The organism is Mesorhizobium sp. WSM4810, from assembly GCF_055811235.1.
Genome location: NZ_JBVVQV010000003.1, coordinates 56,652 through 153,341, shown reverse-complemented (window position 1 = coordinate 153,341; position 96,690 = coordinate 56,652). Strand labels below are relative to the sequence as shown.

Sequence of the window (96,690 nt, the reverse complement as noted above, 5' to 3'; positions counted from 1 at the left end):
ATAATATAGCGGCCCTACCGCGCTGTTACAGGTTCTTTCCGCCACCATAAAAACCTTACTCGGCCGGATCGCCCCATAATAACAAAACATCTGCGCGGGCGCGGGGGGGGGGGGGGCCCCCCGCGGCAATGATTGCCGCGCTCGATACTGCCGCCAACCCGTCGTCGGTCCATGCCGAAGGTCGTGCCGCACGGCGGCTGATCGAGAATGCAAGGCGCGATGTGGCGCTGCTGGTCAACGCCGGCGCCGAGCATGTCGTGTTCACCTCCGGTGCGACGGAAGCCGCCTCGACGCTGCTGACGCCGGATTGGCAGATGGGGCGCGGCACTGTCCGCATGAGCCGGCTCTATGTCTGCGAAGCCGATCATCCTTGTGTGCTGAACGGCGGGCGCTTTCCGGCAGCCCGGGTAACACGCGTCGGCGTCGACGCCGACGGCATTGTCAGGCTGGACGCGCTGGCGGCGGCACTTGGCCGTCATGACAAGGCGGACGGCCTGCCGCTGGTGGCGATCCATGCCGCCAACAACGAGACCGGCGTCATCCAGCCGGTCGGGCGCATCGCCGAAATCGTCAAGGCGGCAGGCGGCATCCTGGTCGTCGACGCCGTGCAGGCAGCCGGTCGCATTCCGCTCGATATGTCAGCGGGTTATGCCGATTACTTGATTCTGTCTTCGCACAAGATCGGCGGCCCCATGGGCGTTGGCGCCATCGTCGCCGCCGCGGATCTGATGATGCCAAGGCCGTTGATCGCCGGCGGCGGCCAGGAAAAGGGTCATCGCGGCGGCACCGAAAACCTGGCCGCGATTGTCGGCTTTGGCGCAGCGGCGCGCGAGGCCCTGATCGGATTGAAGCGCATCGACGCCGTCGGCAGCCGCCGCGATGAGATCGAGGCGATCGTGAAAACGCTGGTGCCGGATGCGGAGATCTTCGGAACCGGCGCGCCGAGGCTTGCCAACACGACATTCTTCGCTATTGCGGGCATGAAGGCCGAGACGGCGCAGATCGCCTTCGACCTCGCCGGCGTGGCGCTGTCGGCCGGTTCCGCCTGTTCGTCGGGCAAGATCGGCCCGAGCCATGTGCTGAAAGCCATGGGATACAATGACAGCCTTGGCGCTTTGCGCGTGTCCATCGGCCACGCAACGAGCGCGCAGGACATCGAACTGTTCCGCACTGCGCTGGCCGGCATTGCCTCACGCCGCGCAGGCAGGGAAGAAGCCGCCTGAGCGCGGCAAACAAACGCAGGCTTTTTGGCCTGGTAGAGCCGTGCGTTTCATGGTGGCCGGGTGAATTCCCGGCAGTGACGCACTATATGGAACTTACGCCGCCTCGGGTGCCTCGCGGGTACTGGTTTCGCGGTGCCATAGTTTGAAAACTGCCGGGCCTTGACCCCGGCGTGGATGGAGAACGCTGATGCCTGCTGTGCAGGACACGATCGATCGGGTCCGAAAGATCGACGTCGACCAATACAAATACGGATTCCAGACCGAAATCGCGATGGACAAGGCCCCAAAGGGCCTGAGTGAAGACATTATCCGCTTCATTTCGGCGAAGAAGGACGAGCCGTCCTGGATGCTGGAATGGCGTCTGGAAGCGTATCGGCGCTGGGTGACGCTGGACGAGCCGAAATGGGCGCGCGTCCACTATCCAAAGATCGATTTCCAGGACCTCTACTATTATGCGGCGCCCAAGAGCACGCCAGGACCGACATCGCTGAGCGACGTCGACCCCGAACTGTTGAGGGTCTATGAAAAGCTCGGCATCCCGCTGAGGGAGCAGGAGATCCTCGCCGGTGTGCAGAAGACCGACGCGTCGGAACTCGAGGAAGCCAGCGACAATGTCTACAAGTCGGGCCGCGTCGCCGTCGACGCCGTGTTCGATTCCGTGTCCGTCGTCACCACCTTCAAGAAGGAGCTGGCGCAGGCCGGCGTCATCTTCTGCTCGATCTCGGAAGCCATCCGCGAGCACCCGGATCTGGTGAAGAAGTATCTCGGCTCGGTCGTGCCGACTTCGGACAATTTCTACGCCACGCTGAATTCGGCGGTGTTCACCGACGGTTCTTTCGTCTTCGTGCCCAAGGGCGTGCGCTGCCCGATGGAACTGTCGACCTATTTCCGCATGAACGAGAAGAACACCGGCCAGTTCGAGCGCACGCTGATCATCGCAGAGGAAGGGGCCTACGTCTCCTATCTCGAAGGCTGCACGGCGCCGCAGCGCGACGAGAACCAGCTTCACGCTGCGGTTGTCGAACTGATCGCGCTCGACGATGCCGAGATCAAATACTCGACGGTGCAGAACTGGTACCCCGGCGACGCCGAAGGCAAGGGCGGCATCTACAATTTCGTCACCAAGCGCGGCGACTGCCGCGGCCACCGTTCGAAGATTTCATGGACCCAGGTCGAGACCGGCTCGGCGATCACCTGGAAATATCCGAGCTGCATCCTGCGCGGTGACGATTCCAGCGGCGAGTTCTATTCGATCGCCGTGTCGAACGGCTACCAGCAGGTCGACAGCGGCACCAAGATGATCCATCTCGGCAAGAACACGTCGAGCCGCATCATCTCCAAGGGCATCGCCGCCGGCTTCTCGCAGAACACCTATCGCGGCCAGGTCTCGGCGCACCGCAAGGCGACCAACGCCCGCAACTTCACCAACTGCGACTCGCTGCTGATCGGCGACCAGTGCGGCGCCCACACCGTGCCCTACATGGAAGCCAAGAACGCAACGGCGCAGTTCGAGCATGAGGCGACGACGTCGAAGATTTCCGAGGACCAGAAGTTCTACGTCATGCAGCGCGGCATTCCCGAAGAAGAGGCGATCGCGCTGATCGTCAACGGCTTCGTCAAGGACGTCATCCAGCAACTGCCGATGGAATTCGCGGTCGAGGCGCAGAAGCTGATTGGGATCAGCCTCGAGGGCTCGGTCGGCTGACCGGACCGAAAATTTTCAGGAAAAGAAAAAATGCTTGAAATCAGAAATTTGCATGCTCGCATCGTCGATGACGGCACCGAGATCATCCGCGGCCTGAACCTGACGGTGAAAGCCGGCGAGGTCGCCGCCATCATGGGGCCGAACGGCTCGGGAAAATCGACGCTGTCCTACATCCTCGCCGGGCGCGAGGATTATGAGGTGACCGAAGGCGACATCCTCTACAACGGCCGGTCGATCCTCGAAATGGATCCTGCCGAGCGCGCCACATCAGGCATTTTTCTCGCCTTCCAGTATCCGATGGAGATACCCGGTGTGGCGACGATGGAATTCCTGAAAGTGGCGATGAACGAGCAGCGCAAGGCGCGCGGCGAGGAGCCGCTGAAGATCCCGGAATTCCTGAAGCGCGTGAAGGATGCCGCCGCCTTGCTCGACATGGACATGGCGATGCTGAAGCGGCCGCTCAATGTCGGCTTTTCCGGCGGCGAGAAGAAGCGCGCCGAGATCCTGCAGATGAAGCTTCTGGAGCCAAAGCTGTGCGTGCTCGACGAGACAGACTCAGGTCTCGACATCGATGCGCTGAAGATCGTTTCGGAAGGCGTCAACGCGTTGCGCGCGCCGGACCGCGCCATCGTCATCATCACCCACTACCAGCGCCTGCTTCAGTACATCGTGCCGGATAGCGTGCACGTGCTGTACAGAGGCCAGGTGGTCAAGTCGGGCGACAAGTCGCTGGCGCTCGACCTCGAGGCCAATGGCTATGCCGGCGTGATCGGCCAAGCTGCGTGAGATGCCAGAAGGCCAAGAAGGCAAGCCAAACAAGGCGAGACCGATGAATATACATACGACACCCCAGCGAACGCCGACTGAGACGGCGCTGATCGACGCCTTCAGCGACCGACTGTCGTTGCTGCCCGGCGACGGCACGGTGATGCTGAAGCGCGACGACGCCATCGAGGCGATTAAGAGCGGCCTGCCGACGCGGCGCGTCGAATCCTGGCACTACACCGACCTGCGACGCCTATTGACTTCGGTTCCGGATTTCGATCCCGCAGCCGCCCCAAAAGCCATTGCGCCTGTCGTCGAAGGATCCGCTGTCCTGCCGGTGCTCAACGGCGTGTCCAGTGCGAAAATGCCTGAAATCGAGGGCATCGCCGTGCAGCGCCTGTCGGAGAAGCTGACCGACGGCAGCATCGCACCGGGCCTCGACCTCTATGGCGCCGACGATGCCATCGGCGCGCTGAACACCGCTTTCGTTGCCGACGGCTATTTTGTCGACATTGCCGACGGCACCGAGTTGGACAAGCCGATCGAACTGCAGAACCTGCAGGCCGGCGGCCAGACGCATGTCCGCGTCCGCGTCCGCGTCGGCGCCGGCGCCAAGGCCGTGATCGTCGAGCGCCAGGCGGGCGAGGGCGCCGCACTCGTCAGTTCGGTCAGCCAGCTTCTGCTTGACGAGGGCGCCGAGGTGACCTGGCTGATCGTGCAGGAGCAGCCGGATACGGCGACGCATCTTGCCCAGTTCAAGGCGCATCTTGGCAAAAATGCGAAGCTGACGCTGTTCGTGATGAATGCCGGCGGCAAGCTGGTGCGCCAGGAGATCGTGGTCAGAACGACAGGCGAAGGCGCCGATTTCACGCTGCGCGGCATCAACCTGCTTGCTGGTGATACCCATACCGACGTGACCATGGTGCTCGACCATGCGGTGCCGCACACGGCTTCGACGGAAGTGATCCGCAACGTGGTGACGGGAAGAGCGCGCGGCGTCTTCCAGGGGCGCATCAACGTCCACCAATACGCGCAGAAGACCAACGCCAAGATGGCCTGCAACACGCTGCTTCTGTCGGATGACGGCGAGTTCTCGACCAAGCCTGAGCTCGAAATCTTCGCCGACGATGTCGTTTGCGGCCACGGCGCCACCGTCACCGAGATCGATCATAGCCACTTGTTCTACCTGATGGCGCGCGGCATCGACGAGAAGGCCGCTCGTGGCCTGCTGGTCAAGGCGTTCGTCGCCGAGGTGATCGAGGAACTCGACGACGAAGCGATCGTCGAGGCGCTGGAAACGAGGCTCGACGGCTGGTTCGCGGCGCACGGGTGACAGTGGGTGAGGGTTTGGCGCTTCGGCCAACACCCCTCATCCGTCGCCTTCGGCGACACCTTCTCCCACAAGGGGAGAAGGAAGAGCGCCTCTCCTTCTCCCCTTGTGGAAGAAGGTGGATTGGCGCGTAGCGCCAAGACGGATGAGGGGTGCTGGAAGGAACGCGGCGTAGCAAGGACTTCGAGATGGACCAGAAAGTCGAAAACATCCCCTACGACGTCGAGGCGATCCGCCGCGACTTTCCGATCCTGTCGCGGGAAGTCTACGGCAAACCGCTGGTCTATCTCGACAACGGCGCCTCGGCGCAGAAGCCGCAGGCCGTGCTCGACGCCATCCAGCACGCTTATTCCCAGGAATATGCCAACGTCCATCGTGGCTTGCATTTCCTGTCGAATGCCGCGACCGACGCCTTTGAGAACGCGCGCAAGATTGTGCAAAGATTTCTGAACGCGCCTGATACCGACAACATCGTCTTCACCTCGAACACGACCGCGGCGATCAACACCGTTGCTTATGGTTATGGCATGCCCAATATCGGCGAGGGCGATGAAATAGTCCTGTCGATCATGGAACACCATTCCAACATCGTGCCGTGGCATTTCATCCGCGAGCGGCAGGGCGCGAAGCTGGTCTGGGTGCCGGTCGACGATCTCGGCATCTTCCACATCGAGGAGTTCGAGAAACGGCTGACCGACCGCACAAAACTGGTCGCCATCACGCACATGTCGAATGCGCTGGGCACGGTGACGCCGATCAAGGAGATCGTCCGCATCGCGCATGCGCGCGGCATTCCGGTGCTGGTCGACGGCAGCCAGAGCGCCGTGCACATGCCGATCGACGTGCAGGACCTCGACTGCGATTTCTTCGTCTTCACCGGCCACAAGGTTTATGGGCCCTCGGGCATCGGCGTGCTCTATGGCAAGAAGGACATGCTGGAGCGCATGCGCCCGTTCATGGGCGGCGGCGAGATGATTGAGGAGGTGACGCAAGACATCGTCACCTACAACGATCCGCCGCACCGTTTCGAGGCAGGCACGCCGCCGATCGTCCAGGCGATCGGGCTGGGTGCGGCGCTCGAATATATGGAAAAGATCGGCCGCGAGCGCATCGCCGCCCACGAGGCCGATCTTAGGGATTATGCCCATCAGCGGCTGCGCGCCATCAATTCGCTGCGCATCTTCGGCGAAGCGCCTGACAAGGGCGCCATCATCTCCTTCGAACTGCAAGGCATTCATGCCCACGACGTGTCGATGGTGATCGACAGGCAAGGCGTCGCCGTCCGTGCCGGCACCCATTGCGCCCAGCCGCTGTTGAAACGTTTTGGCGTAACCTCCACATGCAGGGCATCGTTCGGCATGTATAACACCAGAGCCGAAGTCGACGCTTTGGCCGATGCGCTCGAAAAAGCGCGAAAGTTCTTCGGATGACGATCATGGATGATGTAGGCCACACCGCTGAGACCACGTCGGAAACGGTAACCAATGAGGTGGTTTCCGCCTCGGCCATTCCCGCCGACGAACTGGCACGGCTGACCGACGACATCGTTTCGGCGCTGAAGACGGTCTACGACCCGGAAATCCCGGCCGACATCTATGAGCTCGGCCTGATCTACAAGATCGACATCGAGGACGACCGCTCGGTCAAGATCGACATGACGCTGACCGCGCCGGGCTGCCCGGTGGCCGGCGAAATGCCGGGCTGGGTGGAAAATGCCGTCGGCGCCGTCGAAGGCGTTTCCGGCGTCGAGGTCAACATGACCTTCGATCCGCCCTGGTCGCCCGACCGCATGTCGGAAGAGGCGCAGGTCGCGGTGGGCTGGTATTGAGGCGCACTTGCGCCAGGCAGAAAACTTCACCATTTTAGGTGAAGACTCATTCCGCAGGCCTTGAACCTGCGCGAACGCGGAGAAAAAGAATGGGACGCTTCGCCGTCATCACGATGACCGAAAAGGCTGCCGATCGGGTTCGCGAGATCGTCGCGACCCGTGAGAATGCGCATGGCATTCGCCTTGGCATCAAGAAGGGCGGCTGCGCCGGCATGGAATATACGGTCGACCTGGTGACCGAGCCCAACACCAGGGACGATCATATCGAGCGCGACGGCGCCCATGTCTATGTCGCGCCTGAGGCAGCGCTTTTCCTGTTCGGCACCGAGATGGATTTCGAGCAGACGACGCTGCGCACCGGCTTCACCTTCCGCAACCCGAACCAGAGCTCGGCCTGCGGCTGCGGCGAATCGGTGGAGCTCAAGCCGGCCGATCTGAAGGCCCTGGCCGAGGCGCGCGCATCGGCCTGATCTTCCTTCGCCCCCGTGTCCCCCTCATCCGGCCCTTCGGGCCACCTTCTCCCCGCTGGGGAGAAGAGGCTTGCATCAACGCTGGCCACCTCCTCTCCCCTCGGGGAGAGGTCGGATTGCCCCGAATTGCCCTTCGCAATTCGGTTGGCAATCCGGGTGAGGGGGCTTAGCCTATGCGAACGGGGAGAAGGGACCTAATCCACCCACATTCCCGTTCGCTTGTGCCAGTCTGCGATCGATTCCTCGGGATAGACGTCGAAGACCTTGTCGTCCTTGCCGATTTCGGGCTCGACCCAGTTCGCCCTGTATTTCAGCATGAGGTGCACCTTTTCAGGCGGTTTCGGCAGGTCGGTGTCGATCGCCGAGGCGAAGGGGTGGACCAGTTCCGGCCAGGTCCGGTCGTAGAGCCACAGTGCCGATCCGCATTTCCTGCAGAAGTTCCGCTCGCCTGACGAGATCTCGCACTGCGGATGCTCATCATCCTCGATCTCGGCCTGGTAGGCGCCAAGATTGCGCTTGCCCTTGATTTTCAGCGTCTCGTAATCGGCGCCGAGATTGATGGCAAAGCCACCACCGCCCTGCTGCTTGCGGCAGATCGAGCAGTAGCACAGCATGAAAGGCACCGGCGTGTGGCTTTCCACCTCGAAGCGGACAGCATTGCACCGGCAGGACCCTTTGAGCAGAAGCGGCATGAAAAACTCGGACGAAATTGGTTTTCAACTTGTCAGGATGGTGCCGGTTGCGGCGATGACAAGGGGAAATCCGGATGACATGATTGCGGCATGGACAATGAACGCATTGCCGAACTTTTCGAAGCCCTCGGCCCGGTCAGCATTCGCAAGATGTTCGGTGGCAAGGGCATCTATTTTGATGGCGTTATCGTCGCCATCGTGGTGCGTGGCGAATTGATGCTGAAGGCCGACGCGGAAAGCGCGCCCGAATTCGAGGCGGCCGGCTGCCGGCAATGGACCTATACCGGGTCGCGGCACGGCAAGCTGGTGTCGATGCCGTATTGGAGCGTTCCCGACAGCGCCTTCGACGATCCGGATGAGATGGCGGTCTGGGCGCGGCGGGCCTATGAGGCGGGGCTGCGGGCCGGCAAGTAGCTGCTGGTCGTCACCTCATGCCAATTCCTGCGGCTCGGGCACAAGGGCCAGCGCGTCGGCAAAGTCTGCCGCCGTTAAGCCCGGCACAAGCCCGGCACTTTCGATCGCGAGCATTGCCGCGGCAACGCCGTCGCGCAGCGCTGCGCGCAGCGTCAGGCCGCGCAGCAGGGCGGCGACCGTTGCGCCCGCCAGCGCATCGGCGGCGCCGTCCGTGACTTTTTTCGGCGGCAGGATCGAGAAGGCGTCGGTTTCGTCGAAACCGAGCACTGGACCGTCGCCAGCGGTGACCACGCCGCTTTTCAGGCCGGCGCGTCTTAAGCCGTCGACAATGCCACGCTCGTCAGCATCGACGTCGGCGCCGGTAAGCGCGCCGGCCTCGTGCCGGGTCATGAAGGTCATCGCCAGAAACTCCAGCACCAGCGTCAGCCGCGCCGCCTTGCTGGGCGAAACGGCAAGTGCAAACACCGGCTTGCCGGCTGCAAGCGTCACCAGCCGCTCGAGCGCCGTCGACGGCAGGTTGGCGTCGCACAGAACCGCATCGGCGGTGCTGATTGCCTCGCGCACCTTGGCACGGCGGATCTGCTTGGCAAGCGCCAGGTCGTAGAGCGCTATGTCGGCAAGACCGACGATCAGCGCGCCGTCGCCGTCGAATATCGTCGTGTTGCTCGGCGTCGTGCGATCGAGGAACACCACGGACAGATCGGCAATGCCGGCCGCAGCGACGGCGCGCGCGACCGTATCGGCCAGAACATCGCCGCCGCGAACCGAAAGCAGCGAGCCGGAGACGCCGCGGCGCACGGCGCAGCGCAGCGCATTGAAGACGGCGCCGCCAACCTCCTCGCGCATCATGCCGGGATTTGACGCCGCCGGCACAAAGGCGCCGGCAAGCCGGCCGCGCCGCTCGATATAGACGCCGCCCACTGCCAGGATCGTCGGCGACTTCATCATGCCCAGTGAGATGACCTTGTTGCCCGGATGGAGACTAGGTTGTCCGGCGGAACCCGGCAACCCGAAGCGCGATTCGGAAGATGCCCAGCAGAATCCTGCGGGTGAAGCGGGATACATCCTGGGGTGAAAACGCGAAACAAAAAAAGAACAAATCCGGATACTGTTGGTTTTTCAATCGTTTGTCTCCCCTTGCCAGACGAGAACAAAAAAGGTACAAATTAGTAAGGATTACGGATTGTCCGGCCTTCATTGACGACCAAGGGGTGATGTATCATGGCTCAGAATTCTTTGCGGCTTGTAGAGGACAAAACGGTGGACAAATCAAAGGCTCTGGATGCGGCGCTGTCGCAAATCGAGCGTGCCTTCGGCAAGGGCTCGATCATGCGGCTCGGCGCAAACGAGCAGGTCGTCGAGATCGAAACGGTGCCGACCGGTTCGCTTGGCCTCGACATCGCGCTCGGCGTCGGCGGCCTGCCGCGCGGCCGTATCATCGAGATCTACGGGCCGGAAAGCTCGGGCAAGACGACGCTGGCGCTGCACACTGTGGCGGAGGCCCAGAAGAAGGGCGGCATCTGCGCCTTCGTCGATGCCGAGCACGCGCTCGACCCGGTCTATGCCCGCAAGCTCGGCGTCGATCTCGAAAACCTCTTAATCTCGCAGCCCGATACCGGCGAGCAGGCGCTGGAGATCTGCGACACGCTGGTGCGTTCCGGCGCCATCGACGTTCTGGTGGTCGATTCGGTCGCGGCGCTGACGCCGCGCGCCGAAATCGAAGGCGAGATGGGCGATTCGCTGCCCGGCCTGCAGGCCCGCCTGATGAGCCAGGCGCTGCGCAAGCTGACCGCCTCGATCTCGCGCTCCAACACCATGGTCATCTTCATCAACCAGATCCGCATGAAGATCGGCGTCATGTTCGGTTCGCCCGAGACCACGACCGGCGGCAACGCGCTGAAATTCTATGCTTCGGTACGCCTCGACATTCGCCGCATCGGCTCGGTCAAGGACCGCGACGAGGTCGTCGGCAACCAGACCCGCGTCAAGGTGGTCAAGAACAAGCTGGCGCCGCCCTTCAAGGTGGTCGAGTTCGATATCATGTATGGCGAGGGCGTGTCCAAGACCGGCGAGCTGGTCGACCTCGGCGTCAAGGCCGGCGTGGTCGAAAAGTCGGGCGCCTGGTTCTCCTACAATTCGCAGCGTCTCGGCCAGGGCCGCGAGAATGCAAAACTGTTCCTGCGCGACAATCCCGACACGGCGCGCGAGATCGAATTGGCACTACGGCAGAATGCCGGGCTGATTGCGGAGAAGTTCCTCGAGAATGGTGGTTCCGAAGGCGGAGACGACGGTTTCGAGGACGAAGCTGGCGCCATGTAGGCTTCGGCAATGGCCGGAGTTTGGCCATGATTCCCGCACATCACCTCCAGCCTGTGTAATCGAGTTCTGTATTGTTGCGTTCGAACCGCCGGCCTAGCGCCGGCGGTTTGCGTTTCAGCGGTGGCGCCGAGATGACCGGCAAGCCGGCAACGAGATGACCGGCAAGCCCCGCAAATTGGCCCAATACCGTGTTTCTGGACAGGGTGCAACGCGGCGGCTAAAAGGCCATGTCCATTTGCCGTCGGCCGGGCCGACGGCTCTCTCTAAAGCTAAAAGGCAGTGTTATTCATGAGTGGCGTGAATGAGATCCGGTCGACATTCCTCGACTATTTCCGCAAGGAGGGTCACGAGGTCGTCGCGTCGAGCCCGCTGGTGCCGCGCAACGACCCGACACTGATGTTCACCAATGCCGGCATGGTGCAGTTCAAGAACGTTTTCACCGGCCTGGAAAAGCGACCCTATTCGCGTGCCACGACAGCTCAGAAGAGTGTTCGCGCCGGCGGCAAGCACAACGACCTCGACAATGTCGGCTACACCGCGCGCCACCTGACCTTCTTCGAGATGCTCGGCAATTTCTCGTTCGGCGACTATTTCAAGGAGCGCGCCATCGAGCTTGCCTGGAACCTGATCACCAGGGAGTTCGGGCTGAAGAAGGACAAGCTGCTGGTCACGGTTTATCACACCGACGACGAGGCTGCCGGCTACTGGAAGAAGATCGCCGGCTTTTCCGACGATCGCATCATCCGCATTCCGACCTCGGACAATTTCTGGGCGATGGGCGACACCGGACCTTGCGGTCCGTGCTCGGAGATCTTCATCGACCGTGGCGAGCACATCTGGGGCGGCCCTCCCGGCAGCCCCGAGGAGGATGGCGACCGTTTCCTCGAATTTTGGAACCTGGTGTTCATGCAGTACGAACAGGTGACGAAGGACGAGCGCATCGACCTGCCGCGCCCGTCGATCGACACTGGCATGGGCCTGGAGCGCATGGCCTCCATTCTGCAAGGGGTCGAGAGCGTCTTCGAGACCGACCTGTTCCGTCACCTGATCGAGGCTGCGTCATCCGCGCTCGGCCGCGGTCCGGATGCCGACACCGTCGGATCGTTCCGCGTCATCGCCGACCATTTGCGTTCGTCCTGCTTTTTGGTGGCCGACGGGGTGCTGCCGTCCAATGAGGGCCGCGGCTACGTGCTGCGTCGCATCATGCGCCGCGCCATGCGCCATGCGCAGCTTCTGGGCGCCCATGATCCGCTGATGTGGCGGCTGGTACCGGCGCTGGTGCGCGAGATGGGCCAGGCCTATCCGGAACTGGTGCGTGGCGAACAGATGATCACCGAGACGCTGAAGCTTGAAGAAACCCGTTTCCGCAAGACGCTTGTGCGCGGCTTGGGCCTGCTTTCGGAAGCGACGGAAAAGCTGGGTGCCGGCGACATGCTGGATGGCGAGACCGCCTTCAAGCTCTACGACACCTATGGCTTTCCGCTCGATCTGACGCAGGACGCGCTGCGTCAGCGCAACATCTCGGTCGATCTTGCCGGCTTCACCAATGCGATGGAGCAGCAGAAGGCGGAGGCGCGCAAGAGCTGGGCTGGTTCCGGCGAGGCCGCGACCGAAACAGTGTGGTTCCCGGTGCGCGAGATGCATGGCGCCACCGAGTTCCTCGGCTACGAGACCGAGCAGGCGGAAGGCCTTATCCAGGCGCTGGTCAGGGACGGCAAGATCGTCGACAGCGCCGCCAACGGCGAGGCGGTTGCCGTGGTCGTCAACCAGACGCCGTTCTATGGCGAATCCGGCGGCCAGGTGGGCGATACCGGCGTCATTTCAGGCGAAGGGTTCTCAATCGAGATCTCCGATACGCAGAAGAAGGCCGACGGGCTTTTCGTGCATCTCGGCAAGGTGGCCGACGGCACCGTCGACACGGGCGCGACCGTAGAGCTGCAGGTCGACCATGCGCGCCGCTCCAGGCTGCGCGCGAACCATTCCGCGACGCATCTGATCCACGAAGCGCTGCGCGAGGTGCTCGGTACCCATGTCGCGCAGAAGGGCTCACTGGTCGCGCCCGAGCGTCTGCGCTTCGACATCTCGCACAACAAGCCGATCTCGCCTGACGAACTCGAAGAGGTCGAGCGGATGGCGAACGAGATCGTCGTCCAGAACAGCCCGGTCACCACGCGGCTGATGTCGGTTGACGATGCCATTGCCGAAGGCGCCATGGCGCTGTTCGGCGAAAAGTATGGCGATGAAGTGCGCGTCGTTTCGATGGGCACGGGCTTGCATGGCGCCAGGGCCAACCGGCCCTATTCGGTCGAGCTATGCGGCGGCACGCATGTCAGGGCGACCGGCGATATCGGTCTGGTGCGCATCGTGTCGGACAGCGCCGTCGCCGCCGGCATGCGCCGCATCGAGGCGCTGACCGGCGAGGCGGCCAGAAAGTATCTCGACGAGCAGGACAAGCGGCTGAAGGCGGCAGCGGCGGCGCTGAAGATTTCGCCGGCCGACGTGCCGGCGCGCGTCGAGGCGCTGCTCGACGAGCGCAAGAAGCTCGAGAAGGAATTGACCGAGGCACGCAAGAAGCTGGCGCTGGGCGACCGCTCGCCAGCCGGCGTGCCTGCCGAGAACGAGACCATTGCCGGTGTTGGGTTTCTCGGCAAGGCGGTTTCCGGCGTTTCGCCAAAGGATTTGAAGCCGTTGGCCGATGCCGGCAAGAAGTCGCTTGGCTCCGGCGTCGTCGTCTTCGTCGGCGCCGGCGAGGACAACAAGGCCAGCGTCGTGGTCGGCGTCACCGACGACCTGACCGGCCGCTTCAGCGCTGTCGATCTGGTGCGTGTGGCGTCCGCGGCATTGGGCGGGCAGGGCGGCGGCGGTCGGCCTGACATGGCCCAGGCCGGCGGCCCGGACGCCTCGAGGGCCGAAGACGCGATCGCTGCGGTGAAGGCGGCCCTGGAGGCGGCTTGATCGGTCGCCGGAGGTCTGGAGGCACCCCCCTCTGTCCTGCCGGACATCTCCCCATCAAGGGGGGAGATTGGCAGCTTCATTGCCCTGCCTTTTTCACAAACGTCGAAAATTGGCGAAAACAATCGTGACATCCGATCTCCCCCCTTGAGGGGGAGATGTCCGGCAGGACAGAGGGGGGTGCTGTCCCTCGGCCTTTCGGACTTTGTCACCCGGCCTTTTCGGTCTTCGCAAAACTCTCCCGTCCGGTGATGTGACCCCACCAGGCCTGGATATCGGCGAACTCGGCCAGCAGGTTTTGCCCCTCAGTGACCTTGACGAAATAGCCGATAATGGGTGCTGCATGCAGGTCGGCCAGCGTCAGTTGCGCTCCCAACAGCCACGGCCCCTCGGCTTTCAGCGATGAGAGCGCCTTAAGTGTCGTTCTCGCCTGCAGAAGCCCATTGGCGATCAAAGCCTCGTCGGGCGTTGTTTTCTCCAGTCGCTCGACGGCGACATCCCAGACCATGGCCCGATAGGCATAGGCGTCGAGCATGCCGATGATCTGGTTCATACGTGCGCGAGATCGGGCTTCGGCCGGTTGCAACGTGAGGCCTTCGAAGGCTTCGTCGACATAGCGGGCGATCGCGCTGGTCTCGAAGAGGCGGAACCCGTCATGCTCGAAGGCCGGGATGCGGCCGAACGGCTGATGGTCGAGATACCAGCCCGGAATGCCGTCCGCCGCAAAGATGTCGACCGGCACGAGTTCGTAGCCGATGCCTTTTTCCTCGAGTGCGAGGCGGACGATGCGCACATAGACGCTGTAGTCCGCCCCGTAGACGACGGGCCTGCTCACAGCGCTGGTCAGGCCATCGCCTTCTGCAGATTCTCGTCGATCTTGTCGAGGAAGCCGGTGGTCGAAAGCCATGGCTGGTCGGGACCGATCAGCAGCGACAGATCCTTGGTCATGAAGCCGGCTTCGACGGTCTGGATGCAGACTTTTTCCAGCGTCTCGGCAAAACGCATCAGCTCGGCATTGTCGTCGAGTTTGGCGCGGTGCGCCAGGCCGCGCGTCCAGGCGAAAATCGAGGCGATCGAATTGGTCGAGGTTTCCTCGCCCTTCTGGTGCTGCCGATAATGACGGGTAACGGTGCCGTGCGCCGCCTCTGCCTCCACCGTCTTGCCGTCCGGCGTCATCAGCACCGAGGTCATCAGGCCGAGCGACCCAAAACCTTGCGCCACGGTGTCCGACTGAACGTCGCCATCATAGTTCTTGCAGGCCCAGATATAGCCGCCCGACCATTTCAGGCTGGAGGCAACCATGTCATCGATCAGCCGGTGCTCGTACCAGAGCTTCTTGGCTTTGAACTCGGCTTCGAACTCTGCCTCGTAGACTTCCTGGAAAATGTCCTTGAAGCGGCCGTCATAGGCCTTGAGGATGGTGTTCTTGGTCGAGAGGTAGACCGGGTAGTTGCGCAGCAGGCCGTAATTGAGCGAGGCGCGGGCGAATTCGCGGATCGAGTCGTCGAGATTGTACATGGCCATGGCGACGCCGGCGGCCGGCGCCTCGAACACGTCATGCTCGATCACCTTGCCGTCCTCGCCGACGAACTTGATCGTCAGCTTGCCCTTACCGGGGAAGCGGAAGTCGGTGGCGCGGTACTGGTCGCCGAAGGCATGACGGCCGACGATGATCGGCTTGGTCCAGCCGGGCACCAGCCGCGGCACGTTCTTCATGATGATCGGCTCGCGAAAGATGGTGCCGCCGAGGATGTTGCGGATGGTGCCGTTCGGCGACTTCCACATCTTCTTCAGCCCGAATTCCTCGACACGCTGCTCGTCGGGGGTGATCGTCGCGCATTTCACGCCGACGCCATGCTTCTTGATGGCATTGGCCGAATCGATGGTCACCTGGTCGTTGGTGGCGTCGCGGTGCTCAACGCTGAGGTCGTAATATTCAAGCTTGAGGTCGAGATAGGGGTGGATCAGCTTGTCCTTGATGAACTGCCAGATGATGCGGGTCATCTCGTCGCCGTCGAGTTCGACGACCGGGTTCGCCACCTTGATCTTCGCCATGGAAAGAATGCCTCATTGTTGGGGATCGGAACGGCCTTGCCCGCATGGCTTTGGCCGGGGATGCGGCCCGTATATCAAAGCATTTTTGGCCGCGCAAACGGCGATCCGCGCCAGCGGGCTCGCCCCTGGCATCGGCCGCTCCTTGCCAAAGCTTCATTTTCGCGGCCGGATATGGCAGGGGACGCTGAAATGCCGCAAACAGCAGTTCATTGAGACAATGCAAGCCAGCAACGACATCCTTCCTGCCACCGGCCCGGCGATCATCCTGGTCGAGCCGCAGCTCGGCGAGAATATCGGCATGGTCGCGCGCGCCATGGCGAATTTCGGTTTGTCCGAGCTGCGCCTCGTCAATCCGCGCGACGGCTGGCCGAGCGAAAAGGCGCGCGCTGCCGCGAGCCGCGCCGATCACGTCATCGATGCCGCAGTAGTATATGACGATCTGGCCTCGGCGGTCGCCGACCTCAATTTCGTCTTCGCCACCACGGCGCGCGCGCGCGATAATTTCAAACCGGTGCGCGGACCGGTCAAGGCGGGCAGGGCGCTGAGAGCGCGGCAGCGATCCGGACAGCGCACCGGCATCCTGTTCGGCCGCGAGCGGTTCGGGCTCTACAATGACGAGGTCGGCCTCGCCGACGAGATCGTCACCTTCCCGGTCGATCCCGCCTTCTCCTCGCTCAACATCGCCCAGGCCGCCTTGCTGATGTCCTATGAGTGGATGAAGTCGGGCCTGGAAGACGAGACCAAAACCAACTTTTCCAGTCCCGACATGATGCCGGCGACCAAGGAACAGTTGCACGGCCTGTTCGCATATCTGGAAGGCGCGCTCGAAGCGCGCGGCTATTTCCGCCCGGCGGCGAAGAAGCCGAAAATGGTCGACAACCTGCGCGCGGTGCTGACGCGCGCCGGCTTCGCCGAGCCGGAGCTCAAGGTGCTGCGCGGCATAATATCATCGCTGGACAGGTTTTCGCCGGCCATGCCGCGCGGCGACGGATCGCCGGGCGATGATCCCAGGCGGCTTCCGGCAGCGGCCCGCGCCGCCAAGGCGACAGACAAGGACCAGGCCTGAGAGACAGGCTCTAGCCGTAACCGAATGTTATTTGCTGTGGTCCATCATCCCAAAAATGATGGATCAGGCCTAAAATGATGAATAGGGATTTGTGACCATCTTCCCGCCGCGGACCCGCAGCCTTCTCCGCCTTCTCCTGTAGACGATGACAATGACCGATCCTTCAAGCGCCCGCCCGATCCTGATGTTCGATTCCGGCATCGGCGGCCTGACGGTGCTGCGCGAAGCGCGGGTGCTGATGCCCGACCGCCGCTTCGTCTATGTCGCCGACGACGCGGCTTTCCCTTACGGGGCTTGGGAGGAAGCGGCACTGAGGGCACATGTGCTGGAGCTGTTCGGCAAGCTGCTTGATCGTTTTTCGCCGGCCATTTCGGTCATCGCCTGCAACACCGCCTCGACTCTGGTCATCGATGCGTTGCGCGAAAGATTTCCCGGTCATCCTTTCGTCGGCACGGTGCCGGCGATCAAGCCGGCAGCGGAACGCACGCGCTCCGGGTTGGTTTCGGTGCTGGCGACGCCCGGCACAGTCAAGCGCCAGTATACCCGCGACCTGATCGGCAAATGGGCGCAGAAATGCCATGTCCGCCTGGTTGGCAGCGACAATCTGGCAGGACTGGCCGAAGTCTATATGCGCGATGGCTTTGTCGATGAAGAGGCGGTGCGTGCCGAGATCGCGCCGTGCTTCGTCGAACATGACGAACTGCGGACCGACATCGTCGTGCTTGCCTGCACCCACTATCCCTTTCTGGCCAATCGCATGCGCAAGACGGCACCCTGGCCGGTCGATTGGCTCGATCCCGCCGAGGCGATCGCGCGACGGGCGCTCTCGCTGCTCGCGGGCGCCGAGGCCAGCCACCGCGGCGAGGCGTTGCCGGAAGGCGCCGACCTTGCTGTCTTCACCTCGAAGCGGGCCGATTTCCCGACTCGCTGCCTGATTCAGGGGTTTGGGCTGGCGATTTCCTGATATCTGGGAACATCACCACGACCGCTGCGTTTTTCTCTCATCGCAAGACGGGAGAAACGATCATGCCAGCCACTTCAAAATCCCAGCAGAAAGCCGCCGGCGCGGCATTGTCCGCCAAGCGTGGCGAGACCAAGAAGAGCGAGCTCAAGGGCGCTTCGAAGGGAATGTACAAATCGATGAGCGAAAAGCAGCTCGAGGAGTTCGCCGAGACCAAGCGCAAGGGCCTGCCCGAGAAGAAATCGAAACACTAGCCGCTTGTCCCACCTGCAGGACAGGTCCCATGATTGATAGCCGCGGTCCCGCACACAGCGCGCGGGGATACCGCGGCGTATCGGCTGCCATCATCGACGCCTACCGCGACCTTGACACCAGTCAAATCTCCGTCTAATCAGCCCCCAACGTCGGGCCGCAACGTCCGGTGGTTTCTTTATGTGCAATGACGTGTCCCGTGGGTTTTCCGCCGCGTTGCGTGGGAGAACCCTGTCAGGTCTCGAAAACGGGGGCCAGAGGAGGGCGCGTTTCCTTCACCCGGACCATGAGGTGCCGGGTGTGTCTTTTTGAAAGGGAATGCGATGAGCAAGCGCGAATCCGCGAAATACAAGATCGACCGCCGTCTCGGCGAAAACATCTGGGGCCGCCCGAAGTCCCCGGTCAACAAGCGCGAATACGGTCCTGGCCAGCACGGCCAGCGCCGCAAGGGCAAGCTTTCCGATTTCGGCCTGCAGCTGCGTGCCAAGCAGAAGCTGAAGGGTCACTACGGCGACGTGTCGGAAAAGCAGTTCCGCAAGGTCTATGAAGAGGCGAACCGCCGCAAGGGCGACACCTCGGAGAATCTGATCGGCCTGCTCGAGTCTCGTCTCGACGCGGTCGTCTACCGCGCCAAGTTCGTGCCGACCATTTTTGCCGCTCGCCAGTTCGTCAATCACGGCCACATCAATGTCAACGGCAAGCGCGTCAACATCGGCTCGTACCGCTGCAAGCCGGGCGATGTCATCGAAGTGCGCGAAAAGTCGAAGCAGCTGGTGATCGTCCTGGAATCGGTAGGCCTGGCTGAGCGCGACGTGCCTGATTACATCGAGGTCGACCATAACAAGATGACGGCGTCCTTCGGGCGCATCCCCGGGCTGTCGGATGTTCCCTTCGCCGTGCAGATGGAACCGAACCTGGTCGTCGAATTCTATTCGCGCTGATTGATTTTTTTCATCTGCGACATCATCGAAGGCCGCCCTCGAGGCGGCCTTTTCTTTGGGGCTCCGAAAATCGATTTCGATTTTCGGGCCGATGCGCTACTCCGGGCAGCAACAAGGATTTTTGGGCCGCCGCGCCATGAACATGCTGCCAGAAACAATCGAACCGATCACTGACGCCGCAGGCGGCTTTCATCCGCTGTTTGCCGATGTGCCGTCCTCCGTCGAATTCAACAAGCTGCGCAAGCGGCTGCTGCGTCTCGCCCGTCAGGCGATCGACGATTTTTCGATGGTCAGGCCCGGCGATCGCTGGCTGGTCGCCTTGTCCGGCGGCAAGGATTCCTACGGCCTGCTTGCGTTGCTGCTCGACCTCAAATGGCGCGGGCTGCTGCCGGTCGACCTGCTGGCCTGCAATCTCGACCAGGGCCAGCCGAACTTTCCAAAGCACATTCTGCCCGATTATCTCAACACATACGCCATTGCGCACCGCATCGAATATCAGGACACCTATTCGGTGGTGACCGACAAGCTTCCCCAGGGCAGCACCTATTGTTCGCTGTGCTCGCGGCTCAGGCGCGGCCATCTCTACCGCATCGCGCGCGAGGAGGGCTGCTCGGCTTTGGTGCTCGGCCACCACCGCGAAGACATTCTCGAAACCTTTTTCATGAACCTGTTGCATGGCGGACGCCTCGCCGCCATGCCGCCAAAACTGCTCAACGACGACGGCGACGTCATGGTGCTGCGGCCGCTCGCCTATTGCGCCGAGGCCGATCTCGAAAAATTCGCCGGCGCCATGAAGTTCCCGATCATTCCGTGCGATCTGTGCGGCAGCCAGGACGGCTTGCAGCGCAATGCGATGAAGGCGATGCTCGACGACCTGGAAAAGCGCATGCCCGGCCGCAAGGACACGATGATCCACGCCATGACCAATGTGCGGCCCTCGCATCTGCTCGACAGAAAGCTGTTCGATTTCGCCGGACTCAACGAAACCCTGACCGCAAGGCAAGACGTTCCCGATGACATTTGACGATACCGCGATCGACTGGCTCGCCACGCTTCTGTCCGACGCTGCCATTGCCGAGATCATGCCGCGCTTTCGCCGGCTGGATGAGGGCGACATCCGCCAGAAGACCTCGGCAGCCGATCTGGTGACGGAGGCCGATGTGAGTGCCGAGCGGCTCATCACCGTCAGGCTGCGTGAGCGCTACCCGCAGGCGATGATCGTCGGCGAGGAAGCCTGCTCCGACGACCCGGCGCTGCTCCAGGGCCTCGGCGAAGCCGATCTCGCCTTCGTCATCGATCCGGTCGACGGCACTTTCAATTTCGCCTCCGGCGTGCCGCTGTTCGGCGTCATGCTCGGCGTCGTGGTGAAGGGCGAGACCGTCGCCGGCATCATTCACGATCCCATCGGCAAGGACTGGCTGATCGGCGCCAGCGGTGCTGGCAGCCACATACGGCATGCGCATGGCACTTTGGAGAAGGTGCATGTCGCCGAGCCTGCGCCGCTCTCGCAAATGACCGGCGCGGTTTCCTGGCAATATATGCCCGAGCCGGAACGGTCACGGCTGGCGCGCAACCAGACGAAATCCTTGTCGCAATTCGGCTATCGCTGCGCGGCTCACGAATACCGCCTGCTGGCGAGCGGCCACGCCCACTTCATCGTCTACAACAAGCTGATGCCGTGGGATCATCTGGCCGGTGTGCTGATCCATGCCGAGGCCGGTGGTTACGCCGCGCGTTTCGACGGCAGCACCTATCGGCCGTCGCATGTCGGCGGTGGCCTTCTTGTCGCACCGGACGAAGCAAGCTGGCGCGAACTGCGCCGGGAACTGTGGGCGGAATAGGCCGTTTGGCATCGGCCGGATGAAGCCAGCCGAGGATTGTGGCGCCGAGCTGATGCATTCGCACGACATGGAGAACTTCAAGACTTACATGCATTTCTACGGCCGATCGCCGCCGATGCGGAGACAAGACCATGCGCTATCTCGAACACGCCGAACCGGTCATCACGCTTACTGCCGGGCCGGTGAACGCCTATCCCGACGTGCTGCGCGGCCTCGGCCGCACCGTGCTCTACGATCACGACCCGGCGTTCCAGCTCTTTTACGAGCGTGTGGTCGACAAGGCGCAGAAGGCGATGCGGCTGTCGAACAAGCCGGTCATCCTGCATGGCGAGCCGGTGCTTGGCCTGGAGGCGGCGGCAGCCTCCCTGATCACGCCCGACGACGTCGTGCTCAACCTTGCCTCGGGAGTCTACGGCAAGGCGTTTGGCTATTGGGCGAAGCGCTATTCGCCGCATCTGCTCGAAATCGAGGTGCCCTATAACGAGGCGATCGACCCGCAGGCGGTTGCGGCAATGCTGGCAGCGCATCCGGAAATCAGCATCGTTTCCGTCTGCCATCACGACACCCCGTCGGGCACCATCAACCCGATCGACGCCATCGGCGCGCTGGTTTCGGCGCATGGCGCCTATCTGATCGTCGATGCCGTTTCGTCCTTCGGCGGCATGAAAACGCATCCGGAGGACTGCAAGGCCGATGTTTATGTCACCGGCCCGAACAAATGCCTTGGCGCGCCTCCTGGTCTGACGATGATGGGCGTCAGCGAGCGGGCCTGGGCGAAGATGAAGGCCAACGAGGCAACGCCACGCGGATCGATGCTCAGCATCGTCGACTGGGAGCATACGTGGTCGAAGGACAAGCCGTTTCCGTTCACGCCGTCCGTCGCGCAGATGAACGGGCTCGACGTTGCGCTCGACCTCTACCTCAACGAGGGACCGGCGGCGGTGTGGGCGCGCCACGCGCTCACCGCCAAGGCCATGCGCGCCGGGGTCGCCGCCATGGGTCTGTCGATCTGGGCGGCCAGCGACATCATCGCATCGCCGACCACGACCGCTGTCAGGACACCCGAAGGCATCGACGAGGAGGCGCTTCGCCAGGCCGCACGCGCCCGCTACGGCGTGGTGTTCTCGTCTGGCCGCGGCGAAACATTGGGCAAGCTGACGCGTATCGGCCATATGGGCCCGACCGCCCAGCCGATCTATGCGATCGCGGCGCTGACGGCACTTGGCGGCGCGATGAATGCATTGGGCGAAAAGCTTGCGGTCGGCAAAGGCATCGATGCGGCGCTCGCCGTTATCGACGCCGACGTCTGAAAGGATCCATCCGCAGCGCTGATACTCGATGGAAGCTTTCGTCGATAAATTCGATTACATTTATCGCGCGAAACCGGAGACCCGAGATGAAACCTCGGTCCGCAATTGTCGCCCTTACCCTTGCCCTGGTTGCCGGTCCTAACGCGGCAACATCGCAGGAGCGCGGCTGTCGCAGTCCCGAACCCGTCGACACCATAAACGAGATGTTCTCCGCGATCGTCGCCTGTTGGGAGCCGCCGCCCGGAACCGCGGGCATGACCCTGACGCTGCAGTTCTCAATTCGCCGAAACGGCACACTTATCGGCAAGCCTCGCGCCACCTACTCCCGTCTGGGGGGTGATGGCAGCCTCAACCGGGCTTTCGTCGCTTCCGTCCTCGAGGCCCTCGACAAGGCTCTGCCACTGCCGGTTTCGGACAGGATGGGTGGGGCGATCGCAGGGCGTTTGCTGTTCCCTCGCTTCACCGCAGCGAGCGGGGATGAATCCTGAAACGCGTTCGGCCTTAAACCGGCGGGTTCTGCGGCTGGAAGAATTTGCCGCGCTCGGCGATCAGCACCATCACCAATGCGCCAAGCGAAACGCTGCAGAATCCGGCGGCCAAGGGCGTCACCGTGCCGTTGAAGGCTTGGCCGATCAGCGTGCCGAGCACGCCGCCGAGGAAGGTCTGCATGAAGCCCAGAATGGACGACGCTGTCCCGGCCAACTGGCCGAGCGGCTCCATGGCGAGCGCGTTGAAATTCGCGCCGAGTGCGCCGAACGGGACCATCGTGCAGGCAAAGAAGGTGATGAAAAGCCAGAGCGGCATCTTCATCTGGATGGAAACGACCAGCCAGGCGAGGCTGATGGCCAGAAACAAGAGCAGCGCGCTTTGCGACAGGCGGCGCATGCCGATGCGGCCGACAAGGCGCGAATTCAGATAGCTCGAAAAGGAGAGCACGCCGGCGATCCCTGCGAAAATCACCGGGAACATCTCGCCGACGCCGAAGACGTCGACATAGATCTGCTGCGCCGAGTTGATGAAGCCGAACATCGCACCGAAGGCAAAAGTGCTGGCGAAGGCATAGCATAGCGCGATGCGATTGGTCAGCACGATGCGGAAACCGCCAAGGACGGATGATGCCGTCAGCGGCCGGCGATATTCGGGATGCAGCGTTTCGGGCAGCCGCAGCAGCGCCCACGCCGACACGATCAGCGCCCCGGCCGCCATGGTGATGAAGATCCAGTGCCAGGAGGCAAACAGCATGATGACCTGGCCGATGCCTGGCGCCACCACCGGAATGGCCATGAAGACCATGAAGATCAGCGACATGACTTCGGCCATGCGCCGACCGTCGAAGGTGTCGCGCACGATCGAGACGGCGATGACGCGTGTGGCCGCCGCGCCGATGCCTTGCACCACCCGGCATAGAATAAGCGTGGCAAATGTCGGGGCGATTGCCGCCGCACTCGCCGCGGCGACGTAGATAACCAGTCCGACGACGAGCGGAGCGCGGCGTCCGAAGCGGTCCGAGATCGGCCCGAAGAAGAGCTGTCCGCCGCCAAAGCCGAGAATATAGGCGGCAATCACATATTGGCGATGGTTTTCATTTTCCACGCCCAGCGAGGCGCCGATCTGCTGCAGCGCCGGCAGCATGATGTCGATGGCCAGCGAGTTGAGCGCCATCAACGCCGCGCACAGCGCGATGAATTCCCAGCGCGGAATAGGCAAGGTGCTTGCCTGTTGCTGCGCTTCTGCATGCTGATCCACGGCAAAGTCCGATCTTCAAACGAAAAAGCGCCGGCGCACCGGCGCATTCATTCGTCTTGTGCCCCGATACCGGGGAGATAATCAGCTTGGCGAAGTGCCCTAAATGTTCGTCAGGCGGCGCCTTTGACGCTGACGCCCTTTTCGACGAGGAACGTCTGCAGTTCGCCAGCCTGGAACATCTCGCGGACGATGTCGCAACCGCCGACGAACTCACCTTTGACGTAGAGCTGAGGGATTGTCGGCCAGTTGGAGTATTCCTTGATACCTTGCCGCAGCTCGGCCGAGGTCAGCACGTCGACGCCCTTGTAGTCGGCCCCGATGTAGTCGAGGATCTGCACGACCTGACCGGAAAATCCGCATTGCGGAAAACCGGGCGTGCCCTTCATGAAGAGAACGACGTCGTTGGCCTTCACTTCGCTGTCGATGTAGTCGTTGATACCGCTCATAGAAAATCCTTTCATGCCCGCGGGAGCCGGGCTCGAAACATACCCTTTCAAATAAACCCATAGGTTGCCTGAAACAAGACGTTTGCCGCCTCGTCACGCAAATGGCGCAAAGGATGGCCTGGGCCAAGAGCATCGGACGGCTATCTTCCCAAGCCAGCAAGCCCTAAAAAAGCCTATTCCGGCACGCTGGTCTGCAGTGCGAGCGCGTGCAGCACGCCGCCCATATTGCCCTTCAGCGCGTCGTAAACCATCTGGTGCTGCTGGACGCGGCTTTTGCCGCGAAAGCTCTCGGCCACGACTTCGGCCGCATAATGGTCGCCGTCGCCGGCCAGGTCGCGAATCGTCACCTTGGCGTCCGGAATGCCTTCCTTGATCAACCGTTCGATGTCGTGCGCGTCCATTGCCATGTGAGGATTCCTTGTTCAGATCTCATAGATATGATCGAAACGGCGGATGAACCACACCGCAACGACCCCGCTCGATCAAATCAGGGGTCCACGACCTCATTTGCCATGAAGCGAGGAAACCAGGATTCGTGGGCAGCGGTCAATTCGCCGACAGGAATCGCCCGCGCCTCGCCGAGTTTCAGGTCGCTGCCGCCGGTCGAGCCGATCCACGGCGCGAAGATGCCGAGCTTGCTCTGCTGTTCGCGAATGGCGTCCCATTCCTTGCTTTGCGGATCGATCGACAGTGTCAAGAGGTAGCGGCCCTGATCCTCGCCGAACCAGACCGGGATCGGATCGGTCCCGACCAGGCCGGGGACGGTCGCGCCGATGCCGGACGCCATCGCCATCTCGGCCAGCGCGACGGCAATGCCGCCATCGGAAACGTCATGCGCTGATGTGACGACGCCGGAGGCGATCAGGGCGCGCACATGGTCGCCGACGCGCTTTTCATGGTCGAGATCGACCGGCGGCGGCGGGCCGTCGGTGCGGCCATGGATGTCGCGCATATAGGCCGACTGGGCGAGATGCGTTCCCCACATCGCCGGCGCGCCGACCAGCAGGATCATCTGGCCCTCGGCGGCAAAGCCGATCCGCGCCATCTGGGACCAGTCGGCGATCAGTCCGACGCCGCCGATGGTCGGCGTCGGCAAGATGCCTTGCCCGTTGGTTTCGTTGTAGAGCGAGACATTGCCGGAGACGATCGGAAAGCCGAGCGCGCGACAGGCGTCGCCGATGCCTTTCACGGCGCCGACCAACTGGCCCATGATCTCGGGTCGTTCCGGGTTGCCGAAATTGAGGTTGTCGGTGGCCGCGAGCGGCAGGGCGCCGGTGGCGGTAAGATTGCGCCAGCATTCGGCCACCGCCTGCTTGCCGCCCTCGTAAGGGTCGGCCTCGCAATAGCGCGGCGTCACGTCGGAGGAGAAGGCGAGCGCCTTGGTCGGATGGCCCTCGACGCGCACCACGCCGGCATCGCCACCCGGAAGCTGCAGCGAATTGCCCTGGATCAGCGTGTCGTATTGTTCCCATACCCAGCGACGCGAGGACAGGTCGGGCCCGCCAAGCAGTTTCAGCAGCGCCTCAGCGACATCCGCTTGCGGTGCATCGCCGGCCGCCAGCGGCGCCGGCTTCTTCGGCTCGGTCCAGGGACGGTCATATTCCGGCGCCTGGTCGCCAAGGTCCTTGATCGGCAGATTGGCGACTTCGTCGCCCTGGTGCAGCACGCGAAAGCGCAGATCGTCGGTTGTCTTGCCGACGATGGCGAAGTCGAGGCCCCATTTGTGGAAGATCGCCTCGGCTTGCTTTTCCTTTTCGGGGCGCAGCACCATCAGCATGCGCTCCTGGCTCTCCGACAGCATCATCTCATAGGCGCTCATGCGCTCCTCGCGCACCGGCACATTGTCGAGGTCGAGCTCGATGCCGAGGTCGCCCTTGGCGCCCATCTCGACCGCCGAGCAGGTGAGGCCGGCAGCACCCATGTCCTGGATGGCGATGACGGCGCCGGACGCCATCAGTTCGAGGCAGGCTTCGAGCAGGCATTTTTCGGTGAACGGGTCGCCGACCTGGACGGTGGGCCGCTTCTCGTCGATCTTGTCGTCGAATTCGGCCGAGGCCATGGTGGCGCCGCCGACACCGTCGCGGCCGGTCTTGGCGCCGAGATAGACGACCGGCAGGCCGACTCCCTTGGCTTCCGACAGGAAGATCGCATCGGTCTTGGCCAGCCCCGCCGCAAACGCGTTGACCAGGATGTTGCCATTGTAGCGCGCGTCGAAATTGACCTCGCCGCCGACCGTCGGCACGCCGAAGGAATTGCCGTAGCCGCCGACGCCGGCAACGACGCCGGCGATGAGGTGCCTGGTCTTGGGGTGGTCCGGCGCGCCGAAGCGCAGTGCGTTCATTGCCGCGATCGGCCGCGCGCCCATGGTGAAGACATCGCGCAGGATGCCGCCGACGCCGGTCGCCGCGCCCTGATAGGGCTCGATGAAGGAGGGGTGGTTATGGCTCTCCATCTTGAAGACCACGCAGTCGCCGTCGCCGATATCGACCACGCCGGCATTCTCGCCCGGGCCCTGGATGACCTGCGGCCCGGTGGTGGGCAGCGTGCGCAGCCACTTTTTCGAGGATTTATACGAGCAGTGCTCGTTCCACATCGCCGAAAAGATGCCGAGCTCGGTAAAGCTCGGCTCGCGCCCGACCAGGTCGAGGATGCGCTGATATTCGTCGGGCTTCAGCCCGTGCGCGGCAATGAGTTCCGGAGTGATCGGCACGGAATTAGAAATGGTCATGGGCGGCAATTTATGTCCTTGGGATCGAGTCCCGTCTTATCGCAAGCTTTGCAGCCGATACACCCATCAAGCGACGAAAAACGATGGAAAGGGTGCAGCAAGGAGCGAAAGATCGCCACTCCGCCCGCCGGTTTCAAGCCGGTTCAGGAGAAACTGTCGTAGCCGGCGCGGCCCTCGTCCAGCAGCCGCCGGATCACGCCGACGCCGCCGGCGATGTCCTCTCGTCGCTCCGGCTGTGAAACGCCAAACCGCACGCCGTGAAAAACCTGCTCGGAACGCCCGGCCTTGAACTCGTCCTCGTCGTCGATGAGCACGCCATGTTCGAGACAGGCGTTCTTGAAGGTGCCGGAAAGCCATGGATCGGGCAGGGTGAGCCAGACGAAGGGCACATTGTCTAGTGCGTTGAAGTCGAACCCGGCTAGTGTCTCGCGCACGATCGCCACGCGCGCGTTGATCTCGACGATGCTGCGCTTGCGCATCTCGCTGGCCTGGCCGGACAGAACCAGTCGGCTACACACTTCCGCCAGCAGGAAGGGGAGGCCACCCGTCAGCATCTTGTGAGCGACCCGGATCCGGTGGCGATAGGCCGGCGGACAGGCGAGCCAGCCGCCGCGAACGCCGGCCGCAACCGATTTCGACAGGCCGCCGGCAACGATGGTCCGTTCGGGGGCATATTCGGCCAGGAGCGGCGTCGGGTCGTCGGTCAGATCGCCATAGAGATCGTCCTCGATCAGGATGACATTGTATTCGCGCGCGACGCGCGCGATGGCCTCGCGGCGCGTTGCCGACAGTGTCACCAGTGTGGGGTTCTGTGCCGTCGGCATCAGGAACATCATTTTCGGGTGTTTTTGCGCGCAGACGCGCTCGAAATCCTCTGGATCGAGCCCTTCCGCGTCCGACGTCACCAGCGCGGTGCGGCGGCCGATCAGGCCGGCGCTGCGAGAAATCTGCGAATAGGTGAGGTGCTCGAAGACGATATAGTCGCCGGGCGTGGTCAGCGCGGCAATCGCCGCCATAACCGCGGCATGGGTGCCGAGCGTCGGAACGATGCCATCGGGGCTTGGGCGAAACGAATTTCGCGACAGCCAGCTGCAGCCGGCCTCGACCCAGCGGTTGGGAAAATCCCGCGTATAGCTTGAAATCTCGTACGGATGCTCCTGCGCCGTGCGCGAAAGCACATCGGCGACAATGGCGCCCTGGCCGGTATCAGGCGCAGTCGTGCTGTCGAAGCGCAGTTTGCCGCGAGGCGCATCGATATAGCGCGTGCCTTCCACCTGCGGGTCGGGCGCCAGCAGATCGGTCTTGGTGTCATGCCGGCCAAGCACATAGGTTCCGCGTCCGACTTCGCCGCTCACTAGGCCCCGCTCGCGCAACAATTGGTAGGCCCTGCCGACCGTGCCGACGGTCGTGCCGATGTCGTATGCCAGATCGCGCTGCGGCGGCAATTTTGCCCCGGCGGCGATCACGCCACGGTCGATGTCCGTTTCGATGGAATCTGCAAGCCGCTGATAGAGCGGCCCGGAGCCGGCGGAAAGGTCGGGAAGCCAATTTGTCATGGTGACAATTTTCTATATTGCACCGTTTTGAGAGTCAATACATATGGTGACCGAGCAACAAATAGGTACAATCTCGAATTTCGGTAGCAAGAAAATGACTGCAATCGATACAATCCGTTACATGAGAGCTGGATTGCCCGGAGCCCGCCCGTCAGGCCGTCAAGGCTATGTCCGTCGCTTGGTGCGAAGGGTCAGCTCACTTGCAAACCGGATCGGCCGCTTGCTGGATCGCCGGCGCAGTCGGCTGGTCTTGCTGGAAATGACCGACGATCAGCTTAGGGATATCGGCATCTCGCGTGCCGACGCCCATCGTGAGGGTCTGAGGCCGTTCTGGGCCTGAGAATACGCGCTGAAATAGAAGACCAGCGAGCCGACAAAACTGCGGCCGGCTGCCATCGACGCCTGAACGGTGGTGCAGATTTGCAGGACAAGGGCGGCCAGGCCGATGCCTAGACCGGCGACCTGCGCGAAGCGGCGCGCAGCCCTATGCAGCCGCACCGCAGGCCTGATTGCCAGCCTGCCAGCGGGCAATGTCCGAGCCGATGCGTGCGCCGAGCGGTTCGGCCATCAGCGGACCGTACACGTCAACCCGGCGTGAATTGCCCTGTGCCTGCACGACCAGCAACGGCTTTCCGCCATAATGCTTGACCGGAACCAGCAGGAAGCGCGGCGTGCCGGTGAACGAATTCAGCTCGTTGGCCATCTGATAGGGCTTGAAAGCGGGATCCTTGCTGGCGATCCAGCATTTGTGGGCGGCGATCGCCACCTGTTCCATGGCAAGCAGCGCCGCACTCTTGCCCGAAGGCGCCGGCGCGTTCTTCGGCTTCGACTGGCAGGAGGCGAGCACAAGGCAGGCGGCGGCGACAAGAGCGAGGCGGGCGATCGTCTGTCTCGGGCTCATGCGGCGCCTATTTCGATTCGGAAAAAAGATGAACGCTGAAGATATCAAGCGGCGATGCCAAGCGCACTTTCGAACAGCGCCCGGCCGTCGCTGCCGCCATGCGCCGCTTCGATCAGGTTCTCGGGATGCGGCATCAGGCCGAGCACATTGCCCTGGCCGTTTATGATGCCGGCAATGTCGTTGATCGAGCCGTTGGGATTGGTGCCTTCGGCATAGCGGAACACGACCTGGCCTTCGCCTTCGAGCCTGCGCAGCGTCTCGGCGTCGGCAAAGTAATTGCCGTCATGATGCGCCACCGGCGAGCGGATGATCTGGCCCGGCTGGTAGCGGCGGGTGAACATTGTGTTGGCGTTGGCGATCTGCAGCTTGACCTGTCGGCAGACGAATTTCAGCGACGTGTTGCGCATCAAGGCGCCTGGCAAAAGGCCGGCCTCGACCAGGATCTGGAAGCCGTTGCAGACGCCAATGACCATCACGCCCTTGGCCGCCTTTTCGGCGACCGCCCGCATCACCGGCATGCGCGCCGCAATGGCGCCGCAGCGCAGATAATCGCCGAAGGAGAAGCCACCGGGAATGGCGATCAGGTCGACGTCGGGGATTTCGGTATCGGTTTGCCAGACCGTGACCGGCGGCGTTCCCGAAATCTTGGTCAGCGCCGCGATCATGTCGCGGTCACGGTTGAGGCCCGGCAGAAGAACGACGGCTGATTTCATTTCGGTTCGTAAGGCCCCTGGGCTTCGGCAAGTCCACGCAATTCGAGACGGCGCTCTATACGTTCGAGACGATCGTCTTGACGGCCAAGAATGCCGTAGATGTTATGGATGTCGCTTTGCGTTGCGACCATGTGACCCCGAATTGCGTTCAACTCCCGCTTCACTTCGGATACATCTGGTCGAAGTTCAGCAACTTCGTGGTGCACACGCTTCAGGAGCTCGTACATCAACTCGTTCGTGGCTTCAGTCATATACCCTCCGGCACAACCTCAGGTAATGGCCACACTATAGTTCTCAATCACCGTATTCGCCAGAAGCTTGTCGCACATGGCTTTGAGATCGGCCTCGGCCTTGGCCTTGTCGCTCTCGGCAAGCTCGACGTCGAAAACCTTGCCCTGCCGCACCTGGCCGACGCCGTCAAAGCCCATCCCGGACAATGCGTGTTCGATCGCCTTGCCTTGCGGGTCGAGCACGCCGTTCTTGAGAGTGACGGTAATGCGGGCCTTGATCACGCTGGACATGCTCCTGTTCGACGTTGAGCGGCAAGAAATCTCAGTGCGGCTTGCCTTTGAGGCCATCGGTCGAGGCGACGAGCACCGGCCCGGCGGGACGCGGCGGCTCGTTCTCGTTCATGATGCCGAGGCGGCGGGCGACTTCCTGATAGGCTTCGACCAGACCGCCCATGTCGCGGCGGAAACGATCCTTGTCGAGCTTGTCCTGGGTCGCCACGTCCCACAGACGGCACGAGTCCGGCGAGATCTCATCGGCAACGACGATGCGCATCATGTCGCCTTCGAACAGCCGGCCGCATTCGATCTTGAAGTCGACAAGCTGGATGCCGACTCCCATGAACAAGCCGGAGAGGAAGTCGTTGACGCGGATGGCCAGCGCCATGACGTCGTCGATCTCCTGCGGGCTTGCCCAGCCGAAAGCAGTGATGTGCTCTTCAGACACCATTGGGTCGTCGAGCGCATCGGCCTTATAATAGAATTCGATGATCGAGCGCGGCAGCACGGTGCCTTCCTCGATGCCGAGACGCTTGGCCAGCGAGCCGGCGGCGACATTGCGCACGACCACCTCGAGCGGGATGATCTCGACTTCCTTGATCAGCTGCTCGCGCATGTTGAGCCGGCGGATGAAATGGGTCGGAATGCCCATCCGGTTGAGATGGTTGAAGATGTGCTCGGAAATGCGGTTGTTGAGCACGCCCTTGCCATCGACGATTTCGTGCTTCTTCTTGTTGAAAGCGGTCGCGTCGTCCTTGAAGAACTGGATCAGTGTTCCCGGCTCAGGGCCCTCATAGAGGATCTTGGCCTTGCCTTCATAAATGCGGCGGCGATTTTTCATCTGATCTTTTCTCTGGATTTCCGGGCAGGCGGCAAGCGACCAGTTCCTGTCCGTATGCCTAAATTAGTGCGGCAACGGTAGGGGTTCAATGCCGGTGTCTATCCCAATCGCAGTGTTTGCTCAATCGGCAAATCCTTTCAATCACCGCTTTCCGGAATGAAATGCCGCAGCGCAGCAAGTGATGTAGCATATTGACCGGCCCGCGGCCTTTTGGTTTGTGCTGGGCAAGACACATATTTCGACTGCCAACCAAATCGGATTTGACCGGAGGGATGCCATGAGCAGCATGAAAGATCGCGAGGAGGGCTTCGAGCGCAAGTTCGTAATCGACGAGGAACTCCGGTTCAAGGCTGCGGCCCGCCGCAACAAAGCGCTCGGCCTGTGGGCCGCCGAAAAGCTCGGCAAGGCCGGTGCCGACGCCGAAGCCTATGCCAGCCAGGTCGTCCTCGCCGATATCGAGGAAGCCGGCGACCACGACGTTTTCCGCAAGATCCGCAAGGATTTCGACGAAGCTGGAGTCGCCCAGTCGGATCATCAGATTCGCCGCACCATGGACGATCTGATGGCGCAGGCAATCGAGCAGATCAAGAACACCTGACCCTTGCTCTGAGCCAATCGACACGCTGGACCAATCGACCGCCTCGCCCCTCCGGGCGGTTTTTCTTTGCCTTTGCAGCTGTTTCCGGCTGAACTGCATTAGAGCGACGTGCATCCATTCGGAAAGTACGAGGTACGCTCAACTTTGACTCCTCGCATCGGGCTTGCCGATTTTGGGCCGATGCGAGGTCGAATAAGGAAGGCGCCCATGTCCCTCAAGTCACGCCTTGCGGCCGATGAAACCTTGTGCACCGCATGGTCTGGCGTGCCTGATGCCCTGACGGTCGAGATTCTTGCCAGACAGGGGTTCGATGCCGTCACGCTCGACATGCAGCATGGCGGACATCATGAGGACAGCGTGCTGCGCGGCCTTGGGCCGGTGCTGGCCGCCAACAAACCGGCGCTGGTGCGCATTCCGGTTGGCCGCTTCGACATGGCCAGCCGCGCGCTCGATTTCGGCGCCGAGGCGGTGATTGCGCCGATGGTGAATTCGGTGGCGGATGCCAGGCTGTTCGCTGCCGCCATGAAGTATCCGCCGCTCGGCGAGCGCTCCTGGGGCCCGACTTATGCCTTTCCGCGTCATGGCAAGGGCGACTATGCCGACTGGCTGCGCGACAGCAACGCGCGCACCATGGCCTTCGCCATGGTCGAAACGCGCGCCGCGCTCGATGCACTCGACGGCATCCTCGACACGCCGGGTATCGACGGCATCTTCCTCGGGCCATCGGATTTTTCGATTGCCTGGTCGAACGGCGCCGCCGTCAACTCGACGCTCGAAAGCATGATGGAAACAGTCGCCTCGATCGCCGAGCGGACGCGCAAGGCCGGCAAGCATGCCGCGATCTACGTCATCGAGCCGGCCATCGCCGGCCGTGTGGTGTCGATGGGCTATCGGCTGCTGGCGATGGGCTCCGAGCACGCGTTGATCGGGCTGGGGGCAAAAACCCTGCTGAAGAGCGTGAGGGACTCGATCAGCGCCTAAAGCGCGTCGCATTGAAGGGAATGTAACGCGCTTAAAGTCTTTGTTTTATGCATGTCGTCCCAAAACCGCTTCGCACCCTCGGGTCAGGCCCGAGGGCATGCTTTTGGGCGACATGCACTAAAGGTCGGTCAGGAATTTCGCAAAAGTCATCGAGCCTTCCGGCCACGGGCCGAAGCCGGCATCGGCGTTGAGATGTCCGGACTCGCCGGCGTCGATGAACAGCGAGCCCCAGGCGCCGGCAATGTCCTCGGCCACCTCGAAGGTGCAGAACGGGTCGTTGCGGCTGGCGATCACCACCGAGGGAAATGCCAGCGGCTCGCGCGGATAAGGTCCGAAGGTCATCAGGTGCCTGGGTTTTATCTCTGGGTTGGCGACGTCGGGCGGCGCCACGAAGAAGGCTCCGGCGACCGGACGCTGGAACTGCGGCATTGCCTGGATCACGGCAGCGACGCCGAGTGAGTGCGCGACGATGACGACCGGTCGCTCGGCCTCGTTGACCGCCTTCGCCACGCTCGCCGTCCAGTCTTCGCGCACTGGCTTCGACCATTCCGCCTGCTCGACGCGCCGCGCCGTCGACAATTTCGATTGCCAGCGGCTCTGCCAATGGTCGGGACCGGAATTGGTGTAGCCCGGCACGATGAGAATGTCTGCATCCCTGACTTTCATGGCGCGCATGTAGCGAGGGACACGGTTTCGTGCAACCGCGCATGATCCCAAAAAGTGTGAAGCGGTTTTTGAACAAGATCATGCGCAACTGGGTCTGATCATTTTGCGATTGCTCATAATTGTGAACACCATGTTCGCTTCTTGACGTCTTGTGTGAACGATCAAGAACGACGATCTGTCATCGGGAAAAGAAACAGCCGTGTACATGAGACCCAGGACTTGGAACTGACACGACGTACGATGGTAGGTGGCGCGGGCTCCTGGTTTTGGGGATCTCGTCGAAGGCCGGCCAAACGGAGACTTTGATGAGCGAATTGCCTTTTGCCGCCACGACCCCGGTCAGCGTTGCCCGCGTCGGGCTGCGGGCGCGAGATGCCGAAAGCTTGGCCGCTTACTATCGCGATGTCATCGGGCTGCAGGAACTGAGCCGCACCGGTGGCACGATCACGCTGGGCGCCGCCAATCGTCCCTTGCTCGACATCGAAGCGGTTGCAGCGGCGAAGCCTGACGATCCGCGCAGCGCCGGCCTGTTTCACACTGCCTTCCTGCTGCCCAGCCGGGCCGACCTCGGGCGCTGGATCAACCACGCCATCGCCAACAATATCGGCATCGACGGCGCTTCCGACCATCTGGTCAGCGAGGCGCTCTACCTGACCGATCCCGAAGGCAACGGCATCGAGATCTATTCCGACCGCCGCCATGAGGACTGGAAGTGGAATGGTGACAAGATAGCGATGGCGACCGAACGGCTGAATATTTCGTCGGTCGTCGCCGACGTGCCCGCCGGCAATGCCGCCTGGCAGGGCATGCCGGACAACAGCATCATCGGCCATGTCCATCTGCGCGTCGGACGGCCGGAAGACGCCGAGGCCTGGTGGCACCAGGAATTCGGCTTCGATACCATGGCGAAATATGGTGGCGCGGCGGTGTTCCTGTCGTCAGGCGGCTACCACCACCACATAGGCGCCAATTCGTGGCAGAGCGCCGGCGCCGGCCGTCGCGATCCTTCCCGGTCCGGCCTCGCCTGGGTCGAAATGCGGTCCGACAATGTGACTGATGCAGCGACGCGCGAGGACCCGTGGGGAACGGTGATCAGGACCGTTCCCGGCAAGGCTTGATTATTTGAACCTGACGGTGCGCGCTGAGCAGGTGAAGGCTGCGCTAGGCTGGAACACCCCTCATCCGTCTCGGCGTTGCGCGCCGGTCCACCTTCTCCCCCCCAAGGGGAGAAGGGCGAGCCTGCCGTTTGCGCTTCGGCAAATCTCGCAGTTTGATGGTTGGCGACGAGGTCGTGTTCCAGCTTGGAACCGCCGGCCAGGACCGGTCAAAACCGCGTGGCCTCACGCTTCTCCGAACACCCGCTTGAAGATCGTGTCGACATGCTTGGTATGATAACCCAGGTCGAATTTTTCACGAATTTCGGCCTCGGGCAAGGCTGCGGTGACCTCCTTGTCGGCCAAAAGTTCCTCAAGGAAATCAGCGCCTTGCTCCCATACTTTCATGGCGTTTCGCTGCACCAGCCGGTAGGCGTCCTCACGGCTGACGCCGGCCTGCGTCAGCGCCAGCAGCACACGCTGCGAATGCACGAGGCCGCGGAACTTGTTCATGTTCTTCAGCATGTTGTCGGGATAGACGAGCAATCTGTCGATGACACTGGTCAGCCGCGATAGCGCGAAATCGAGTGTCACAGTCGCATCCGGGCCGATCATGCGCTCGACCGACGAATGCGAAATGTCGCGCTCGTGCCAGAGCGCCACGTTCTCCATCGCCGGCATCGCGAACGAACGCACCATGCGGGCAAGCCCGGTGAGGTTTTCGGTCAGCACCGGGTTACGCTTGTGCGGCATCGCTGACGAGCCCTTTTGCCCGGGCGAAAAATACTCTTCGGCCTCCAGCACCTCGGTGCGCTGCAGATGGCGGATTTCCGTCGCCAGCCGTTCGATCGACGAGGCGATGACAGCGAGCGTCGCAAAGAACATCGCATGGCGGTCGCGCGGGATCACCTGCGTCGACACCGGCTCCGGCTTCAATCCGAGTTTCTTCGCCACATGCTCTTCGACATAGGGGTCGATATTGGCGAAGGTGCCGACTGCACCTGATATGGCGCATGTCGCAATATCCTCGCGCGCGTGCACCAGCCGCTCGCGGCAGCGCGAGAATTCGGCATAGGCCTGCGCCAGCTTGACGCCGAAGGTGGTCGGCTCGGCATGGATGCCGTGGCTGCGACCGATGGTGACGGTGTCCTTGTGTTCGAAGGCGCGGCGCTTGAGCGCCGCAAGCAGGCCGTCGATGTCGGCCAGAAGGATGTCGCCGGCGCGGGTGAGCTGCACGGCAAAGCAGGTGTCGAGAACGTCCGAGGACGTCATGCCCTGATGAATGAAGCGGGCGTCCGGACCGACGAATTCGCTGAGGTGGGTGAGGAAGGCGATGACGTCGTGCTTGGTGACGCGCTCGATCTCGTCGATCGCCTCGACGTCGAACTTGGCGGCCCCGCCTTTTTCCCAGATGGTTTTGGCGGCTTCCTTCGGGATCACGCCGAGCTCGGCCAGTGCGTCGCAAGCGTAGGCCTCGATCTCGAACCAGATGCGGAACCGGGTTTCGGGCGACCAGATGGCCACCATTTCCGGCCGGGAGTAGCGAGGGATCATCGGTCAGTCCTGACTTGCGAGGGCGTTCGCCCGCGTCGTAACAGAGGCAGACAAAATGCTCAACGCTGCTGCCGCGCAAACCAGATGCTGGCGAGAGCAAGCGCGATGAAACCGAGCGGAAAATAAAGCCGGATGCCCAGCACGATGAATTGATAGAACGCCGTCGCCATGGTGTGCACGAACTGGATGGACCAGCCAATGGTCAGTGCAGGTTCATGCCACTGGGCATAGTAGGAACGGTATTGCAGCGCAAAGAGCCCACCGGTGAAGCCGATCGTGGTGGCAAGAAGGCAGACAAAGGCGGCCGCCAAGGCTACTTGCCAATGCCGCCCGAGCGAGACGAGCCGCGCCAGGAACAGGCCAACCGGAAAGGCGAGCGCACCGCCCGCCGCATAGAGCAACGAGACGAAGCGGATATTTGCCGGGGTCACCCAGTCGTCCAGCAGCAGATTGACAAGTGCGCTGGCGCCCATCGCTGCGGCCCACAGCAGCGCGCCGCAAACTGCGGCGGACGGCGACGGCAAGGCCTTGCGGATGCGATCCAGGACGCTGTTGCGTATGGCGGGGAGCGACGTCACAGCCGGCCGGTCACCGCGATCCAGCGATAGTCAGGCCCTTCGAAGCCGTACTGGCGCACCGCGATCAGCACGGCATAGGCGCTGAGGCCCTGCATGGAAAATGTCTGCACCGCGCCGATCCGATAGCCGTTCGGGCAGCCCCTGCTTTTGGGGATCGACTTGTCTTCGTGCAGGAGTTCAGTCTTGCCGCCGCCTTTAGCCTCGATGCGCATCAGGCGAAAGCCGTTGATCTCGCCAAGGTTTTGGCAGGTTTCGGTATCGTTCATGCCGATCTCGTCGAGCCGGAACTCGAGCGGATCATCGACCGGCGAAAAGATCGGCCGCGGGTTGACCACCATGCGGAACGGATCGGCCGAAAGCTCGGTCACCGGGTTGGAGCCGGCGGTGATGCCGCGATTCGCGGTCAATTCCGCCTGTTTGATGATAGCTTCACCTTTCTGCCGGGCTGCAAGGCGCGCCGCATCGAGCGTTGCGTTCTCGTCGTCAAGCCGCACCCTGATCGGCGTGCCCTTGAGAAAACTGTCGTCGGCGGTATTGATGTAATAGCGATTGGCATAGGGAAACCCCGACCCGTCCTGGACGCCATACTCCTCGAAGACGAAGGCGCCGCCATCCCCGGTGAAGCCGAGGATTTCAAGCTCGGCAACATCGCCGGCATGCGCAGCGAGCGAAGTTGCAAACTGGGCAAGGAGGGACACAGCAAACAGGACGAGAATTCGCATCGGATTTCCGTTTGAGCAGCCAGCGTTGTTTCGATCACTATCACGACATCGTCAAAACGTCGTGCGCTCTGAGACGCAACCCGATGCATCCAATCGTGCCGTCATTTGTTTATGTTGGCAGCTTCACCGCATCGACCCGAAAATCGGAATCGATTTTCGGAAAGTACGATGCGTTGATTTAAAGTGTTAGAGCGTCCTTTGCGCGTCCAAGGACGCGCGGCGCTCTAATGGAGAACCCACAATGACCGATGCAGCCAGCATTCGCGAACATATGGAAGTGATCGGCGCCGACGGCGTCCATGTCGGCACTGTCGACAAAGTTGAGGGACAACGAATCAAGCTGACCAAGCGCGACAGCGGCGAGGGCGCCCACAGGGGGCATCACCACTTCATTCCGCTCAGCCTCGTAGCCGAAGTCGAGGGCCAGAAAGTCCGGCTGTCGGCAAATTCGGATGTCGCGGTCACGTTCGAGGAAGAAAAATCCGACCCCACCTGATGACGGGCCGCGGCAGCCCGCATTCAGCGCGACGACCAGACCGGAAACAGGTCGCCATCGGCGGGCGTCGCGGCAAAGACGCCGCGGCTGATGGCGCGCGCCATGGTGGCGCCGGCCGCGGCGTAAAGCTCGATGGCGTCGTTGGGCGCGAGCTCGATGCCGCTCTTGCCGGTCGCCAGCGCGAAAACCAGATCTCCGTCGGCCGGCGTATGTGTCGGCCAAATGGCGCGCACGAAGCCGTCATGCGCTGATATCGCCAGGCGTTTTGCGGCGGCCTTGGTGAGAAGGGCGTCCGTGGCGATGACGGCGATGGTCGTGTTGCCTCCGACGTGCTTGTCGCGAAATTTCAGCAGGATCCTTTTCGCGTCCTTCGGCATCGGCGTGGGATAACCGAGCCCGCCGAACTCGTCGCCGATCTCGAAGGGCGCTGCCCAGAAGTGCCTGCTACGGGCGATCGTCACCGAGCCGGTCGGATTGACAGCGGCGAGTGCGCCGATGGTGACGCCGCTGTCGAGCACCGTCGAGGCCGATCCGAGGCCGCCCTTGAGGCCGGAACTCAGGGCACCGGTGCCCGCGCCGACCGTGCCGAGCGCAAAATCGATGCCGACTGCCTGTGCCGCCTCATAGCCGAGATCGCGGTAGGGCGGATAGCGGCCCCAGTCCTTGTCGCCGCCGTTGCGCAGGTCGAACAGGATCGCCGCCGGCACGATCGGCACGCGAAAGCCGCCGACCTCTACGCCGATGCCGTTTTCGCGCAGTGCCGCCTGTACGCCGGATGCGGCATCGAGGCCGTAAGCCGAGCCACCCGAAAGCACCACGGCATGGATCGCCTCGATCGAATTGTGCGGATCGAGCAGGTCGGTCTCGCGGGTGCCTGGCGCACCGCCCAGGATCTGGACACCGGCCACCGCCGGTTCGTCGCAGACGATGGTGGTCACCCCGGACTTCAGCCTAACATCGGAAGCGTTGCCGACGCGCAGGCCGGCGACATCGGTGATGAGATTGCGCGGCCCTGTCCGAAACATCATTTGGCCTCCGCCGGCACGAAATGTGCGCCGTTGAAACGGAAGACCCGATAGAGGTTCTCGGTCAAGTCGCCCTTGCCGTCAAAGCGGATGGGCCCGATCGCGGAGCTGAAGTCATGCGCGGTAAGCGCATCGGCCAATGGCTTGCCGGAGGTTTCCGCCAGCGCCGTCGCCGCTTCGGCGATCTCGACCGCCGCAAAGGCCGGCAGCGTGTAGCCGTCCGGCACGATGTTTTGTGCGGCAAAGCTTTCGAGCACCCTGGAGTCGGCGACATCGGCCCATTCGGGCGGCGCAATCATCAGCGTGCCCGTGGCATAAGGCACGTCGCCGGGCGGTGTGCGCAGCGCTTCGCCGCCGGCAAAAATGATGCCGGCATCGAGTTGGCCGGCGTCGCGGCCCATGATGGCGATGTCTTCGCCGTCGCCGCCGGCGAAGACATGCGTTGCACCGGCCTTCCTCAGCCGCCCGATCAGTCCGATCTGGTTGTCGAGCTGCGGCCTGAATGTGTCGACGAACACCGGTTTCAGCGCCGCCTGCTCGGCTGCCGCCCGAAGCGTCTCGGCGATTTCGCGGCCGTAAATCGTGCCGTCGTCGATGATGGCGAACAGCTCGTTCTGCCATTGGCGGGTGAGATTGAAGGCGACGGCGTTGCGCTCGTCATCGCCGCGCGGCCCGAGCCGAAAGATCGGCCAGCCGGTCTTGGCGCGCCGGTCGGTCAGGCTTTCGGTGCGCACGCCGACGGTGATGACCGGTATGTCGGCGTCCTTCAGGATCGGCAGTGCCGCCTCGATCGCCTCGGTGCAGAGGAAGCCGACGACCACGCCGACTTTCGACGCAACGAATTTCCTCGCCGCGGCAGCCCCGCCATCGGCCGTGCAGGCGTCGTCGACAACCTTGAGTTGAGCACCGTTCGCCGCTGCCGCCAGGCCGGCGCCCGCCTCGATCTGCTTGCCGAGGGTCGCCGACGGCCCGGACAGTGGTGCTGCGACGCCGACCAGCAGCATCTCAGCGTTCGCATCACCGGCGAGAGACAGCCAAGCCAGCACCGCTATTGTCGTTGTCGTGCCTATTGTCCGGGGTCGCATGCGAGCGAAGATTTCCTCCGCGCCGGTCGCGTGTTTGCCGGCGCCACTTCCTGCCAAGACCTAAAGGCTGGTCAGCTTTCACGCAACACGCGAAATTCAGGATGCATGTCAACCACTTCGCTTGTGGCATGCAATATCCCGCCATATATAACGGTTGGGTTCATCTCGCTTCAAACCAATGGAAATCGCCGGTGCTGAAGAAGAACGACATAGGGCCGCAGGCCTATCGCGACGCGATGGCCCATTTTGCCGGCCACGTCCATGTGGTCACCACCGATGGTTCCGCCGGCAGGCGGGGTGCGACTGTCATTGCAGCCTGTTCGGTGTCGGACACGCCGCCGACCATCCTGGTCTGCCTCAATCGCGAAAATCCCAAGAACGAGCCGTTCGTGAAGAATGGCAGGTTCGCCTTGAACGCGCTGGCTTCGGACCAGGAGGCGCTGTCGGTCGGCTTTTCCGGCCTCACCGGCCTGCCCGTCGAGGAACGCTTCGCGCTCGGCGAGTGGGATATGATCTCGACCGGCGCGCCCACGCTGAAGGGCGCGCTCGCCGTGTTCGACTGCGAACTGATCGACACCAAGGATCTGGCCACCCACCGTGTGCTTTTTGGCAAGGTGACAGGCCTGCGCACCGGCGATAATTTGCGGCCGCTGATCTATCACGACCGCGGCTATCACGCTCTGTAGAGGCCCTGGATGGCTGCACCCACGGAGAAAGAATGACCGAGTTGAAACCGCGTCCCGCACCGCGGACGATCGATGAGACGCTCGATCTGCTGACCGGTGCGGACTATGTGGCAGACCGGTCGCTGGCGACCGTGCTGTTTCTATCGCTGCGCATGAAGCGGCCGCTGTTCCTTGAGGGCGAGGCCGGCGTCGGCAAGACCGAGATCGCCAAGGTGCTGGCGCAAGCGCTCGGCCGCCGGCTGATCCGCCTGCAATGCTATGAAGGCCTCGACGTCTCGTCCGCCGTCTACGAGTGGAACTACGCCGCGCAGATGATCGAGATCCGCATGGAAGAGGCGGCCGGCAAGGTCGACCGCTCCGACATGGAGCGCAACGTCTTTTCCGAAAAATACCTGATCCGCCGCCCGGTGCTCGACGCACTGACCGGCAAGGCGGGCGCCGCCCCGGTCTTTCTGATCGACGAGCTCGACCGCACCGACGAGGCCTTCGAGGCATTCCTGCTCGAAATTCTCTCCGACTTCCAGGTCACGGTGCCCGAGCTCGGCACGATCAAGGCGGAGGAGCCGCCGATCGTCATCATCACCACCAACCGCACCCGCGAGATCCATGACGCGCTGAAGCGCCGCTGCCTCTATCACTGGGTAGACTACCCGAATGCCGAGCGCGAGCTGGAGATCGTGCGCAGAAAAGTACCGCAGGCCAACAGCCGGCTGTCGGCAGAGGTGGTTTCGTTCATACAGAAGCTGCGCCAGATCGAGCTGTTCAAGGTGCCGGGGGTTGCCGAGACCATCGACTGGGCCAGCGCGCTGACCGAACTCGACAAGGTGGCGCTCGATCCGGAAACCGTTTCCGACACGATCGGCGTGCTGCTGAAATACCAAGACGACATTGCCCGTATAGAACAGGGCGAAGGCCGGCGCATCCTCAACGAGGTGAAGGCCGAGCTTTCGGCGGCGGAGTAGGCGATGGCAACGCCGCATCCCGAACCGAAAGAGGCCACGCCCGATGGGATGATCGCCGATAACATCGTCTATTTCGCCCGCACCCTACGCAAGGCCGGCATGCGGGTCGGCCCGGCCTCGGTAAAGGATGCGATCGAGGCGGTGCTTGCCGCCGGTATCGGCTCTCGCGACGATTTCTACTGGACGCTGCACGCCGTACTGGTGTCGCGGCACGAAGATCACCCTACCTTCGACGAGACTTTCCGGCTGTTCTGGAAATCGCACGAGCTGATCGAAAAGATGCTGGCGATGTTTTCGCCGGTGGCGCCTGATATCAGAGAGAAGCAAAAGCCGCGGGCTGCGGAAAACCGCGTCAGCCAGGCAATGTTCGAGGGCCACCAGAAGAACCAGCCGGTGCAGGAAATCCCCGAGATCGAGGTCGACGCTCGCTTCACGTTTTCCGGCAACGAGGTGCTGAGGGGCAAGGATTTTGCCGAGATGAACGCCGCCGAGATGACTGACGCCAAGAAGGCGATCGCCGAGTTGCGGCTGCCCTTCGACATGGTCAGGACACGGCGTTTCAAATCCAACGCGCATGGCCGACGTATCGATCCGCGCGCCATGATGCGTTCGGCCGCGCGGACAGGCGGCGAACTGATCCTGCCGAAATTCCGGTCGCCGCGCGAGGTTCACCCGCCGCTGGTCGTGCTTGCCGATATTTCCGGTTCGATGAGCCAGTACACGCGCATTTTCCTGCATTTCCTGCATGCGCTGACGGAAAAGCGCCGGCGCGTGCACGCCTTCGTCTTCGGCACCAGGCTGACAAATCTGACGCGGCAGATGCGCCATCGCGATCCTGACGCGGCACTCGCCGATTGTTCGGCGGCGGTGATGGACTGGTCGGGCGGCACCCGCATCGGCGATACGCTGGCCGAATTCAACCGGTTGTGGTCGCGGCGTGTGCTGGGGCAGGGTGCGGTGGTTCTCCTGATCACCGACGGGCTGGAGCGCGACGACGTTGCCGGCCTGTCGGAGGAAATGGAGCGCCTGCGCAAATCCTGCCGGCGGCTGATCTGGCTGAACCCGCTGCTGCGCTTCGACGGCTTCGAGGCGCGCGCCCGCGGCGTCAAGGCGATGCTGCCGCATGTCGACGAATTCCGCTCGGTGCACAATCTCGATGCGCTCGCCGACCTGTGCGCGTCGCTGGACAAGACTTCGGCGCGCTCCGTCGACCCACGCAGATGGATTGAGGGTGGCGCGAGAGACGCCGCATAGTCATATGTTTTCTCCGGGAGAAACGGTGATGGAAAACAGCATTTATCTCGATGAGGCCCGCGATCCGCTGATCATCGCGGAAGGCTGGATGAAAGACGGCAAGGATGTCGCCATTGCCACCGTGGTCGAGACCTGGGGCTCGGCGCCGCGCCCGGTCGGCAGCCACCTTGTCATCGACGCGGACGGCAATTTCCACGGCTCCGTCTCTGGTGGCTGCGTCGAAGGCGCGGTGGTCACCGAGGCGGTCGACGTCATCGACAGCGGCAAGGCCAAGATGCTGGAGTTCGGCGTCGCCGACGAGACCGCCTGGCAGGTCGGCCTGTCCTGCGGTGGCCGCATCAAGGTCTATGTCGAGCGGTTGGGTTAGAAGCATGATCCCGCAAAGTGGGAACCGGTTTGCCGACAAGAATCATGCTTAAACAAGAGATATTTCGATGGATCCCTACGCGCTGAAAACGCTGAACGCCGAACGCCGCGCCCGCCGCGCGGTGATCCTGGTCACCGATCTCGGCGATGGCCGCGATCGCATCGTGAGGGAGGGCGATCAGGTCGCCGGCGAATTGGGCGCTGCGATCGCCAAGGCGTTTCGATCAGGCAATTCCGGGTCGGTCGAGGCGGAAGGGCAAACCTTCTTCCTCAACGCCTACCTGCCGCAGCCGCGCCTGGTGGTGATCGGCGCAGTCCATATCAGTCAGGCACTGGCGCCGATGGCCAGGATCGCCGGCTACCCCGTGGAGATCGTCGATCCGCGCACGGCCTTTGCCACCGCAGACCGCTTTCCCGACGTCGCGCTGCATGCCGAATGGCCGGAGGATATCCTGAAGCGCCAGCCGCTCGACAGCTATACGGCGCTGGCCGCCGTCACCCATGATCCGAAGATCGACGATTTCGCGCTGAAGGCGGCGCTCGACGCCAACTGCTTCTATGTCGGTGCGCTCGGCAGCCGCAAGACCCATGCGAAGCGGGTTGAGCGCCTGCTGGCATTGGGCGCGACCGCCGACCAGATCGCCCGCATCCACGCGCCGATCGGTCTCGACATCGGTGCGGCGAGCCCGGCCGAAATAGCTGTGGCGGTGTTGGCGCAAGCGATCCAGGCGTTTCGTTCGCGCGGCCACGAATCCAAGGAAGCGGTGGCGTGAAGTTTGGGCCAATCCCCGTAGATACGGCCGAAGGCGCAGTGCTGGCGCATGCCACCACGGCCGGAGAACGGCGCTTGCGCAAGGCACGCAGGCTGAGCGCCGAGGATGTGTCTTTGCTCAAGTCAGCAGGGATTTCGGAGGTTGTCGCGGCTGTTCTTGCTCCCGATGATTTGAGCGAGGACGCTGCCGCCGAAAAGATCGCCGAAAGCATGATCCATCGCAATGTCGAGGCGAAGCCCGCCGCGACCGGCCGGGTTAATCTGCACGCCCGGGCGGCCGGTATCTTCACGGTCGATGCCGCGATGATCAACGCCATCAACGCCGTCGATCCGACCATCACCATCGCCACGCTGGCGCAGCACGCGCCGGTCGAAAATGGCCAGATGGTCGCAACCGTGAAGATCATTCCCTTCGCCGTTGCTTCCGCCCTGGTCGATGCGGTGGCAAGGATCTGCGCCAGCGGCGAGATCTTTGCCGTCAATGCCTATCAGCCGGTGCGTGTCGGCGTCATCCAGACGGTTCTGCCCGGCATCAAGCCGAGTGTGCTCGACAAGACGTTGCGGGTCACCGAAGCCCGTCTGGCGCGCTCGGGTGGCCGGCTGACGACCGAGCGCCGCACGCCGCACGAAATTGGCGCCGTTGCGGATGCTGCGGGCTCGCTGGCGCGTGACAACGATATTGTGGTGATCTTCGGCGCATCGGCGATGAGCGATTTTGGCGACGTCATCCCTGCAGCGATCGAGCAGGCCGGCGGCACCGTCATCCGCGCCGGCATGCCGGTCGATCCCGGCAATCTCCTGGTGCTCGGCGCGCTTGCCGGCAAGCGCGTCATCGGCGCGCCGGGCTGCGCCCGCAGCCCCAAGGAGAACGGCTTCGACTGGGTTTTGGACCGGTTGATCGCCGGTCTCGACGTGACGGCCAAGGATATTGCCGGCATGGGTGTCGGCGGTCTGTTGATGGAAATCCCGACCCGGCCACAGCCGCGCGAGCCGCTGCCGGCGCCAAAGTCTGAGAGTGCCGAGTTGAAGGTCGATATCGTGCTGCTGGCCGCCGGCCGCTCCAGCCGCATGGGCGGCCCGAACAAGCTGCTGGCGCTGTTCGACGGCCAGCCGCTGGTCCGCCGCAGCGCCGAGCGCGCGCTCGGCTCCAAAGCTTCGGGCACCGTCATCGTCACCGGCCATCAGCGTGAGCGTGTGCGCGCCGCGTTGTCGGGACTGGACGTGACTTTCGCCGACAATCCGGATTTCGCCGAGGGCCTGTCTTCATCGCTGAAGGCCGGCATCGCGAGCGTTTCTGGCGATGCTGCCGGCGCCATGATCGTGCTTGGCGACATGCCTGGCATCGCGTCAGCCGACCTCGACAGGCTGATCGATGCATTCCGCAAATCCGAGGGCCGATCGGTCGTGCGGGCCTCGCATGAGGGAAAGCGAGGCAACCCTGTGTTGCTGCCGCGTTCGCTGTTTGCGGCGATCGCTCATCTCGAAGGCGATACCGGCGCGCGCCATCTGGTCGAGGCCGAGGGCCTCGATGTCGTCGATGTCGAGATCGGCAAGGCAGCGTCCATCGATGTCGACACCCCCGAGGCGCTGGAAGGCGCCGGCGGCGTGCTGCAGGATTGACAAACCGGGGCCGAAAAACGCATGCCTGAGGGATGGCTATTCGAACCGTCCTATGCGCTCTACTGACTTCAATATTTTTCCTGTTTTCTTGCGCTGCTTACGCTGACGTTCTCAAGCCCTTCAAAGACGATCTGTTCGCCTATCCGGCCATCCTCTCGTCCGAGGGCGCCTATACAGTCGTCGACTATCGCGAGCTGCGCGATATCAACGCCCGCGACAAGGTGCCGGAGCGCCGCGCGCAGGCGCAGTATGTCGACACCGGTGTGCGCAAGGTGCAGCAGGATCTGCTGCTGAAGACCGACGCCGGCAATATCCGCCACGTCGCCGTCGGTCGCACACAAGGCGCCGGCGTCATCGTGCTCTATTTGCACGGGCAGGGCGGCAGCCGCAAGCAGGGCGTTGACGATTTCACCTTCGGCGGCAATTTCAACCGCATCAAGAACCTGATGGCCGGCAATGGTGGCCTCTATCTGTCACCGGACTTTTCCGATTTCGGCGACACCGGTGCGGCCCAGATCGCTGCGCTGATCGGCCACTATGCGGAACGGTCGCCGGGCGCGAAGATCTTCGTCGCCTGCGGCTCGATGGGCGGCGCATTGTGCTGGAAGCTGGCCGCCCGCAAGGATACTGGCGGCCGCATCGGCGGGCTGCTGCTGCTCGGTTCGCTATGGGATGAAAGTTTCTTCTCGAGCCCGGCCTTCAAGCGCCGTGTTCCGGTCTTCTTTGGCCAGGGCAGCAAGGACCCTGTGTTTCCAGTCGAGAAACAGGAAGCCTTCTTCCGTTCGATCCTGGCCAAATCGAAGACCTATCCGGCCCGCTTTGTCCGCTTCGAGACCGGCACGCACGGCACGCCGATCCGCATGACCGACTGGCGCGGCGCGCTCAACTGGATGCTGTCGGAGGCCCCTTAAGGCGGTGTGTTGTAGTCCACGACCGTCTGCGGGTTGATCTCACCGTCGTAGGAGGCGTCGACATCGTACTGCACCAGCGAGAAATTGCCGTTGCGAAACAGATAGGTCCCGGCCGATGCGGCATCGCCGAGGCCGCGCCACTTGTTGAGCGACGAGATCGTCTTGGTGGCGTCGTCATACTCGGAATTGACCAGCTGGTCGTCGGTCTGGAAGCCGGTGACGTTGATCGCCTCGACCTTGCCTTCGCTATCGTTGTTCTCATAGTGGATATCGAGTTCCGGCGAGGCGAACTGCAGCTGCCGGACGCCTGACACATCGTCGTAGACATAGTAGACGGCACTCTCATTGTAGGCAGCCATCGAGCAGAAGAAGCGAAACAGCCGCGTCTCGCGTTCGGGCTGATCGGCCTCGGCGCCGGCATCCTTGTAGCGCAGGGAGTAGGCGTCCGGCTCTGCCAAGGGCTCGCCGCCAGGCATTTCCTTGTCGCACTGGTCGCCATAAGTGGCCGCAAACGCCTTCTTGGCCTGCTCCAGCGCCGCATCCTTCTTCGGCGGCGGCGGTGCGTCGCCGCAGCTTGCCGGCACGGCCTCCTCGAATTCGGCATTGGACGGTTTCAGCGCGCCCTTGTCGATGAAGATCGGGCGGAATGGCGGTTCCTGGATCGAGGCGTTGACCTGGCGCAGGGTGTAGCAGCCGGCAAAGACATTTTCGCTGCCGTCCTTGGCTGTCGCCCGGATGGCGACCGGAACATTGTAATAGATGCTGCCGGCCGCACCGTCTTCGGACACGCCACCGGTTTTGACCTCGACCCTTTCGGTGCCGTCATAGCCCTTGACGAAGGCGTCGAAATCCTGGACCGGCTTGGTTTCGCCGAAATAGTCCCAGGCGCGCGCGAATTCTTGCCGGTTGATGGCGCTGTAGAACGAGCGGATGACCGCTTCGGCGTCCGACCTGTCGTCGACATAAGGCGCTTCGGCGGCGAGCACCGGTTGGCCTGTCACGGCAAGGGAGAAAAAAGCAGTCGCTGCAAAAAGGGCGCTTCTCATCGGGAATCTCCACCGGACGGGAAATCCTATCATAGCGATTGCGGCGACGTGGTGACGCTTGAATCGCCTGCGCAGGCGCTAGGTGCCGCCGTCGGCGTTCCCGCCGGGATAGGAGATTCACGTGACCATATCGATGTACGAAGCGTCCGTGCCGGTGTTTTCGGCCAGGTTGAAGGCGCTATCCAACGTGCTGAACATCGCCGAGCAGAATGCGCTCGACCGCAAGATCGATCCGCAGGTGTTTTTGACGTCGAGGCTGGCGCCGGACATGTATGCGTTGACCAGACAGGTGCAGATCGCGACCGACCATGCCAAGGGCGCGCCGTCGCGGCTTGCCGGTCGCGAGGTGCCGAAATATGAAGACAATGAGGCGACCTTTGCCGATCTCCAGGCGCGCATCGCCAAGACCGTCGACCTTCTGGCGACATTCTCGGCTGCCGATATGGACGGCTCCGATGACAGAATGATCGAGCTGAAGCTTGGCCAGCGCGAATTCTCGATGGCCGGCATGCAGTATCTGCTGCATCTCGCCATGCCCAATTTCTATTTCCACGTGACCACCGCCTACGACATCCTGCGCCACAATGGCGTGCCGCTGAGCAAGGCGATTTTCATGGGATCGCGTTGAAGAATTGGCGAGGAGATATCCCGGTCGAGCCGGGATATCCGTGACTAACGTGAGGACATTTCGCGGGCGACGCGCGGAAAATCGGCTGGTTTGATGCCGATGTCGGCCCGGTCGGCATTGCTCATCGAATGAAGCAGCGCCAGAGCGGCGCGGTAGCGCAGATGTTCCTGCGGACGCGGACGGGCGAACATTTCAGTGAGGAAACCCATGATTCAAGCCCCTGGTTGGTCCTCCCAAGCCCCAATATAGGCAAACCGTGACAATTGTGCAGTGCAGCATTAGCATGGCAGCCATGCCGCACTGATTTTTTGACGTCGCCGAGCGCCCCTGCTTCGGCCTCTCGAAAAAGTCGCTGGCCACTGGCGCCAGGGTTGGAGACAGCCGGTGCATTCCTGTATGCTGCGGCTTCCTTCCTGCGCAGCCGCGCAAAAGAGTTCCCGCCGGAGAAATTACCATGCAAAAACGCCGCCTTGGTCGGACCGATCTTCTTGTTTCCCAGATTTGCCTGGGATCGATGACCTGGGGCCAGCAGAATACCCAAGCGGATGGCCACTCCCAGATGGATTTGGCATTTTCGCGCGGCGTCAACTTCATCGATACTGCCGAGCTCTACCCGATCCCGCCCAAGGCGGAGACGCAAGGCTGGACCGAAAAGATCATCGGCAGCTGGATGAGGGCAAAGGGCAACCGCGACCAAGTGATCCTCGCCTCGAAGGTGGTTGGCCGCACCGCCAACACATGGTTTCGCGGCGATCGCCCGTCGAAGCTGGTGCGCGCCGACATCTTCGATGCCGTCGAAAAGTCGCTGACCAGGCTCAACACCGATTATCTCGACCTTTACCAGATCCATTGGCCGGAACGGGACGTGCCATGGGGCGCCAATCCGAACCGCGTCGGTGCCGTGCCGCTGCGGACAGATTCCGCCGGTGCACCGGGCGGCGAGACGCCGATCACCGAAACGCTCGCCGTCTTCGACGAATTGGTGAAGGCCGGAAAAATCCGCCATTTCGGCCTGTCGAACGAGAGTTCCTGGGGCGTCATGCGGTTTATCGGCGAAGCCGACAAAGGCGTCGGCCCGCGCCTGGCGTCGCTGCAGAACGCCTATAATTTCGTCAACCGCGGCTTCGAGGTGAACCTTGCCGAGGTCTGCGAGCGCGAACAGGTTTCCCTGCTCGCCTATTCGCCGCTGGCGCAAGGCTACCTGACCGGCAAATACGATCATGGCGCGCGGCCGCAAGGCTCGCGTTCTCAGCTTTTCAACCGTGGCCAGCGCTACGAGACGCCCAATGCCGCGGAGGCGCAGCTCCAGTATAACGAACTGGCGCGCTCTTTCGGCATGGAGCCGGCATTGTTTGCCAACGCTTATGTCACGAGCCGGCCCTTCGTCACTTCGAGCATCATCGGCGCGACGACCCTTCCGCAGCTCGAAATGGCGCTGTCTTCCGCTGATGTCGTCTGGACCGAGGATATGCAGAAGGCGGTCGATGCAATCCACCAGCGTGTCGGCAACCCGTGTCCGTGAGCTGCTTTCCGGCTCTGCAGGTGTGATTGCCAAACGATTTCAGTAGGGAGGGGGAAAAAGTGAATTTTCCGATTGAGGTCGTGCGCGAGAAATTTCCGGCACTGTCGCTGACCGACAAGGGCCGTCGCCGCATCTATCTCGACAACCCTGCCGGCACGCAGGTGCCGCAGGCGGTCGCAGACGCGGTGTCACGTTGCCTGCTGACAACAAACGCCAATCTCGGCGGCTTCTTCGAAACCACGATCGCGGCGCAACAGATCGTCGATGACGCCCATGCGGCGATGGCCGATTTCCTCGGTGCTGCAAGCCCGCAGGAAATCATCATCGGCGCCAATATGACGACGCTGACTTACCACATGTCGCGCACTCTCGGCCGCACGATGAAACCCGGTGACGAGATCATCCTCACCCGTATGGACCACGAGGGCAACGTTTCGCCGTGGCTGCAGCTCGCCGAAGATCTTGGCCTGGTCGTGCGCTGGCTGGCTTTCGATGAGCAGAGCTGGCAGATCGAGGAGGCGGCGCTTGCTGCGCTGCTCACCGACAGGACGCGGCTTGTCGCCTTGAACTACGCCAGCAATCTGACCGGCTCGATCAACCGGGTGAAGGCGCTGACCCGCATCGCCAGGCAGGCCGGCGCGCTGGTCTATGTCGACGCCGTGCAGTTCGCGCCGCACGGCCTGATCGACGTGCAGGACATTGGCTGCGATTTCCTGGCCTGCTCGGCCTATAAATTCTTCGGGCCGCACATGGGCATAGTGTGGGGCCGGCTGAATGTCATCAACGCGCTGACACCGTACAAATGCCGCTGTTCGTCCAACGCTCTGCCGGAGCGGTTCGAACTCGGCACGCCGCAGATCGAGTTGATGGCCGGCCTGAGCGCCGCGGTCGATTATTTTGCGGAGCTGGGCGCCGCCGCCGGTGAGGATGGTTTGCGACGTGCCAGGATAGGCAAGGCGTTTGAAATTTCAATTGCTTACGAGAACAGGCTGACGCAAAAGTTGATCGACGGGCTGTCGGCTATTTCAGGCCTGACCATCCACGGCATCACCGATCCGGCGCGCTTCGGAGAGCGCGTGCCGACGGTCTCGTTCACTGTCGACGGCATCGTGCCGGAGACGATCGTGCGGCAGATGAATGCGGAAAACATCTTCCTGTGGTCCGGCCACAACTATGCCTGGGAGATCGTGCACCAGCTTGGCATTCCGGCCGAGCAGGGTGTCGTGCGCATCGGCATCGCCCACTACAATACGGCGGCCGAGATCGATGAGACGCTGGAGAGCGTGCACCGGGTTATCGCCATGCTGCGACAGGAGCGACTCTGAAGCGGCATCCGGCTGATATCAGCGCTTCTTGCCGCCGTCGAACCCGGTGAGGAAGGCAGTAAGATTGTCGCCGAGTTCGTCGCAGAGATAGCCGCCTTCCTGGACGATGACCGTCGGCAGGCCGCAGCCCACAATGGCCTCGCCGATGCGCGAGAAGCCCTGCGTCGTCACCGACAGACCGCCGAACGGATCGCCTTCGAAGGCATCGAGGCCGAGCGCCACCACAAGCGCTTCCGGTGCAAAGGCGCGGATGCGCTGGAACGCCACGTCGAGTGCTTCGAGGAACGCGGCATCGCCGGATTTGCGCGCCAGCGGCAGGTTAAGATTGTAGCCGAGACCAGGCCCTTCGCCGCGCTCGTCGGCATGACCCCAGAAGAACGGATAGAAGCGCACCGGATCGGCATGCAGCGAGACGGTGAGCACGTCCGGTCGTGCGTAGAAAATGCCTTGCGTGCCGTTGCCGTGATGCAGGTCGACGTCGAGGATCGCCACCCGCGCAGCTTGCCTGCGTAGCACCTGTGCCGCGACCGCCGAATTGTTGATGAAGCAGAAGCCGCCGGCGACGTCGGCAAAAGCGTGATGGCCGGGCGGCCGGCAGAGAGCATAGGCAGCCGGCGCGCCCGCCATCACGCCCTCGGCGGCTTCAACCGCGCTCCAGGCGCTCCATAGCGCGCTCCGCCACGTCTCGCCGGAGATCGGGCAAGCGGTGTCGGCCATGTGGTAGCCGGCCTGGCCGACCGCCGAGGCCGGATAGGAGCCGCCCCGCGCGATCGGATGGATGTTGGGGATCACTTCGGCCGAAGCGCCTTCGATGCGCTGCCAGCGCACGAAGATGTGCTCGAGAAAATCGAGATATTCGGGCGTATGCACAGCGGCAACCGGACCAAGCCCGTGATCTCTCGGCCGTTCGATCGTGCAGCCGGCAGCCTTGGCGCCGGCGAGCAGCCGTTCGACGCGCTCCGGCTTTTCCGGATTGGGCTTTTGGGCGCCGCTGGAGAGGAACGCCTTGGGATCGTGGCGCTTTTGCTCGTCGGCATAAAAGGCTTTCATCTTGGCTCCTCATTCCTCTGGTGCATCGGCGAAGGCAAAGAACGCGTCGCCGACGATTTTCTGCACCTGCTCGTAGCTCGACCAGGCAATGCCCAGCCTTTCATAAAAGGCCTTGGCGGTTTCATTGTCGCTGTCGACGGACAGTCTGAGATAGGCGCCGCCGTCCTTCCGGCATTCTCGGGCGACACGCCGCAGCAGGCGTTCGCCGATCCTGCGGCCGCGAAACCGATCTTCGACATAGAGATCCTGCACATAGACGCCGGGCCGCCCCATCCAGGTCGAGAAGATCGGGAAATGCAGGCACAGGCCGGCAAACTCGCCGTCGACTTCGGCGATCAGAGTCGAGAAGGCAGGTTTTTCGCCAAAGCCACAGGTGCGCAGGTCTTCGGGCGTAGAAGTGATTTCCTGGTGTGCGCCGGTATGCGCGCCAAGCCGCAGGATCGCGGCATGGATGGTTTCGACGTCCTCGATGCGGCCGGGGCGGATGATGACGTTTGTTGATGGCGTAGTCACGACAGGCAGGGCGCCCAGGCACCCCCCTCTGGCCTGCCGGCCATCTCCCCCTCAAGGGGGGAGATCGGACGACACGAATGCTTTCGCCAACTACCAACGTTGCAAAGACGGGCACAGCGGCGAAGCTGCCAATCTCCCCCCTTGAGGGGGAGATGCCAAGTGGTGGCAAAGAGGGCAGGCCAGAGGGGGGTAGGACGGAACGCAAGCATCTCAGGCCAAAACCATCTCAGAACGCCACCCGATCGCCGCCCTTGAGCGCCAGCATCTCGCGCGCCTCAGTGGGCGTGGCGACGTCCAGCGACAGCCCATCGAGCACGCTGCGGATGCGGTGCACCTGGTCGGTATTGGACTTTGCCAGCTGGCGGCCGTCGTAAAGGCTGTCCTCCAGCCCGACGCGGACATTGCCGCCCATCGCCGCCGCAATCGCAATCATCGGCATCTGGTGGCGCCCGGCGGCCAGCACCGAAAACTGGTAGCTGTCGCCGAACAGTTTGTCGGCGATGCGCTTCATATGGACCAGATTGTCGGGATCGGCGCCGATACCGCCGAGAATGCCGAACACGAACTGGATGAACAGAGGTCCCGACACCAAACCTCGATCGCGGAAATGCGCCAGTGAATAGAGGTGGCCGACATCGTAGCATTCAAATTCGAAGCGTGTGCCGCAGCCCTTTCCAAGTCTTTCGAGCACGGTCTCCATATCGGCAAAGGTGTTTTTGAAGATCGTGTCGCGGGTCGCTTCCAGCAGTTTCGGCTCCCACTCGTGCTGCCACTCCCTTGACCGGTCGAGCATCGGGAACAGCGCGAAATTCATCGAGCCCATGTTGAGCGAGCACATTTCGGGCTCGGCCCTGAGTGGTGCGGCCAGCCGCTGGTCGAGCGTCATCAGCGAGGAGCCGCCGGTGGTGATGTTGATCACCGCTGATGTCGCCTGCTTGATGCGCGGCAGGAACTGCATGAACACATCAGGATCGGCGGTGGGCCGCCCGTCCTTCGGATCACGGGCGTGAAGATGCAGGATCGAGGCGCCGGCTTCGGCAGCCGCGATCGCCTCTGCGGCGATCTGGTCCGGCGTCACCGGCAGATGCGGCGACATCGACGGCGTGTGCACCGACCCGGTGACGGCGCAGGTGATGATGACTTTTCGCGGCGCCATGGCTCAGCTTTCGACCGGCAGGTCGAGTTCGCCGGCCAGCACCTGCAGCGAGTCACCGATGATGGCGACGATCTCGCCGATCTGCTCGGCCGTGACGATCATCGGCGGCGCCACCATGAAATTGTCGCCGTCGACCCCGCCCTTGACCTTTCGCCCATAGATGATCAGGCCGCGCTCATAGGCGAGGTCGAGCAGGCGCTGGGTGGCCTTCTTCGCCGGTGCGATCGGCCGCAGCGTATCGGGGTCGGCGACCATCTCGGCGCCTAGCAGCAGTCCCTTGCCGCGCACGTCGGCGACGAACGGAAACCGCTTGGCCAGGCCCTTCAACTCAGCCATCAAAAGATCGCCCATGCCAGCCGCATTGGCGATCAGGTCGAGACGGTCCATTTCGCCAAGCACGGCGAGCCCGGCGGCGCAGGCGAGCGGATTGCCGGCATAGGTATGGCCATGCTGGAAGCCGCCGGAGGCGAGCAGCGGCTGCACCAGCCGTATGGATGCCGCCAGCGCGCCGAGCGGCGCATAGCCCGAGCCCAGCCCCTTCGACAGCGCGACGATGTCGGGCTTGCAGTCAAAATGGTCGCCGCCGAGGAATTTGCCAGTGCGGCCGGCACCGCTCATCACTTCGTCATGGATGAGCAGGATGCCGTAGCGGTCGCAGATTTCGCGGATGCGCGGATAATAGCTGTCCGGCGCCACCAGCGCCGCGGTGGCAGCGCCGCCGACCGGCTCCATGATGAAGGCGAGCACGCTTTGCGGCCCCTCGGCGAGGATCTTCTCCTCCAGCATGTCGGCGTAGCGGACGCCGCGCTGTTCCATCGAGAGATTGTCGCGGTCGCGCCAGGCGGCTGGCGCCGGCACGGTCGGCATGACCTGCATCATCGGCGCAAAGGTTTCGGCCAGCGCATCGTCGCCGGTGACGGCGAGCGCCCCGAGCGTGCCGCCATGATAGGATGGAAAGCGCGTGATCACCTTCCAGCGGCTGGCCTGTCCGGTGGCGACAGCCCATTGCCGCGCCAGCTTGACGCAGGATTCCGTCGCTTCCGAACCGCCCGAGACAAAGAAGATCCGGTCCAGGCCTTCGGACAGCTTTCCGGCCAACTCCCGTGCCAGGTCCTCGGCCGGCTCGTTCTCGAAATGCAGCCGGTAGGCGAAGGTGGCGCGATCCATCTGCCGCTTCATCGCCTCGAGCACGTTGCGGTTGGAATGACCGATATTGGCGACCATCGGTCCGCTCGACCCGTCGATGAAGCGGCGGCCGTCCTGCGTCCAGATGTAGATGCCTTCGGCGCGGTCGACCAGCGGCCGGCGCAGGCTGGACAGATAGAACAGATGCGACGGCAGGCGCGTCTCGGTATCCGGGCCAGGGGTCTGGGACTTCAGCATGTCAGGACTTTCCGAGATAGCGGTCGAGTACATTCCTGGTGACGCGCTCGACCATCGCGTCCTGCCTTAGCAGGCCGGCGACCCATTCGCAGCTTCCGGCGTGGAACACCTCGCCCTTGCCGCGCCGGAAATTGACGATCATGCCGTTGCCGCGCTTGACCTTGTCGAGATTGGCGTCGCTCGCCTCGCCGAACAGCGTTTCGGCGGTGAAGCGTCCATCCTCGTTGCCGAGAAACTGGTGTTCGAACGCGATGTCGGCGCTCTCCTCGACTTGCGCAGCCATGCCGACCGCAAGGATTTCCAGCCCATCCGGCGCGCCGCTGTCGGGCGTCGGGTAGGGCAGGCCGCCGTGGATCTCGTGGTCGAGCCCGTCGACCTCGTAGCCATAGACATGGCTGTCGGCGCCGAGCAGGTCGCCGTAATAGATGCCTGTGCCGGCGAACGCCCAATGCTCAGGCCGGTAGACCGGAAAGCCGCGCACGCCGCGCGGTGCGCAACCGCCCCAGCCGGCGTAGATGCCCCTGGTCGCATTGAGCCCGAAGGTCGTCGCACCCGGCCGGCCGATTTCCGGTGCTTCCCAGGAGTTGGTGGCGCGGGTCACGTCGCCGCCGCGATAGGCCGGATCCTCGGCACGGGCGCGGTATTTGTAGCAGACCTGCCGGCGGCCCTCGTCCTCCAGCCTGGTCTGCCACATGAAATTGCCGGCGAAGCGCGCCGCATGGCCGCCGCGCTCGATGTAGGCGTCGACAGCGTCGCGCATCTCCCAGGTCCAGTATTCGTCATGCCCGACGAAGACGACGCAGTCATAGCCGTCGAGGATTTCGGGCGAGAAATGCAATTCGTGCTGGCTGGCAAGGTCGACCGCATAGCCGGCACGCTCGGCAAAACGAAAGAAGTGGCTGTCATAACTTGCCCAGCCCGACGAGGCGTATTTCTTCGAATGGCCGGTGGCGAAGGCCCATTCCATATGCGGATAGCGCGGCACGGTTTTGGGCGGCACGGCGACCTCGAGCGGCACGCGCGGCGCCTCCTTCGGCAGGACAACAAAGCCGCGGCACCATGGCCGCTGCGTCGACACCATTGGGGCATACTGGTCGCGGTTCGGGCCGGTGATGCCTTCGTAATGATTGGAGCCGCCCCAAGTGTTGTAGGCAAGCCAGGTGCCGGTGGCGGCGACCTGCAGCAAACGACCCCGTTTCTTGCCGGGCTGCGGGGTAACGATGAAAAGATGGTGGCAGCGGACCGGCTTGCCATCGCGGCCATCCGCCGTCAGCGTGACGCGATAGGCCCCGGACGGCCAGTCGTCGCCGACGCGGAATTCAAACGACGCGTCCCAGCGGCAGCCTAGGACCGAACATTGGTCGGGTGTATCCTGCCAGCGTGCCGCGAACCCGGCCTTCTCGAACATTTTCGTCTCGATGCCGCCGTCGCGGACGATCGCCATGCTGAAGCTGGAGGCCGTCGAGCTGACATGCAGCGTCACCGTCTCGCCCCGACGGTATGAGAAACGGTCGCTGTAGCACCAGATCTCGCCATGTTCGCCGTCCATGCCCGGCCATTCCCAGTAGTGGCCGCGCACCGCTTGCCGGCGCTGGTGGGGCGTCAGTCCGAAATCGGGGAATTCGGTCGGCAAGTCAGTCATGGCTACCGGCATGATCGAAGATGGCCATTTCGGCCATCTGCTCGGCAAGCGTCAATCGGAAACGATCGGGCCAGCGATAGCTGACAGCCGGCCTTGGCCTTGCCTGTCAAACCGACTATCTCTCAAAAGGCGGCCTTTTCCGCCGCGGGAGCCGACATGCTGAGAGTGCAAAAGGTCAGGGTGGACGACATCTACGTGCCGACCGCGCGCAGGAAGACGCTGCATCCCGAGACCGTTCGGCATCTGGCCGAGGACATCCTGGAAAACGGCATGAAGACGCCGATCCAGGTGCGCCACGACGGCAAGCGCCATATCCTGGTTGAAGGCCTGCACCGGCTGGAAGCGGCGAAGTGGCTCGGCGAGACCGATATCGACGCCTATCTGGTGCAAGCCAAGCGCCACTAAGCTCTCATTCGGCGTCCGCCGGAATCGGCCTGGCGAAGTTTTTCGCGAAACCGTGTCGGGCTGCGCGTTGCCCACTCGTCCTTGAGACGGAAACCGGCATTCAAGCAACCCTTTTGCAAGCAAGTGAGGAGACCATCATGACGACCAAGCTCGACATCGCCCCCAGCTCCGACCGTGAACTGGTTCTTGCCCGTATCATCGATGCGCCGCGCGAGAACGTCTATCGCTGCTGGACCGAGCCGAAGCTCGTGACGCAATGGTTCGCGCCAAAGCCCTGGACGACGCCGCGCGCCGAAATGGACGTGCGCACCGGCGGCTCAAGCCTGGTCGTCATGGCCGGACCCGACGGCAACGAATTCCCGAACCCCGGGGTCTTCCTCGAAGTCGTGCCGGGCAAGAAGATCGTTCTCACCGACGCCTACACAAAGGCCTGGGAGCCGTCCGAAAAGCCGTTCATGACGGTCGTGCTGACCTTTGAGGATGAGGGCGAGGGCAAGACCCGCTACATCGCCCGGGTTGCGCATTGGTCGGTCACTGACCGCGAAGAGCACGAGAAGATGGGCTTTCACGAGGGCTGGGGCCAGTGCGCCGACCAGCTCGAAGAAGTCGCCAAGCGGCTTTGATATCGGCGGGACGCAAGGAGACCGACATGTCCAGATCGATGTTTTTCGCCATTTTCGCCTCGGCCGCGGCGCTCTTCGCCGCGCCGGGCGCCAGCAATGCCGAGGACGTAAAGCCGTCCATGACCAGAGAAACGAAAGCCATGCCGAAGCCGGCGAAATCCGGCCTGCTGCCGATCAACGGCCTGAATTATTATTACGCCGTCTATGGCCGGGGCGAGCCGCTGCTTCTGCTGCATGGTGGTCTCGGCACCACAGATATGTTCGCGCCGATCCTGCCGAAGCTTGCCGAAAGCCGCACCGTCATCGGCGTCGACCTGCATGGTCACGGCCGCACCGCGCTCGGCGATCGGCCGTTGAGCCTTGAGGCGATGGGTGACGACATGGCGGCGATCGTCAAGGCGCTCGGCTACGACAAAGTCGACGTCATGGGTTACTCGCTGGGCGGCGGCGTCGCCTTCCGCATGGCCGTCCAGCATCCCGAGACAGTGCGCCGGCTGGTGCTGGTCTCGACCGGCTATGCCTCGGACGGCTTCTATGCCGACATGCGTACTCAGCAGGCGCAGGTCGGCGCGGCGATGGCCGACATGATGAAGGACACGCCGATGTACAAATCCTACGTGGCGGTCACGCCGCACCCGCAGGATTTTCCAAAACTGCTCGACCAGCTGGGCACCCATATGCGCAAGGACTACGACTACTCCGCCGACGTGGCGAAGCTGAAGATGCCGGTCATGCTGATATTTGGCGACAGCGACATGTACCGGCCCGAGCATGAGATCAAGTTCTATCAGATGCTCGGCGGCGGCCTGAAGGACGCCGGCTGGATGCGCGAGAACCTGTCGCAGAACCGCTTGGCCATCCTGCCGAACCGCACCCACTACGACGTGTTTTTCGCGCCGGAACTGGTGGCCGCCGCACTGCCCTTCCTCAATGGCGAGACCAACGTCAAGACCTGGGACGAGATCGTCAGAGAAACGCACTGACCGCCTGACAACTGCCTGCCGGCCGTCCTCCCGCGAGATGGCCGGCGACGCTCGTTGCGCATCGCGCCTGATCGTACATTCGGCCTGCCGCATCACGCCAACAGATGGCGCCATCAAAGCTTTTCAATTGACGCTCCTATCCCGGCAGCTACCTTCCTGCCAATCTTCAGAAAGACGGGCTAAGGCAATGGCGAAATATCAGGGTGGCTGCCTGTGCGGGGCAGTGCGCTACCGCACTGAGGCCGCGCCGATCAACGAGCGCGTCTGCCATTGCCGGCTTTGCCAGAAGGCGCTGGGCGCGGCCTTCAACGCCCGCGTGCTGTTCCGTATCGACGATGTGACCATTGACGGGCCGGTGGCGACGGTGAATTCCTCGCCCGATCTCAAGCGCGGCTTCTGCCCGGGCTGCGGCACGACGATGTTTTCCCGGCGCGACTCCGCCGGCATCATCGGCATCACCTCCGGCTCGCTCGACGATCCTTCCATGTTCAAACCGCAGATGCATATCTGGACCGCCTCGAAGCAGCCCTGGGTGCAACTCGACGACGAACTGCCGCAATATGAAGGCGCCCCCCCGCCCAACTGAGGCGCAGGGCGTGCCCAAATTTTTTTCGTCCGGGACACGAGATAGTCGGCAAAGCGTCATTGGCGAGCCATCATTGCCGCCTATCTATTGCCTGCGGGTCGGCAGTCGAAGGAGGCGACGGATGAATGACAGAATTAACACCCTGGATGAGCTTTTGAGCGATCCGATGGTCAAGCTGGTGATGGAGCGTGACCGCGTGCAGCCGGCCGAGCTTCGCTCGCTGCTTGAAGAAAAGGTTCGCCGGGATGACGATGCGTCTGTCAATCCCGTCACCGATCGCCCAAACTCCGATCGCCTTGGCACCGACCGCTCCGTCCCGCCCGCTCATATGGTAGCCGAGAGCTGCCACAAGCTATGGTTGTGCGGCTAAGCAGCGGCCTGCAGGCGTCGGCGATCCTTCGCGCGCCTTCGGTCCTGCGGCGTTTCCAGGCTCTCACCGCTACGGTGATAGAGCGAGCGCCTTGCCCAGCCCCTCTGCCCTAACAATTTGATTCAAACTTTGTTGGTAATTTCTTGTTAGTAATCCGGACTGGTTTGTCCGGCGGCGTTGTCTTGCCCTCGGTCTGTTGTGTTCTGCGTACAGGTCCAGATGCGGTTATCAGGCGTCGTCATCTTCTCGATCGCGTCACTTTGCCTTGCCGGCTGCACGTCCACGTCCGGCGTCGACGCGCTGCAAGTGCCGTCCAGCGAGACGACCAGTTCGGTTGTGCGGCCGCCCGCGCCGGTGGCGTCGGTCGGCGCTGCCGATGTCGAACCCGACTTCGCGCCGGAGGAGGCGACGGAGCAGACTGTGGCGATGGCCACTCCGGAGCCTGCCGAAAGCATCGAGCCACCCCTCGAGCCGATTGCCCTGGTGGCGCCGAAGCGGCTGGCACGGGCAGCACCGATCCTTGCCGAGCCGGTCCAGCGCTATCGGTTCCGTGACGCCAAGCCGATCAATTTCGGCAGGGCATCGCCCAGACACCTCGCCGTTCACGGCGTCGACGTCTCGCGCTGGCAAGGCAACGTGAACTGGGCGAAGCTGCGCGCGCAGGGCGCGAACTTCGCCTACATCAAGGCGACCGACGGCGGCGATCACCTCGACCCGATGTTCAGGAAGAACTGGCGCAATGCCGACGCCGCCGGCCTCAAGCGCGGCGCCTATCACTTCTTCTACTGGTGCCGCACCGCTGGTGAGCAGGCTGACTGGTTCATCCGCAACGTGCCGAGGGTCGAGGGCGCCTTGCCGCCGGTGATCGATGTCGAGTGGAACGGCGAATCCAGCTGCAAGCGGCGGCCGTCGCGGCAAAAGGTGCTGGAGAAGATGCAGGTCTTCATGGACAAGCTCGAGCGCCACTACGGCCAGCGGCCCATCATCTACACCGCGCCTGATTTCTACCGCGACAATCTCAGAGGCGCATTTCTGGACTATCCATTCTGGCTGCGCGCGGTGGCACAGCACCCGGCAAAGGTCTATCCCGGCCGCAAATGGGTGTTCTGGCAGTATTCCGGCTCCGGCCTGTCGCATGGGGTGAGGGGCCGCATCGACCTCAACGTCTTCCACGGCGACGAGAGAGCCTGGCGGAACTGGGCTGGCGGGCGGCAGATGGTGGCCGAGGCGGAGTAGGCGGCCGACGAAAGCGCCCATTTGCAGACCAGCATGAGGTGAATATCGACGGACCTGACCGCCTGTCGCGGAAGTGTCATCGATCCGTCATCGCTTTGAAATGTCGTTCCCCCAATCAGGTGGCTTCCATTCGAACAGGAGACGCCACCCGTGCCCCGCCATTCCGCGCTTTTCGTCCTGACGGCAGCGCTTGCTGCCTCGTTTTCGCTGCCGGCCCATGCCGACATGATGTTCAACCGGGTCGCGAGCTTCGCAGTCGCCGGAAACCTCCCGGCGGATGTCGAGAACACCACGCCGACTTCGTCCGAGATCATCACGGCGAGCGAAGACGGCATGACGCTGGTTTATTCCGATAGCCCGCTCGGTGCGGTCGGCTTCATCGACATCGCCGATCCCAAGGCGCCCAAGGCCGGCGGTATCGTCAAGATCGACGGCGAGCCGACCTCGGTTGTGGTCATCGGCGGCAAGGTGCTGGCCGGCGTCAACACGTCGGAAAGCAAAGCCAGGCCTTCGGGCAACCTCAGAGTTATCGATCTTGCCTCCAAGGCGATCGAAAGCACCTGCGACCTCGGCGGCCAGCCGGACTCGCTGGCGTTCAGCAAGGACGGCAAGTTTTTGGCCATCGCCATCGAGAACGAGCGCGACGAGGATCTGAACGACGGAGAAATTCCGCAGATGCCGGCCGGCGACCTTAAGATATTCACGCTTGCCGAAGGCCAGCCTGATTGCGCGACGTTGAAGACCGTCAACCTGGCGGGCATTGCCGAAGTCGCTGGGGAAGATCCCGAGCCGGAATTCGTCGCCTTCAACGAGGCCGGCGAGATAGCAGTCACGCTGCAGGAAAACAACCACATCGCCATCGTCAACGCCGAAACCGGCGCGATCGTCACGCACTTTTCCGCAGGCTCCGCCACTCTGGACAAGATCGACACCAGGAAGAACGGTGCCTTGTCGTTTGATGGCAAGATCGAAAACGTCGCGCGCGAGCCCGACGCCGTGAAATGGCTCGACAATGACCGCTTCGTCGTTGCCAACGAAGGCGACTACAAGGGCGGCTCGCGCGGCTTCACGATCTTCAGCAAGGAGGGCGAGGTCCTCTACGAATCCGGTTCGTCCTTCGAGTACCAGGTCGCCAAAGCCGGCCATTATCCCGACGACCGCAACAAGAAGGGCGTCGAGCCGGAAGGTCTTGAGACCGGCACGTTCGGCGAGGACAGGCTGCTTTTCGTCGCTTCGGAGCGTGGCTCCGTTGTCGGCGTCTACAAGGACACGGGTGCGGAGCCAGGGTTTGTCCAGATCCTGCCGTCCGGCATCGGCCCCGAAGGCCTGGTCGCGATCCCGTCGCGCAATCTCCTGGTCACCGCCAACGAGGCAGACCTGGTCGAGGACGGGCTCGCCCGCTCGCACGTGATGATCTACGAGCGCTCCGAAGGCCCCGCCACTTACCCGATGATCACGGCAAAGCCCATGGCAGACGGCACGCCGCTCGGCTGGGGCGCGCTTTCGGCGCTCGCGGCCAGCGACGCTGCCGGCAAGCTGTTCGCTGCCTCGGACTCTTTCTACGCCAACGCGCCCTCGATCTTCGAGATCGATGCCACCCAGACGCCGGCGCTGATCACCGGCAAGACCATCGTCACGCGTGATGGCCATCCTGCACAGAAGCTCGACATCGAGGGTCTTGTCGCCGACGGTGAAGGCGGCTTCTGGCTGGCCAATGAAGGCGATCCGGCAAAGCTCGTCCCGCACGCCATCCTGCGCGTCGACGACAAGGGCGAGATCAAGCAGGAAATCGGCTTCCCGATGGAACTGCTCGCCCACCAGAGCCGCTTCGGTCTCGAAGGCATCACCGCGGTCGGCGAAGGCGACGACCTGACGCTGGTGATGGCCGTCCAGCGCGAATGGGCCGACGACCCCAAGGGCCAGGTCAAGCTCTTGGCCTACAAGCCCAAGGCCAAGGAATGGTCGGCGGTGCGCTACCCGCTCGAAGCGACCGAAGCTGGCTGGATGGGCCTGTCGGAGATCACCACGCATGACGGCAAGCTCTACATCCTCGAACGCGACAACCAGATCGGCGATCTGGCCAAGGTGAAGCGCATCTATTCGGTGGCGCTCGACGCCTTCAAACCTGCCAAGCTTGGTGGCGACCTGCCGCTGGTCGAAAAGACGCTGGTGCGCGACATCGTCGGCGACCTGAAATCAGCCACCAACGGCTATGTCATCGACAAGGTCGAAGGTTTCACCATCGACAAGAACGGCGATATCTTCGTCGCCACCGACAATGACGGCGTCGATGATTCTTCCGGCGAAACGCTGTTCTTACGCCTGGGCAACATCAGCGCCGTGAACTGAGGGTGTTTCCCTCCCCCTTGAGGGGAGGGTCGATCCGCGAAGCGGATCGGGGTGGGGTCGTTTCGGCCGCGCGACGTCTTCCCTGACGGGACATCGACAGCCGCAGAATCTTCGCTGCGGCTGTTTTCGTTGACGACATGCGCGGCGGGTTGACGTCTATGCTGACCGCTTCGTGTCTTATGGCATTCTACGATCCCGGTGCGCCGGATACCTTCAAATGGATGCCGACGTCGTTGAGCGCGCCCACATGGATGCAATCAAGACAGGACAGGCCATCGCCGGGAACGACGCGTGGGTCGACATCTGGACGGCCATGCTTGAAGAGGCGAAGGCTGAAATCAATACGAAAGGGCCGTTGCTGGTGTGCATCAAGACGGAGGCTCATTTGAGAAGTCAAGGGCAGCCGAATGGCATCCACGGTCCGAGCTACGCCTGCTCAAAAGCTACCACGCCATCAGAACTGGCAATGTGCGACGACGAAAGCATCTGGGCGAAAGATCGAGCAATGAACTCGATATACTTCTGGATTCGCGACAACGTCGAGCCGGAACTCCGAAAGCGCATCCTGGGTGTCCAACGGATCTGGCTTACAGACCGCAACGACTGCGGAGCCAACAAAGAGTGCCTGAACTCGGTTTACGACCAAAGGCTTCAGGAACTGAAAACAATAGTCATTCAGTGAATTCGATAACGAATACGGAAACCATGAGACGCAACAAATTCGCCTCGGCGGCGGCAATCGCCCTGGCCCTTGTTTCCCCTCGTCCGTATCGGCGGGCGACGCGAGTCTTGGGTTCACTGTCCACCCCTCTGTTGGGGAGTGGTCGATTACAATGATGCGCAGCTAGAGAGACGCAAACACGTACCCCGCCGGTGCATTCCACAGAATGTGCTATAGTTCTTGTCGTTCCACCGTCGATGAGAGGGCAGATGAGCGGACCAAGCGACCTCAATCTCTGGCATCGCATTGAAGGCTACAATTTCGATCAACCCGACATCAATCTGCCCTTCTCGGCCAGGCTTGCCCGAGAAAACGGCTGGCCGCCGGAGTTTGCGCTGCGTGTCGTCGAAGAATACAAAAAATTCGTCTACCTGATGTGCGTCTCTGACGAGATGCTGACCCCTTCGCAGGAAGTCGATGAAGCCTGGCACCTGCACCTCGTGTATACCCGTAGCTACTGGGACAATTTCTGCCGTCGTGTGCTGGGCAGGGATATCCATCACGAACCGACCGAAGGCGGTGCTGCTGAAAACTCCAAATTCCACGATTGCTACAGGCGAACGAAGGAACGGTATCAGGAAGAATTCGGCACCATGCCGCCGTCCGACATCTGGCCGGGCGAGCAGATTCGCTTCGGCGACGCCGAGCGACACACGGTCGTCGAGACTTCGCGGTTGCCATATGTCACGAAAAGCCAACTCGGCACCGCTGCCTTCTATGCCTTCTTCGTTTTGTGGGCAGGATGGAGTCTCGATTGGAATTCGTCCGCGTGGATGTTGATTGTCGGAATGGCGGCATTCGTGGCCCTTACGCGCCTGCTTCCGGTCGGGCGGCCGCAAAGAAACAGACAGAACGCCAATGGCGGAGGCTGCGGCGGCGGCGGTGGATGCGGTGATGGCGGCGGGTGTGGCGGCGGCGGTGAATAAGCAGTTCCGGGCAGGAATGTCTCCTGCCCCGGGGCCATTCTTCCGGACTTCTACCGACATTCCAGCGCAATGCGCCTTGCGACAGAGTGACTTTAGTCGCCCCAGTTTTATGCGTCTACATATTCGGCCAGGCTGACAGCATTGGGTACATCCAGCCCATCGGCACGCAAGCCTTCGATATGAAAGCGTATTGCATCGCGAATTTCGGTTTCCACCTCAGACACCGTCGCGCCGGTCGCGATGCAGCCGGGTAGATCCGGCACGTAAGCGGAAAAATTATTCCCGGCTTCTTCGATCACCACCGCGTAACGCATGTCATCACTCCTTTAAACCGGACTGCTTGAGGATGCTGTTCAGTGTTCCCGCTGCAACCTCTAGAGACGGCTTGCCGGCCAGAACGCGCCGCTACCGGCCGAAGTAAAGTAGATTCGACCTGCTTTTGCTTAGTGGAAAAGCTTGTCCTGAAGAATGGACGCGAATTGCTTTCCTTTTCCATTCTCTATGGGATCGGCCAGCGGGGACACAGTAGCAAGGAAATTATTCCTATCGTTTAAACTTGCCCAATTTACAAGCTCAACGCCTTGATGAGCCGCCGCGTCCAGCGATGGGCGAGCAAGTTTTTCTAGCGCTGCGGAGGCCGAATAAATCAAGCGCGCTTTCGTCGATTTCTCTCCGAACCGCATTTTTGCCCGCTCAATCACCAGTGCCGAGATAGCGATCTCTGAAACAGCCTTCCGAAATGATGTTTCGTCCCCAGAGGCATCCACGGTTTCGAAGACGTGAAATGCGCCATTTCGCAAAACAAGATCGGCGACAAGGCCTTCGTCGAGTTCATAGCCGGCAACAATTCGATGGGAATCAAGGCCCTCTTCTTTGCGAGCGAGGATTCTTTGGTCCTTCAGAACTCTCTTCACTTGAGTGTATAGCTTTGTACGCTTTTCCCTCACCTTCCGTGGAGCGGGTTCAGGTTCAACCAACCGCTCAAGAATAGTCGAAATCCGGTTCTCATAGGCCTGTTGGGAGTCGGCTACAAATTGTCCGGCCTTAACGACCGAGAGCGGTCCCAGCCGCGAAAGACGGTCAAATCTACCTTCTTCAGTGATCGGGCCTTCGCGCCTTGCGCGATCATCGATGTCTCGAAAGCTGGAAAAGAGATCGAGTAATACCTGTTTGTCGAGCGCAGCCGACAATACCCGTGCCCGATCCAAGCTGCGTGTCACACGAACGTCTAAACTATCGCTCCGCAAAATGACGACGCCGAGGTTCAACCGTTCCCCTCGGCCGTCGTTGGGTTCAAGCCGCACAATGGCGAACTTATATGAGTGAGGCATCAGATAAGCCTTTGCGAAGCGCCTCTAAGCGCCGTTGCCTCTCGCCGTTCTCCCACCAATGAGTAAACTCCAGTCTTGCCGCTTGCTCAAGCCACGAATCCGGCATCGATGAGAATGCGGCTGATATCTTCTCTGACCCTATTTCGGCAAGCCGATCGATCATTGCGTTCGCGGCGGCCAAATCGAATCCGTGCCTTTGTACTATTTTTCTAAAAGTGGTTCTCGTCTGTTGGGTTGGTGCCGGAAAAGTATCGAGCCGACCGTGCCAGAAAAGAGAGCGACCAAAATCAATGGCATAGAAGCGCCGGGTGCCACGATCTTCTACCGAAATGTAGTTTTCATCGTGGCGGTCGACGTTGTTCGTAAACATGTCAAACGCGTACAGGGCGCTCAAGAGTGCCTGCAGACCAGGGAAGGGAGATGCTCCGAGCCCAATCGTTGCAGAAGTCAAAATCTGAGATGTTTTCGCTGTGTCGGCTATTCCGGCAATGATTCGGGACCCGAAGCATAATTGTCCATCGGACAATTGTATCACTTTCGGTGTCGCGCAGGGCATATTGAGTTCCTCAGCCAAACGTGTTCCGACCCACTCGGACGCGCGAATTGCTTTACCACCACGCTCGTCTGTCTTGACCAAATAGAGGTGCGAATCCGACGCTTCTACTCGCCCCCATGCATCTGCGGTGCCAGTCGTATCCTGCATCTCGATCAGGGTAGTCAGGGGAAACAATTCGACCTGTCTCTCTGCCGGCATGAATGGCAGGAGACCAGGTCGGATTACTGCAACGGAGGCAGATTTACTGGGTGAGCCTCGGGACATTTGATCCTCGGAATGGGTGGCCCAAACCACCAAGCTTGGGCCGGTCAGCTATGTACGCCATGGAATCCCCCTCCTTGAAATAATCGGATTGCCGACGCTCAGCTGCACCCGCTCGTCGAGCCGCAGGTGTCGCACTTCTCGCAGGTGCCGTTCCGCACCATCGTAAAATTGTGGCATTCGGAGCATTCGTTGCCGGTGTAGCCCTGCATCAGGGATTGCTGACGCCTTGTAGCGGCAAGCGCCTTGGCCTCGGCCGCTTCTTTCGCGGCCTCGTCGGTGAACAGCCCAGTCGGGTCGGTTGCCTCCTCGTAGACGATGTCCTCGACCAGTTCCTTCGCCCGCTCCTCGTAGTCGCGCTTATAGGCGATCGCTTCGTCGCTGGCCGGCTTCAGCGCCAGCACGTTGGAGCCCGAGAACGCGGTCGGCACCGAGCGAGTGGGGGCGGGAGAGGGACTTGAACCGCCGAAGCCCTTGGGGTCGGCACCCATGCCCGACACCAGCTTGACCGGGGAGACGCCGCGGGTCAGCCCCTTCGAGAACGGCGTCGCCTTGCCTTCGTTGATGCCGCGGCCGAGTGCGGTCTTGTCGAAGTCCGACTGGTCGACATGGGCGAGGTCGTGGCGGGCAAGATAGGACACGGCAAGCTCGCGGAACACGTAGTCGAGGATCGACGTGGCGTTCTTGATCGCGTCGTTGCCCTGCACCATGCCGGCCGGCTCGAATTTGGTGAAGGTGAAGGCTTCGACATATTCCTCGAGCGGCACGCCATATTGCAGGCCGAGCGAGATGGCGATGGCGAAGTTGTTCATCATCGCCCGGAAGGCCGCACCTTCCTTGTGCATGTCGATGAAGATCTCGCCGAGGCGACCGTCGTCGAATTCGCCTGTGCGCAGATAGACCTTGTGGCCGCCGACGACCGCTTTCTGGGTATAGCCCTTGCGGCGGTTCGGCAGCTTTTCGCGGTCGCGATAGAGGCGTTCGACGACGCGTTCGACGATCTTTTCGGTCACCTGCACGGCGCGCTGTGAAGCAGGTGCGGCGATCAGCTGCTCGACGGCATCGTCCTCGTCGTCTTCGACGTCGGCAAGCAGCGAGGCGTTGAGCGGCTGCGAGAGTTTCGAGCCGTCGCGATAGAGCGCGTTGGCCTTCAGCGCCAGCTTCCACGACAGCATGTAGGCGCCCTTGGCGTCTTCCACCGTCGCGTCGTTCGGCATGTTGATGGTCTTGGAAATGGCGCCGGAGATGAAGGGCTGGGCTGCCGCCATCATCTGGATGTGGCTGTTGATCGACAGTGAACGCTTACCGATCTTGCCGCACGGGCTGGCGCAGTCGAACACCGGCAGATGCTGGTCTTTCAGAAATGGTGCTCCCTCGAGGGTCATCGCCCCGCAGACATGGATGTTGGCGGCCTCGATGTCCTTCTTCGAGAAGCCGAGCGCCGGCAGCATCTCGAACGAGAAATCGTTGAGCTGCTCGTCGGTGAAGCCAAACGTCTCCTTCACCCAATCGGCACCCAGCGTCCACTGGTTGAAGACGAACTTGATGTCGAAGGCCGACTTCAACGCCGCATTGAGCGCTGCGATCTTGTCGTCGGTAAAACCCTTTGCCCTAAGCGAGCCTGGGTTGATGGCAGGCGCCTGGTTCAGATTGCCGTGGCCGACCGCATAGGCCTCGATCTCGGCGATCTGGCTTTCCGAATAGCCGAGCGTGCGCAGCGCTTCAGGGACGGCGCGGTTGATGATCTTGAAATAGCCGCCGCCGGCCAGCTTCTTGAATTTGACCAGCGCGAAGTCGGGCTCGATACCGGTGGTGTCGCAATCCATGACCAGGCCGATCGTGCCGGTCGGCGCGATCACGGTCGCCTGCGCATTGCGGTAGCCATGCTCCTCGCCGAGCTCGATGGCGCGGTCCCAGGCAGCCTTGGCATGGGCGGCAAGCTCCGGCTGCTTCAGGTCGGAGGCGACCAGCGGCACCGGGTTGACGGCGAGTTTCTCGTAGCCGTCCTTGTGGCCATAGGCGGCTCGGCGATGGTTGCGCATGACACGCAGCATGTTCTGGGCATTGCGGTCGTAATCGGGGAAGGCGCCGAGCTCGGCGGCCATTTCGGCCGAGGTGGCATAGGCGGTGCCGGTCATGATGGCGGTGAGTGCTGCGCAGATGGCGCGGCCCTCGTCGGAATCATAGGGAATGCCCGAGGTCATCAGCAGGCCGCCAATATTGGCGTAGCCGAGGCCGAGCGTGCGGTATTCGTAGGAGAGCTTGGCGATCTCCTTCGACGGGAACTGCGCCATCATGACGGAAATTTCCAGCACCATGGTCCACAGCCGAACCGTGTGCTCGTAGGCAGCGATGTCGATGGTGCCGTCGGCGTTGCGATAGGGCAGCAGGTTGATCGAGGCCAGGTTGCAGGCGGTGTCGTCGAGGAACATGTATTCCGAGCACGGGTTGGACGCCCGGATCGCACCGGCCGCGGCGCAGGTGTGCCAGTCGTTCATCGTCGTGTTGAAGTGCAGGCCCGGGTCGGCCGACGCCCAGGCGGCATAGCCGATCTTCTCCCACAGATCCCTGGCCTTCAGCGTCTTCATCACCTTGCCGTCCTTGCGGGCGGTGAGATGCCAGTCGCCGTCCTGCTCTACGGCGCGCAGGAAATCGTCCTTCAGCGAGACCGAATTGTTGGAGTTCTGGCCCGAAACCGTGAGGTAGGCGTCCGAATCCCAGTCGGTGTCGTAGGTCTTGAACGACATCGAGGTGTAGCCCTGCCTGGCGAACTGGATGACGCGGTAGATGTAGTTCTCCGGCACCCCGTCCTTCTTGGCCAGCTTGATCTCACGCTTCAGCGCGGTGTTGATGGCCGGGTCGAAGCAATCGTCGTCCTGGCCTTCGCAGTTGATGCAGGCCTTCATGATCGCTTCGAGGTGCTTCTTGACGATCTTCGAGCCGGTGACCAGCGAAGCCACCTTCTGCTCCTCATTGACCTTCCAGTCGATGAACTCCTCGATATCGGGATGGTCGGCGTCGACGATGACCATCTTTGCGGCGCGGCGCGTCGTGCCGCCCGACTTGATAGCGCCCGCCGCGCGGTCGCCGATCTTGAGGAAGCTCATCAGGCCGGACGAGCGGCCGCCGCCGGACAGTTTTTCGCCTTCGCCGCGCAGGAACGAGAAGTTGGAGCCGGTGCCGGAGCCGTATTTGAACAGGCGCGCTTCACGCACCCACAAATCCATGATGCCGCCTTCGTTGACGAGATCGTCCTGCACGCCCTGGATGAAGCAGGCATGCGGCTGCGGATGCTCGTAGGAAGACTTCGACTTGGTCAGCTTGCCGGTGAACGGGTCGACATAGAAGTGGCCCTGGCTCGGGCCGTCGATGCCATAGGCCCAGTGCAGGCCGGTGTTGAACCATTGCGGCGAGTTCGGCGCAACGCGCTGGGTGGCCAGCATATAGGCAAGCTCGTCGCGGAAGGCGCGCGCGTCTTCCTCCGATTTGAAGTAGCCGCCCTTCCAGCCCCAATAGGTCCAGGTGCCGGCGAGCCGGTCGAAGACCTGGCGGGCGTCGATCTCGGAGCCGTAGCGCTCGGCCTCCGGCAGTTTTGCCAGTTCGGCCTCGTCGGCGACGGAGCGCCACAGGAAGGAGGGGACGTCATTCTCCTCGACCTTCTTCAGCCGTGCCGGCACACCGGCCTTGCGGAAATATTTCTGCGCCAGGATGTCGGCGGCAACCTGGCTGAACTGCGCCGGCACATCGATGTTGTCCAAGCGGAACACCACCGAGCCATCCGGATTCTTGATCTCCGAAAGCGCCTTGCGGAATTCGATCTCCGCATAAGCCGCCCCTTCTTGACCTGCTAGCCCTTGCTTGGTGAAACGACGCTCGATGCGCATTGGTCCTATCCCTTTGTGTCTAGATATAGCGCCTTTCCCAGGGGATTTCTGCCCCCATTGCGAAACGCGCATGTCCGCCGTCTGCCGGCGTTCGAAAACGGCCGGCTCCTTTTCACGAGGCTCCGCCCGCCCTGCTGGTCGAACTCCTTGCGAAGTAGTCGTCCAACGCGCCGACGGACCCTGCGGGTCCCTCAAGACTGAAACTTTTTTGCGACTCCCTCAATCGAGGGAACTTCACACTATCTAGCGTCGAACCTACCTGCAAACACTAAATATAGTATTAACAGACAATTTATTCCAGTCCGACATTTTTCCCTTTTCGTCCCCCAAAGACCCCACAATCCCGACGCCTCCGCCGGCCCCTAGCCAGGCGGAAATGCGGCCAAACGCACATAATCCGGGAAAAAAGACCGGGCTCAAAACTTTCCGGTCGCACTCTCAACAGGAGCGCATGACCTATAAAAGGCGACTCGTTTTGCGCCGTCAAGGATTCGTTTGCGTAGCTTTTGTGACCCCAACATCTTGTGTGTCACATATGTGGATAACGGGGATAGAAGTGGCCCGCAGGATTTTCGATTTTACCCACGTGCAGGCCATCAGCCGGACAACGCATGCCAAAGCTGGAGTGGCAAAATCGATTCCCTTTGCCAAAGAACATCGCCGGTGATGCGGCTTTGGCCGGTGAGTCTATGCTTGCTCAGGAGAACTGGTGCGGGTCGGCACAGAAATAGGCGATGATCTGGCCAAGGTCCGGCTCGTTGACCATGTGCGCGGCCTCGGCTGGGCTGACCCATTTGCGGATGCGCGACCGCTTTTCCTTCCACCGGTCGGCGATCTTGTCGACCCGCAGCGGAAACACCAGGACTTCGCAAGGCACTTCCTCGCCGGAAGCCAAAGCCTTGGCATAGAAGTAGCGGCCGGCTTCGTGGTGGGAGACCGTGCCGCGCAGCCCGGCTTCCTCGCCGGCCTCGCGCGCCGCCGCTTCGCAAAGCAGTTCCTTGGCCTCAGGCCAGCCCTTGGGAAGCACCCAGCGGCCGGTATCGCGGCTGGTGATCAGCATGATCTCGAGGCCATGCCCGGTATCGCGCCAGGGCAATGCTGCAACCTGCAGACGGCACGGCGCTGTGCCGAAGAGCCGCTGGACCCTTTCGGCCAAATGGTTGTGCGTTACTGGCCTCGTCAACATCGGAGAAGCTTGCCCCAGCCTCCAGAATCACTTGCCGTCTCGTGAATCTTACGGCTAATCATAAGCAATAAAAGTAAAAAACCTCATACGCACGAATTAACCACACACGAGACGTCGATTCAGGAATATCGTGCGCCGCTGCACTCTTTCAAGAAGTGCGCCGGCAAGAAGGCCGCGCCGGTATGTTCCGGGAGGAGAAAAAGCAGCTGCCGCGAATCAGCCGGCGTGGTCGTCGGCGATCGGCTTCTGGTAGGTGAAGCCCATGTCCCACGGAAAATAGATCCAGGTGTCCTGGCTGACCTCGGTGACGAAGGTGTCGACCAGCGACCTGCCTTTCGGCTTGGCGTAGACGGTGGCGAAATGCGCCTTGGGCATCATGGCGCGGACGATGCCCGCGGTCTTGCCGGTGTCGGTGAGGTCGTCGATGATCAATACGCCGGCGCCGTCATCGGCGAGCAGTGCCGGCGTGACCTCCTTCAGCACCTGCAACTGCCCCTGGCTGGCATAGTCGTGATAGGAGGCGACGCAAACCGTCTCGATGACCCGGATGCCGAGTTCACGCGAGATGATGGCGGCCGGCACCAGGCCGCCGCGGGTGATGCAGACGATCGCTTTCCATTGGCCTTTGTTGGCGCCGGCAAGCCGCCAGGCGAGCGCACGCGCGTCGCGGTGGAACTGATCCCACGAGACGGGAAAGGCCTTTTCGGGAAGGGACATTTTTCGCGCACTCCGCTGCGCGCGAAAATGCGCGCAGACACCTGAAGGAATGCGCGCGGAATTAACTGGAAAGCCTAGGCGTTGGCAAGTGGCGGCGGCAGGCGATCCCTGTGGACTTGCCGCCTGTGGACTTGCCGCTTGTCGATTTACCGCGACAGGAAAGCTGCCACCGGCACTGTGCGCAGCACCGTGCGCGTGACCCCGCCGAACAGCAGCTGGCGGAGCCAGGAATGGCTGTAGGCGCCGAGCACGAGCAGGTCGGCGCCAGTTTCGGCAACCCTGGTCTGGAGCACCTCGTCGACCGAGTGGCCGGCCGATTGCAGCACCGAGACGCTGACCGTGGCGCCATGCCTGGACAGGGCGGCGGCGATTTCGGCGCCGGCCGCCTCCGGGGCCTCGTCGAGCGTGTCCGGCGGGTCGATAACGACAATATCGGTTTGTTCGGCCTCGATGATGAAGGGCAGGGCGTCGAAAGCGGCGCGCGCCGCTTCCTTGCTGCCGTTCCAGGCGAGCAGCACATGCTTGAAGCTGGTGATCAGCGGGCCTGAGTGCGGCACGACCAGCACCGGCCGGCCGGCGTCATAGACCAGCGTGTCGACATCGGCGTTTTGATCGCCGCCCGTCTCGCGCTGCGCGGCGATGATCAGGTCCGCGGTGCGAACGGTCGGGATGCCGGTCAGCGCGCTGTCTCCTGAAAAGCTCTCGAGGCTGCGCCACTCGAAGGACAGGCCGGACTCTTCGACATGCCGGAGGAAAACCGCCCGCAATTTTTCAGCGCGTTCCTTGTTCATGTCGGCCGAAACCTGCAGGAACTCGGTGTCGGGAAAGCCGGTGGCCGAGGTGTAGGGGACCGGAAGCGCTTCGGCATGAATGCCGATGAGATGGCTCTCGAACTTGTCGGCAAGCGGGACGGCGCATTCGAGCACGCGCTCCGCGTCCTGTTCGTTCTGCAGTATGGCGACGATGGTCTTGAATCGCATGGCAACCCCTCAATTCGCGGGCGAGCGAACTCGCCCGCATGAAACGTTACAGCACTATGCTTGGTTCCGGTTAGCCCGGATATGGCCTAATGTATGTCGCCCAAAAGCATGCCCTCGGGCGCGTGGTGCGCAGCGGTTTGGGGCACCATGAATAAAGACAAGAAGGCGCGTCGCATGAATCCTCTCAGGCGCGATGCGCTTTGGATCAGTTGGCCGCGCTGGCGAGCCCTGCGACCATCGCTTCGACGTCGGCGCGGGCGGCGTCCAGTGCTTGCTGGCTGCGGGCACGGACGACCAGCTCGGTCCAGAACTTGCCGTCGCTGTATTTCGGGTAGGAGCCGATGATCGTGTCCGGATGCGCCCTCTGGATCTCGCCCAGCGGTCCGCCGACCAGGCCTTCGCCGAACGGACAGTGCACCGTGGCCGACAGCATTTTGGTGCCGGCCTGCAGCGTCGGCACGACATTGTCGAGCATCGCCTGGAAAATCGCCGGCACGCCGGCCATGACATGGACGTTGCCGATGCGGAAGCCCGGCGCGATCGACACCGGATTATCGATATGGTCGGCGCCGCGCGGCATCCGCGCCATGCGCTTGCGCGCCTCGGTGTATTCGATGCCGCGCGCCGCGTAGCTCGCTTCCAGCATGGCATAGGCCTTGGCGTCGTAGTCGCAGGGCACGCCGAACGCCCTGGCAATGGCATCCGCGGTGATGTCGTCATGCGTCGGGCCGATGCCGCCGGTGGTGAAGACATAGGTGTAGCGGGCACGCAAGGCGTTCACTGCGGCGACGATCTCGTCTTCCTCATCGGCAACGATGCGCACCTCCTTCAGGTCGATGCCGATCGCCGTCATGATGTCGGCAAGGTGGCCGATATTCTTGTCCTTGGTGCGGCCGGACAGAATCTCGTCGCCGATGACGAGCATGGCGGCGGTCACGATTTGGGGCATTGGCAGGCTCCGGCAGAAGGTCAGTTGAGGCAGACAAGGTCGCCTGGGCAGACAGCGTCGCCTGAGGCAGACAGGGTCGCCTGAGATAACGCGGCGGATGGTTGGCGGCAATGCGCCTCTTCTTCCTTCTCCCCTTGTGGGAGAAGGTGGATTGGCGCGCAGCGCCAAGACGGTTGAGGGGTGTTGGACGGAGTGCTGTTGGTGCCAAGCTGGAACACCCCTCATCCGACCTCGCTTCGCGAGGCCACCTTCTCCCACAAGGGGAGAAGGGAGAAGGCGCCCCGCAGGGCGCTATTCCTTCACCGCTCCGGTCATCGAGGAAACGTAGTGCTCGACGAAGAACGAATAGAGCACCACCACCGGCAGCGAGCCGATCAGGGCTCCGGCCATCAGCGCTCCCCATTCATAGACGTCGGAGCGGACAAGCTCCGTCAGCACCCCGACCGGCACAGTCTTGTTTTCGGACGACTGGATGAACGTCAGCGCATAGATGAATTCGTTCCATGACAGGGTGAATGCGAAGATGCCGGCGGAAATCAGGCCGGGCACCGACAGCGGCAGCACGATCTTCATGAGGATCTGCCAGCGGCTCGCCCCGTCGATGAGCGCGCATTCTTCCAGTTCGAACGGGATCGAGCGGAAGTAACCCATCAGCAGCCAGGTGCAGAAAGGGATCAGGAAGGTCGGGTAGGTCAGGATGAGCGCGAACGGGGTGTCGAAAAGCCCAAGGTTGAACACCATCACCGACAGCGGGATGAACAGGATCGAGGGCGGCACGAGATAGGCGAGGAAGATCGCGAGCCCGACGTGCCGCGCTCCCGAAAACCGCAGCCGTTCGATCGCATAGGCCGCGAACACCGCAGCCAGCAGCGACAGGAACGTGGCGGCGGTGGAGATGATGATCGTGTTGAGCAGCCAGCCCGGATAGGACGTGTCGAACAAGAGATAGCGGATGTGCTCGAATGTCGGATGCACGACCCAGAACGGATTGAAATTGGCGTAGTCGGTCATCTCGTGATTGGGCTTGATCGCCGTGATCGTCATCCAGTAGAACGGGAACAACAGCACGATGACGAACACCAGCAACGGCAGATAGACCGTCACCACGCGCCGCGGCAGGCTCTGAAGATAGCCCATGCCGCCTTCGTCGAGTTCCTGCCGTTTCGTTTTCTTGATCGCGGTCTCAGCCATGTCAGTCTCCTCCGCCCTGCTGCCATTTGCGGCGTTGCAGGCCGAAATAGCTGAACAGGATCGCCGCAAGCAGGAACGGGATCATGGCGACCGCGATGGCGGCGCCCTCGCCAAGCTGGCCTCCCGAAATGCCGCGCTGAAACGACAATGTCGCCATCAGATGGGTGGCATTGACCGGTCCGCCGCGGGTCAGCACGTAGATCAGCTGGAAATCGGTGAAGGTGAACAGCACCGAAAACGTCATGGTGATGGCGATGATCGGCGTCAGCAGCGGCAGCGTCACAAAACGGAACAATTGCCAGCGACTGGCGCCGTCGAGCGTGGCGGCCTCGTAAAGCGACTGCGGTATCGTCTGCAAGCCGGCAAGCAGCGTGATGGCGACGAACGGAATGCCGCGCCAGACATTGGCGGCGATGACCGAAGCGCGCGCGTTCTCCGGATCGCCGAGGAAATTGATGCGATGGTCGATCAGGCCCATTTCCATAAGTGCCCAGGACAGGATGGAGAACTGCGAATCGTAGATCCACCAGAAGGCGATGGCCGACAGCACCGTCGGCACCACAAACGGCAGCAGGATGATCGCGCGGAAGAACGATTTGATGGGAAGGTTCTGATTGAGAATGAGCGCCAGCCAGAGGCCGAGCGCGAACTTCAGGATCGAGGCGCTTATCGTGTAGAGCAAGGTGTTGAAGACGGAGAGCCAGAAGACGGCGTCATCCGACAGATATTGGTAGTTTTCGATGCCTATGAAGATACCGGGGCGACCGATGCGGGTATCCGTGAAGCCGAGCCAGACCCCGAGCCCGAGCGGATAGGTGAGGAAGACCAGCAGCAGCGCTGCCGCCGGCAGCATGAAGCCGAAGCCAAGCGCGTTCCGGCTGTCGGCCAGGAGCGACAGGCTCCGCGACAGGATCGACGGACGCGGCTGAACGGCAGCGGACGACACGGCCATGGGACGGCTCCTCATAGGGTCTAGTGGCATGGTGGCCTGAGTGGCGGCCACGCGATTTCAGAAACCAGACCGGGCAGCGCGGTCGCGGCTGCCCGGCTGCGCTGCGATCAAACGCGATAGTAGCGGTTGGCGCGTTTCTCCGCCTCTTCCATCGCCTCCTGCGGCGTCGCCTGGCCGGTCACCGCCTTGGCGAACATGTCGACCAGGACATAGTCGGCCATGGTCGCCGCCGAGGCGTAGCCGAGCGGCCCGGCATAACCGTTGGGTCGCAGCTTCGCCGAGGCTTTGGCGTAAGCTGCGTTGTTCGGGTCGGCCGTCCACACAGGATTGTTCTCGAAGGCTTTGAGTGTCTGGCAGCAATAGCCGGCGGAGGAGGTGATCCACTCTGCCATTTGCTGTTCCTCGAACATGAACTGCAGATAGGCCTTGGCCGCGTTGGGGTAGGGCGTGTAGTCGAAGATCACGGCCGTGGTCACCTGGAACAGCTCGACCGATTTTCCGACAGGACCGATCGGCAGGCTTGTCGTGCGCATGTCCTTGGCGATTTCAGCCAGTTTCGGATCATTGTCCTTGTTGGTCTTGGCCGTGTTATACACGGAAATGCCGTTGGCGATGACGCCCAGTTCGCCGGCCAGGAAGGCGCGGTTGTTGTTCACGTCGAGCCAGCTTTCGGTGCCGGGGATGAAGGTCTTGTAGAGTTCCTGGGCGTATTCGATCGCCTTGAGCGTCTCGGGGCTGTTGATCGTCACCTTTCCGCTCTCGTCGACCATCTGGCCGCCATGGCTCCAAAGCAGCCAGTGAGCATAGTTGTTGCCGTCGCCGACGCCATGGCCGTGCGTGAAGCCGGCCGGATGGCCCTTCGCCTGCAAGGCCTTGCAAAGCTCGAGGAAGCCCGCCGTGTCCTTCGGAAACTCCGAGAAGCCGGCCTCCTTCACCCAGCTTTCCCGATAGACGATGGCGTTGCCGATGGTGGCCAGGGGCAGGCCGAGGAATTTTCCCTCCCGCGTCGCATATTGCTTTGGTCCGTCGTGCCAGCCGCCATATTTCGTGCCGAGATACTCACCCAGTTCCGACACGTCGTGCAGCTTGTCGGGGTACTGGTGCGGGTCGTCGAACCAGACCAGCATCAGATCTGGACCGGAGCCGACATTGGCGGCAACCGCCGCCTTGGGGCGAATGTCCTCCCAGCTTTCCTTGTCGACGCGGACCTCGACGCCTGTCGCCTCGGTGAACCGCTTGGTGTTGGCCAGCCATTGGTCTTCATCGCCCTGAACGAACGGCGACCAGCGCAGCATGCGCAGCTTTGCGCCGTCTTCGGGCTTGTACGTCAACCCCTCCTGGGCAAAGGCGGAAGAGCCGACGAAGCGGCTTCCCAAGGCTCCCGCCGCCACGCCGGCGGTCGTGCGGATCACGTCACGTCTGGTGAATTTCATGCTCGTTTCCTCCTGTTTATTGTCCTTGCCTTATGGATCCTACTGCCGGGCGCGCAGTTCGAAGCGCTGCCCGGTTTCGCCATGAAAGAGATGGATGAGGCCCGGCTCGGCCGTGAGCCGTACGGTCTCGCCCGGCGTGAAGGAATGGCGCTCGCGGAAATTGGCGACGATCTCGTCACCGCCGGCCGTCCGGCCGATGAGCTGCACTTCCGACCCGGTCGGCTCGACCACCACGACGGTGACTGGAATGCCGTCGTCTTGGGATAGCCGCAGATGCTCGGGGCGTATCCCCAGCACCACCTGCTCGCCGCTGCCGGTCGACGGCACTGCGGCCAGCGGCAGGGAAATCCCGCCGGAGCCGCGAAAAGACGGTGAGCCGCCATCCGTCGCGATTTCGCCCCGCAGCATGTTCATGGCGGGCGAGCCGATAAAGCTGGCGACAAAAAGGTTGTTGGGCCGGTCGTAGAGCTCCAATGGCGGCCCGATCTGCTCGACGATGCCGTCATGCATGACGACGATCTTGTCGGCCATGGTCATCGCCTCGATCTGGTCGTGGGTGACATAGACCGTCGTGGTTTTCAAGCGCTGGTGCAGTTCCTTGATCTCGGCGCGCATCTGCACCCTGAGCTTGGCGTCGAGATTGGACAGCGGCTCGTCGAACAGGAAGACCGCCGGATCGCGCACGATCGCCCGGCCCATGGCGACGCGCTGGCGCTGGCCGCCGGAAAGCTGCCGGGGATAGCGCTCCAGCAATGGCACCAGCCCCAGGATTTCGGCGGCGCGCTTGACGCTGGCAGCGCTTTCGGCTTTCGCAGCACCCTTGAGCATCAGCGAGAACGCCATGTTCTCGGCCACGGTCATGTGCGGGTAGAGCGCGTAGTTCTGGAACACCATGGCGACGTCGCGTTCTTTTGGCGCAACGTTGTTGACGACGCGCTCGCCAATCGCGATCTGACCGCGCGAAATCTTTTCCAGGCCGGCGATCATCCTGAGAAGGGTCGATTTTCCGCAGCCCGACGGCCCGACCAGCGTGACGAACTCGCCGTCCTCTATATCGACGCTGACACCGTGCAGAATCTCGACGGTTCCGAATGATTTGTAGACATCGCCAATCGCGACAGACGCCATCGATTTCCTCCCGAATGCTTCCTGCGACGTCTTCGAAGGAAACCGCTTTCCTGACTGGCCGCGGCAGTTCCCAAAGCTCCTCCCTGGTCACGCGCGATGATGAAACGGTAGCGCTACCAGACTGCCCTGTAAAGCGGCTGCGTGGCAAGCGCCCTTCTTCGTCGCGCCTGATCGTGAGCGTTCCCAGCGGGACTGTAATTCGCCATGTCCGGGATCATAGCAAGAGCATGACTTGTCAAGCCCCAGCTCTTGAAACCGAGGTGCGAGAACGACACCAGCCTAATCGGAAACTTCGGTTTGCGGCCGGTCCCGGCCGTCGGCGAGCTCGTCGTGCCATTTGCCTTCGGCGTCCTCGTACTGGATGCCGTCGGTGGTGCCGGCGACCTGCTGTTCGGCCGAAGCGATCTCGGCGGCGCGCAGCGCGTCCTCGTGAGTAGGAAACGTCTCCGAAAATGTCTCGCCGACCTTATAGGCCCAGCCCCCGTCATGCTCGACGATCTTGTAGGTCAGCTTGGCCATGAAATCCTCCAGTGGAAAAAGCTCGGGTTGCTCAATGCGGTTTGCGGTCGGGCAGTTTGCCTTCGGGCAATCTCTCTTCGGGAACCAGCACGTCCGATTCCATGGCGGCCTCTACCAATGCCCGGCGCGCATCCGCTGTCGAACGATAACCTTCCAGCACTTTTAGGCAAGTGTCGAGAGCATCGCGATGCCGAGGGCCACGATTGAGCGGCCAGACGGTCATCAGGCACTTCGCAGCTTCCTGGGTGCTGCGGATCTCACGGTGTTTGCCGACACGGCCAAGTTCGACCACGACTGGCTTTTCAAAAGGCTTGCTGTCCATCATCGCCGCCAACGCGGAGCCGCTGATTTGGTTGCACGCCCCTCGGCGTGCGAAAATGTCTCGGGGTAACGGTCGTTGCGGCGGCGGCCCTGCAATCGGGCCGGTCAGCCGGCCGCCTTCATCCAGTGCTGCATCGTCGTCACCGAGCGGGCAAGCTGCGGCGCCGGCTGGATGTTTTCGCCGAAGGTGGCCGCGGCGCGCCACGCCCACCGCGGATCGGCGAGGAAGGCGCGGGCCAGGGCCACCATGTCGGCACGGCCCTCGGCGACGATCGCCTCGGCCTGCTTCGGATCGTCGATCAGGCCGACGGCCCTTGTCGGGATTCCGGCGCCGTTGCGAACGGCCTCCGCCAGGTGCACTTGGTAGCCGCGACCTGCCGGCAGCTTCTGCAGGGGCGAATTGCCGCCGCTCGAGCAGCAGAGATAGGCGACGCCCGTTGCCTTCAGCGCCTTGGCCACTTCGATTGCGTCGTCGACGTCGAAGCCGCCATCGACCCATTCCTTGACCGACAGACGCGCCCCGAGCATCAGCCCGGGCACTGCCTTTCTCACTGCCTTGGCGATCTCGACGACAAAACGCATGCGGTTTTCCAGCGAGCCGCCCCAGCGGTCGGTGCGCTGGTTGGAAAGCGGCGACAGGAACTGGAAGATCAGATAGCCGTGCGCGGCGTGCAATTCGATGAAATCGAAGCCGGCACGTTCGGCCCGCCTTGCCGCCTCGGCGAAGCGTTCGATGATCTGCAGGATCTCCTTATCCTCCAGCGCCCTCGGCACCTGCCAGCCCGTGTCGTAGGCGATTGCCGAGGCCGACACGATCGGCCAAGGGTCCTGATCGGCGTTCAGCGGCCCGCCGCCTTCCCAAGGTTTCTGGTTGGAGGCCTTGCGGCCGGCATGGGCAAGCTGCGTGCCGAACCTGGTGCCGGGAGCAGCGACGCGCTTGGCCGCATCCAGCGCGCGCCGGGCGGCCGCCTCGTTGTCGTCGGAATAAAGGCCGAGGCAGCCATGCGAGATGCGGCCGCGCCGCTCGACGTCGGTCATCTCGACGGTGACCATGCCGGCGCCGGACATCGCCAGGTTCATCCAGTGGTACAGGTGCCAGTCGCTGGCCGAGCCGTCTTCGGCGGAATACTGGCACATCGGCGCCACCGCAATGCGGTTGGGAAAGGTCAGGCCGTCAAGCGTGATCGGCTGGAAAAGGGAAGGGGTCATCAGGAAACTCCGGGGAGGGGCTGTCGCTATTTAGGCAATGGATTGCGCCCGCGCCATACGCGAGGCGGTGAAGCGCGCCTCTGCTGGATGAAGCCGCGATCCTTCGCTGAAGCGATTGCCCTGAATTGCTGTCGGGATTGCGCGAAGGCCCGATCACCGCTACGCCTCGCCGGCAACACGGAGTTCACCATGGAAGACCGCATTCGCATCCGTTCGGAGGAAGTCCTTTCCGACGACTGGGCAGTCCTGAAAAAGACCGTCCTCGATTATCGCCGGCGCGACGGGCAGTGGGAGACGCAGATCCGCCAGACCTACGATCGCGGCGACGGCGCGGTGATCCTGCCTTACGACCCGGAGCGCTCGACGGTTCTGCTGGTGCGGCAGTTCCGCTACGCGGCCTACGCCACCGGCCACCGCGAGCCGCTGATCGAGGCCTGCGCCGGCCTGCTCGATGAACACGATCCCGAAACCTGCATCCGCAAGGAGGCGGAAGAGGAACTCGGCTATAGGCTGAAGGACGTCGAACGGCTGTTTTCGCCCTTCATGAGCCCCGGCAGCGTGACCGAACGGCTCTGGTTTTTCGTCGCCCGCTATTCGCCGACCGACCGCATCTCCGACGGCGGCGGCGCGCCGGACGAAGGCGAAGACATCGAGGTCCTGGAAATGCCGCTCGACGAGGCGCTGGCCGGCATCCACGACGGCCGCATTATTGACGCCAAGACCATCATCCTGATCCAGCATCTGAAGCTGAACCCGATCCGGGTGTGATCCAAGCCGGAACCTGCATGCACCAGCGCTGTGGCGTCGGCGTTGCTGGTGCGGACGACGGGAATCGAACCCGTACGATCAGAGATCGAGGGATTTTAAGTCCGAGGTGAGGTGGTGCGAGCGACGGGGATCGAACCCGTAAGCCATTGTAGTGGCGGCAGATTTTAAGTCTGCTGAGTTTACCAGTTTCTCCACGCTCGCTGGCACAGTTGGCCCTGTTTGGCACAGCCGTGTCACTGTGTCACGAAGGTTTCTCAGCAGGATTGGCACGGGCAAACTTGGTGCGCTGCTGCGGTGCAGAACCTTTTGATGGCGGAGCGAGGCGCCCCCCTCTGTCCTGCCGGACATCTCCCCCACTTGGGGGGAGATCGGCAGCTTCGCGGACAGCGTCCTTTTTTGCCAGGTTGGTGTTGGCGAAATCAGTGATGAAGGCCGATCTCCCCCCTCGTGGGGGAGATGTCCGGCAGGACAGAGGGGGGCGCGAAGGATCGCTACGGAGCGCGTTTATTCTGAGCCGTTGCATTCTTCGGCGGATGTCACGGAATGGATCCCAGGGTCTGCGCCGCGTCGCTAGGATGACGAAGGCGCGGCGGCTTTCGGCCAATCGCAGACGTTGGAGAATTGGCGGCTGCAGGCCGGTCAGCAGCGACGGGCCATCCACTGATTCAAACTTGATCAAAATCATCCCGGAACCATTTCGGAGCGGCTGAGTTTCGGGCTAAAGCTACTGGAACCCCTGACATGGCAGAGTTTGACGCAGGACAAGGGAAGTCTGTTGCCAACGCGGTACGGCGATTGCTGCGTTCCGAAGACTATCGCCGGCACTTGCACGGCGTGCTGAATCTTGCCGTCGACCCACGACTGCCCAGCACCTTTGTCCCATTTGCTTGAGGCGCTTGATCAGGCCGGGCGGGAACCGTTTAGGCATTCCCGGAGCTCAAACGAGCGATAACCGAGTAAACGCGCTGATTTCTCCTGTACCCGCTATTTTCTCCACCCCATGACTCAACGCTATGACATTGAGAAGACACCTGAAGGCACATGGGACATCATCGATGTGTTCACGGGACTGCCGGTTGTCGAGGTCGGCGTCCCGTTGATCGACATGCCGATCGAAGAGGCCGACGATCTGGTCGAGCTTCTCAACTGCCGCGACAGGGAACAACGGGGCGATACTTGAGCGCCCGATTTCCTGATCGAAACTCCCGAACAACCTGATTTGCCGCAAACGGACCCGCCTTCCGGTTGAGGCATTTTGTCGTGGACGGCGCCTCGCAGCGCCGCCGACGGCGCCTCCGGCAACGACAGGTGAAGACCGCGTAGCCGCACACGACCCACAAGTTCCCCGCTGGTCAAAATCCGCGCGGCTTGGCACAGTCGGGAAAACAGGAGTCTCCTCATGGCGAAGACCGCGCGTGCGACGAAACCAAAACCCTGGGCCGAGGCGGCGACGCATCTGGTCGACGTCGCCATGGGCAGGAGGCCCGCCGATCTCGTCATCCGCAACGGGCGCTGGGTCAACGTTCATTCCGGCGAGATCATCGCCGGCACCGACATTGCCATTGCCGGCGGCCGTTTCGCCTATTGCGGGCCGAATGCCGGCCATGCCATCGGCCAGGGCACCAAGGTGGTCGACGCCGGCGGGCGCTATCTGGTGCCGGGCCTTTGCGACGCTCACATGCATGTCGAGAGTGGCATGGTGACGGTGACGGAGTTTTGCCGCGCGGTCATCCCGCATGGCACCACCTCGATGTTCATCGACCCGCACGAGATCGCCAATGTGCTCGGCCTGCCGGGTGTGCGGCTGATGCATGACGAGGCCGTCGCCATGCCGATCAACGTGCTTGTGCAGATGCCGTCCTGCGTGCCTTCGGCACCTGGGCTGGAGCATGCCGGCGCCGAGCTGACGGTTGCCGATGTGACCGAGGCGATGGGCTGGGAAAACATCGTCGGACTTGGCGAGGTGATGAACTTTCCCGGTGTCGCTGCCAACGATCCGGTGATGGCCGGCGAGATCGCCGCGACGGTGAGGGCGGGCAAGACCGTCGGCGGCCATTATGCCTCGCGCGATCTCGGCCTGCCGTTCCACGGCTACGTCGCCGGCGGCCCCGAGGACGACCACGAAGGCACGCGCGCCGAGGACGCCATCGCCCGCGTCCGCCAGGGCATGAAGGCAATGCTGAGGCTGGGCTCGGCATGGTACGACGTTGCCTCGCAGATCAAGGCGGTGACGGAGAGCGGGCTCGATCCGCGCAACTTCATCCTGTGCACCGACGACAGCCATTCCGGGACGCTCGTCCATGAAGGCCATATGGACCGGGTGGTCCGCCACGCCATCAGCCAAGGGGTGAAGCCGGTGACCGCGATCCAGATGGCGACGCTCAACACCGCCCAGCATTTCAGGCTGGAGCGCGAGCTGGGTTCGATCGCGCCGGGGCGGCTCGCCGATCTGCTGATCGTCTCCGATCTGGCCGCAATGACCATCGACGAAGTCTATGGCCGCGGCGTCAGGCTGGCCAAGGGCGGCAAGCTCGACATCGACATTCCGGCATATGACTATCCGAAGACGGCAAAGAACACCGTCAAGCTCGGCAAGAAGCTCAAACCGGGGGATTTCGACATCGTGGCGCCTGTCGGCGCCAACGAAATTCGGGTGCGGGTCATCGGCGTGATCGAGAACCAGGCGCCGACGCGGGCGCTCGAGGCCGATCTTCCGGTGGAGGACGGGCTGGTCGCCATGGACCGTCGCAACGACGTCTGCCAGATCGCGCTGGTCGAGCGCCACCGCGGCACGGGAGGCGTCACCAACGCCTTCGTCTCCGGCTTCGGCTATATGAGCGACTGCGCCATGGCCTCCAGCGTGGCGCATGATGCGCACCACATCATCGTCGTCGGCACCAGCAAGCAGGACATGGCATTGGCGGTCAACCGGCTGGGCGAGGTCGGCGGTGGCGTCGTGCTGTTCTCCAGGGGCAAGGAACTGGCGCTGGTCGAAATGCCGATCGCCGGCCTGATGTCGGACGAGCGCGCCGAAATCGTCGCCGCCAAGGCCGACAAGCTGACCGAGGCAATGCGCCAGATGGGCTGTTCGCTGAACAACGCCTACATGCAGCACTCGCTGCTGGCGCTGGTCGTCATCCCGGAACTGAGGATTTCCGATGTCGGCCTGATCGACGTGACGACGTTCCAGAAAGTCGAACTGTTCGTCTAACAACGACCAAGGGCGTGCCCGCTCCTCATCCGCCGGTGGCGATGGTCAGCACCTTGAACGGCGTGGTGATGACGATCTCGGCGACGGAGCCGACGGCCTTGCCGATGCCCTGGCCGAGATTGTTGATCGGCTGCGCCGGATCGACCTCGTCCGATGCCAGGCCGGCCGGCGCGCGCAGCCGGTCGCCGAGTAGCTGCACCAGGAATGGGTTGTCGGCGAATTTGGCGTGGTTCAGGCGGTCGCCGCCTTTGGTCTTGCTCAAGTCGACCACCGACACGCCATAGCTGGCGAGGTCGGCCGCGTCGCCATAGTCGCCGACGCGCGGCTTGTCGCCGGAGATCAGGGAGGACAGCCTCAGGGCGCGATCGTCGCCCGAAAGCAGGATGGCGAAAGGCTTGTCGGGCTTGCCGTAACGGATCATCTGCTTCTTGAATACATCGACATCGATGTCGGGCGAGGCCAGGATGACATAGCCGAGCCTGTCGCCGAGATCACGGTCGCCGGTGATGGCAAGCTGGCGCAGCGCCTCCATCGTCACCCAGGTGCCCATCGAATGAGCGATGATGTCGATGCTCTTGGCCTTCGTCTTGGCCAGCATCCGCAACGTCTCTTCGAGATCGTCGCGCGCCGCGTTGGCGCTTTCCTTGTCGTAGATATAGCCCGTGGTCTTGCCGCTCGACGCCCATGAGAACAGCACCGGCGTGCCGGAGTATTTGGTGTCGTGCGCGATCTGCGTCAGCCGGTAGATGCCATCGTCGAAACCGTTGTTGAAGCCGTGCACGAAAACCAGAGCGCGGTCGCCGCGCATGGCGATGTCGGTGCCGACCGCCTTGGCGAATTGCGGGGCGCCTTCGTAGAATTCGACCTCGGTTGCCGTGAAGTCCTTCGCCGGGTTGCTGTTGGCGGAGCCCCTGACCCGCTCGATGGCGCCGACCTGATGGGTTTTCGGGACGGTGACTTCGACACTGGCAAAACTGGTGGTCGGTGAACGGTCACCGTCGAACACCTGCCGCGGGTCCTTCGTCGCCTTTTTTCGGGTGGTGGCGACGAAGATCTCATGCGTGGCGGCGATGTCGGAGGCAGGCACCGTCACGGTCGTCGTGTTGAGAAGGTCGTGGGTCTTGCGGCCGGCGCAGCCGGTCACCGCGAGCGCAAACGCTACGACGAGAAAAGTCTTCGAACGCACCTCACTGCCCGAGCAGGCTGATGCGGTCGGTCACCTCGCGGTCGCTGGCAAATCCGTCATCCTCGCGCAGCCGCTGGCCGATCATCTTCACCAGTTCGGGGTTGTCGGCAAATTTGGTGTGGTTGAAGCGGTCCGATCCCTTGACGCTGGAGAGATCGACGACGCTCACGCCATAGTCGGCGAGGTCGGCGGCGTCCTTGTAATCGCCGACGCGCGGCCGCGAGCCGGCGATCAGGCCGGAGAGCCGCAGCGCCCGGTCGTCGTCGGATAAAAGCAGGATGAATGGCTTATTCGGCTTGCCGTAGCGGCGCATCTGGCTCTTGAACACGTCGACATCGATGTCGGGCGAGGCCAGCACGACGTCACCGAGCTTGCCGCTGAGATCGCGGTCGCCATTGATGGCGAGCTGGCGCAGCGCTTCCATGGTAACCCAGGTTCCCAGCGAGTGAGCGACGATGTCGATGCGCCGCGCGCCGGTCTGCGAAAGCATTCTCAGCGTCACTTCCAATTGGTCGCGGGCAGCACTGGCGCTTTCCCTGTCGTAGACATAGTCCCGGGTCTTGGCGCCCGACGCCCAGGAAAACAGCACCGGCGTGCCCGGGTAGCCGGAATCATGGGCGATCTGGGTGACGCGGTAGACGGCGGCGTCGAAGCCGGTGTTGTAGCCATGGACGAAAAGCATGACGCGGCCGCCGCGCGCGGCGATGTCGGCACTGAGCGCGTTGGAGAATTTCGGCGCGGTGTCGTAGCCGACGACGTCGGAGGCCATGAAGTATTTGGCAGGGTCGTTCGACTTGCCGCGCGAGCGCCGCTCGATCTGACCGGCTTCGTGGGTTCCCGGCACGGTGACGTTGACGCGGGCATAGTTCAGCGTGGCCGAGCGCTCACGGTCGAAAACCTTGCTGGGATCGTCGGAGCGCTTGCGCGTCGTGGCGATGAAGATGCTGTGGTTGCCGGCGATATCGGTCACCGGCGCCGACACCATGGCGCTGCCGAGCAGTTCCTCGGTCTGCCGGCCGCCACAGCCGGCAACGAGCAAAGCAAGGGCAAGGATGCAAATCTTCTTCAACTCTAGAATTCCACTCCGGCCGAAAGGCTTGATCCAACCTCCGCGACCCCTCCCGGACAGCCGAAGTGCGGCAGAAGTAAGTCGTTTCCTACCGAAATGCGCTCAGCGGCTTGCGACAGTCATCGCACTGTTGCGCGAAAGCCAGAACGATTGCCCTGATCAAACACCTACGGCGTGTGCTAGCTTCGCGAACACCACAGACGATCCGGGGTAATTTTTTCGATGACCAGTTTCTCTTCCCGCGTCGCGGTCGCCGCTGCCGCGATCCGCCAGATTTTCCCGGAAACGCCGCTGCAGGAAAACGACTATCTGTCGAAGAAGACCGGCGCGCGCGTGCTGCTGAAGCGCGAGGACCTGTCGCCGGTGCGCTCCTACAAGATCAGGGGCGCCTTCAATTTCTTCCGCAAGGCGCTCGCCGCCGGCAACGATGCCGAGCTGTTCGTCTGCGCTTCCGCCGGCAACCATGCCCAGGGCTTTGCCTTCGTCTGCCGTCATTTCGGCAAGCGAGGCGTGGTGTTCATGCCGGTGACGACACCGCAGCAGAAGATCGACAAGACGCGGCTGTTCGGCGGCGAATTCGTCGAGATCAGGCTGGTCGGCGACTTTTTCGACGACTGCTACCGCGCCGCCTCCGAATTCACCGAAAGCGCCGGCGCGCACATGGTGCCGCCGTTCGACCACAAGGACATCATCGAGGGGCAGGCGACGGTCGCCTACGAGATATCAGGCCAGATGCCGGGCGCGCGCATGCCCGACATCATCATGCTGCCGGTCGGCGGCGGCGGACTGGCAGCGGGTGTGACGCATTATTTCGCCGACCAGCGCCGCGACACGCGCTTCGTCTTCTGCGAGCCGGCCGGCGCGCCAAGCCTGAGCGAGAGCCTCGCCACCGGCAAGCGCATCAAGCTTGCCAGGGTCGACAATTTCGTCGATGGCGCCGCGGTGGCCGAGATCGGCCGCGAGCCGTTGCGGCATCTCAGGGCGTTTGCCACCGAGGCGGTGCGGCTGATCCCGGAAAACCGGCTCTGCGCGACGATGATCGAGATGCTGAACGTCGAAGGCGTGGTGCTGGAGCCGGCCGGCGCATTGGCGATCGACGCGCTGAAGGATTTCTCGAAGAAGGAAATCAGGGGCAAGACCATCGTCGCGGTGGTTTCGGGCGGCAATTTCGATTTTGAGCGGCTGCCGGACGTGAAGGAAAGGGCGCTGCGCTTCGAGGGGCTGAAGAAGTACTTCATCATCCGCTTTCCGCAGCGGCCGGGCGCGCTGCGCGACTTCCTCGAATTGCTCGGTCCCGACGACGACATTGCCCGCTTCGAATATCTGAAGAAATCGGCGCGCAATTTCGGTTCGGTGCTGATCGGCATCGAAACCAAGGACCGCCGCAATTTCGAGCTGCTCAACGCCAATTTCGAGGCCGAGGGCGTTCAGTATCAGGACATCACCGACAACGAGACGCTGGCCGGGTTCATCATATGAGCGCCCGAATATGAGTGCCCGGGCGAAGATTTTCGTTGCGTTGTTTTCCGGCATCAATGTCGGCGGCAACCGCATCGTCAAGATGGCGGACTTGCGGTCGTTCTTCGAGGAACTCGGCTTTGGCGACGTCGCCAGCTATGTGCAGAGCGGCAATGTCGTGTTCCGTTCGGCAAAGGGCGACGCGGCCACGCTGGCCAAACAGATGGAAGCGGCCTTCGAGAAGAAATGGGGATTTCACTCGCGCATCATGGTGCGCGATCTCGGCTGGTTCGAGCGGCTGGTGGCGGAAAATCCCTATCCAGAAGTCGCCGGGGAACCGACGAAGCTTCACGCCTATGTGCTGGAGCGCCCGCCGACCGCCGACGAGGTCGCGCGGCTGGCCGAAAAATGCACCGGTCCCGAACGGTTCGAGATCAGGGGCGACGTGCTTTACCTGCACGCACCGGAAGGCCTCGGCAAATCGGTATTTGCCAACCTCATCCCTCGCACGCTGAAAGTGCCCGCCACCGCGCGCAACTGGCGCACGGTGCTGATGCTGCTGGCGATGGCCGGCCGCAATGGCGGAGCGTAGTCGCCTACGCTGCCGAAGCCTTTCTCCAGTCGAAGGTCAGCTCTTCGCGAAAAGCGAAGCGTTTGATGTGGTCGGCGACGACCGTCTCCAGCCGCTCCAGCGAGCCGGCTTCGTCAGCGGTCACCGCGATATGCAGCGCTGCCGGGTCGGCATCGAGAACCGTGCGGCCCAGTGAGAGATCGATCGTGCCGTGGTTCGGATCGAACTCGACGGGAAACTTGTGCGCCCAGTGCTTGCAGAGCTGCTGCAGATAGCGGCTCGCATGTTCAGTGACGACATCGGCATGGCTGGTCGGCATGAATGAATTCTTCCCCAATGCGGCCCGTTACCAGCTTCCGGTATTGGGCATCGACGCCCAGGGCTCGGCCTTGGCCTTGGCCGGGCCTTTCTGCAAAAGCTCGATCGAGATGCCGTCCGGCGATTTGACGAAGGCCATGTTGCCGTCGCGCGGCGGCCGGTTGATGGTGACGCCCTTGTCCATCAGCTGCTGGCAGGTGGCGTAGATGTCGTCGACCTCGTAGGCGAGGTGGCCGAAATTGCGGCCGCCCTTGTAGTCTTCCGGATCCCAATTGTAGGTGAGCTCGATCAGCGGCGCCTTGTCGGTGATGCCGCTTTGCTCGTCTTCGTCCGCTGCGAGGAAGATCAGCGTGTAGCGCCCCTGTTCGTTTTCGTGGCGGCGCACTTCCTTGAGGCCAAGCTTGTTGCAGTAGAAATCGAGCGAGGCATCGATGTCGGCGACACGGACCATGGTGTGGAGATAGCGCATGTGATTTTCCTCGAAATGTTGCTTTGCGGCGGAACATAGGGGCCACCCGGCCAAAGGGCAATTCCCGATAGCCGTTCCTGCCGGCAAACAACAAATCCGGTATTCCCGCAATGAACCGTGAAAAAACGCAGCTCAGGTCTTGCACACACCTGAAACGGAAGTGTTAATCTAACGTCAAGAATCAGTTGCGGTATTCTTGGAAAAAGGGGGGCGTTGTTATGGGGGAAAAAGCCTCTTTCATGGGGCGGGACGGAACCGGTCACGACGCCTTGCAAAGAGACGAGAGCGGCGACACGGCCGGTCTTGTCGAGATTGCGGGCGCTATCAAATGGTTCGACGTGGCCAAGGGTTACGGTTTCATTCTTCCCGATGACGGCTCTTCCGGCGATATTCTCCTCCATGTGACTTGTCTTCGAAAAGACGGTTTCCAGACCGCCTTGGAAGGTGCGCGCGTCGTCTGCCTGGTCAAGCAAGGTGAGCGCGGATTGCAGGCGTTCCGCGTGCTCTCCATGGATCTCACCACGGCGACCCATCCGGCGGAGATGCAGGAGCAGCGCACCCACGTCTCGGTGACGCCGGAAAGCGGCCTCGAACGGGCGCTGGTGAAATGGTTCAACCGCACCAAGGGCTTCGGTTTCCTGACCCGGGGCGAGGGCACCGAGGACATTTTTGTCCACATGGAGACGCTGCGCCGTTACGGCATTACCGAGCTCAGGCCGGGGCAGGTCGTGCTGGTCCGCTTCGGGCGCGGCGACAAAGGCCTTATGGCTGCCGAAATTCACCCGGATATGGGTACCTTGCCCGTCTCGCATTAGGGTGCGTTGATATTCAGGCCTTACTCAGATCTTTTCGAACGTTTGCGCTGCCCCTCACCTGCCTGCCGGCATCCTCTCCCCGTATAGTGACGGGGAGAGGGGCGCTGTCATCAATGATTTCGCCAATTTCCGGCCGTTGTAGAAATGTATGCCACCGTTGCGGCCAGCCCCTTCTCCCCGTCACTATACGGAGAGAAGTGCCCGGCAGGGCGATGAGGGGCAGCGCTGAGATCAACAATTGGTGGGTCGCAAGCGCAGGGAACTATATACAGGCTGGAACCACCTGAATTTCAACATACCTAGGACGATGGCCGAGGAGTCTGAATGACTTACAGGAACTGGCTGACAACGGGCGTAGTCTGCGCCGCGATCGCCTTTGTCATCGCCGCAGGCGCTTTCTTCCATTCGCAGCGACCGGCTTCGGCAGACAGCCGGGCGATGATCCTTGCCGTCGACCCGCAGCCGCTGGTCGCGGTGACGAAGGGCGGCGAACGCTCTTTCTCCGTCGAAATCGCCGACACCTCGGCCGAGCGCGAGGCCGGCTTGATGTTTCGCGAGGAGATGGCCGACGACCATGGCATGCTGTTCGTGTTCGAGGAGGCTCGGGATGTCAGCTTCTGGATGAAGAACACGCCGATGCCGCTCGACCTGATCTTTGTCGGTCAGGACGGCAGGATCCGGGCGATCAAGCAAGGCGAGCCGCAATCCGAGGCGATGATCTCGCCCGGCGAGCCGGTTCGCTTCGTGCTCGAGCTCAAGGCGGGCACCGCCGCCAGGAGCGGCATCGAGGACGGCGACCTGTTGCGTCACCCGGCAATCGGCACTGCGCGCAACTGAACGCGCAGGATCCATCGCAGATGCAGTTTTTCCCCCATGACGGTTTTGACCTTGCCTTCCTTGACCGCCAGCCGGCATCGGGGCAGGGCGATCCGGTGCTCATGATCCATGGCTTTGCCTCGACCCATTACGTCAACTGGGTGTCGCCCGGCTGGTTCAAGGCGCTGAACGATGCCGGCTACCGCGCCATCGCCTTCGACAATCGCGGCCACGGCGCCTCGTCGAAGAGCTATCAGGAGGCAGACTATACGCCCGCACGAATGGCTTCCGACGGGGCAGCGTTGCTGAACCATCTCGGCATCGAACGCGCCCATGTCATCGGCTACTCGATGGGCGCGCGGATTTCCGCCTTCCTGGCGCTTTCCGATCCTGACATGGTGGCGACGCTGGTCTTCGGCGGTCTCGGCATCGGCATGGTCGACGGCGTCGGCGACTGGGATCCGATCGCCGCCGCCCTTCTGGCCGACGATCCCGATGCCACCAGCCATCCGCGCGGCCGCTCGTTTCGCGCCTTCGCCGACCAGACCCGCAGCGACCGTCGGGCGCTGGCCGCCTGCATTGCCACTTCACGGGAATTGCTGGCCGAGGCCGACATTGCGCGCATTGCCCAGCCGACGTTGATTGCCGTCGGCACCAAGGACGATATCGGCGGTTCGCCCGACGAACTGGCCGCCTTGATGCCGAACGCCAGGGCTTTCCATATCGAGGGCCGCGACCACATGCTGGCCGTCGGCGACAAGTCCTTCAAGCAGCGGGTGCTGGAGTTTTATGCCGAAAATCCGCTGTGAGTAAATCGGTGGTTGAGTTGGGTTGACCCAAGGCCCGAAGGATGCAGCGGCTCAGGACAAAGCCGATCCGTAGCGATCCTTCGCGCCGGCATCAAAGGTGCAGCAGCAGCGCTCACGCCCCGAGCGCTTCGAGCGAACGCGCCATGTTTTGCCGAGCCTGAGCCTCGAACCGCTGCCGGAACTCCTCGGTGTGGAAGATGTGCGGGCGGGCGAGGAAACTCTTCAGAACCGCACTGCGGCCGGCGCGCCACATCGGCTCTTCCACCCAGCCATATTCGCGGTGCACCGCCTGTTCATAGGCGTCGAACGCATCAGGCGGCGCCCCCAGGATCGCCAGGTCCATATCGAGGAACAGCGCTGCGTCGCGGGCGGCATTCTCGTCGTCAGACCGCGGCAACTCATGCGTGGCGGTGGCTGATATCATCGCCGTGATGCGGCCAAGGCGCTGTTCATCGGTGCGGCCGGCCAGCTTTTTCTCCGCAAGGGCGGCACTCCTCGCCTCGTTGTCCTTGGCCCGGCTGTCATAGATGGCGTCGTGGAACCAGATCGCCGCCTCGACCGCCTCGGGGTCGTGCAACGATGCCCGATAGTGGCCGGCCATCGCCAGCATCGCCTCGATATGGCCGAGGTTGTGATAGTGACGACCCTCCGCCTCATAGAGCGCGGAAAGCTCGCGCTTCAGCGGCTCGTCGATCAAGGCTTGGTTTTCCATCGCCGCTTGAATTTCCGTGAACCAAATCCATTTGACAAAGCACTAAGGAAAATTGAGTTCAACCGTGCTATGATCTGGCTTATAGAGCATGTCGCGCAAAGCTGCGCAGCGGTTTTGGTGCCAAGCCGGAGACATTAGGCCGGAGACCATTGATGAACAGCGTTACGATTGCCCGCCCGACCATGGTGAAGCCGATCGACCCGATCTGGCGCTCGATCCGCGACGAAGCGATGGAGGCGGTCAACCGCGATCCGCTGCTGGCGGCGTTCCTCTATTCGACCATCCTCAACCAGGAAAGCCTGGAGGAGGCGGTCATCCATCGGCTGGCCGAGCGGCTCGCCCATCAGGATATCGGTTCCGATCTCATCCGCCAGACATTCAAGGCGATGGCAGCCGACGACAACGACTGGTCGTCGACGGTGCGTGTCGACATCCAGGCCTATTACGACCGCGATCCGGCCTGCGACCGCTTCATCATGCCGGTGCTCTATTTCAAGGGTTTTCATGCCATCCAGACGCACCGCCTGGCGCATTGGCTGTGGAACCAGGGCCGCCAGGATTTCGCGCTCTACCTGCAGAGCCGGTCGTCCTCGGTGTTCCAGACCGACATCAACCCGGCCGCCCGCATCGGCAAGGGCATCTTCCTCGACCACGCCACCGGCCTCGTCGTCGGCCAGACGGCGGTGATCGAGGACGACGTGTCGATCCTGCACGGCGTGACGCTGGGCGGCACCGGCAAAGCCGGCGGCGACCGCCATCCTAAAATCCGCTACGGCGTGCTGATCGGCGCCGGCGCCAAGATCCTCGGCAACATCGAAGTCGGCCATTGCTCCAAGATCGCGGCAGGCTCGGTGGTGCTGTCGCCGGTGCCGCACAACAAGACGGTTGCCGGCGTGCCGGCCCGCGTCGTCGGCGAGACCGGCTGCGACCGGCCCTCGCGGCAGATGGACCAGCTTTTGCCGTCGCAGTCGATGGACCACGTCGTCAGCTTCGATATTTGAGCGCTCGGGCAGGGGCCCTTTGCAAAGGCGTCTTTCTCCCCTCACTATACGGGGAGAAATGCCCGGCAGGGCAATGAGGGGCAGCGCAAACCTCAAGCGATTGCCCTGTCTCTCTCGCCGGCTTGCCTTTACATCGCCATTGTCGACGTGCCAGAAGCGCGCTCAAACGAGCAAGACCGACGATCGGAGAAGACTTTTGAAGCCGGACGAAATCAGAAAGCTGGACGCCTATTTCAAGCGCGTCTTCCAGAACCCTAAGCTTGAAGTGAAGGCGCGGCCGCGCAAGGACGATTCGGCCGAGGTCTACGTCGGCGACGAATTCCTCGGCATCGTCTTCAAGGACGAGGACGACGGCGACTATAATTTCTCGATGGCGATCCTCGACATCGACCTCGCCTGAGCCGGGAGGCGATCGGTGCCGGCCGACCTTGAGCCAGCTTGCTCGCCGCACCCTCTTCTTCAACGTTGGCGATTGGCGAAAGAAGAACGAATAGCCAATCTCCCCCCTTGAGGGGGAGATGCCCGTAGGGCAGAGGGGGGTGCTGGGGGGTGCTGTCCCGCCGACGTCGCGCAAATTTCTGCGCTGCTGCGCGATCAAAAGTCACTGAGCAGATTTTCGCACAGTTCGCTTCATCATCATCCTAATGCCCGGCCTTCAGCATACGCGCAGCCTTGGCGGCGATGGCTGCGTCGAGCGCCTGCCAGTCGCCCAGAAATTCCATGGGAAAGCGGTAGGTGAGGCTGAGATTGTCGCCGACCAGAATGTCGCGTTCGCAGGGCGCCAGCGATTGCGCAGCACTTGGGCCGCTCAGGCAGCGGGCCACGAACGGGTGCTTGCCCCGGCGATTGCCGACCACCAGCACCTCGTTGAAATAGCCCGATTTTTCATTGAAGCCGTAAAGCGTCGTGCCGCCCGGACCGGCGTGCCGGGTTCGACAATCAGGGCGCTGTAGATCGGCGCGAAGCGGCCGCTCATGTCTCGCGACATGACCTGTCGTTCGAACGACAGAAAGATGATGCTCTTGCTGGGTCCAGTGTGGTTGAAATCGTCGCGGGCCGCCTCGCTGTAGCCGTCCATTTCGGGATAACGCAGATAGAGGTCGAGGCGCGAGGCGATGCCGTCGCGCCGCGCCTGGTCGAAGCGGATGACATTGGCCGGCACGGCGATGACGTTGTTGCCGATCACCACCTCGTGGACTGTCGTGTCGTCGGTATATCCGGCCATGGCGATTGAGCGGCCCAACCATTTGCCGCCAAGGCTGATCGTCATCGAAAGCACTGCCAGCGCAGCGAACACGTAGAACACCCGCTTCATCAGCTTGGAATCGACGACGGTGAGTTGCGGACCGTTGGCGGTGGCTGCCTGCTTCATCGCGATCCCCGATTATCGCGTGGCACGGCTCTTGCGGCACGCCTGTCGAAACACGACTGTGCGATTTCATGGTAAATGGAAGGTGAAGATGGGTCCGGTTGGA

98 protein-coding genes, 1 tRNA gene and 2 pseudogenes are annotated in these 96,690 nt (G+C 62.5%); 52 read left to right on the top strand and 49 right to left on the bottom strand.

What is annotated here, in order from left to right; all coding sequences use genetic code 11:
* Window positions 1-125: 125 nt before the first annotated feature.
* The 7 genes and pseudogenes from AC0L3O_RS05875 to sufA form a co-directional block, all read left to right on the top strand.
* A pseudogene (locus tag AC0L3O_RS05875) lies at window positions 126-1,223 on the top strand (cysteine desulfurase family protein); the annotation flags it as partial.
* Between the two features lie 187 nt (window positions 1,224-1,410).
* Window positions 1,411-2,928 carry a Fe-S cluster assembly protein SufB gene (gene sufB / locus AC0L3O_RS05870; protein WP_023798290.1) on the top strand — a complete coding sequence of 506 codons (1,518 nt, stop codon included), beginning with the start codon at window positions 1,411-1,413 and terminating at the stop codon, window positions 2,926-2,928.
* Between the two features lie 30 nt (window positions 2,929-2,958).
* Window positions 2,959-3,714: a Fe-S cluster assembly ATPase SufC gene (gene sufC, locus AC0L3O_RS05865; protein ID WP_091591425.1), complete on the top strand. Its 756-nt coding sequence runs from the start codon at window positions 2,959-2,961 to the stop codon at window positions 3,712-3,714.
* A gap of 43 nt (window positions 3,715-3,757) precedes the next feature.
* Window positions 3,758-5,026: a Fe-S cluster assembly protein SufD gene (gene sufD / locus AC0L3O_RS05860; protein ID WP_473615077.1), complete on the top strand. Its 1,269-nt coding sequence runs from the start codon at window positions 3,758-3,760 to the stop codon at window positions 5,024-5,026.
* Between the two features lie 185 nt (window positions 5,027-5,211).
* The gene (locus AC0L3O_RS05855) at window positions 5,212-6,453 is read left to right on the top strand and encodes a cysteine desulfurase (protein ID WP_473534557.1); all 1,242 of its coding nucleotides are present in this window, start codon (window positions 5,212-5,214) and stop codon (window positions 6,451-6,453) included.
* A gap of 5 nt (window positions 6,454-6,458) precedes the next feature.
* Entirely contained in the window at window positions 6,459-6,851 is a 393-nt protein-coding gene (locus tag AC0L3O_RS05850) for an SUF system Fe-S cluster assembly protein (RefSeq protein WP_473534556.1), read from the top strand.
* Between the two features lie 89 nt (window positions 6,852-6,940).
* Window positions 6,941-7,321, top strand: coding sequence for a Fe-S cluster assembly scaffold SufA (gene sufA, locus AC0L3O_RS05845; RefSeq protein WP_473534555.1), 381 nt, complete (start codon window positions 6,941-6,943; stop codon window positions 7,319-7,321).
* Between the two features lie 194 nt (window positions 7,322-7,515).
* On the opposite strand, the gene AC0L3O_RS05840 is transcribed toward sufA, so the two are convergent.
* Complete coding sequence (locus tag AC0L3O_RS05840; protein WP_473615076.1) at window positions 7,516-8,013, bottom strand: GFA family protein; 498 nt, start codon at window positions 8,011-8,013, stop codon at window positions 7,516-7,518.
* 90 nt (window positions 8,014-8,103) lie between these two features.
* Between AC0L3O_RS05840 and AC0L3O_RS05835 the strand changes: the two genes are divergently transcribed.
* Entirely contained in the window at window positions 8,104-8,427 is a 324-nt protein-coding gene (locus AC0L3O_RS05835) for a TfoX/Sxy family protein (RefSeq protein ID WP_473534554.1), read from the top strand.
* A gap of 15 nt (window positions 8,428-8,442) precedes the next feature.
* On the opposite strand, the gene AC0L3O_RS05830 is transcribed toward AC0L3O_RS05835, so the two are convergent.
* On the bottom strand, window positions 8,443-9,375 hold the full coding sequence (locus AC0L3O_RS05830) for a PfkB family carbohydrate kinase (RefSeq protein ID WP_473534553.1): 933 nt from the start codon (window positions 9,373-9,375) through the stop codon (window positions 8,443-8,445).
* Window positions 9,376-9,648: 273 nt separating this feature from the next.
* On the opposite strand from AC0L3O_RS05830, the gene recA reads away from it, so the two are divergent.
* Entirely contained in the window at window positions 9,649-10,746 is a 1,098-nt protein-coding gene (recA, locus tag AC0L3O_RS05825; RefSeq protein ID WP_023798282.1) for a recombinase RecA, read from the top strand.
* Window positions 10,747-11,034: 288 nt separating this feature from the next.
* Window positions 11,035-13,701 (top strand): alanine--tRNA ligase, encoded by a 2,667-nt coding sequence (gene alaS, locus AC0L3O_RS05820; RefSeq protein ID WP_473534552.1) that lies wholly within the window; start codon window positions 11,035-11,037, stop codon window positions 13,699-13,701.
* 205 nt (window positions 13,702-13,906) lie between these two features.
* Here alaS and AC0L3O_RS05815 read toward each other — a convergent pair whose 3' ends face one another.
* Complete coding sequence (locus AC0L3O_RS05815; protein ID WP_473534551.1) at window positions 13,907-14,533, bottom strand: glutathione S-transferase family protein; 627 nt, start codon at window positions 14,531-14,533, stop codon at window positions 13,907-13,909.
* Between the two features lie 8 nt (window positions 14,534-14,541).
* A complete protein-coding gene (locus AC0L3O_RS05810; RefSeq protein WP_287317578.1) occupies window positions 14,542-15,753 on the bottom strand; it encodes an NADP-dependent isocitrate dehydrogenase in 1,212 nt (403 codons plus the stop codon).
* Between the two features lie 217 nt (window positions 15,754-15,970).
* On the opposite strand from AC0L3O_RS05810, the gene AC0L3O_RS05805 reads away from it, so the two are divergent.
* The 8 genes from AC0L3O_RS05805 to AC0L3O_RS05770 all read left to right on the top strand — a co-directional run bounded on the left by AC0L3O_RS05805 (window position 15,971) and on the right by AC0L3O_RS05770 (window position 22,612).
* Window positions 15,971-16,819: an RNA methyltransferase gene (locus AC0L3O_RS05805; protein ID WP_473615074.1), complete on the top strand. Its 849-nt coding sequence runs from the start codon at window positions 15,971-15,973 to the stop codon at window positions 16,817-16,819.
* 151 nt (window positions 16,820-16,970) lie between these two features.
* Entirely contained in the window at window positions 16,971-17,783 is an 813-nt protein-coding gene (murI, locus tag AC0L3O_RS05800) for a glutamate racemase (RefSeq protein ID WP_473534549.1), read from the top strand.
* 62 nt (window positions 17,784-17,845) lie between these two features.
* Window positions 17,846-18,034 carry a DUF3008 family protein gene (locus AC0L3O_RS05795; RefSeq protein ID WP_473534548.1) on the top strand — a complete coding sequence of 63 codons (189 nt, stop codon included), beginning with the start codon at window positions 17,846-17,848 and terminating at the stop codon, window positions 18,032-18,034.
* 321 nt (window positions 18,035-18,355) lie between these two features.
* Complete coding sequence (gene rpsD / locus AC0L3O_RS05790; RefSeq protein ID WP_023798277.1) at window positions 18,356-18,973, top strand: 30S ribosomal protein S4; 618 nt, start codon at window positions 18,356-18,358, stop codon at window positions 18,971-18,973.
* Window positions 18,974-19,109: 136 nt separating this feature from the next.
* Window positions 19,110-19,997: a tRNA 2-thiocytidine(32) synthetase TtcA gene (ttcA, locus tag AC0L3O_RS05785; RefSeq protein ID WP_473534547.1), complete on the top strand. Its 888-nt coding sequence runs from the start codon at window positions 19,110-19,112 to the stop codon at window positions 19,995-19,997.
* A complete protein-coding gene (locus tag AC0L3O_RS05780; RefSeq protein ID WP_128173170.1) occupies window positions 19,987-20,814 on the top strand; it encodes an inositol monophosphatase family protein in 828 nt (275 codons plus the stop codon). Before ttcA ends, AC0L3O_RS05780 begins: the two co-directional genes overlap by 11 nt.
* A gap of 131 nt (window positions 20,815-20,945) precedes the next feature.
* Window positions 20,946-22,124, top strand: a complete 1,179-nt coding sequence (gene ppaT, locus AC0L3O_RS05775; protein WP_473615073.1) for a pyridoxamine--pyruvate transaminase — start codon at window positions 20,946-20,948, stop codon at window positions 22,122-22,124.
* 86 nt (window positions 22,125-22,210) lie between these two features.
* A complete protein-coding gene (locus AC0L3O_RS05770) occupies window positions 22,211-22,612 on the top strand; it encodes a hypothetical protein (protein WP_473534546.1) in 402 nt (133 codons plus the stop codon).
* A 13-nt stretch (window positions 22,613-22,625) separates the two neighbouring features.
* Here AC0L3O_RS05770 and AC0L3O_RS05765 read toward each other — a convergent pair whose 3' ends face one another.
* The 5 genes from AC0L3O_RS05765 to AC0L3O_RS05745 form a co-directional block, all read right to left on the bottom strand.
* The gene (locus tag AC0L3O_RS05765) at window positions 22,626-23,870 is read right to left on the bottom strand and encodes a multidrug effflux MFS transporter (RefSeq protein WP_287237517.1); all 1,245 of its coding nucleotides are present in this window, start codon (window positions 23,868-23,870) and stop codon (window positions 22,626-22,628) included.
* Window positions 23,871-23,980: 110 nt separating this feature from the next.
* Window positions 23,981-24,316, bottom strand: coding sequence for a Grx4 family monothiol glutaredoxin (gene grxD, locus AC0L3O_RS05760; RefSeq protein ID WP_023798253.1), 336 nt, complete (start codon window positions 24,314-24,316; stop codon window positions 23,981-23,983).
* A 173-nt stretch (window positions 24,317-24,489) separates the two neighbouring features.
* Entirely contained in the window at window positions 24,490-24,723 is a 234-nt protein-coding gene (locus AC0L3O_RS05755) for a BolA/IbaG family iron-sulfur metabolism protein (RefSeq protein WP_023798252.1), read from the bottom strand.
* A gap of 80 nt (window positions 24,724-24,803) precedes the next feature.
* Window positions 24,804-27,044, bottom strand: coding sequence for a phosphoribosylformylglycinamidine synthase subunit PurL (gene purL / locus AC0L3O_RS05750; protein WP_473615071.1), 2,241 nt, complete (start codon window positions 27,042-27,044; stop codon window positions 24,804-24,806).
* 143 nt (window positions 27,045-27,187) lie between these two features.
* Window positions 27,188-28,600 (bottom strand): aminotransferase-like domain-containing protein, encoded by a 1,413-nt coding sequence (locus tag AC0L3O_RS05745; RefSeq protein WP_473615070.1) that lies wholly within the window; start codon window positions 28,598-28,600, stop codon window positions 27,188-27,190.
* A gap of 43 nt (window positions 28,601-28,643) precedes the next feature.
* On the opposite strand from AC0L3O_RS05745, the gene AC0L3O_RS05740 reads away from it, so the two are divergent.
* On the top strand, window positions 28,644-28,940 hold the full coding sequence (locus AC0L3O_RS05740) for a DUF1127 domain-containing protein (RefSeq protein ID WP_473534543.1): 297 nt from the start codon (window positions 28,644-28,646) through the stop codon (window positions 28,938-28,940).
* A 144-nt stretch (window positions 28,941-29,084) separates the two neighbouring features.
* On the opposite strand, the gene AC0L3O_RS05735 is transcribed toward AC0L3O_RS05740, so the two are convergent.
* The 5 genes from AC0L3O_RS05735 to purC are packed head-to-tail and all read right to left on the bottom strand — an operon-like array spanning window position 29,085 to window position 31,561.
* The gene (locus AC0L3O_RS05735) at window positions 29,085-29,501 is read right to left on the bottom strand and encodes a hypothetical protein (RefSeq protein WP_128246630.1); all 417 of its coding nucleotides are present in this window, start codon (window positions 29,499-29,501) and stop codon (window positions 29,085-29,087) included.
* A 44-nt stretch (window positions 29,502-29,545) separates the two neighbouring features.
* Window positions 29,546-30,214: a phosphoribosylformylglycinamidine synthase subunit PurQ gene (purQ, locus tag AC0L3O_RS05730; protein ID WP_023798248.1), complete on the bottom strand. Its 669-nt coding sequence runs from the start codon at window positions 30,212-30,214 to the stop codon at window positions 29,546-29,548.
* Window positions 30,211-30,465 carry a hypothetical protein gene (locus AC0L3O_RS05725; protein WP_023798247.1) on the bottom strand — a complete coding sequence of 85 codons (255 nt, stop codon included), beginning with the start codon at window positions 30,463-30,465 and terminating at the stop codon, window positions 30,211-30,213. Before AC0L3O_RS05725 ends, purQ begins: the two co-directional genes overlap by 4 nt.
* A gap of 18 nt (window positions 30,466-30,483) precedes the next feature.
* Entirely contained in the window at window positions 30,484-30,726 is a 243-nt protein-coding gene (gene purS, locus AC0L3O_RS05720) for a phosphoribosylformylglycinamidine synthase subunit PurS (RefSeq protein ID WP_023798246.1), read from the bottom strand.
* Window positions 30,727-30,766: 40 nt separating this feature from the next.
* Window positions 30,767-31,561, bottom strand: coding sequence for a phosphoribosylaminoimidazolesuccinocarboxamide synthase (gene purC / locus AC0L3O_RS05715; RefSeq protein WP_023798245.1), 795 nt, complete (start codon window positions 31,559-31,561; stop codon window positions 30,767-30,769).
* Between the two features lie 277 nt (window positions 31,562-31,838).
* Here purC and AC0L3O_RS05710 point away from each other — a divergent pair, with 277 nt between their 5' ends.
* Both AC0L3O_RS05710 and AC0L3O_RS05705 read left to right on the top strand, forming a co-directional pair.
* On the top strand, window positions 31,839-32,159 hold the full coding sequence (locus AC0L3O_RS05710) for a DUF1476 domain-containing protein (RefSeq protein WP_027154189.1): 321 nt from the start codon (window positions 31,839-31,841) through the stop codon (window positions 32,157-32,159).
* A gap of 207 nt (window positions 32,160-32,366) precedes the next feature.
* A complete protein-coding gene (locus tag AC0L3O_RS05705; RefSeq protein ID WP_023798243.1) occupies window positions 32,367-33,140 on the top strand; it encodes an HpcH/HpaI aldolase family protein in 774 nt (257 codons plus the stop codon).
* Between the two features lie 117 nt (window positions 33,141-33,257).
* Here the strand turns inward: AC0L3O_RS05705 and AC0L3O_RS05700 are convergent, their stop codons facing one another.
* A complete protein-coding gene (locus AC0L3O_RS05700) occupies window positions 33,258-33,806 on the bottom strand; it encodes an RBBP9/YdeN family alpha/beta hydrolase (RefSeq protein ID WP_473534657.1) in 549 nt (182 codons plus the stop codon).
* Window positions 33,807-34,111: 305 nt separating this feature from the next.
* On the opposite strand from AC0L3O_RS05700, the gene AC0L3O_RS05695 reads away from it, so the two are divergent.
* Window positions 34,112-34,924 carry a VOC family protein gene (locus AC0L3O_RS05695; RefSeq protein WP_473534542.1) on the top strand — a complete coding sequence of 271 codons (813 nt, stop codon included), beginning with the start codon at window positions 34,112-34,114 and terminating at the stop codon, window positions 34,922-34,924.
* A 222-nt stretch (window positions 34,925-35,146) separates the two neighbouring features.
* Here AC0L3O_RS05695 and purB read toward each other — a convergent pair whose 3' ends face one another.
* The 3 genes from purB to AC0L3O_RS05680 are packed head-to-tail and all read right to left on the bottom strand — an operon-like array spanning window position 35,147 to window position 37,754.
* Window positions 35,147-36,454, bottom strand: coding sequence for an adenylosuccinate lyase (gene purB / locus AC0L3O_RS05690; RefSeq protein WP_287171909.1), 1,308 nt, complete (start codon window positions 36,452-36,454; stop codon window positions 35,147-35,149).
* Window positions 36,455-36,513: 59 nt separating this feature from the next.
* Entirely contained in the window at window positions 36,514-37,032 is a 519-nt protein-coding gene (locus tag AC0L3O_RS05685) for a hypothetical protein (RefSeq protein WP_287072491.1), read from the bottom strand.
* Window positions 37,029-37,754 carry a DUF2259 domain-containing protein gene (locus AC0L3O_RS05680; protein ID WP_287210962.1) on the bottom strand — a complete coding sequence of 242 codons (726 nt, stop codon included), beginning with the start codon at window positions 37,752-37,754 and terminating at the stop codon, window positions 37,029-37,031. The genes AC0L3O_RS05685 and AC0L3O_RS05680 overlap by 4 nt, the downstream gene beginning before the upstream one ends.
* A 241-nt stretch (window positions 37,755-37,995) precedes the next feature.
* On the opposite strand from AC0L3O_RS05680, the gene AC0L3O_RS05675 reads away from it, so the two are divergent.
* Window positions 37,996-38,250, top strand: a complete 255-nt coding sequence (locus AC0L3O_RS05675) for a DUF2171 domain-containing protein (RefSeq protein ID WP_023798236.1) — start codon at window positions 37,996-37,998, stop codon at window positions 38,248-38,250.
* Window positions 38,251-38,273: 23 nt separating this feature from the next.
* Here the strand turns inward: AC0L3O_RS05675 and AC0L3O_RS05670 are convergent, their stop codons facing one another.
* Both AC0L3O_RS05670 and AC0L3O_RS05665 read right to left on the bottom strand, forming a co-directional pair.
* The gene (locus AC0L3O_RS05670) at window positions 38,274-39,275 is read right to left on the bottom strand and encodes a P1 family peptidase (RefSeq protein WP_473534656.1); all 1,002 of its coding nucleotides are present in this window, start codon (window positions 39,273-39,275) and stop codon (window positions 38,274-38,276) included.
* Window positions 39,275-40,360 carry a branched-chain amino acid ABC transporter substrate-binding protein gene (locus AC0L3O_RS05665; protein WP_473534540.1) on the bottom strand — a complete coding sequence of 362 codons (1,086 nt, stop codon included), beginning with the start codon at window positions 40,358-40,360 and terminating at the stop codon, window positions 39,275-39,277. Before AC0L3O_RS05665 ends, AC0L3O_RS05670 begins: the two co-directional genes overlap by 1 nt.
* Window positions 40,361-40,551: 191 nt before the next feature.
* Here AC0L3O_RS05665 and AC0L3O_RS05660 point away from each other — a divergent pair, with 191 nt between their 5' ends.
* From AC0L3O_RS05660 to AC0L3O_RS05630, 7 genes are all read left to right on the top strand, one after another.
* Window positions 40,552-41,046, top strand: coding sequence for a flavin reductase (locus AC0L3O_RS05660; protein WP_473534539.1), 495 nt, complete (start codon window positions 40,552-40,554; stop codon window positions 41,044-41,046).
* A 32-nt stretch (window positions 41,047-41,078) separates the two neighbouring features.
* Window positions 41,079-42,008, top strand: coding sequence for an AAA family ATPase (locus AC0L3O_RS05655; protein WP_287228940.1), 930 nt, complete (start codon window positions 41,079-41,081; stop codon window positions 42,006-42,008).
* A gap of 3 nt (window positions 42,009-42,011) precedes the next feature.
* Window positions 42,012-43,262: a vWA domain-containing protein gene (locus AC0L3O_RS05650; protein WP_473615068.1), complete on the top strand. Its 1,251-nt coding sequence runs from the start codon at window positions 42,012-42,014 to the stop codon at window positions 43,260-43,262.
* Window positions 43,263-43,290: 28 nt separating this feature from the next.
* Window positions 43,291-43,629: an XdhC family protein gene (locus tag AC0L3O_RS05645; protein ID WP_027154201.1), complete on the top strand. Its 339-nt coding sequence runs from the start codon at window positions 43,291-43,293 to the stop codon at window positions 43,627-43,629.
* A gap of 67 nt (window positions 43,630-43,696) precedes the next feature.
* Window positions 43,697-44,401, top strand: a complete 705-nt coding sequence (locus AC0L3O_RS05640; RefSeq protein WP_287237546.1) for an XdhC family protein — start codon at window positions 43,697-43,699, stop codon at window positions 44,399-44,401.
* Window positions 44,398-46,020, top strand: a complete 1,623-nt coding sequence (locus tag AC0L3O_RS05635; protein ID WP_473615067.1) for an NTP transferase domain-containing protein — start codon at window positions 44,398-44,400, stop codon at window positions 46,018-46,020. The genes AC0L3O_RS05640 and AC0L3O_RS05635 overlap by 4 nt, the downstream gene beginning before the upstream one ends.
* A 32-nt stretch (window positions 46,021-46,052) precedes the next feature.
* Entirely contained in the window at window positions 46,053-46,931 is an 879-nt protein-coding gene (locus AC0L3O_RS05630; protein WP_473615065.1) for an alpha/beta hydrolase family protein, read from the top strand.
* On the opposite strand, the gene AC0L3O_RS05625 is transcribed toward AC0L3O_RS05630, so the two are convergent.
* Window positions 46,928-47,977: a DUF1176 domain-containing protein gene (locus AC0L3O_RS05625; RefSeq protein ID WP_128173198.1), complete on the bottom strand. Its 1,050-nt coding sequence runs from the start codon at window positions 47,975-47,977 to the stop codon at window positions 46,928-46,930. The two genes, AC0L3O_RS05630 and AC0L3O_RS05625, sit on opposite strands and share 4 nt — an antisense overlap.
* Before the next feature lie 121 nt (window positions 47,978-48,098).
* Between AC0L3O_RS05625 and AC0L3O_RS05620 the strand changes: the two genes are divergently transcribed.
* The gene (locus AC0L3O_RS05620) at window positions 48,099-48,605 is read left to right on the top strand and encodes a DUF1993 domain-containing protein (protein WP_128173199.1); all 507 of its coding nucleotides are present in this window, start codon (window positions 48,099-48,101) and stop codon (window positions 48,603-48,605) included.
* 44 nt (window positions 48,606-48,649) lie between these two features.
* Here AC0L3O_RS05620 and AC0L3O_RS05615 read toward each other — a convergent pair whose 3' ends face one another.
* Window positions 48,650-48,814 carry a hypothetical protein gene (locus AC0L3O_RS05615; RefSeq protein ID WP_023798224.1) on the bottom strand — a complete coding sequence of 55 codons (165 nt, stop codon included), beginning with the start codon at window positions 48,812-48,814 and terminating at the stop codon, window positions 48,650-48,652.
* 245 nt (window positions 48,815-49,059) lie between these two features.
* Here AC0L3O_RS05615 and AC0L3O_RS05610 point away from each other — a divergent pair, with 245 nt between their 5' ends.
* A complete protein-coding gene (locus AC0L3O_RS05610) occupies window positions 49,060-50,127 on the top strand; it encodes an aldo/keto reductase (RefSeq protein WP_473615064.1) in 1,068 nt (355 codons plus the stop codon).
* Between the two features lie 59 nt (window positions 50,128-50,186).
* On the top strand, window positions 50,187-51,452 hold the full coding sequence (locus AC0L3O_RS05605) for a cysteine desulfurase-like protein (protein WP_473615062.1): 1,266 nt from the start codon (window positions 50,187-50,189) through the stop codon (window positions 51,450-51,452).
* 18 nt (window positions 51,453-51,470) lie between these two features.
* Here AC0L3O_RS05605 and AC0L3O_RS05600 read toward each other — a convergent pair whose 3' ends face one another.
* From AC0L3O_RS05600 to AC0L3O_RS05580, 5 genes are all read right to left on the bottom strand, one after another.
* Window positions 51,471-52,502 carry a histone deacetylase family protein gene (locus tag AC0L3O_RS05600; protein WP_473615061.1) on the bottom strand — a complete coding sequence of 344 codons (1,032 nt, stop codon included), beginning with the start codon at window positions 52,500-52,502 and terminating at the stop codon, window positions 51,471-51,473.
* 9 nt (window positions 52,503-52,511) lie between these two features.
* Window positions 52,512-53,015, bottom strand: coding sequence for a GNAT family N-acetyltransferase (locus tag AC0L3O_RS05595; protein ID WP_473481770.1), 504 nt, complete (start codon window positions 53,013-53,015; stop codon window positions 52,512-52,514).
* Between the two features lie 226 nt (window positions 53,016-53,241).
* Window positions 53,242-54,171 carry a 3,5-dioxohexanoate:acetyl-CoA acetone transferase gene (gene kce / locus AC0L3O_RS05590; protein WP_473615060.1) on the bottom strand — a complete coding sequence of 310 codons (930 nt, stop codon included), beginning with the start codon at window positions 54,169-54,171 and terminating at the stop codon, window positions 53,242-53,244.
* Window positions 54,172-54,174: 3 nt separating this feature from the next.
* Window positions 54,175-55,554: an aminotransferase family protein gene (locus AC0L3O_RS05585; RefSeq protein WP_473615058.1), complete on the bottom strand. Its 1,380-nt coding sequence runs from the start codon at window positions 55,552-55,554 to the stop codon at window positions 54,175-54,177.
* Window position 55,555: 1 nt separating this feature from the next.
* Window positions 55,556-57,196 (bottom strand): N,N-dimethylformamidase beta subunit family domain-containing protein, encoded by a 1,641-nt coding sequence (locus tag AC0L3O_RS05580; RefSeq protein ID WP_473615057.1) that lies wholly within the window; start codon window positions 57,194-57,196, stop codon window positions 55,556-55,558.
* Between the two features lie 156 nt (window positions 57,197-57,352).
* Here AC0L3O_RS05580 and AC0L3O_RS05575 point away from each other — a divergent pair, with 156 nt between their 5' ends.
* From AC0L3O_RS05575 to AC0L3O_RS05535, 9 genes are all read left to right on the top strand, one after another.
* On the top strand, window positions 57,353-57,601 hold the full coding sequence (locus AC0L3O_RS05575; protein ID WP_027154214.1) for a ParB N-terminal domain-containing protein: 249 nt from the start codon (window positions 57,353-57,355) through the stop codon (window positions 57,599-57,601).
* 137 nt (window positions 57,602-57,738) lie between these two features.
* On the top strand, window positions 57,739-58,224 hold the full coding sequence (locus AC0L3O_RS05570) for an SRPBCC family protein (protein WP_236378199.1): 486 nt from the start codon (window positions 57,739-57,741) through the stop codon (window positions 58,222-58,224).
* Window positions 58,225-58,250: 26 nt separating this feature from the next.
* Complete coding sequence (locus tag AC0L3O_RS05565) at window positions 58,251-59,207, top strand: alpha/beta fold hydrolase (protein WP_473615055.1); 957 nt, start codon at window positions 58,251-58,253, stop codon at window positions 59,205-59,207.
* 187 nt (window positions 59,208-59,394) lie between these two features.
* Window positions 59,395-59,793, top strand: a complete 399-nt coding sequence (locus AC0L3O_RS05560; RefSeq protein WP_128168487.1) for a GFA family protein — start codon at window positions 59,395-59,397, stop codon at window positions 59,791-59,793.
* A 121-nt stretch (window positions 59,794-59,914) separates the two neighbouring features.
* On the top strand, window positions 59,915-60,163 hold the full coding sequence (locus tag AC0L3O_RS05555; protein WP_128173211.1) for a hypothetical protein: 249 nt from the start codon (window positions 59,915-59,917) through the stop codon (window positions 60,161-60,163).
* Between the two features lie 219 nt (window positions 60,164-60,382).
* Window positions 60,383-61,399 (top strand): glycoside hydrolase family 25 protein, encoded by a 1,017-nt coding sequence (locus tag AC0L3O_RS05550; RefSeq protein WP_473615054.1) that lies wholly within the window; start codon window positions 60,383-60,385, stop codon window positions 61,397-61,399.
* 150 nt (window positions 61,400-61,549) lie between these two features.
* Window positions 61,550-63,748: an esterase-like activity of phytase family protein gene (locus AC0L3O_RS05545; protein WP_473615053.1), complete on the top strand. Its 2,199-nt coding sequence runs from the start codon at window positions 61,550-61,552 to the stop codon at window positions 63,746-63,748.
* A 217-nt stretch (window positions 63,749-63,965) separates the two neighbouring features.
* The gene (locus tag AC0L3O_RS05540; protein ID WP_473615051.1) at window positions 63,966-64,430 is read left to right on the top strand and encodes a lysozyme inhibitor LprI family protein; all 465 of its coding nucleotides are present in this window, start codon (window positions 63,966-63,968) and stop codon (window positions 64,428-64,430) included.
* A gap of 248 nt (window positions 64,431-64,678) precedes the next feature.
* Window positions 64,679-65,395 carry a glycine-rich domain-containing protein gene (locus tag AC0L3O_RS05535; protein WP_473615050.1) on the top strand — a complete coding sequence of 239 codons (717 nt, stop codon included), beginning with the start codon at window positions 64,679-64,681 and terminating at the stop codon, window positions 65,393-65,395.
* Window positions 65,396-65,502: 107 nt separating this feature from the next.
* Here AC0L3O_RS05535 and AC0L3O_RS05530 read toward each other — a convergent pair whose 3' ends face one another.
* The 15 genes from AC0L3O_RS05530 to AC0L3O_RS05460 all read right to left on the bottom strand — a co-directional run bounded on the left by AC0L3O_RS05530 (window position 65,503) and on the right by AC0L3O_RS05460 (window position 82,012).
* Window positions 65,503-65,709: a type II toxin-antitoxin system HicB family antitoxin gene (locus AC0L3O_RS05530; RefSeq protein ID WP_473615049.1), complete on the bottom strand. Its 207-nt coding sequence runs from the start codon at window positions 65,707-65,709 to the stop codon at window positions 65,503-65,505.
* Window positions 65,710-65,838: 129 nt separating this feature from the next.
* On the bottom strand, window positions 65,839-66,726 hold the full coding sequence (locus AC0L3O_RS05525) for a DUF3037 domain-containing protein (protein WP_473615047.1): 888 nt from the start codon (window positions 66,724-66,726) through the stop codon (window positions 65,839-65,841).
* Complete coding sequence (locus tag AC0L3O_RS05520) at window positions 66,710-67,480, bottom strand: HipA family kinase (RefSeq protein ID WP_473615046.1); 771 nt, start codon at window positions 67,478-67,480, stop codon at window positions 66,710-66,712. The genes AC0L3O_RS05525 and AC0L3O_RS05520 overlap by 17 nt, the downstream gene beginning before the upstream one ends.
* A 164-nt stretch (window positions 67,481-67,644) precedes the next feature.
* Window positions 67,645-71,427, bottom strand: coding sequence for a vitamin B12-dependent ribonucleotide reductase (locus AC0L3O_RS05515; RefSeq protein WP_473615045.1), 3,783 nt, complete (start codon window positions 71,425-71,427; stop codon window positions 67,645-67,647).
* A 697-nt stretch (window positions 71,428-72,124) separates the two neighbouring features.
* Window positions 72,125-72,613 (bottom strand): NUDIX hydrolase, encoded by a 489-nt coding sequence (locus AC0L3O_RS05510; protein WP_287237577.1) that lies wholly within the window; start codon window positions 72,611-72,613, stop codon window positions 72,125-72,127.
* A gap of 216 nt (window positions 72,614-72,829) precedes the next feature.
* On the bottom strand, window positions 72,830-73,330 hold the full coding sequence (gene gpt, locus AC0L3O_RS05505; RefSeq protein WP_473615043.1) for a xanthine phosphoribosyltransferase: 501 nt from the start codon (window positions 73,328-73,330) through the stop codon (window positions 72,830-72,832).
* Window positions 73,331-73,476: 146 nt separating this feature from the next.
* A complete protein-coding gene (locus AC0L3O_RS05500; protein ID WP_287237578.1) occupies window positions 73,477-74,310 on the bottom strand; it encodes a universal stress protein in 834 nt (277 codons plus the stop codon).
* Window positions 74,311-74,515: 205 nt separating this feature from the next.
* On the bottom strand, window positions 74,516-75,259 hold the full coding sequence (locus AC0L3O_RS05495; RefSeq protein ID WP_287237580.1) for a competence/damage-inducible protein A: 744 nt from the start codon (window positions 75,257-75,259) through the stop codon (window positions 74,516-74,518).
* 291 nt (window positions 75,260-75,550) lie between these two features.
* Window positions 75,551-76,450 (bottom strand): carbohydrate ABC transporter permease, encoded by a 900-nt coding sequence (locus tag AC0L3O_RS05490; RefSeq protein WP_128168495.1) that lies wholly within the window; start codon window positions 76,448-76,450, stop codon window positions 75,551-75,553.
* 1 nt (window position 76,451) lies between these two features.
* Window positions 76,452-77,303, bottom strand: a complete 852-nt coding sequence (locus tag AC0L3O_RS05485) for a carbohydrate ABC transporter permease (RefSeq protein WP_287062084.1) — start codon at window positions 77,301-77,303, stop codon at window positions 76,452-76,454.
* 206 nt (window positions 77,304-77,509) lie between these two features.
* On the bottom strand, window positions 77,510-78,835 hold the full coding sequence (locus tag AC0L3O_RS05480; RefSeq protein ID WP_473615042.1) for an ABC transporter substrate-binding protein: 1,326 nt from the start codon (window positions 78,833-78,835) through the stop codon (window positions 77,510-77,512).
* A 39-nt stretch (window positions 78,836-78,874) separates the two neighbouring features.
* Window positions 78,875-79,963: an ABC transporter ATP-binding protein gene (locus tag AC0L3O_RS05475; RefSeq protein WP_128168498.1), complete on the bottom strand. Its 1,089-nt coding sequence runs from the start codon at window positions 79,961-79,963 to the stop codon at window positions 78,875-78,877.
* A gap of 279 nt (window positions 79,964-80,242) precedes the next feature.
* Window positions 80,243-80,482 carry a DUF2188 domain-containing protein gene (locus AC0L3O_RS05470; protein WP_023798198.1) on the bottom strand — a complete coding sequence of 80 codons (240 nt, stop codon included), beginning with the start codon at window positions 80,480-80,482 and terminating at the stop codon, window positions 80,243-80,245.
* Window positions 80,483-80,513: 31 nt separating this feature from the next.
* Complete coding sequence (locus tag AC0L3O_RS05465; RefSeq protein WP_473615041.1) at window positions 80,514-80,807, bottom strand: DUF982 domain-containing protein; 294 nt, start codon at window positions 80,805-80,807, stop codon at window positions 80,514-80,516.
* A 101-nt stretch (window positions 80,808-80,908) separates the two neighbouring features.
* On the bottom strand, window positions 80,909-82,012 hold the full coding sequence (locus tag AC0L3O_RS05460; RefSeq protein WP_473615039.1) for an NADH:flavin oxidoreductase/NADH oxidase: 1,104 nt from the start codon (window positions 82,010-82,012) through the stop codon (window positions 80,909-80,911).
* Window positions 82,013-82,201: 189 nt separating this feature from the next.
* Here AC0L3O_RS05460 and AC0L3O_RS05455 point away from each other — a divergent pair, with 189 nt between their 5' ends.
* Window positions 82,202-82,780, top strand: coding sequence for an NUDIX domain-containing protein (locus AC0L3O_RS05455; protein WP_287259702.1), 579 nt, complete (start codon window positions 82,202-82,204; stop codon window positions 82,778-82,780).
* Window positions 82,781-82,892: 112 nt separating this feature from the next.
* Here the strand turns inward: AC0L3O_RS05455 and AC0L3O_RS05450 are convergent.
* Window positions 82,893-82,981 (bottom strand) — tRNA-Leu (locus AC0L3O_RS05450).
* A gap of 799 nt (window positions 82,982-83,780) precedes the next feature.
* Here AC0L3O_RS05450 and AC0L3O_RS05445 point away from each other — a divergent pair.
* Window positions 83,781-83,960 (top strand): hypothetical protein, encoded by a 180-nt coding sequence (locus AC0L3O_RS05445; RefSeq protein ID WP_027156055.1) that lies wholly within the window; start codon window positions 83,781-83,783, stop codon window positions 83,958-83,960.
* A 219-nt stretch (window positions 83,961-84,179) separates the two neighbouring features.
* Window positions 84,180-85,991, top strand: coding sequence for an adenine deaminase (gene ade, locus AC0L3O_RS05440; RefSeq protein ID WP_473615038.1), 1,812 nt, complete (start codon window positions 84,180-84,182; stop codon window positions 85,989-85,991).
* Between the two features lie 25 nt (window positions 85,992-86,016).
* Here ade and AC0L3O_RS05435 read toward each other — a convergent pair whose 3' ends face one another.
* Window positions 86,017-87,177 carry an alpha/beta hydrolase gene (locus tag AC0L3O_RS05435; protein WP_473615037.1) on the bottom strand — a complete coding sequence of 387 codons (1,161 nt, stop codon included), beginning with the start codon at window positions 87,175-87,177 and terminating at the stop codon, window positions 86,017-86,019.
* Window position 87,178: 1 nt separating this feature from the next.
* A complete protein-coding gene (locus AC0L3O_RS05430; RefSeq protein ID WP_245269140.1) occupies window positions 87,179-88,246 on the bottom strand; it encodes an alpha/beta hydrolase in 1,068 nt (355 codons plus the stop codon).
* 222 nt (window positions 88,247-88,468) lie between these two features.
* On the opposite strand from AC0L3O_RS05430, the gene ilvA reads away from it, so the two are divergent.
* Together ilvA and AC0L3O_RS05420 are read left to right on the top strand one after the other, a co-directional pair.
* The gene (gene ilvA / locus AC0L3O_RS05425) at window positions 88,469-89,725 is read left to right on the top strand and encodes a threonine ammonia-lyase IlvA (protein WP_027156051.1); all 1,257 of its coding nucleotides are present in this window, start codon (window positions 88,469-88,471) and stop codon (window positions 89,723-89,725) included.
* A gap of 10 nt (window positions 89,726-89,735) precedes the next feature.
* The gene (locus AC0L3O_RS05420) at window positions 89,736-90,296 is read left to right on the top strand and encodes a DUF1697 domain-containing protein (RefSeq protein WP_473615036.1); all 561 of its coding nucleotides are present in this window, start codon (window positions 89,736-89,738) and stop codon (window positions 90,294-90,296) included.
* 4 nt (window positions 90,297-90,300) lie between these two features.
* Here the strand turns inward: AC0L3O_RS05420 and AC0L3O_RS05415 are convergent, their stop codons facing one another.
* The gene (locus AC0L3O_RS05415; protein WP_287228990.1) at window positions 90,301-90,594 is read right to left on the bottom strand and encodes a DUF2218 domain-containing protein; all 294 of its coding nucleotides are present in this window, start codon (window positions 90,592-90,594) and stop codon (window positions 90,301-90,303) included.
* Window positions 90,595-90,621: 27 nt separating this feature from the next.
* On the bottom strand, window positions 90,622-91,062 hold the full coding sequence (gloA, locus tag AC0L3O_RS05410) for a lactoylglutathione lyase (protein WP_128173234.1): 441 nt from the start codon (window positions 91,060-91,062) through the stop codon (window positions 90,622-90,624).
* A gap of 239 nt (window positions 91,063-91,301) precedes the next feature.
* On the opposite strand from gloA, the gene AC0L3O_RS05405 reads away from it, so the two are divergent.
* From AC0L3O_RS05405 to AC0L3O_RS05395, 3 genes are all read left to right on the top strand, one after another.
* On the top strand, window positions 91,302-91,877 hold the full coding sequence (locus AC0L3O_RS05405) for a cold-shock protein (RefSeq protein WP_329608822.1): 576 nt from the start codon (window positions 91,302-91,304) through the stop codon (window positions 91,875-91,877).
* 324 nt (window positions 91,878-92,201) lie between these two features.
* Window positions 92,202-92,714 carry a DUF192 domain-containing protein gene (locus tag AC0L3O_RS05400; RefSeq protein WP_473615034.1) on the top strand — a complete coding sequence of 171 codons (513 nt, stop codon included), beginning with the start codon at window positions 92,202-92,204 and terminating at the stop codon, window positions 92,712-92,714.
* A gap of 20 nt (window positions 92,715-92,734) precedes the next feature.
* Window positions 92,735-93,502 carry an alpha/beta fold hydrolase gene (locus AC0L3O_RS05395; RefSeq protein ID WP_473615033.1) on the top strand — a complete coding sequence of 256 codons (768 nt, stop codon included), beginning with the start codon at window positions 92,735-92,737 and terminating at the stop codon, window positions 93,500-93,502.
* Window positions 93,503-93,614: 112 nt separating this feature from the next.
* On the opposite strand, the gene AC0L3O_RS05390 is transcribed toward AC0L3O_RS05395, so the two are convergent.
* Window positions 93,615-94,214, bottom strand: coding sequence for an HD domain-containing protein (locus AC0L3O_RS05390; protein WP_473615032.1), 600 nt, complete (start codon window positions 94,212-94,214; stop codon window positions 93,615-93,617).
* A 152-nt stretch (window positions 94,215-94,366) separates the two neighbouring features.
* Between AC0L3O_RS05390 and cysE the strand changes: the two genes are divergently transcribed.
* Window positions 94,367-95,215, top strand: coding sequence for a serine O-acetyltransferase (gene cysE, locus AC0L3O_RS05385; protein WP_027156043.1), 849 nt, complete (start codon window positions 94,367-94,369; stop codon window positions 95,213-95,215).
* Between the two features lie 196 nt (window positions 95,216-95,411).
* Entirely contained in the window at window positions 95,412-95,615 is a 204-nt protein-coding gene (locus AC0L3O_RS05380) for a DUF3126 family protein (protein WP_013531334.1), read from the top strand.
* Between the two features lie 241 nt (window positions 95,616-95,856).
* On the opposite strand, the pseudogene AC0L3O_RS05375 reads toward AC0L3O_RS05380, so the two are convergent.
* Window positions 95,857-96,587: pseudogene (locus AC0L3O_RS05375) on the bottom strand (hypothetical protein).
* Between the last annotated feature and the right edge of the window lie 103 nt (window positions 96,588-96,690).

Excerpts from the sequence above, each read along its gene's own strand:
- AC0L3O_RS05470 (WP_023798198.1), bottom strand. The coding sequence starts at position 80,482 with ATGGCCAAGCTGACCTACAAGATCGTCGAGCATGACGGGGGCTGGGCC.
- cysE (WP_027156043.1), top strand. The coding sequence starts at position 94,367 with ATGAACAGCGTTACGATTGCCCGCCCGACCATGGTGAAGCCGATCGAC.
- AC0L3O_RS05655 (WP_287228940.1), top strand. The coding sequence starts at position 41,079 with ATGACCGAGTTGAAACCGCGTCCCGCACCGCGGACGATCGATGAGACG.
- AC0L3O_RS05475 (WP_128168498.1), bottom strand. The coding sequence starts at position 79,963 with ATGGCGTCTGTCGCGATTGGCGATGTCTACAAATCATTCGGAACCGTC.
- AC0L3O_RS05420 (WP_473615036.1), top strand. The coding sequence starts at position 89,736 with ATGAGTGCCCGGGCGAAGATTTTCGTTGCGTTGTTTTCCGGCATCAAT.
- AC0L3O_RS05400 (WP_473615034.1), top strand. The coding sequence starts at position 92,202 with ATGACTTACAGGAACTGGCTGACAACGGGCGTAGTCTGCGCCGCGATC.
- AC0L3O_RS05670 (WP_473534656.1), bottom strand. The coding sequence starts at position 39,275 with ATGTTTCGGACAGGGCCGCGCAATCTCATCACCGATGTCGCCGGCCTG.
- alaS (WP_473534552.1), top strand. The coding sequence starts at position 11,035 with ATGAGTGGCGTGAATGAGATCCGGTCGACATTCCTCGACTATTTCCGC.
- AC0L3O_RS05585 (WP_473615058.1), bottom strand. The coding sequence starts at position 55,554 with ATGCTGAAGTCCCAGACCCCTGGCCCGGATACCGAGACGCGCCTGCCG.
- ade (WP_473615038.1), top strand. The coding sequence starts at position 84,180 with ATGGCGAAGACCGCGCGTGCGACGAAACCAAAACCCTGGGCCGAGGCG.
- AC0L3O_RS05625 (WP_128173198.1), bottom strand. The coding sequence starts at position 47,977 with ATGAGAAGCGCCCTTTTTGCAGCGACTGCTTTTTTCTCCCTTGCCGTG.
- AC0L3O_RS05515 (WP_473615045.1), bottom strand. The coding sequence starts at position 71,427 with ATGCGCATCGAGCGTCGTTTCACCAAGCAAGGGCTAGCAGGTCAAGAA.
- AC0L3O_RS05705 (WP_023798243.1), top strand. The coding sequence starts at position 32,367 with ATGTCCCTCAAGTCACGCCTTGCGGCCGATGAAACCTTGTGCACCGCA.
- AC0L3O_RS05565 (WP_473615055.1), top strand. The coding sequence starts at position 58,251 with ATGTCCAGATCGATGTTTTTCGCCATTTTCGCCTCGGCCGCGGCGCTC.
- AC0L3O_RS05855 (WP_473534557.1), top strand. The coding sequence starts at position 5,212 with ATGGACCAGAAAGTCGAAAACATCCCCTACGACGTCGAGGCGATCCGC.
- AC0L3O_RS05395 (WP_473615033.1), top strand. The coding sequence starts at position 92,735 with ATGCAGTTTTTCCCCCATGACGGTTTTGACCTTGCCTTCCTTGACCGC.
- AC0L3O_RS05615 (WP_023798224.1), bottom strand. The coding sequence starts at position 48,814 with ATGGGTTTCCTCACTGAAATGTTCGCCCGTCCGCGTCCGCAGGAACAT.
- recA (WP_023798282.1), top strand. The coding sequence starts at position 9,649 with ATGGCTCAGAATTCTTTGCGGCTTGTAGAGGACAAAACGGTGGACAAA.
- AC0L3O_RS05570 (WP_236378199.1), top strand. The coding sequence starts at position 57,739 with ATGACGACCAAGCTCGACATCGCCCCCAGCTCCGACCGTGAACTGGTT.
- AC0L3O_RS05645 (WP_027154201.1), top strand. The coding sequence starts at position 43,291 with ATGGAAAACAGCATTTATCTCGATGAGGCCCGCGATCCGCTGATCATC.
- AC0L3O_RS05835 (WP_473534554.1), top strand. The coding sequence starts at position 8,104 with ATGGACAATGAACGCATTGCCGAACTTTTCGAAGCCCTCGGCCCGGTC.
- ilvA (WP_027156051.1), top strand. The coding sequence starts at position 88,469 with ATGACCAGTTTCTCTTCCCGCGTCGCGGTCGCCGCTGCCGCGATCCGC.
- AC0L3O_RS05445 (WP_027156055.1), top strand. The coding sequence starts at position 83,781 with ATGACTCAACGCTATGACATTGAGAAGACACCTGAAGGCACATGGGAC.
- AC0L3O_RS05640 (WP_287237546.1), top strand. The coding sequence starts at position 43,697 with ATGGATCCCTACGCGCTGAAAACGCTGAACGCCGAACGCCGCGCCCGC.
- AC0L3O_RS05525 (WP_473615047.1), bottom strand. The coding sequence starts at position 66,726 with ATGCCTCACTCATATAAGTTCGCCATTGTGCGGCTTGAACCCAACGAC.
- AC0L3O_RS05490 (WP_128168495.1), bottom strand. The coding sequence starts at position 76,450 with ATGGCTGAGACCGCGATCAAGAAAACGAAACGGCAGGAACTCGACGAA.
- AC0L3O_RS05600 (WP_473615061.1), bottom strand. The coding sequence starts at position 52,502 with ATGAAAGCCTTTTATGCCGACGAGCAAAAGCGCCACGATCCCAAGGCG.
- ttcA (WP_473534547.1), top strand. The coding sequence starts at position 19,110 with ATGAACATGCTGCCAGAAACAATCGAACCGATCACTGACGCCGCAGGC.
- AC0L3O_RS05610 (WP_473615064.1), top strand. The coding sequence starts at position 49,060 with ATGCAAAAACGCCGCCTTGGTCGGACCGATCTTCTTGTTTCCCAGATT.
- AC0L3O_RS05465 (WP_473615041.1), bottom strand. The coding sequence starts at position 80,807 with ATGATGGACAGCAAGCCTTTTGAAAAGCCAGTCGTGGTCGAACTTGGC.
- AC0L3O_RS05695 (WP_473534542.1), top strand. The coding sequence starts at position 34,112 with ATGAGCGAATTGCCTTTTGCCGCCACGACCCCGGTCAGCGTTGCCCGC.
- AC0L3O_RS05495 (WP_287237580.1), bottom strand. The coding sequence starts at position 75,259 with ATGCCCCAAATCGTGACCGCCGCCATGCTCGTCATCGGCGACGAGATT.
- AC0L3O_RS05530 (WP_473615049.1), bottom strand. The coding sequence starts at position 65,709 with ATGCGTTACGCGGTGGTGATCGAAGAAGCCGGGAATAATTTTTCCGCT.
- AC0L3O_RS05510 (WP_287237577.1), bottom strand. The coding sequence starts at position 72,613 with ATGTTGACGAGGCCAGTAACGCACAACCATTTGGCCGAAAGGGTCCAG.
- AC0L3O_RS05850 (WP_473534556.1), top strand. The coding sequence starts at position 6,459 with ATGGATGATGTAGGCCACACCGCTGAGACCACGTCGGAAACGGTAACC.
- AC0L3O_RS05575 (WP_027154214.1), top strand. The coding sequence starts at position 57,353 with ATGCTGAGAGTGCAAAAGGTCAGGGTGGACGACATCTACGTGCCGACC.
- AC0L3O_RS05555 (WP_128173211.1), top strand. The coding sequence starts at position 59,915 with ATGAATGACAGAATTAACACCCTGGATGAGCTTTTGAGCGATCCGATG.
- AC0L3O_RS05755 (WP_023798252.1), bottom strand. The coding sequence starts at position 24,723 with ATGGCAATGGACGCGCACGACATCGAACGGTTGATCAAGGAAGGCATT.
- AC0L3O_RS05415 (WP_287228990.1), bottom strand. The coding sequence starts at position 90,594 with ATGCCGACCAGCCATGCCGATGTCGTCACTGAACATGCGAGCCGCTAT.
- sufD (WP_473615077.1), top strand. The coding sequence starts at position 3,758 with ATGAATATACATACGACACCCCAGCGAACGCCGACTGAGACGGCGCTG.
- AC0L3O_RS05580 (WP_473615057.1), bottom strand. The coding sequence starts at position 57,196 with ATGACTGACTTGCCGACCGAATTCCCCGATTTCGGACTGACGCCCCAC.
- AC0L3O_RS05725 (WP_023798247.1), bottom strand. The coding sequence starts at position 30,465 with ATGACTGAAGCCACGAACGAGTTGATGTACGAGCTCCTGAAGCGTGTG.
- sufA (WP_473534555.1), top strand. The coding sequence starts at position 6,941 with ATGGGACGCTTCGCCGTCATCACGATGACCGAAAAGGCTGCCGATCGG.
- gloA (WP_128173234.1), bottom strand. The coding sequence starts at position 91,062 with ATGCGCTATCTCCACACCATGGTCCGTGTCGCCGACATCGATGCCTCG.
- AC0L3O_RS05780 (WP_128173170.1), top strand. The coding sequence starts at position 19,987 with ATGACATTTGACGATACCGCGATCGACTGGCTCGCCACGCTTCTGTCC.
- sufB (WP_023798290.1), top strand. The coding sequence starts at position 1,411 with ATGCCTGCTGTGCAGGACACGATCGATCGGGTCCGAAAGATCGACGTC.
- AC0L3O_RS05650 (WP_473615068.1), top strand. The coding sequence starts at position 42,012 with ATGGCAACGCCGCATCCCGAACCGAAAGAGGCCACGCCCGATGGGATG.
- AC0L3O_RS05540 (WP_473615051.1), top strand. The coding sequence starts at position 63,966 with ATGGATGCCGACGTCGTTGAGCGCGCCCACATGGATGCAATCAAGACA.
- grxD (WP_023798253.1), bottom strand. The coding sequence starts at position 24,316 with ATGAGCGGTATCAACGACTACATCGACAGCGAAGTGAAGGCCAACGAC.
- AC0L3O_RS05485 (WP_287062084.1), bottom strand. The coding sequence starts at position 77,303 with ATGCTGCCGGCGGCAGCGCTGCTGCTGGTCTTCCTCACCTATCCGCTC.
- gpt (WP_473615043.1), bottom strand. The coding sequence starts at position 73,330 with ATGTCCCTTCCCGAAAAGGCCTTTCCCGTCTCGTGGGATCAGTTCCAC.
- rpsD (WP_023798277.1), top strand. The coding sequence starts at position 18,356 with ATGAGCAAGCGCGAATCCGCGAAATACAAGATCGACCGCCGTCTCGGC.
- kce (WP_473615060.1), bottom strand. The coding sequence starts at position 54,171 with ATGGCGCCGCGAAAAGTCATCATCACCTGCGCCGTCACCGGGTCGGTG.
- AC0L3O_RS05675 (WP_023798236.1), top strand. The coding sequence starts at position 37,996 with ATGACCGATGCAGCCAGCATTCGCGAACATATGGAAGTGATCGGCGCC.
- AC0L3O_RS05500 (WP_287237578.1), bottom strand. The coding sequence starts at position 74,310 with ATGCGATTCAAGACCATCGTCGCCATACTGCAGAACGAACAGGACGCG.
- AC0L3O_RS05630 (WP_473615065.1), top strand. The coding sequence starts at position 46,053 with ATGGCTATTCGAACCGTCCTATGCGCTCTACTGACTTCAATATTTTTC.
- AC0L3O_RS05740 (WP_473534543.1), top strand. The coding sequence starts at position 28,644 with ATGGTGACCGAGCAACAAATAGGTACAATCTCGAATTTCGGTAGCAAG.
- ppaT (WP_473615073.1), top strand. The coding sequence starts at position 20,946 with ATGCGCTATCTCGAACACGCCGAACCGGTCATCACGCTTACTGCCGGG.
- AC0L3O_RS05455 (WP_287259702.1), top strand. The coding sequence starts at position 82,202 with ATGGAAGACCGCATTCGCATCCGTTCGGAGGAAGTCCTTTCCGACGAC.
- AC0L3O_RS05480 (WP_473615042.1), bottom strand. The coding sequence starts at position 78,835 with ATGAAATTCACCAGACGTGACGTGATCCGCACGACCGCCGGCGTGGCG.
- AC0L3O_RS05520 (WP_473615046.1), bottom strand. The coding sequence starts at position 67,480 with ATGCCGGCAGAGAGACAGGTCGAATTGTTTCCCCTGACTACCCTGATC.
- purC (WP_023798245.1), bottom strand. The coding sequence starts at position 31,561 with ATGAAAAATCGCCGCCGCATTTATGAAGGCAAGGCCAAGATCCTCTAT.
- AC0L3O_RS05700 (WP_473534657.1), bottom strand. The coding sequence starts at position 33,806 with ATGAAAGTCAGGGATGCAGACATTCTCATCGTGCCGGGCTACACCAAT.
- purB (WP_287171909.1), bottom strand. The coding sequence starts at position 36,454 with ATGATCCCTCGCTACTCCCGGCCGGAAATGGTGGCCATCTGGTCGCCC.
- purQ (WP_023798248.1), bottom strand. The coding sequence starts at position 30,214 with ATGAAATCAGCCGTCGTTCTTCTGCCGGGCCTCAACCGTGACCGCGAC.
- AC0L3O_RS05560 (WP_128168487.1), top strand. The coding sequence starts at position 59,395 with ATGGCGAAATATCAGGGTGGCTGCCTGTGCGGGGCAGTGCGCTACCGC.
- AC0L3O_RS05795 (WP_473534548.1), top strand. The coding sequence starts at position 17,846 with ATGCCAGCCACTTCAAAATCCCAGCAGAAAGCCGCCGGCGCGGCATTG.
- AC0L3O_RS05770 (WP_473534546.1), top strand. The coding sequence starts at position 22,211 with ATGAAACCTCGGTCCGCAATTGTCGCCCTTACCCTTGCCCTGGTTGCC.
- AC0L3O_RS05745 (WP_473615070.1), bottom strand. The coding sequence starts at position 28,600 with ATGACAAATTGGCTTCCCGACCTTTCCGCCGGCTCCGGGCCGCTCTAT.
- purL (WP_473615071.1), bottom strand. The coding sequence starts at position 27,044 with ATGACCATTTCTAATTCCGTGCCGATCACTCCGGAACTCATTGCCGCG.
- sufC (WP_091591425.1), top strand. The coding sequence starts at position 2,959 with ATGCTTGAAATCAGAAATTTGCATGCTCGCATCGTCGATGACGGCACC.
- AC0L3O_RS05830 (WP_473534553.1), bottom strand. The coding sequence starts at position 9,375 with ATGATGAAGTCGCCGACGATCCTGGCAGTGGGCGGCGTCTATATCGAG.
- AC0L3O_RS05390 (WP_473615032.1), bottom strand. The coding sequence starts at position 94,214 with ATGGAAAACCAAGCCTTGATCGACGAGCCGCTGAAGCGCGAGCTTTCC.
- AC0L3O_RS05810 (WP_287317578.1), bottom strand. The coding sequence starts at position 15,753 with ATGGCGAAGATCAAGGTGGCGAACCCGGTCGTCGAACTCGACGGCGAC.
- AC0L3O_RS05710 (WP_027154189.1), top strand. The coding sequence starts at position 31,839 with ATGAGCAGCATGAAAGATCGCGAGGAGGGCTTCGAGCGCAAGTTCGTA.
- AC0L3O_RS05735 (WP_128246630.1), bottom strand. The coding sequence starts at position 29,501 with ATGAGCCCGAGACAGACGATCGCCCGCCTCGCTCTTGTCGCCGCCGCC.
- AC0L3O_RS05840 (WP_473615076.1), bottom strand. The coding sequence starts at position 8,013 with ATGCCGCTTCTGCTCAAAGGGTCCTGCCGGTGCAATGCTGTCCGCTTC.
- AC0L3O_RS05405 (WP_329608822.1), top strand. The coding sequence starts at position 91,302 with ATGGGGCGGGACGGAACCGGTCACGACGCCTTGCAAAGAGACGAGAGC.
- AC0L3O_RS05460 (WP_473615039.1), bottom strand. The coding sequence starts at position 82,012 with ATGACCCCTTCCCTTTTCCAGCCGATCACGCTTGACGGCCTGACCTTT.
- AC0L3O_RS05665 (WP_473534540.1), bottom strand. The coding sequence starts at position 40,360 with ATGCGACCCCGGACAATAGGCACGACAACGACAATAGCGGTGCTGGCT.
- AC0L3O_RS05680 (WP_287210962.1), bottom strand. The coding sequence starts at position 37,754 with ATGCGAATTCTCGTCCTGTTTGCTGTGTCCCTCCTTGCCCAGTTTGCA.
- AC0L3O_RS05805 (WP_473615074.1), top strand. The coding sequence starts at position 15,971 with ATGCAAGCCAGCAACGACATCCTTCCTGCCACCGGCCCGGCGATCATC.
- AC0L3O_RS05550 (WP_473615054.1), top strand. The coding sequence starts at position 60,383 with ATGCGGTTATCAGGCGTCGTCATCTTCTCGATCGCGTCACTTTGCCTT.
- AC0L3O_RS05535 (WP_473615050.1), top strand. The coding sequence starts at position 64,679 with ATGAGCGGACCAAGCGACCTCAATCTCTGGCATCGCATTGAAGGCTAC.
- murI (WP_473534549.1), top strand. The coding sequence starts at position 16,971 with ATGACCGATCCTTCAAGCGCCCGCCCGATCCTGATGTTCGATTCCGGC.